The sequence below is a fragment of the Kitasatospora sp. NPDC018058 genome (assembly GCF_044327205.1).
Taxonomy (GTDB): domain Bacteria; phylum Actinomycetota; class Actinomycetes; order Streptomycetales; family Streptomycetaceae; genus Kitasatospora.
This window is the reverse complement of the sequence record NZ_JBIRFA010000005.1, coordinates 1-114399: the sequence shown is the minus strand read 5'-3', so window position 1 is coordinate 114399 and position 114399 is coordinate 1. Positions and strand designations below refer to the sequence as shown.

Here is a 114399-nt window from a genome sequence, read left to right as displayed (position 1 = left end):
GAGCGCCCCCGCGGGCGCTCTGACTCTGACTCGTGATCACATCCGTTCCGTCCGGCCCGACGCCCCACGCGCCGGGCCGGACGGAACGGTCACCCGGCCGAGCGGTGAGCCCGGCCGGACTCCTCGTCCCGCAGCCCGGAGGGCCCGGGGAGACCTTCCTCCCCGGGCCCTCCGACCGTGCCATGCCCCTTGATCAGCCGATCAGGTGCGAGATACCCGCGTCGCCCGAGGACTGGGTGTTCTGGCCGACGTTGCAGATCTGCTTCGGGGTGCTGTCCAGGATCGGCACCTCGATCGGAACCGCGGCGCCGGCGGCGGTGAGCGCGATGTTGTGGATCTCCGGCAGGCAGAGGTTCGGGTTGTCCAGGGCGTGGAAGTTCGGGCTGCCGTTGCCATGGGTGCCGGTCTGGTTGGTGCCGCCGTTGCCCTGGACCGTGGTGGCGGCGCCGTCCGAGTCGGCGATGGCGGAGGCCGAGCCGGCGGACATCGCGAGGGCGGCGGCAGCCAGTCCGGCGGCGGCGAGGGACTTCTTGATCATTTCTGGTTTTCCTCTCGGGGGTGAATCGGGGGGCGATTCGAGGGTGGTTCGGGGGGAGCCGTGAGGGGACCGGTCAGCCGACCAGGTGGGACACGCCCGCGTCGCCGTGGCTCTGGGTGCCCTGCCCCTGGGTGCAGTACTGCCGGCCACCGCTGTTGGCGATCGGGACCTCGACCGGGATGGCCAGACCGAGCCCGCTCACGGCGATGTTGTGGATCTCGGGGAGGCAGACGTTCGCGTTGTCCAGGAAGTGGAAGTTCGGGCTGTCGTTCCCGACGGTGCCGGTGAAGTTGGTGCCGCCGTTGCCCTCGATCGAGGCGGCGGCGCCGTCCGCGTCACCGATGGCGGCGGCCGGCGCGGCGGCGGCGGCCAGCGCGGCGACGGCCAGGCCGGCGGCGGCGAAGGACTTCTGGATCATGGGGAGATCCCTCTCTGAAATGCTTTGGGTTTTCCGTGCGGTACAACGCGTAGAACGCTCAGAACCGTTCTGCAGTCACTGACGTCCAGATCAAAGAATGACGGCACGGAAGGTTACGGGGATTTTTGAAAAGAGTCCGGGAGGCGCGTCGAAGGGTGGTTTTTGGTCGGACTATTAGGCCGAACCGGTTAATGCTCGCAATCCGAACTCGCGGTCATTCGTTGAGGCAGATTGTTTTCCGGCTGCGGCCCCGCAGCCCTCCCCCGTAGATCTCCAGTACGCCTCCAGTACGGACAGGCAGAACGGTGAAAAGCATGAAGTTCTCCAAGCGGGCCGGCGTGATGCTGCTGGCGGTCGGTGCGGGCATGCTCGCCTCCCAGGGATCGGCCTGCGCCGCCCCGGTAAGCCCCGACCAGGTCGGAGCCCTGGAGGGCAAGCTGGCCACCCGGCTGGTCCCGGCGGACGTGCCGCTCACCCCGCTGGGCAGCCACCTGCACTCCGACATCCCGACCTCGCTGCTGATGCCGCCGGCGCCCGGCCGGACCACCGACAACGGGTTGCTCCCGGACCACCTCGTGCCCCGGCTGGCCACCGGCAAGGTCGGCCCGGGCGCCAAGGCCCAGCTGCCGCTTCCGCTGGTCGACCAGGGCGCCGACCTCGGCGAGGTGCTGCTGGAGGCCCCGGCCGCGCCGCTGCAGGCCGAGACCCCCGGCATGGACGTCGGCAAGCCGCTGGCCCTGGTCCACGACGGCACCGGCCAGCTCGCCGACGGCCGGCTCAAGGTGGACGAGGTGGACCCGCGCCTGGTGTCCGGCGCCGTGCAGACCGTCCCCGGGGCCACCGCCAGCCTCGGCGGCGACGAGAGCCGGCTCTCCGTCACGGACGAGGTGAACGACCTGGCCGACACCACCACCGCGACCGCCACCGGCGTCCTGCGGCAGACGGACCTGGCCGACACCACCACGGTGACCGTCACCGGTCTGGGGCGGCAGTCGGGGCCGGCCGGGCTGACCCGGCTCTGAGCTCCGGCGCCGGACACGGCGGAGCCCGGCACCCCGTTCGCCGTCAGGGGTGCCGGGCTCCGCTGCGGTTCAGCCCGGCAGGACGCCGGTCAGCCCGCCGACCAGTGGGAGGTCCTTGATGCCGCCGCCCGCGCTCAGCGGGCCGGTCAGCGTGCTGGTGCCGACCGGGGCCAGGCCCTGGTCCGGTTGGACGGTCGCGCCGTTGTTGAGCACGTCGGCCGAGGAGTTGGCAAACGGGTCCAGACGCAGGCTCTTGATCGCCGCGACGCCGTAGCCGAGGCCGGTCGTCGTCCCGTTCAGCGCCTGCCCGACGTCGGTCCTGGTCAGCGAGGCCGGGCCCGCCGCAGGCGCCTGCCCCGAGGTGGTGGCGGCCTGCGCCGAACCGGTGCCGAGCAGCACCGCCGCGCCCGCGGCGGCGGCCAGGCCCGCCCCGCGCTTCATCGAAACCATACGGATCACCCTTCGGTGGATCGGGGTTCCCCGGGACAGCCCGCCCGGGGATGCCGAACTGCCCCCCGGCCGGCTGGTCGGGGGGCAGTTCGGCCGGAACACGCGCCTATCGCGGATCAGCAGTCGTCCGCGGGCTTCGGGTGCACCTCCACGTTGGCGCACTTGTTGCCGAAGGCCGGGTTCAGCAGGCCGGTGGCGCCGAAGGTGTTGCCGCACACGTTGAGCGGGATGTCCACCGGCACCTGGAGCTGGTTGCCGGAGACGAAACCGGGGGAGCCGGCGGCCACGCCCTCCGCGCTCGAGTTGGCGGCGGCGGAGCCCACCGCGCCCAGCACCAGGCCGGCAGCGGCGGCGGAGAGGACAGCGGCCTTCTTCACGTTCTGCATGGGGGTTGATCTCCTCGATCACACACGGGTGGAGCGTGCCGCGCCCCGGCGCTGCGGAGCGCGGCACGGACTCGGTGAGTCGGCGGTCGCCGGAGCGGCGACCGCCGGGTCAGCCGAGGTTGGCGCAGTGGTTGCCGAAGGCCGGGTTCATCGGGCCGACGGCGGAGAGGGTGTTGCCGCACAGGTTGATCGGGATGTGGATCGGAACCTGGAGCTGGTTGCCGGAGACGAAACCGGGGGAGCCGGCGGCCACGCCCTCCGCGCCCGAGCTGGCGAACGCGCCACCGGCGGCACCGAGCACCATGCCGGTGGCGGCCAGCGACAGGGCGGTCGCCTTCTTGAGGTTGCGCATGATTTTCCTCCGAGGTTCTTCCCGACGGAACGGAAATGTCGGGAGTCGGGCGAGCGGGAATGCCGGCCCGATGGCTTCAGGGATTGCCGTGATTGTCGCTCCGACGGCGCACACCGGTGTGTTCCGCCCATGGCTCGGGCGTCGACGCAGCCGCCGCATTGTTCCAGCGCCAGGCGAACAATTCCCGCACGGCCGGGAACGGTTCGGACAAAGGCGTGACCAGGAATTCCCGGTCAGGCGTTCAGGCGGTGTCGCCGAACGCCGGGTTCTGGGGGGCCCGCCACGTCGACCGACTTGCCGGTGGCCTCGGTGCCGACGAGACCGTGGGCGAGTTGCGCATGGGCGGTACTCGATTCGTTGAGTAGGGCCGGGTGGTGGACCGTCTTCCGTGAGAGAGAACGAGGCGGTACACGGGGGGAAACGGTCTGGCCCGTCGATCACCCGAATGCCGGTCAGCGGCTCCAATGCTCCAGGTGGGTGACAGTGCGCGCACCGTCGCAACCGCCCCGGACAGGTCTCGTTCTAGATGTCGCACTCCCCGTGCATCTCTGTTGAACAGTCAGGAGGCTCGCATGAGCATCAAGAAGACCGCCGCCGTCGGCGCGGCCGTGGTGGGCATCGTGGCCGCCGGCGCCGGCACCGCCATGGCCAGCTCCGGCGCCGAGGGTGTCGCCGCCGGCTCCCCCGGTGCCATCTCGGGCAACCAGCTCCAGGTTCCGATCCACATCCCGATCAACCTGTGCGGCAACACCGTCAACGCCGGTGGCCTGTTGAGCCCGGCGTACGGCAACCACTGCGCCAACGTGGGCTGATTCCACACCCGGTTCGGCCGGTGAGAGCCGCCGTTCCGCGCTTCCCTCCTGGGGCGCGGAACGGCGGCTCTTTTCCTGTCCGTGCGGCTGTCGTCACCGTCGCCGCTGTCGCCGCGTCAATGCGAGGTGTTGTCACGAGGCTTGTTGCACTACTTGTCAGTACCTAGAATGTGAGACCTGCTCACCTTTCCTGCTCCTCTCTTGCTCCGCGCCGCTCGGCGCCCCCGGCCGGGCGGTTCCCCACCCCCCCCGCAAGGAGTCGCGTGTGATCAGGTTCCGCATCCCAGCGGCGCGGCGGACGCGAACGGGCGCTTCCCGGTCCGCGGCGCTGCTCGCCACCGGCGTCCTCGTCGCCGCCCTCGGCCTGGCCGGCGCCCCTGGCGCCCTCGCCGACACCACTCCGGCCCCGGCGCCCGACGCCGTCCGCCCGGCCGCCGTCGTCGCCCTCGGCGACAGCGCCATCTCCGGGGAGGGCGCCGGCACCGACACCAACGACGGCTACTTCCCCGAGACCGACAGCCCCACCGACTACTGCCACCGGCACCCCAAGTCGGAGATCTTCGTCACCGACATCCCCGGGGTGACCCCGATCGACCTCGCCTGCTCCGGCGCCCAGACCGGCGACCTGGTGAGCGACCCCGAGCTGGCCAAGATCACCGGCTCGGGCAGCGGCGACTTCGGCGAGCCCAAGCAGGACGTCAAACTCGCCGACGTGGCGGGCAAGTACGACGTCAAGCTGGTCGTCGTCACGATCGGCGCCAATGACGACTTCGACTTCAGCGGCATCATGATGCACTGCCTCGCGCAGTACTTCCCGATCCCCAAGGACCAGGGCTGCCGGGACACCATCGGCAGCGACGAGATCCGCCAGCGGGCCAAGCGGGTCCAGCCCAAGGTCGTGGCCGCGCTGCAGAACATCCGGCAGACCATGCGCAAGGCCGGCTACGCCGACTCCTCGTACCAACTGGTGTACCAGTCGTACTTCAACCCGATCACCCCGGACATCCGGCGCAACGACTACCTCGGCAAGATCGCCGACGGCTGCCCGGCCTTCCCGGAGGACCTCGCCTGGGGCCACAACTGGGTGGTGCCGACGTTCAGCGACGCGCTCCGCGGCGCGGCCGAACAGGTGCCCGGCGTGCGGTACCTGGACCAGCGGCGGGTCGCCTTCGGGCACGAGGTGTGCGCGGAGTGGACCAGCTCCCCGTACGAGTACAGCAACGGGGACGTCATCAATCTCTCCGAGTGGGCGCGCAACGGCTGCGACTCGCAGATCGGCATCCCCGGGCTGTGCATGAACATGGTCCGCCAGTCGTACCACCTGCGGGTGGCCGGCTACCGCGGCGAGGGCGTCTGCCTCGGCCAGTTCTTCGCCCGCCCCGACCTCGCCCAGGCGTACTGCACCCTCAACCAGCAGAACACCACCGCGATCCAGCCGCTCACCCCGGGCAAGCCCTTCGGCGACGTCCCCGAGGACGGCTCCTGGTACCAGCTCACCAACGCGGCCACCGGCAACGCCCTCGACCTCTCCGGCGGCGGCACCTACGGCGACTCCACCGACGGGCGGGCCGCGATCAGCTACCCGGCCACCGGCGGGCTGAACCAGTCCTTCGTCCTGGAGGCCAAGGCCGGCGGCAGCTACGAGCTGGACTTCAGCGGCAACCGTGACATGTGCCTGGACGCCAACGCCGCGTCCACCGCCGTCGGCACCCGCATCCAGCAGTGGGGCTGCAACGGCGGCGCCAACCAGCACTGGGTCTTCAAGCCGGCCGGCAACGGCGGCTACAAGATCGCCGACTCGGCCGACCCCACCAAGGTCCTCTCCGCCGGCGCCACCCTCGACGCCAAGGGCAACCCCTCCATCGAACTCGCCCAGGACACCGGCGCCCCCGCCCAACTCTGGCAGCTCACCAAGCTCGGCATCGTCTACGTGCACAGCTGACGCGGGCCCGGAGCGCCTCAGGCCGTCGCCGCCCCCAGCCGGGCGGCGACGGCCGCGCTCATCGGGTACGGCGTCTCGGCCGGCAGCAGCGCCGGGTCGCGCTCCCGTCGCATCGGGTCGGCCAGCTCGGTGACGTCCGTGATCCGCCGGATCCACTCGTCCGCGTAGCGTCGCACCGCCTCGCCGCGCAGCCCGACCTGGATCGCGCGCCACTCCAGCGCCCCGAGGTTCGGCCCGCGCTCCGGGTCCCACTGCGCCCGCACCGGGCTCTGCCGCAGCTCCCGCTTCCACTGCGCCTGTGAGGCGTGCACCCGACCGGTGTAGGCGCTCAGCACCGCCCGCTCCAGCGCCCAGTCGAAGCCCTCGCGGTCGATCTCCACCCCCAGCACCCGCTCCTGACCCGGGCTCCGGCCCCAGTCGCTGCGGTGCATCATCCAGAGGAACGAGGGTTTGATCCAGGTCATCCGGTCCCGCTTGAACGCCTCCGGGAACCGCCCTTCGGCCGCCGCCGGCTCGGCGATCCGCGGTGGGAAGGCCTGGTAGACGGTGATCGTGTCGGCGGTGTGGAGGGCCCGGATCTGGTGCTTCGGTGGCTGGAACGGCATGGGCGGAATCGTCGCGGGCGCCGTGTTCCGGGCGCCAGGGGTTTTGCGGCGGGCGGGGGAGGGTGGCGCGGGTGGGGGCGTGCCGTAGGCTCACGGGAAAATCGTTGCGCCGGAGCCGCGCGCACCTTGAGCGGGGCGGGGAGTACCCAGAGCAGATGAGCACGGCATCGAGCACCGAGTCGTCCAGCACCGAGCCCGGGGCGCTCGTGGCGCCGGTTGTGGAGCGGCCCGAGGAACGGGCGGGACGGGCACCCGGGCGGTTCGGGGCGCTGGTGGACCGCTTCGCGCCCGCGCTGGGCGCGTACGCGGTGGTCAAGGCGATCGGTCTGACCGTCTTCCTGATGCTGCTGGAGCACACCGGGGACTACCTGAAGAAGCAGGTCGGCCGGGGCGGCGGCACCCACGCGTGGGACGTGCTGGGCACCTGGGACGGCGTCTGGTACCAGCGGATCGCCGAGAACGGCTACGACCCGCAGCTGATCCCGCTGCACGGCTTCCCGCTGGCCACCTACTACGAGAACTCCGCCGCCTTCTTCCCGCTCTACCCCTGGCTGATGCGGCTGGTCGGCGCGGTCACCGGGCTCGGCCCGTACGGCTCCGGGATCGTGGTCTCGGTGCTCGCCTCGCTGGCCGCCGCGGCCGGGATCTTCGCGATCGCCGAGCGGCTCGGCGGGTTCCGGGCGGGTGTGATCGCCGCGGTGATCTGGGGCCTGTTCCCGGGTTCGGGCGTGGAGTGGGCGGTCTATTCGGACTCGCTGTTCGTCGCGCTGTCCGCCTGGGCCTGCTACTGCGTGATGACCCGCCGCTGGGTGGCCGCCGGCCTGCTCGCCCTGGTGGCGGGCCTCAACCGGCCGACCGCCGCCGCGCTGATCGCCGCCGTCTCGATCGCCGCGCTGGTCGCGCTGATCCGCCGCACCGACGGGGTGGCCCGCCCGCTGACCGCGATGCTGATCACCCCGTGGGGTCTGATCGGCTACGTCGCCTGGGTCGGCTGGCGGATGGGCGACTGGGGCGGTTACTTCAAGCTCCAGCGCGGCGCCTGGAACCGCTACTTCGACTTCGGCGCCTCCACCGTCCGCACCGTCATGGACGTGATCACCGGCCACTGGGACTTCTGGCAGTCCAATCCCGTGCCGGACCTGATCGCCATCGCCCTGCTGATCGCCCTGCCCGGCCTGCTGGTGCTGCTCCGGCGGGTCCGGCCGCCGCTGGTCCTGTGGGTCTACACCGCACTGACCCTCTTCACCGCGCTGAGCAGCAACCAGATCTTCGGCAACATCTCCCGCTACCTGCTGCCGGCCTTCCCGCTGTTCATCGGCCTGGCGGTGGCGCTGCGCCGGGTGCGGACCTCCTCGCTGGTCGGGCTGTTCGCGATGCCGGCGATCGCGGCGGGCTGGTACGCGGGGTATGCGCTGTTCGAGTTGGGTATTCCGTAACCCCGGCGTTGGTTGGCAACGGGATCATCCGGCAGCAGACGGGCCGTTGCTAATCTCGGACGTATGACGACGACCCCGCCGGTGCGCCAGATTCGCGATATTTCCGGCTTGCTCGACCACGCGAGCCACGTGCTGGCGACCCGGATGGCGGCCGCCTTCACCGAGCTCGGGATCACCCCCCGCGCGTACTGCGTGCTGTTCCACGCGCAGGAGGCCGAGCGCACCCAGATCCAGCTGGCCGAGCTGGCGGACCTGGACAAGACCACCATGGTGGTCACCGTCGACGAGCTGGAGAAGGCGGGCCTGGCGGAGCGCCGCCCGTCCGCGACCGACCGCCGGGCCCGGATCATCTCGGTCACCGAGGACGGCGCCCGCGCCGTGGAGAAGGGCACCGCGATCGCCGACCGGGTGCACCGTGAACTGCTGGAGTCGCTGGCGCAGCCCGAGCAGGACATGTTCGTCTCCGCCCTCACCCGCCTGGTGGAGGGGCACCTGGCCGAGCCGGTGGAGAGCGAGCGCACCGTCCGCCGTGCCCGCCGCCCCCGGGGTCAGTGATCCACGCCGCGGGCCTGCTCGCGGTGGCGTCGGTGCTCGCGGTCGCGGTCCTGCGGCCGACCGCGCGGCAGGACGGGAGTCCGGTCCCGGCGGCCGCAGCGGATCGGTCAGGACGGGGTCTTGAGCGGGAGGATGGCGCGGATCCGGAAGCCGCCGCCGGGGCGGGGGCCCACGTCGAGGCTTCCGCTGACCATGCCGACCCGTTCGCGCATGCCGATCAGGCCGTGGCCCGGGCCGTCCGCGCCGCCGGTGGTCAGGTTCTCGTCGGTGCTGCCGCGTCCGTCGTCCTCGACCAGGACGGCCAGTTCGCGTTCGCCGAAGTCGACGGCGACCCGGGCGTGTACGTCGGGGCCGCCGTGTTTGCGGACGTTGGTCAGTGCCTCCTGGACGATCCGGTAGACGGTGAGTTCGACGCCGCGCGGTAGTTCGCGGGGGTGTCCGGAGGTGGCGTAGTCCACCTGCAGTCCGGCGGTGCGGACCTGTTCCAGTAGTTCCGGGAGTTTCTCGACGCCCGGTTGGGGGACGTATTCCTCGGCGGTGTCGGAGGTGCGCAGTACGCCCAGGAGGCGGCGCATCTCGACCAGGGCCTGTCGTCCGGTGGAGGCGATCGTGCCGAGTGCCTCCTTCGCCTGTCGGGGGGAGTTGTCGAGGACGTACGCGGCGCCGTCGGCCTGGACGATCATCACCGAGACGTTGTGGGCGACCACGTCGTGCAGTTCGCGGGCGATGCGGGCGCGTTCGGCGGCGACCGCGACCTTGGCCTGGGCGTCCCGTTCGCGTTCCAGGCGGGCCGCGCGGTCCTCCAGCTCGGTGAGGTAGGCGCGGCGCACCCTGGTCAGTCGGCCCCAGGCCCAGCAGAGGATGAACGGGGTGGCCAGGAACCCGGAGAGCAGGGCGGCCCGCGGCCAGCCGGCCGTCGGCCCGCCGGGATCGAAGCGCCAGACCGCCAGCGGGCCGGCCAGCGCGCCGCCGGCCAGCGCGAGTCGGGAGGCCCAGACCGGGCCGTACGCGGCGGCGGTGTACGCCAGGGCGAGGTAGCCGGCGCTGGCCGGGCCCGCTGCGACGTCGAGGACGAGCTGGCCGACCCCGAGCAGGACGCCGCCGACCGCGGCCGGACCGGGGGCCCGGCGCCGGACGACGAGCAGCGCGGCCAGCAGGACGGCCGAGGCCGCCCGCCAGGCCAGCTGCGGGCCGGCGAACCGTGACGCGTGCAGCAGGCCGATGACCAACAGCAGCCCGGCCCAACCGGCGTCGACCGTCATCGGGCGGGTGCGCAGCCGGACGTTGAGTCGATGCACATCCTCAGGCTAGGCAGCCGTGTCCCGTGCCCAGGTCCACCGGAAGTCTGAGGCGGCATCAGCCACAGGGTGGAGATGAACTCGTCAAGGGGCGCTCGAAAGCAGCTGTTTAGCGGACGAGTCAAACACGTGGAGCCTCGCTCGGTAGTTCGAGGAGGATCCGACACGGGTCGTGACGCCCGGCGTCCGGCTTGCCCAAGTGTCGGCAGACCTACCGGTACGTGAGGGTTGTGATGGCTACCACTGGAATAGACGAGACACGGCTCTCCGAGCGACGGGGGGCCGAGGTGCCCCCGTCGGCGGCGGTGCCGGCCTGGCGGCCGGTGGCCGCGGTGGCGGCGGGGACGGCGGTCGTACTGCTGCTGTTCGCCAACGAATACGGCTACGACGCGGACGAGTTGTACTTCCGGATGCTGGGTGAGCGGGGGCCGGCCTGGGGCTATGTGGACCAGCCGCCGGCGCTGCCGCTGGTGGTCCGGGCGGCCACGCTGGTCCTGGGGGACAGCCTCTGGGCGATCCGCGTCCCGGCCGTGCTGTGCGCGGCGGCGGTGGTGGTGCTCGGTTCGCTGATCGCGGTCGAGCTGGGGGCCTCGCGGCGGGCGCAGCTGATGACGGCGCTCGGGCTCGGCAGCTCGGTGATGGTGCTGAGCGTCGGCCACTGGATCCTGACCAGCAGCCTGGACGCGGTGGCCTGGTGCCTGGTGATGCTGTTCGTGCTGCGGGCGCTGCTACGGCAGGACGGCCGGTGGTGGATCTGGGCCGGTGTGGTGTGCGGAGTGGCGCTGTACGCCAAGTACATGGTGCTGCTGCTGCCGGTGTCGCTGTTGCTCGGTCTGGCCCTGGCCGGGCCCCGGCAGGTCTTCCGCGACCGGCGGCTCTACCTGGGGATGGTGCTGGCGCTGGTGATCGGGGCGCCGAACCTGATCTACCAGATCACCCACGACTTCCCGCAGATCCAGATGGCGCACGCGCTGGGCGCCAGCGACGGTTCGGCGAACCGTTCGCTGTTCGTCTCGAACCTGCTGCTGCTGCTCGGCCCGGGTCTGGCGGTGTTCTGGATCGCCGGCCTGATCGGCCTGTTCCGCAAGCGGGAGTGGCGCCCGGTGCGGGCGGTGGCGGTCGGCTACCTGCTGGCGACGGTCGCCGCGCTGATGATCGAGGGCGGCCGGCCGGACTACACCGGCGGGTTCCTGATCGCGCTGTTCGCGGTCGGGGCGATCCGGGCCGACCGCTGGATCGCCCGCGGTCGGCGGCGGCTGCCGGTGGTGGCGGTCGGGCTGGTGCTGACCTCGCTGCTCCAGCTGCTGCTGGCGCTGCCGGTGATCCCGGAGAAGTCGCTGCACCAGGCGGCGATCAACAGCATGGCCCTGGAGACGGTCGGCTGGCCGACCACGGTGGCCCAGGTGGCGGCGGTGTACGACGGGCTGCCGGCCGAGGAGAAGGCCCGCGCGGTGCTGCTGGCGGGCAACTTCGGCGAGGCCGGCGCGCTGGACCGCTTCGGCGGGAAGTACCACCTGCCCGAGGTCTACAGCGGGCACAACGAGCTCCACAACTGGGGACCGCCGCCCGACTCCGCGGACGTGGTGGTCACCGTCGGGGTCGACCAGGCCCGGCTCACCGCCGACTTCGAGCGGTGCACGGACGCCGCCAAGCTCGACAACGGGCTGGACATCAGCAATCCGGAGCAGGGCCGGCAGATCTCGGTCTGCCGGGGGCCGCGCGCGCCGTGGAAGACGCTCTGGCCCGCGTACCGCCATCTCGGCGCGTACGAGTGACGGACCGCGGACACCCGTGAGTCGCAGCCCCGCAGAGCAGGCCGAAGGCCGAGGAGGAGTAGTTCCGATGGGTGTGGCGCAGGAGCGTTGCCTGGACCAGCTGTTCGCCGAGCAGGCGGCCCGGACGCCGGACAGGATCGCGCTGACGTACCGTGACGAGTCGCTCAGCTACGCCGAACTGGACGCCAGGTCCGACGAGTTGGCGCGGCTGCTGGTCGCCGGAGGTGCCGGCCCCGAGCGGTTCGTCGCGCTGGTGCTGCCGAGGTCGGCCGAGATGCTGGTGGCGATCCTCGCGGTGCTCAAGTCCGGTGCGGGCTACGTGCCGATCGATCCCGAGTACCCGGCCGAGCGGATCGCCTACGTGCTGGCGGACGCCCGACCGGTGCTCACCCTGACCACCGCCGAGGTGGGCGGGGCGCTCGCCGAGGTCCGGACGGACGGCCACTGGCTCGCCCTGGACGACCCGGGCACGGCCGAGGCGGTGGCCGCGGCGGCGACGACGGCCCTGCCCGCGGCCGGGCGCAGCCCGGAGGATCCCGCGTACGTCATCTACACCTCCGGCTCCACCGGGCGGCCCAAGGGCGTGGTGATCCCGCACGGCAACGTGGTGCGGCTCTTCACCTCGACCGCGCACTGGTACGGCTTCGACGAGCACGACGTGTGGCCGCTCTTCCACTCCTTCGCCTTCGACGTCTCGGTGTGGGAGATCTGGGGCGCCCTGCTGCACGGCGGCCGACTGGTGGTGGTGCCGCAGGCGGTGACCCGCTCGCCGGCCGAATTCCTGCGGCTGCTGGCCGACGAACAGGTCACAGTGCTGAACCAGACCCCTTCGGCCTTCTACCAGCTGATGCCCGCCGACCGCGCCGAGCCGGAGCTGAGCGCCCGGCTGGCCCTGCGCTGGGTGGTCTTCGCCGGGGAGGCGCTGGACCTCGGCCGGCTGGGGGAGTGGTACGAGCGGCACGGCGACACCGCCCCGACCCTGGTCAACATGTACGGGATCACCGAAACCACCGTGCACGCCTCCTTCGTCGCGCTCGACGAGGCCGGGGCGGCCGCGGCCGTCGGAAGCGACATCGGTACGGCCATTCCGGACCTGGACTTCCGCGTGCTGGACGCCGGCCTGCGGCCGGTGGCGCCGGGCGCGGTCGGCGAGTTGTACGTGGCCGGACCGGGGCTCGCCCGCAACTACGCCAACCGGCCCGATCTGACCGCCGCGCGGTTCGTGGCCTGCCCGTTCGGGGCGCCGGGCGAGCGGATGTACCGCTCGGGCGACCTGGTGCGGCTGCGCGCCGACGGCTCCCTGGAGTACCTGCGGCGCAGCGACGACCAGGTGAAGCTGCGCGGTTTCCGGATCGAACTCGGCGAGATCGAGGCCGCGTTGAAGCGCGAGCCGTCGATCGGAGCGGCCGCGGTGCTGGTCCGGGAGGACCGTCCGGGGGACCGCCGGCTGGTCGCCTACCTGGTGCCCGCCGAGCCGGCCGCCGCACAGGCGGAGGCCGTCGTGCCGCCGCCGTCACGGCTGCGTGAGCTGCTGGCCGACCGGCTGCCCGGCTACATGATCCCCTCCGCCTTCCACGTGATGGAGCGCTTCCCGCTCACCACCAACGGCAAGCTGGACCGCCGCATGCTCCCGGCGCCGACCCGGCAGGACAGCGTGGAGGCGGAGTCCGTCGCGCCGCGCGACGCCGTCGAGGAGGCGCTGGCCGGAGTCTGGCGCGAGGTGCTGGGCCTGGCCGAGGTCGGGGTCACCGACGACTTCTTCGAGCTCGGCGGCGACTCGCTCTCCGCGGTGCGGGCGATCTCCCGGATCCGGACGGAGCTCGGCTGGGACCTGAGCGTCCGGGCGCTGCTCGAGGCCCGGACCGTCGCCGAACTGGCCGCCGGGAAGGCCGAGTCGGCCACCGAGGCGCCGATCGAGCCGGTGGACCGCGACGGCCGGCTGCCGCTCTCCTCCACCCAGCGGCGGTTCTGGTTCTTCCACGAGTTCGACCCGGACGGCGCGGCGTACAACGTGCACGTCGGTCACCGGCTGCGCGGCGCCCTGCGCGAGGACGCGCTGCGCGCGGCCCTGGCCGGGCTGATCGAGCGTCACGAGCCGCTGCGCACCGTGATCTCCACCGAGGACGGCGAGCCGTACCAGGTGGTCCTCCCGGCGCCCGGAGCGGACGTGCCGCTGACCGTGGCCGACCTCTCGGCGGTGCCCGTGCGGGAGCGCGCCGCGGAGCTGGAACGGGTGCTCGCCGAGGAGGCCGAGCGGCCCTTCGACCTGCGCACCGGCCCGGTGCTGCGGGCGCTGCTGGTCCGCCTGGCCGAGCACGACCACGTACTCGCCCTCGGCGTCCACCACCTGGCGACCGACGGCTGGTCGATGGGCCTGATCGCCGACGAGTTGAGCGCGCTCTACACCGCGGCCGGTGAGGGGCGGCCCGCCGCGCTGGAGCCGCTGCGCATCGGCTACCCCGACTACGCGGCCTGGCAGCGCGAGCGCGCCGCCGGAGCGGCGATGGCCGGGCACCTCGACTACTGGCGCGACCGGTTGGCCGGACTGACCCCGCTGGAGCTGCCGCTGGACCGGCCGCGCCCGGCCGTCCGTAGCTCGACCGGCGCGGTCCACCGCTTCGGGATCGACCACAACGTGGTGACCGGGCTGAAGGCGCTGGGCGGGGCCAACGGCACCACCCTGTTCATGACCCTGGTGGCAGCCGCCCAGGTGCTGCTGGCCCGGCTGTCCGGCCAGTCGGACATCGCGGTGGGCACGGCCGTCTCCGGCCGCGACCGGCACGAGCTGGAGCAGCTGGTCGGATCGTTCATCAACACCGTGGTGCTGCGCTCCGAGGTGGACGGACGGGCCTCCTTCCCGGAGCTGCTGGCCCAGGTGCGGGAGACCGTGCTCGGCGCCTTCGCCCACCAGGACGTCCCGTTCGAGCAGCTGGTGGACGAGCTCTGCGAGGAGCGCGACCCGACCCTCACCCCGCTGGTGCAGGCCATGGTGGTGCTGCAGAACGCCCCGGCCGGGGAGCTCGACCTCGCCGGGGTCCGCAGCGAGTGGCACGTCCTGCCGCGCCGCTCGGCGGTGCTCGACCTCACCCTGGAGTTCACCGAGCGGGACGGCGCGCTCGACGTCATGGTCGAGTACAACGCCGACCTGTTCGACGCGCGGACCATCGAGGTCATGGCCGACCGGCTGCGGGTGCTGCTCATCGAGCTCGGCACCGACCCGCACCGGCGGATCGCCGAACTCCCGCTGCTCACCGGCCCGGAGCGCGAGCAGCTACTGACCGGCTGGAACGACACCGCCGTCGACCACGACACCGCGCGGCCCGTGCACCGGCTCTTCGCCGAGCAGGCCCGGCGCGCCCCGGCCGCGATCGCCGTCGGCGCCGGGCGGCGGCAGCTCTCCTACGCCGAACTGGACGAGCGGGCCAACCGCCTGGCCCACCACCTGGTGGCGCTCGGCGTGGCCCCGGGCGTGCGGGTGGTGCTGGCGATGGAACGGGGCCCGCTGCTGCCGGTGGCGATGCTGGCCGTGCTGAAGGCGGGCGGGGCGTACGTGCCGCTGGCCCCCGACCTGCCGGCCGAGCGGGTGCGCCTGGTGGCCGAGGACACCGGGGCGCCGGTGCTGCTCACCACCTCCGCCACCGCCGGACGGCTGCCGGCCACCGGTGCGACGGTGGTCGAACTCGACCGCGCCTGGGCGGAGATCGAGCGTCGACCGGCCGTCGAACCGGAGGTCCGGGTGGCGCCGGAGGACCTGGCGTACGTCATCTACACCTCCGGCTCCACCGGGGTGCCCAAGGGCGTGACGGTCTCGCACCGCTCGCTCGCCGACCTCTGCGCCTGGCACCGCCGGGCGTACCGGATCGAGCCCGGGGACCGGGCCACCCAGCTGGCCGGGCTCGGCTTCGACGCGGCGCAGTGGGAGCTCTGGCCGTACCTGACCGCGGGGGCCCGGGTCGACCTGCCGGAGCCGGAGGTCCTGGACGACCCGGCCGCCCTGGTGGACTGGTTCGCCCGGACGGGGACGACGGTCTGCTTCCTGCCCACCCCGCTGGCCGAGGTCCTGCTGGACCAGCCGGGCCTGGCCGACACCGCCCTGCGCACCGTCCTCACCGGCGGCGACGTGCTGCACCGCCGCCCCGCTCCCGGCCTGCCGTTCCGGCTGGTCAACAACTACGGGCCGACCGAGGTCACCGTGGTCGCCACGGCCGGGGAGGTGGCCCCCGGCGACTGCGACGGCCGCCCGCCCGGCATCGGTGCGCCGGTCGACAACACCGCCGCCTATGTGCTCGACCCGTACGGGCAGCCCGTCCCGGTCGGCGTGCCCGGCGAACTCCACCTGGCGGGCGCCGGGTTGGCCCGCGGCTACCTCAACCGGCCGGGCCTGACCGCCGAGCGCTTCGTCGCCTGCCCGTTCGGCCCTCCCGGGTCGCGGATGTACCGCACCGGCGACCTGGTGCGCCGCCGCCCGGACGGGACGCTCGACTACCTCGGCCGGGTGGACACCCAGGTCAAGGTGCGCGGGTTCCGGATCGAGCTGGGTGAGATCGAGAGCCGGCTGGGCGCCCTGCCGCAGGTCGCGCAGTGCGCCGTCACACCGACCGCCGACGGCCGCCGACTGCTCGGGTACGTCACCCCCGAGCCGGGGGCCGAGCTGCGCACGGAGACGCTCACCGCCCGCCTGCGGGAGCTGCTGCCCGGCTACATGGTGCCGGACGTCCTCACCGTGCTCGACCGGATGCCGCTGACCCCGAACGGGAAGGTCGACCGGCGGGCGCTGCCCGTACCGGAGTCCGTCCCGGCATCGGAGGCGGAGCCGGCCGAGCCGGTCACCGGGACCGAGCGCACCCTGGTGGAGATCTGGGCCGAGGTGCTCGGCGTCGAGCGGATCGGCGTGCGGGACAACTTCTTCGCCCTCGGCGGCGACTCGATCCTCAGCCTGCAGGTGGTCGCCCGGGCCCGTCGGGCCGGCCTGCGGCTCACCTCCAAGGACCTGTTCCGCCGGCCGACCGTCGCCGAGTTGGCGGACGGGCTGGAGCCCCGGCAGCCGGCCCCGGCGCCGTCCGGGACCGACCGGACGACGGAGCCCGCGCCGCTGACGCCGATCCAGCACCTCTACTTCGAGCACGTCCACGCCGACGGCACGACGGCCTTCAACCAGTTCGTCACCGTCGAACTCGCCGAGGCCCCGGACGAGTCGGCGCTGCGCACCGCCCTGACGGCCCTGCTCGACCAGCACGACGCCCTGCGGATGCGCTTCGCCCGGGCCGACGGCCGCTGGTCGCAGCGGCGCGCCGCCGAGGAGGGCGCCGCCGGCATCGGCGCCGAGCTGCTGCGGGTGGTGGACCTCGCCGGGCTCCCGGACGCGGAAGCCGTGGTCGCCGCCGAGACCGAGGAGGCCCAGCACGCCCTGGACCCGGTCGAGGGCCCGCTGCTGCGCGCCGTCCTGTTCGCCGCCGAAGACGGTGCGGCCAGGTTGCTGCTGACCGTCCATCACCTAGTGGTCGACGGAGTGTCCTGGCGGATTCTGCTGGAGGACCTGGAGACGGCCTACCGGCAGGCCCTGGCCGGCGGCCCGGTCGAACTCGGCGCGCGCGGCGCTTCGGCACGGGACTGGGCGCGCCGTTTCACCGCACTGACCGCCGAAGGCCACTTCGACGGCGAGCTCGACGGCTGGCAGCGGGTCTTCGCGCACGCCGAGCACCGGCTGCCGCAGGACGCCGACGGCCCCAATCCGGTCGCCGCGACCGGGGAGGTGCGGGTCCGGCTGGACGCCGCCGCCACCGAGGCGCTGCTGCGGGACGTCCCCGAGGTCTACCGCACCGAGGTGAACGACGTCCTGCTGGCCGCCCTCGCCCCGGTGCTGGCCCGCTGGACCGGCCGGCCGCGCACGGTGATCGCCCTGGAGGGGCACGGCCGCGAGGAGCTCTTCGACGACCTGGACCTCTCCCGTACGGTCGGCTGGTTCACCTCGTACTTCCCGGTGCTGCTGGACGGCGCGGCCGCCGCGGCCGGCCCCGGCGGGCTGCTGAAGTCGGTCAAGGAGCAGCTGCGGGCGGTGCCCGGCCGCGGCCTGGGCTACGGCGCGCTGCGCCGCACCGCCCGGGCGCCGGAGCTGGCCGCCGACCCGCTGCCGCAGTTCGGCTTCAACTACCTGGGCCGCTTCGGCGGTGCCGCGCCCGGCGGGCTGTACCGGACGGTCTCCGGGATCGGCCTGTACCAGGACGGCGGGGGCACCCGGCTGCACCTGATCGACGTGGTCGGCGCGGTCCGGGACGGCCGGTTGGAGTTCAGCTGGCAGTACGGCGAGCAGGTGCACCGCCGGGAGACCGTCGAGCGGCTCGCCCACGAGTACCTCGACGCGCTCGCCGCGCTGGTCGCGCACTGCGCCGAGCCGGGGGCCGGCGGCCGTACCCCGTCCGACTACCCGCTGGCCGGGCTGGACCAGGAGACGCTGGACCGGCTGGTCGGCGACGGCCGGCGGGTCGCGGACGTCTACCCGCTCACCCCGATGCAGAGCGGCATGCTCTTCCACTCCCTGGTGGACCGGCGGCGCGGGCTGTACCTGGAGCAGAACCACTTCGAGCTGTCCGGCGTCCGGCGCCCGGAGCTGCTCGGCCAGGCCTGGCAGCGGGTGGTGGACCGCACGCCGGTGCTGCGCACCGCGCTGCGCTGGGACGGTCTGCCGGAGCCGCTGCAGGTGGTCCGGACCGAGGCCGCGCTGGAGGTGACCCGGCTGGACTGGGCGGAGCTGGACGCGGCCGGCCACCGGGCGGCGGTCGAGCGGTTCCTGCGCGAGGACCGCGAGCGCGGGCTCGACTTCGCCACCGCGCCGCTGATGCGGATCGCGGTCGCCATCCTCGACGACAGCCGGGTCCAGGTGTTCTGGACCTTCCACCACGTGCTGCTGGACGGCTGGAGTGCGGCCCGGCTGCTGGCGGAGGTGCTCGCCGAGTACACCGCCCTGGCCTCGGGGCAGGAGCGCCCGGAGGCGGGCGGGCGGGCGGCCGCCCGCGGCCGCGCCCCCGAGCGGCGCCGCCCGTTCCGGGACCACGTGGCCTGGCTGCGCGGGCTGGAGCCCGGGGCCGGGGAGGAGTACTGGCGGGGCGTGCTGGCGGGCTGGGAGTCGCCGACCCCGCTGCCGTACGACCGGCCCCCGGCGGCGGGCCGCGGCAGCGCCTCCTCGGCGGAGGTGGCGCTGGGCCTGTCGGCCGAGCTGTCCGAGCGGCTGAACGCGGTGGCGCGCGAGGCGCGGGTGACGCTGAACACGGTGCTGCAGGGCGTCTGGGCGCTGCTGCTGGCCCGCTACAGCGGTGAGTCGCGGGTCTGTTTCGGCGCCACGGTGTCGGGCCGGTCGGCGGACCTGGACGGCGTGGACGACATGATCGGCCTGTTCATCAACACCCTGCCGGTCCGGGCCGAGGTCGACCCGGGCGCCGAACTGGTCGACTGGCTGCGGCGGTTGCAGGAAGACCAGGCCCAGGCCCGGCAGTACGAGCAGGTGCCGCTGACCCGGCTGAAGCAGTGGGTGGCCCCGCACAGCGACGCCGAGCTGTTCGACAGTGTGGTGATCTTCGAGAACTACCCGGTGGACGACCGGCTGGCGGCCGACTTCGGCCTGGAGCTGGTCGGCATCAAGGCGCGCAGCGGCACCAACTTCCCGCTGAACCTGGTCGCCTACGCCGAGGGCCGGCTCTCGCTGCTGCTGCACTACGACCCCGGGTGCTTCGACGCCGCCACGGTCGAGCGGATGGCCGGACACCTGGAGGTGCTGCTCGCGGTGGTCGCCGAGGACCCGCACCGGCCGCTCGGCCGACTGCCGGTGCTCACCGGGGCGGAGCGGCACACCCTCGGGCAGGAGTGGAGCGGCACCGTCACCGCGGATGTCGTCGACCGCCGGGTGGAGCAGGTGATCGCCGAGCTGGCGGAGCGTCAGCCCGACGTCGCCGCACTGGTTTCGGGCGACACCGTGGTCAGCTACGCCGAACTCGACCGGCGGGCCAACCGGCTCGGCCACCACCTGGCGGCGCTGGGCGTCGGCCGGGGCGATGTGGTCGGGATCGCGCTGGAGCGCGGACCGGAGGCCGTGCCGGCCATCCTCGGCGTGCTCAAGGCCGGAGCCGGCTACCTGCCGCTCGACCCCGGCTTCCCGCCGGAGCGGCTGAACGGCATGCTGGCCGAGGCCCGGCCGCCGGTGCTGCTGACCCGGCGGGAGCTGGCCGACCGGTTCGCCGGGGACGGCACCGTCGTGGTCTGCCTGGACGAGGAGGCGGCGGCGATCGCCGACCGGCCGTCCACCGCGCCGGAGACCGGCGCGGGCCCGCGCGACCTCGCCTACCTGATGTTCACCTCGGGCTCCACCGGCCGCCCCAAGGGTGTGATGATCGAGCACCGCTCGCTGTACAACATCGTGCTCATGGCCGGCCGGGCCTACGGGCTGGGCCCGGGCAGCCGGGTGCTGCAGTTCTACACGCTCAGCTTCGACGGAGGCGTCTGGGACGTCTTCAAGACCCTGGTGGCGGGCGCCACCCTGGTGCTGGCCCGGCCCGACGCGGTGCAGAGCCCGGAGCTGCTGCAGCGGCAGCTGCGCGAGGACCGGATCGAGGCCCTGACCGTGCCGCCGGCCCTGCTGCCCGCGCTGGACCCGGGCGCGCTGCCGGACCTGGCCGTGCTCGGCGTGGCCGGCGACGTGCTGCCGCCGGAGCTGGCCGAGGAGTGGTCGCACGGCCGGCGCCTGTTCAACATCTACGGCCCGACCGAGACCGCGATGGCGGTCTCCATGTTCCCGGTCGAGCCGGGCGCCGGGCACCGTACCGTCCCGCTCGGCAGGTCCGCGCCGAACATCCGGGTGCACGTCCTGGACCCGGCCCTCGCGCTGGTGCCGGTGGGCGTCACCGGTGAGCTGTACATCGGCGGGGTCGGGCTGGCCCGGGGCTACTTCGACCAGCCCGGGCTCACCGCCGGCCGGTTCGTCGCCGACCCGTTCGGCCCGCCCGGCTCCCGGCTGTACCGCACCGGCGACCTGGTGCGCTGGAACGCCGACGGGCGGCTGGAGTTCGCCGGTCGGGCGGACCAGCAGGTGAAGATCCGCGGCTTCCGGGTCGAGCCGGCCGAGGTGGAGAACGCGCTGCTCGGCCTGGACGGGGTCGGCGAGGCGGTCGTGGTCGCCCGCGAGGAGGAGTCCGGGCACAAACGCCTGGTCGCCTACCTGGTGCCCGCGCCCGACGGTCCGGCGCTCGACTCCGCCGCGGTGCGTCGGGCGGCCGCCGCCGTCCTGCCGGGCCACCTGGTGCCCTCGGCCTTCGTGGTCCTGGCGGCCCTGCCGCTGAACCCCACCGGCAAGGTCGACCGCAAGGCGCTGCCCGCGCCGACCCGCCGGGACACCGTGGCGGCCGGCTACCTGGCGCCCCGGACGCCGACCGAGGAGGCATTGGCCCGGATCTGGGCCGAGGTGCTCGACACCGAGCGGATCGGGGCCGAGGACAACTTCTTCGACCTCGGCGGGGACTCGATCACGAGCCTGCGGCTGATGTCGCGGATGGCGGGGACGTTCGGTGTCGAACTCTCGCCGGCGGACTTCTTCGACCGGCCGACGGTGGCCGCCCTCGCGGAAGTCCTGGAGGAAAAGATCCTGAGCAGTCTGGAAGCAGCGGTAGGGGGCGGTACGCATGGCAGGGCATGACGGGAAGGACACCGTGGACGACGCCGCTTCGAGGGAAGCCCGGATCGCCGCGCTGCCGGCCCACCTTCAGGAGCTGCTGCGCAGCCGGCTGATGGGGCAGGCGCTGGACGACTGGGAGCAGGACCGGATCACCCGGGTCTCCCGGGAGGGCGGCTCCCCGATCTCCTCGGCCCAGCAGCGGCTCTGGTACCTGCACGAGGTCGACCCGGAGAGCATCGAGTACAACACCCTGCGGGCGGTCCGGCTGAGCGGCGCGCTCGACCTGGCGGCGCTGCGGGCCGCGCTGGACCTGCTGGTGGCCCGGCACGAGTCGCTGCGCACGGTCTTCGACGCGGTGGACGGGGTCGGCCTGCAGCACGTCCGGCCGGCCGGGGCGGTGCCGCTTCCGGTCGTCGACCTGTCCCGACTGCCGGACTCCGAGCGGGAGTCCGCCGTCCGCGCCGCGCTGCTGGCGGAGGCCGGGCGGCCCTTCGACCTGCGGACCGGGCCGGTGTTCCGGGCCGGACTGCTGCGGCTGGCCGAGCGAGAGCACGTCCTGGTGCTGGGCATGCACCACATCGTCACCGACGGCTGGTCGCTCGGCGTCCTGGTCGCAGACCTGGCCGCGCTGTACTCCGCCGAGACCGCCGGCCGGGCCGCCGAACTGCCCGAACTGGCCGTGCAGTACGCCGACTTCGCCGCCTGGCAGCGGGACCGGGTGGCCGGTGAGGCGCTGCGCGGCCAGCTGGACCACTGGCGGGAGCAGCTGGCCGGCCTCGCCCCGCTCGACCTGCCGACCGACCTTCCCCGGCCGCCGGTGCGCAGCGGCGCCGGCGGGCTGCACGAGTTCCGGGTGCCCGCCGAACTGACCGCTCAGCTGCGCGAGTTGGCGCGCGACGGCGGTGCCACCCTGTTCATGACCCTGGTCGCCGGGGTGCAGCTGCTGCTGTCCCGCCGGGCGGGCCGGAGCGACGTCGCGGTGGCGACCGCGGTCTCCGGCCGGGGCCGGACCGAGACCGAGCAGCTGGTCGGCTTCTTCGTCAACAACCTGGTGCTGCGCAGCCGGATCGACGAGTCCCGGTCGTTCGCCGAGCTGCTGGACTCGGTCCGGTCCACCGTGCTGGCGGCCCTCACCAACCAGGAGATCCCGTTCCAGCAGGTGGTCGAGGCGCTCCGGCCGGAGCGCGACTCCAGCCGGCCGGCGCTGGCCGAGGTGGCGGTCAACCTGCACAACACCCCCGAAACCGTCGCGGCTCCGGCCGGCCTGCGGATCGAGGACGTCCCGCCGCCGGTGGTCACCAGCAGCATGGACCTCTCCTTCGACTTCTTCGAGCGGGAGGGAGAGCTGACCGGCTACCTCGGGTACAGCACCAACCTGTTCACGCCGCGGACCGTGGCGCGGCTGGCCGACCACCTGGTGGGCCTGCTCGGACAGATCGCCCGGGCGCCCGGCGAACCGGTCGCCGACCTGTCGATGCTCGGCCCGGACGAGTGGCACCGGCTGGTCGAGGAGTGGAGCGGCGCGGGGGAGGGGCAGGAGCCCCGGACCGTACCGGAGCTCTTCGCGGCGCAGCTCGCCCGCGACCCGTCCGCGCCCGCCCTGGTCTCCGCCGAGGAGACCCTCGACTACGCCGAACTCGACCGACGGGCCAACCGCTTGGCGCACCTGCTGATCGCCCGGGGCGCCGGACCGGAGCGGCTGGTCGCGATCGGTCTGCCGAAGTCGGTGGCGGCGGTGGTCGCGGTGCTGGCCGTGCTGAAGAGCGGTGCCGCGTACCTGCCGCTGGACCTCGACCACCCGCAGGAGCGGCTCCGGCTGGTGCTCGACGACGCCGCGCCCGTCCTGCTGGTGACCGGGACGGCCACCGCCGAGCGGCTCTCCTGCGCGGCGGAGTCGATCGCCCTGGACGCGCCGCGGACCGTCGCCGAGCTCGCCGCGCTCCCGGACACCGCGCCCGAGCCGACCGAGACCCTGCTCCCGGCGCACCCCGCCTACGTCATCTACACCTCGGGCTCGACCGGCCGCCCCAAGGGCGTGGTCGTCACCCACGCCGGCATCCACGGCCTGGTGGCCGGCCAGTCCGCCCACTTCGGCACCGGACCGGACACCCGGGTGCTGCAGTTCGCCTCGCTCTCCTTCGACGCGGCCTTCTCCGAGATCGGCATGGCCCTGCTCTCCGGCGGCACCCTGGTGGTCGCCGGCAAGGACGAGCTGGTGCCCGGCGAGCCGCTGGCCGCGCTGCTCACCCGGCACCGGGTCACCCACGTCACCCTGCCGCCGAGTGCCCTGACCGCGCTCCCGGCGGAGCGGGTACCCGCCGGTCTCACCCTGGTCGTGGCCGGCGAGGCCTGCCCGCCCGCGCTGGCCGGGGCCTGGTCGGCCGACCGCCGGATGATCAACGCGTACGGGCCGACCGAGTCGACGGTCTGCGCGACGATGAGCGCACCGCTCGACCCGGCCGCCCTCGGCGACGGCCCGGTCCCCATCGGCCGCCCGCTGCCCGGAGTCCGGGTGCGGGTGCTGGACGGCCGGCTCCGCCCGGTGCCGGCCGGTGTCCCGGGCGAGGTCTACCTCTCCGGCCAGGCCCTGGCCCGCGGCTACCTGGGCCGGTACGACCTGACCGCCGAGCGCTTCGTCGCCGACCCGTACGGCGCGCCGGGCGCCCGGATGTACCGCACCGGCGACCGCGCCCGGTGGCTGGCGGACGGCACCCTGGACTACCTCGGCCGGGCCGACGACCAGGTCAAGCTGAGGGGCTTCCGGATCGAGCCCGGCGAGATCGAGTCCGTGCTCGCCCGGCACCCCGCCGTGACCTCCGCCGCCGTGGCCGTCAAGCAGGACGGGCGCGGCACCCGCCGACTGGTCGCCTACCTGGTGGTCGAGGCCGACGGCCCGGACGCGGGCCAGCTGCGGGCCCACGCCCGCGAACAGCTGCCCGAGTACATGGTTCCGGCGGCGTTCGTGCTGCTGGACCGGCTGCCGCTGAACGCCAACGGCAAGGTCGACCGGCGCGCCCTGCCCGACCCGGACCTGCGCCGCGACCCGGCCGCCTCCCGGATCGCGCCCCGCAACCCGGTCGAGGAAACCCTCGCGCGGATCTGGCAGGAGCTGCTCGGCGTCGAGGAGATCGGCGTCGAGGACAACTTCTTCGACCTCGGCGGCGACTCCATCCTCAGCCTCCAGGTGGTCGCCCGGGCCCGCGAGGCGGGCCTGTCGATCACCGCCCGGCAGACCTTCCTGCGGCAGACCGTCGCCGAACTCGCCGCCGAAGCCGCGGAGGCCGCGGAGGCCGCGCGGGCGGCAGGGTCCGGCGCCGCGGCCGAGCGGGGCCCGGCGACCGGCGAGGTGCCGCTGACCCCGATCCACCACTGGTTCTTCGAGCGGCTCACCGACAGCCTCGACCGGTTCAACCAGGCGGTGTGCCTCGAACTGTCCGCCGAGGGCGCCGACGAGGCCGCGCTGCGAGCCGCGCTCGACGCGCTGGTCGGGCACCACGATGCGCTCCGGCTGCGCGCCGAGCGCACCGACGGGCGGTGGCGGCTGCACCACCCTGCCGACGGCGCCGCCGACTTCGAGCGGATCGACCTCGCCGGCCTCGACCCGGAGCGCCGGGAGGCCGCCGTCCGGGAGCTGGTGGAACGGGCCCAGACCGGCTTCCCCCTGTCGGACGGACCGCTGCTGCGCGCCCGGCTGCTCCCGGCCGGCGAGGACGGCGACCAGCGGCCGCGACTCCTGTTGGTCGCCCACCACCTGGTGGTGGACGCGCTGTCCTGGCAGATCCTGCTCGCCGATCTGGAGACCGGCTACCGGCAGACCCGGCGGGGCGAGCCGATCGTCCTGCCGCCCCGGAGCACCTCCTTCCAGGAGTGGGCCGTCCGGCTCGGCGAGCACACCCGATCCGGCGGCTTCGCCGACCAACTGGCCTACTGGGACGGGGTGGAGGCGGCCGCGGCGGCCGCCGCCCCGCTGCCCGTGGACCACGCCGGGGTGAACACCGCGGGCTCAGCCCGCACCGTCTCGGTCCGGCTGGACGCCGACCGCACCGACGCGCTGCTGCGCAAGGTGCCGGGCGTCTACCGGACCCAGGTCAACGACGTGTTGCTCAGCGCGCTCTGGCGGGCGGTCTCCGGCTGGACCGGGGACGGCACCGTGGCGGTCGCGCTGGAGGGCCACGGCCGCGAGGACCTGTTCGCCGACGTCGACCTCTCCCGCACGGTCGGCTGGTTCACCACCCTGTTCCCGGTCGTGCTGGCCGCCCCTGTCGGCGCCGGCTGGGGCGAGGTGCTCAAGACCGTCAAGGAGCGGCTGCGGGCCGTGCCGTCCAACGGCCTCGGCTACGGCGCGCTGCGCCGGCTGGGCGGGACGGAGGGCGGCGGGGCGGCCGCCGAGCCCGCGATCAGCTTCAACTACCTGGGCCGGCTGGACGCGGGGGCGGCGCAGTCCGAGCTGTTCCTCGGCCGGCTGCCGGTCGAGGGGCACGAGCGTGGCGCCGGCCAGGCCCGGCACCAGCTGCTGGAGGTCAACGGCTGGGTCGCGGACGGGCAGTTGGAGTTCCACTGGGTGTACTCCGGCGAGCTGCACGAGGAGTCCACGGTGCGGCGGGTGGCCGAGGCCTTCCTGACCGCGCTGGGGGAGATCGTCGAGCACTGCGCCACCCCGGGCGCGGGCGGATGCACCCCCTCGGACTTCCCGCTCGCCGCGCTCGACCAGGCGACCGTGGACCGGCTGGTCGGCGACGGCCGCTCGGTCGAGGACGTCTACCCGCTCACCGCGACCCAGAGCGGCATGCTCTTCCACGCCCTCGCCGAGGCCGGCCGGGACATGTACACCGGGCACTTCGGGGTCCGGCTGGACGGGGTCGAGGACGTGGCCGCGCTGGCCGAGGCCTGGCAGCGGGCGGTGGACCGCACCCCGGTGCTGCGCACCGCCGTGGTCTGGCAGGACGTCCCCGAGCCGCTGCAGGTGGTGCACACGGGCGTCCGGGTGCCGTTCGAGCACCTCGACCTGCGCGCGCTGCCCGAGCCGGAGCGGGAGGCCGAGCTGGACCGGCTCTGGGCCGAGCGGACCGGGCAGAGCCTCGACCTCGCCACCGCCCCGCTGATCCGGGTGGGCATCGCCCGGCTCGCCGACGACGCGGTGGCGGTGTTCTGGTCGACCCACCACATGATGCTGGACGGCTGGAGCTTCGCCGGAGTGCTGTCCGACGTCTTCCGGGAGTACGCGCTGCTCACCGGCGGGCCGGTCGGTCCCGCCACCGCGCGCCGCCCGTACCGCGACTACGTGCAGTGGCTGGCCGGGCAGGACGACGCCGAGGCCGAGCGGTACTGGCGCGGCGTGCTGGACGGTCTCTCCGTGCCCACCCCGCTGCCCTTCGACCGGCAGCCCGTGCGGGCGCACGGCACCCGGTCCTCCCGCGAGGAGCGGGTGGGCCTCGGCCCGGAGCGCTCCGGCCGGCTGTACGAGGCGGCCCGGGCCGCCCGGCTGACCGTGAACACCCTGGTCCAGGGCGCCTGGGCGATGCTGCTCGCGCGTTACAGCGGCGAGCCCGAGGTGTGCTTCGGCGCCACCGTCTCCGGCCGCCCGGCGACCCTGCCCGGTGCGGAGCACATGGTCGGCCTGTTCATCAACACCGTGCCGGTCCGGGTCGCGGTCGACACCGCCGCCGAGGCCGGCGAGTGGCTGCGGGGCCTCCAGGCGGCCCAGGTGGAGGCGCGCCAGTACGAGCACGTGGACCTGACCCGGATCCAGCGCTGGAGCGGCGGCCCGAGCGGCCTCTTCGACAGCATCGTGGTCTTCGAGAACTACCCGTACGACGAGGCGGAGGCAGCCCGGTCGGGCCTGCGGGTCGGCGAGTACCGGGGTGACGAGCACACCAACTACGCGCTCACCCTCACCGCCCACGCGGGCGAGGAGCTGCGGCTGGCGATCGGCTACGACCCGGCGCTCTTCGACCCGGAGACCGTCACCCGGATGACCGGGCACCTCACCACCCTGCTGGACGCGCTCGCCGCAGCGCCGCACACCCCGGTGGGCGAGCTGCCCGTGCTCACCGAGGCCGAGCGGCACCGGCTGCTGGTGGAGTGGAACGACACCGCGACCCGCCTGCCGCGCCCGCGCACCGTGCCCGAGCTGTTCGCCGAGCAGGCCGCCCGCACCCCGGACGGGATCGTGGTGGCGGACGGTGAAGAGGAGCTGACGTACCGGCAACTCGACGAGCGGGCCAACCGCTTGGCGCACCACCTGAAGGGCCTCGGGGTGGCGCCCGGGGCGCTGGTGGGCGTCTGCGTCGCCCGCGGCGTGAACGCGGTGGTCGCCCTGCTCGCGGTGCAGCGGGCCGGCGGCGCGTTCGTCCCGCTGGACCCGGAGTACCCGGCGCAGCGGCTGCGGCAGATGCTGTCGGACGCCGACGCCCCGGTGGTGGTCACCGAGGAGCGGCTGCTCGACCGGGTCGCCGGACACCGGGCGCGGACCGTTTGCCTGGACCGCGACCGGCGGCTGCTGGCGGCCCTGCCGGCGACCGCGCCGGAGGGCGGTGCGACCCCGGGCGACCTCGCCTACGTGATCTACACCTCCGGCACCACCGGCCGGCCCAAGGGCGTCATGGTCGAGCACCGGCACGTCTACCACATGGTCAACGGCTGGGACGCCCGCTACGGCCTCACCGCGCTGCGGCCCCGGGTGCTCTCGGTCTCCAGCCTCTCGGTGGACCTCTTCTTCTCCGACTTCCTGCTGGCCGCCCTGTTCGGCGGCACCATGACGATCTGCCCGGCGAAGTCGGTGAGCGACCCGGTCGCCCTGGCCGACCTGCTGCTGGCCGACCGGTCCGAGCTGATGATCACGGTGCCGACCCTGGCCCGCGCCGTGGTCGCCGAACTCGGCTGGCGCGGCGTCAAGCCGGAGTCGCTGAAGGTGCTGATGGTCGGTTCCGAGGGCTGGCCCGCCGACGCGGCCGCCGAGGTGCTCGCCGGGCTCGCCCCCGGCACCGTGCTGGTCAACGCCTACGGCTCCACCGAGACCACGGTCGACTCCACGGTGTTCCAGCTCGGCGGCGACCCGCTGGGCGACGCGGCCTTCGTGCCGATCGGCCGTCCGCTCGCCAACACCCGGATCTACGTGCTGGACCGCGACCTGCGGCCGGTGCCGACCGGGGTGGTGGGCGAATGCTGGATCGCCGGCGACGGCGTCTCGCGGGGCTACCTGGGCCGCCCCGAGCTGACCGCCGAGCGCTTCCGGTCCGACCCCTTCGTCACGACGGAGGGCGCCCGGATGTACCGCACCGGCGACCTCGCCCGCTGGCGGGCCGACGGCAACCTGGAGTGCCTCGGCCGGGCCGACGACCAGGTGAAGATCCGCGGTTTCCGGGTGGAGCTCGGCGAGGTCGAGGCCGCCCTGGCCCGCCACCCCGCCGTGCACTCGGCCGCCGCGGCCGTCCGCAAGGACGGGACCGGCCCGAGCCGGCTGGTCGGGTACGTGGTCGCGTCCGGCCCGGTACCCGAGCCCGCCGACCTCCGGTCCTTCCTGGCCGAGAGCCTGCCGGCCGCGGCCGTGCCCACCGCCTACGTGGTGCTGGACGCCCTGCCGATGACGCCCAGCGGCACGGTCGACCGGAGGGCGCTGCCCGCCCCGGCCGCTCCGGACACCGCCGACCTCCCGTACACCGCCCCGCGCACCGGCACCGAGGAGCTGCTGGCCGGGATCTGGGCCGAGGTGCTCGATGTCGCCCGGGTCGGTGTCGAGGACGGCTTCTTCGACCTCGGCGGGGACTCGATCCTGAGCATCCGGGTGATCTCCCGTATCCGTGCCGCCCTCGGGCTCGCGGTCTCACCCCGGCAGCTGTTCGACACGCCCACCGTGGCCGGGCTGGCCGCCTGGCTCGACGGGCAGGGTGTCGCCGAGACGGCCGGCCCGGTGCCGGTCGACCGGAGCGGCCCGCTCCCGCTCTCCTCCGCCCAGCAGCGCCTCTGGTTCCTGCACGACTTCGCGCCCGAGGGCACCGAGTACAACACCGTGCTCGGGCTGCGGCTGGACGGGCCGCTGGACGTCGACGCGCTGCGCACGGCGCTCGCCGCCCTGGTCGCCCGGCACGAGCCGCTGCGCACCGTCTACCACACCGTGGACGGCCGCGGCGTCCAGCTGGTCCGGCCCGCCGAACAGCCCGAACTGCTGCTGTTCGAGCCGGACCGGGCGGCCGCGGGCGACGCCGGGGACGCGGCGCAGGAGTGGCTCCGCGGGCGGATCGGGCAGCCCTTCGACCTGCGCAACGGCCCGGTGCTGCGGGCCGCGCTGGCCCGGACCGGCCCGGACCGGCACCTGCTCGCGCTGGTCATCCACCACATCGCCACCGACGGCTGGTCGATGGACCTGCTGGCCCGCGACCTCGGCGCCTGCTACACGGCCGCGCTGGAGGGAACCGCGGCCGTCCTCCCGCCGCTGCCGGTGCAGTACGCCGACTACGCCGCCTGGCAGCGCGAGCGGCTGGACACCCCGGAACAGCACCGCCACCTGGAGTACTGGCGGGAGCGGCTGGCCGGGCTCGCCCCGCTGGATCTGCCCACCGACCGGCCGCGCCCGGCGGTCCGGGAGACGGCGGGGGCGATGCTCGCCGTCGACCTGCCCGAGTCGCTGGCGGACCGGCTCCGGGCGCTGGCCCGGCAGCAGGACGCCACCCTGTTCATGGCCCTGGTCGCCGCCGTCCAGGTGGTGCTGTCCCGGGCGTCGGGGCAGTCGGATCTCGCCGTCGGCACCCCGACCTCCGGCCGGGGCCGGCCCGAACTGGAGGACATGGTCGGCTTCTTCGTCAACACGGTGGTGCTGCGCACCGCCGTCGACGAGTCGCTGACCTTCCCGGAGCTGCTCGGCCGGGTGCGGGAGACCGTCCTGGAGGCCTTCGTCCACGAGGAGACGCCGTTCGACCAGCTGGTCGAGGCGCTCCGACCGGACCGCGACCCCAGCCGCAACGCCCTGGTCGAGGTCATGGTCGGCCTGGAGACCGACCGCTCCGGCGAGATCCGGCTGCTCGGCCTCCGGGGCGAGCCGACCCCGCTGGTCAGCTCCGAGATCAGCCACGACCTGAGCTTCAACTTCTATGAGGAACAAGGGCGCTTGAAGGCGGTGATCGGCTACAGCACCGCCCTGTTCGACCCCGGTACCGTCGCGGCGCTGGCCGAGCAACTGCGGGTCCTGCTGGCCGGTGCGGTCACCGGCCACCGCCGCCTGGCGGACCTCCCGCTGCCGGGGGCGGCGGAGTCCCTCGTCGGGCCCGAACTGCCGGGCCCGACCGAAGGTTTCGTCGAGAGCTTCGAACGGCAGGCCGCCGACACCCCCGAGCTGACCGCGCTGGTCGGCCCGGACGGCACGCTGACCTTCGCCGAGGCCAACGCCCGGGCGAACCGGCTGGCGCACCGGCTGATCGCCCGGGGCATCGGCCCCGAGCAGCTGGTCGCCGTGGCCGGGGTCCGGACGGTGAGCACCGTGGTCGCGGTCCTCGCAGTGCTGAAGGCCGGCGCCGGGTACCTCCCGGTCGACCCCGAAATGCCCGCCGAGCGCGTCGCGTTCATGCTCGACGACGCCAGGCCGGTCCTGGTCATAGGCGAACTGCCGGGCGGGCCGCACGGCGTGCCGGTACTCGAGGACCCGCACCCGACGGCCGAGCCGGCCGGGAACCCGACCGACGCCGACCGTACCGAGCCGCTGCGCCCCGAGCACCCGGCCTACGTCATCTTCACCTCCGGCTCCACCGGCCGGCCGAAGGGCGTCCTGATCGAGCATGCCCAGTTCGCCAACTTCTGCCGCGCCATGGACGAGCGGATCGGCGGTGGCCCCGGTGACACCTGGCTGGCCGTCACCAGCCTCTCCTTCGACATCTCCACCCTCGAACTGCTGTGGACCCTCACCCGGGGCTACCGCGTCGTGGTCGCGGCCGGCACCACCGCCGACTGGGCCGCCCACCGCCGCCTGGACCCCACCCACCTGCAGTGCACGCCGTCCTACGCCCGGATGCTGCTCGCCGACGCCGAGGGCCGCGCCCTCATCGGCGGGCTGCGCCGGATGCTGGTCGGCGGCGAGGCCCTCGACCGTGGCCTGGCCCGCAAGCTGGCCGCGCTCTGCCCGGGCGAGGTCGTCAACATGTACGGCCCGACCGAGACGACCGTCTGGTCCGCGACCTGGACGCTGGAGGCCGGCGCGCTGGAGCGGGGCGAGGTCTCGCTCGGCACGCCCGTTCTCAACACCGTCCTCCACGTGCTGGACCGGTACGGCCGCCGGGTTCCGCGCGGCACCCGGGGCGAGCTGTGGATCGGCGGCCTCGGCGTCGCCCGCGGCTACCACGAGCGCCCCGAGCTGACCGCCGAGCGCTTCACGGAGGACCCGTACGCCACCGAACCAGGCGCCCGGATGTACCGCACGGGCGACCTGGTGCGCTATCGCGCGGACGGCAGCCTGGAGTTCTGCGGCCGCATCGACGCGCAGGTCAAGCTGCGCGGCCACCGGATCGAACTCGGCGAGGTCGAGGCCCTGCTGCGGGGCCACCCGACGGTGGCCGACGCCGCCGCGGCGGTACGGCCCGGCCCGGCCGGGTCGCCGCAGCTGGTGGCCTACGTGACTCCGGCGGCCGCCGATGCGCCCGATCCCGCGGAGCTGCGCGCGTTCGCCCGTCAGGCGCTGCCGCCCTACATGGTCCCCGCGGCCGTCGTGGTACTGGACGCGCTTCCGCTCACCCCCAGCGGCAAGGTGGACCGGCGGGCCCTGCCCGCACCCGGGCCGGTCGAGGGTGCGGAGGGCGCGTACACGGCGCCGCGCACCGAGACCGAGCGGCTTCTCGCGGAACTCTGGGCGGACGTCCTCGGCCTCGAACGGGTCGGCGTGACCGACGACTTCTTCGAGTCGGGCGGCGACTCCATCCTGAGCATCCAGCTGATCCACCGAATCCGGCGGGCCGGCCTGCGGGTGGTCTCCCGGGACCTCTTCCTGCACCCGACCGTCGCCCGGCTGGCCGAGGTGGTCACCCCCGAGACGGCCGCCGAGCCGGATCAGGACGAGCCGGCGGCCGGGGAGGTGCCGCTGACCCCGATCCAGGCCGCCTTCCTGGGCGCCGACCCGGTGGCTCCGCACCACTTCACCCAGTCGGTGCTGATCGAGCTGGTCGACGACGTGGACGAGCCGGCCCTGCGCGCCGCCCTGGCCGAACTGCCCGCCCGGCACGACGCGTTGCGCCTGCGTTACCGGCACACCGGCGAGGGCTGGCGGCAGTACGCGGTCGCCGCCGGCGCGGTCGACCTGCTGCGGCGGCACGACCTGTCGGAGCACCCCGAGCCGGAGCAGGCCGCGGAGATGGACCGGCTGGCCGCCGACGCGGACGCCGCCCTGGACCTGCAGGAGGGACCGCTGCTGCGCGCCCTGTTGTTCGACCTGGGGACGGGCCGGCGGCCCCGGCTCTTCCTCACCGCGCACCACCTGGTGGTCGACGCGGTCTCCTGGCGCATCCTCCTGGACGACCTGCAGACCGCCTACCGGGCCCGGCGCAGCGGCGAGCCGGCCGCGCCCCCGCTCCGCAGCGCTTCCTTCCGCCGCTGGGCCGAGCAGTTGCGACGGCACACCCGGGAGGGCGGCTTCGACCGGGAGGCGCCGTACTGGGAGGCCGTCGGGCCCGCGGCCGAGCTGCCCAGGGACGGCGACGGGCCGAACCTGGCCGGCTCGGTGGACATCGTGACGGGGGGCCTGGAGCCGGAGGAGACCGCGCAGTTCCTGCGCGCGGTCGGGCGGCTGCGCACCTCCGCCCGCGACCTGCTGCTCGGCGCGCTGGCCCGCACCCTCGGCGGCTGGACCGGCGAGCGGAAGGTGCTGATCGACCTCGAGGGGCACGGTCGTGAGGAGATCTTCGACGACCTCGAACTCTCCCGCACCGTCGGCTGGTTCACCACGCTCCACCCGGTCGCCCTGGAGCTGCCCGAGCCGGACGCCGACTGGCCGTCGCTCGCCCGGTCGGTCCGGCGCCAGCTGCGCGCGGTGCCCGGCAACGGCCTGGGCCACGGCGCACTGCGGTACCTGAAGGAGCCGGCCGGCCCGGCCGCCGCCACCGCGCAGGTGGTGTTCAACTACCACGGCCAGGCGGACCCGGTGGGCGGGGAAGGCGTGCTCTACCACGCCTTCCACCCCTCCATCGGCCGGGACCGCAGCCCCGAGGCCGAGGTCGGCCACCTGCTGGAGGTGGTCGGGGCGGTGAGCGGGGGCGGCCTGCGGCTCAGCTGGTACTACTCCCGGAACGTGCACCATCGGGCCACGGTCGAGCGGCTGGCCGAGGGCCTGCTGGCCGAGCTGCGGTCGGCGGCCCGGCACGCGGCGGGGCGGTGAGCATGAACAGTGAGGTGACAAGGAGCGAGCGGGTGACCGTGGAGGACCAGGTGGCTGTGAAGGACCAGGGTGCTGTGAGGGGCCGGGTGGCCGTGGACGACCAGCACCGGATCGACGAGCCGACCCTCTCCGCGCTGCTGGAACGCCTGGCCCGCGCGCACCGGGTCCCCGGTGCCCAGCTGGCCGTTCACCACGGCGGCCGGACCGTCTCGGCCGCCGTCGGGGAGCAGGTCCTCGGCGGCGGCCGGCCGGTCCGCCGGGACACCGCGTTCCCGCTCGCCTCGCTCACCAAGCCGTTCACCGCGGCGCTGGTGATGACCCTGGTCGCGGACGGGGAGGTCGAGTTGGACGACCTCCTGACCCACCACCTCCCGGAGGCCGGGCTGGACACCGCCGGGACCGTCCGGCAGGTTCTCAGCCACACCTCCGGGCTGCCGGCGGCGCTGCCCGAGGAGGTCGGGCGGACGGGCAGCGCCCGCCGCTGGGCGGCCAGGCACGCCAACCGGCAGGCCCCGGTGGCCGCGCCGGGAACGGCGTTCTCGTACTCCAACACGGGCTACGCCCTGGCCGGCCTGGTGGTCGAGGAGACGACCGGCATGGACTGGCCGGAGGCGCTGGACGCGATCCTGCTCTCCCCGCTCGACCTCACCCCGGCCTTCGTCGGGGACGTCCGTGACCCGCGAGGCCGCTCCTCGGTCGGCGGCCACGTGGTGCGCGGTTCGGGGCGGCGGACGCTCCCGGTCGCCGAGCAGGGCATGTCGGTGGTCGAGGCGCCGGTCGGCGCGCTCGCGCTGAGCGCCGAGGAGACCGCCCTGTTCGCCCGGCAGTTCCTGGCCCGGCCGGGCCCGCTGCTGGCTGCGGAGACGGTCGCCGAGATGTGCCGGGACCAGCTCGCCGGCGTCCCCTTCGGGCCGTACGGGATGGCCGACGGCTGGGGGCTCGGCTGGGCCCGCTACCGGGACGGCGGCCCGGACTGGTACGGCCACGACGGCACCGGCGACGGGATCTCCTGCCACCTCAGGTTCGAACCGGCCGAGGGCACCGTGGTGGCCCTCACCACCAACGCCAACACCGGCCAGAACCTCTGGGCCGAGCTGGTCGGCTGCCTCCGGGCGGCCGGACTCGCCGTCCCGGGCCCCGGCCCCTCGGCCGGGGAGCCGGACGACGACCCGGGCCCGGCGCCCGAGGACTGCCTGGGCGACTACGCCAACGGGGACCTGCGGTACACGGTCTCCCGGGGCGGGCCCGGGCTGCTGCTCGGTCTCGGCGGCCCGCCGCGGTACGAGCTGAGCTGCACCGCCGACCTGCGCTTCACCATGCGTGAGGCGGGCGGCGATCCGTCCGGCGGGCCTGCCTTCGCCGGGCGCTTCCTCCGTGATCCCGGCACCGGCCGGGTCGAGTACCTCCAGGTGTCCGGTCGGCTCGCGCGCCGCGGGGTGACCCGCGGCGCGGTGAGCCGATGAGAGTCGCACGCCCGACCGACGAGCCGACGGACGAGTCGACCGACCAGTCGATCGGCGAGCCGACCGGTGGTGAGCCGACCGGCCCGCCGGCGCCACTGCGGCCGCTGTCCCGCAACCGCGACTACAACGTCCTCTGGACCGGCCAGCTCCTCTCCGAACTCGCTTTCGAGATCGCGATGGTGGCCGTCCCGCTGCTGATCCTGGCGCACACCGGATCGGCGATCCAGATGGGCATCGCCTCCTCGGTGCTCGCCGCCGTCCGGATGCTGGCCGCCATCCCGGCCGGCGCGATCGCGGACCGCTGGAACCGGCGCGCCGTGATGCTCATCTGTCAGGGCCTGCGGGCCGTCGGCATGGGGAGCCTCGCCGCCGCGCTGGCCCTGGACCGCTACAGCTACTGGCACCTGCTGGCCGTCGTGGTGCTGGAGGGGGTGCTCGGCTCGGTCTTCGAGCCGGCCGAGCACGCGGCCCTGCCGCAGGTGGTCCCGGAGTCCCAGCTCTCCACCGCGGTGGCCCGCAACGCCGCCCGCCCGTACGTGGCCACCCTGCTCGGCCCGTCCGTCGCCGGGTTCCTGTTCAGCGTGCATCCGACCGACCCCTTCACGGTGACGGCCGCGATGCTGGCCCTCTCGGCCGGTGCGATGACCCTGCTCCGGTTGCCCGCGGCGGCCCGCCCGGACACCGGGGAGGCGGACCGGGGGATGGGCGGCGAGATGGCCGCCGGGTTCCGCTGGGTCCTGCGCAACCGGGTGCTGCGGACCACGCTGCTCTGGATGATGGGCACCAACCTGGTCTTCAACGCCCTGTTGGTGATCATCCTGGCGCTGTCCCACGAGGACCACGCCGCCCCCGGCGAGATCGGCCTGATGATGGCCTGTCTCGGCGCCGGCGGCCTGCTCGGGGCCGCCCTGGCACCCTGGCTCCACCGGCGGCTGCCGGCCCCGGTGATCGTGCTGGGCTTCGCCTGGCTGGCCGCCGTCGCGACCGGCCTGATGGCCGTCGTCTCGGGCGGGGTGCCGCTCGGAGTGCTGCTCGGCCTGGCCGCCCTGTTCGCGCCCGTGGCCAACACCACGGTGATGACCCATCAGCTCCTGGTCACCCCCGACGGCATGCGGGGTCGGGTGAGCTCCATCAGCGCGCTGTGCTCCAGTGGCGCCGGGGCGCTGGGGCCGCTGGTGGGCGGGGTGCTGGTGGCCAGGTCGGGGGGCGGTACGGACGCCGTGCTGGCCTGTGGCGCGGCGTTGGCGCTGATCGCTGTCGGGACGACCGCCAGCCCCGTGCTGCGCCGCTTCCCGACCTCCTCCGGCCAGGCCCAGGAGTAACCACCGTGACGGTGGAACGGCAATTTCACTCTCGATTCAAGTGACTGGAAACCCCGGGTGGACATCGGTGAGGCTCCAAGTGCACCGAGGCGTTTCCGTCGCAGACCTGTCAAGGAGGTACCCGCTCGTGACCCGTGTCCGACTCACCGGCGACGAGGTCTCGGCCGTCGAGGCGATCGCCGACGAACTCGCCCAGCGGTACGACACCGTGGAGTCGTCGGCGTTCCAGCGCGAGAGCCGCACCTACGCCCAGGAGCTGCCCCGTCGGCTTCGCGCGGAGCTCAACGAGTTCCGGCTGGCCGAGAAGTCCGGGACCATCGTGGTCTCCGGCCTCCGGGTCGAGGACGGGGCGCTCGGCGCGACCCCGGCCGAGCGCCGCAGCAAGCCCGCGCCGTCCCCCTCGCTCCGCCAGGACATCGCCTTCTTCCTGATCGGGAGCGTGCTCGGCGACCCGATCGGCTGGGCCACCCAGCAGGACGGCCTGATCATGCACGACGTCTACCCGGTCCAGTCACACGAGAACGACCAGATCGGCTGGGGCAGCGCCGAGACCCTCAGCTGGCACACCGAGGACGCCTTCCACCCGCTGCGCACCGACTACCTCGGTCTGATGTGCCTGCGGAATCCGGACGGCGTCGAGACCACCGTCGCGGACATCGCCGACGTCGAGCTGGACGAGGAGACCCGGGCCGCGCTCAGCGAGCCGCGCTTCCGCATCCTGCCCGACGACGCGCACCGCGGCGGCGCCGAGCCCGCCGGGGTGGCGGACCGCGAGGAGCGGCTGCGCCGGCGCGCCCTGGACCGGGTCGAGCGGGCGCTGGAGCAGCCCGACCCGCTGGCCGTCCTGTTCGGCGACCCCGACGACCCCTACCTGGTCATCGACCCCTACTACATGCAGGGAGTCCACGGCGACGAGGAGCAGCGGGCGCTCGACGCCGCCGGTGCCGCCATCGACCGCGCCCTCACCGGCGTCGTGCTGGAGCCCGGCGACATCGTCTTCCTCGACAACTACCGGGTGGTGCACGGACGCAAGCCGTTCCGCGCCCGCTACGACGGGACGGACCGCTGGCTGCGCCGCCTCAACATCGCCCGTGACCTGCGCAAATCCCGGGAGTACCGGCTCAGCGCCGACTCCCGGGTCATCTACTGACCGTCACCGACGATCCCCCCGACTTCTCTCACGCGAGGTTAACCGTGACCGAAATGCTGCAGAGCAAGGGCAATCTGACCCAATGGGAGTTCCTGGCCCTCAACAGCGAGCTGAACATCGCGGACGGACACGCCCGGCAGGCGCTGACCCCGGGCCAGACCAAGATCGTGGACGAGCTTCCGCTGCTCTTCGCCGAGGGCGAGCACCGTCCCGTCGAGCGGATCGAACGGGAGGCGCACGAGGCCTACTTCACCCTGCTCGGCCAGCACAGCTACCCGGCCGAGCACGGCCGGGTGATGAGCTGCTACTCCTCGTCCGTCGCGATGGAGATCCTCTCCCGGGCGCTGTCGGCCAAGGTGGAGACGGTCGCCCTGGTCCACCCCACCTTCGACAACATCGCCGACCTGCTGCGCGGCAACGGCCTCAAGCTGGTCCCGGTGGCCGAGGACCCGCTGCACAACGAGGACCTCTCGCCGGAGCTGCTGGCCTCGGTGGGCTGCGTCTTCGTGACCACGCCCAACAACCCCACCGGCCGGGTGCTCGGCGAGGACCGGCTGCGCCGGCTGGCCGAGCAGTGCGCCGAGCACGACGTGATCCTGGCCCTGGACACGTCCTTCCGCGGCTTCGACCCGCGCGCCCACTACGACCACTACGCAGTGCTGGACGCCAGCGGCTGCCGCTGGGCGGTGATCGAGGACACCGGCAAGCTCTGGCCCACGCTCGACCTGAAGGCCGGCCTGCTGGTCGCCTCCGAGCACCTCGGGCTGCCGGTGGAGAAGATCTACTCCGACATCCTGCTGGGCGTCTCGCCGCTGATCCTGGCGCTGATCCGCCGCTTCGCCGAGGACGCGGCGTCCGGCGGCCTGGCCGAGCTGCACGAGTTCATCGCGGGCAACCGGGCCGTGGTCCGCGCCGCTCTGGCCGACGTGCCGGGCGTGGACTTCCCGGACCCGGACAGCCGGACCAGCGTGGAGCGGGTCCGCTTCTCCGGCCGGACCGGCACCGAGGTGTGGGAGGCGCTGCAGGAGCACAACGTCTTCGCCCTGCCCTGCCGGCAGTTCCACTGGGCCGACCCGGCCGAGGGCGACCGGATGCTGCGCATCGCGCTGGCCCGCTCGCGCGAGCCGCTGACCGAGTCGGTCCGCCTGCTCAGGACCGTACTGGAGAGCCGGTGACCCTGGCGACGGCTGCCGCCCGTCACACCCGGCGCTGGCAGCGCGGCCTGGTGCAGGAGACGGCCGAGCCCGGGGTGATCGACCTCGGGCCCGGCTACCTCGAACCTGCGCTGCTCCCGGTGGAGTTGCTGCGGGAGGCCCAGGCGGCGGCCCTGGCCGAGTTCGGCGCCGCCGCGCTGGCGTACGGGACCAACGCCGGCGCGGCCCCCCTGCGGGAGGCGCTCGCCGAGCGGGCCGCCCGTGCGGACGGGCACCCGTGCGCGCCGGAGAACGTCCTGGTGACCTCGGGCACCTCGCAGGCGCTGTACCTGATCTCCACCGCGCTGGCCTCCCCGGGCGACGCGGTGCTGGTCGACGGCCTCTGCTACGACCTGGCGCAGAAGCTCTTCGCCGACTGCCGTCTGACCCTCCGGCGGGTGCCCGCGGATGCCGCGGGCACCTCGCCGGAGGGGCTGCGGGAGACCCTCCGGGGTCTGGAGCGGGAGGGTGTGCGCCCCGCCTTCCTGTACCTGAACCCGACGTTCCACAACCCGACCGGCCGGACGCTGCCGACCCCCCGACGGCGGGAGCTGCTCGCGGTGGCGGCGGACCACGGGCTGCTGGTCGTCGAGGACGACGCGTACGCCGGTCTGGCGCTCGACCCGGCGGCGGAGCCGCCGCCGTCGCTCACCGCGCTGGCGGGGCATCAAGGTGTGCTCCGACTGGGCACCTTCGCCAAGACGCTGGCCCCCGGACTGCGTCTCGGCTGGCTGCTCGGCGATCCCGCGCTGGTCGACCGGCTGGCCTCGCACGGTCTGTTCGTCAGCGGCGGGTCGCTCAACCACGTCGCTTCGCTGGCCGCCGCCGTCATGCTCGGCAACGGCGAGTACGACCGCCATGTGGCCTTCCTACGCGAGCAGTTGAGGTTGCGCAGGGACGTCCTGGCGGAGGGTCTGCGGGCGGTGGACCGGCCGGAACCGGTCCGCTTCCGGGTGCCGTCCGGCGGCTACTTCCTCTGGCTGGAGCCGGTGGCCGGACTGCCGGAGGCGGAGCTGCTCCGGGCCGCCGCGCTGGCCGGCGTGCGGATCGCCGCCGGTTCGCGGTTCGGCCCCGGCGGCGCGCACTCGTTCCGGCTGGCCTTCAGCTTCAACTCGCCCGAGCGGCTGACGATGGCCACCGAGCGGCTGGCCGCCGCATGGCGCACCCTGCCCCACCCGTCGATGCCTCACCCATCGACGTCCTAGCTACCGACAGGAGCCGAACGTGTCCGTGACCGATGAGGGGATGCCCGCCGTCGTGGGCGGCCTGCGCGGGTACAGCCTGCCGCTCTCCCCGTCCGGCCGGTCGTCCATGATCACCCCGCCCCCGTGGCACTTCACGGGCGAGGTGGTGATGGTGGACTACCGCGTGGACCCCGATGCCGCGGCGGCCTTCCTGCCGCCCGGACTGACCCCGGGCCGGGATGCCGGCGCCGCGGCGGCGGTCTTCGCCGAGTGGCAGTGGTGCTCGGAGTCGGAGGAGGAGCTGGCCGAGCCCGGCCACAACCGTTTCTCCGAGTTCCTGGTGCTGCTCGCCTGCGAGTTCGAGGGCGAGCCGATGGCCCGCTGCCCGTTCGCCTGGGTCGACCAGCCGGTGCCGATGATGCGCGGGTGGCTGCAGGGCATGCCCAAGCAGTTCGGGTCGGTCCACCAGACCCGTGCGGCCACCGTGGGCCGGGCCGCACCCCGGCTGGAGGCCGGCGGGAAGTTCACCGGAACGCTGTCCGTCCACGGCCGGAGGGCGGTCGAAGCGACCGTGACACTCACGGGAATCGCCCCCGAACCACCGGCGTTGCACATGGTACCGTTGGCACATACTTTGCATTTTCCGGACTGGACTATGACCAGCCCCAGCAGGCCGACTCTCGTGGCGTCCCAGGTGTCCGGTGTGGAGTTTTCAGAAGTGTGGTCGGGCACGGCCGAGATGGGATTCCTCGATGTACTGGGTGCGGACTTCGCGGGGCTCGCGCCGATCGAAGTCGGAGCCGGTCACGTGTTCTCGTACGCCGAGACGCTGCACGGGGGGCGAGTCCTGATGGACAGCAAGGACTGAACCAGCCGAAGACACAGTGATCACGGGGGCGTGCTTTGTGTTGAGAATTCATTTCACTGTAGAGGATCTAGCCCGCTTGCGCATGGTCGCGGGACTGGGGCCACTGACCGAGGGCGTCTTCGCCCTCCACCGGTTCAGCAACAGCGGCAGCGTGCTGTTCCACCCCTGGCGCATGCGGGTGCGCGCCGCGCTGGGGGCGCGCACCGCCGAACTGGAGTTACTCGCCCAACAGGCTCCGAACTTAACGGATTTGATCGAACTGTTGGGGCCGTCCGGGTACGGCGAGGGCCAGACCACGTCGACGGCGCTGCTGAGCAGGTTCACCCAGGTCGCGGTCCTGCCGTACTGGACCGACATCAGGCCGCAGTTGGAGCGGGTGCGGGACGCCCGTGGCCGGATCGCGATCGCCCAAGGGGCGGAGCGGCTGCTGAGTGCCATCCATCCGAGGCTGCACTGGAACGCGCCGGTCCTCGAAGTCCGCGGCGGGCCGGACCGCGATGTCCACCTCAACGGCCGGGGGCTGGTGTTGAGCCCCTCGTTCTTCCTCAACGACCCGTCCTGCGTGTTCATCGACGACGACCGCGAGGCCGGCGGGCCCGCCGTGGTCTTCCCGATCGGCTCGGCCGTCAAGCCCGGGCTCTGGGAGACGTGGGAGTCGGACGAGCAGGCGCTCGGGGCCCTGGTCGGCCACACCCGGGCCGCGGCGCTCCAGGCGCTCACCGACAGCTGCACCACCGGCGAACTCGCCGAACGGCTGGGCATATCGCTGGCCGGAGCCAGCAAGCACGCGGCGGTCCTGCGCAGGGCGGGCCTGATCACCACCGCGCGCAACCGGAACACCGCACTGCACACCCTCACCTCGCTCGGCATGGCCCTGCTGCAGAGCCGCGAGCTCGCGCCGGTGCCGTTCCACAGCCACCAACGAACCGAGATCCCGGCCTGAGGAGGCGCAACCATGAGCACCCCCAACCCGTTCGACGACCCCGACGGCTCCTTCCACGTCCTGGTGAACGACGAGGGCCAGCACTCGCTGTGGCCGGTCTTCGCGGACGTACCGGCCGGCTGGCGCACGGTCCTGGCCGACGCCGACCGTGAGGCCGCGATCGCCTACGTCAACACCAACTGGACGGACATGCGGCCGGCGAGCCTGGTGGCCCAGCAGGGCTGACCGGACCAGGGCCCCACCCGGCGGACCGGATCATCCGGTCCGCCGGTGTATGACAGAATTCCTGGCTGTGACCATTCGATTACTGCTCGCAGACGACCAGGAGATGGTCCGCCGCGGTATGCGGCGGATCCTTGAGAACCAGCCGGACATGGAGGTGGTCGGCGAAGCTGAGGACGGTGTCGCCGCCGTGCAAGCGGCGCGCCAACTCCGGCCTGACGTGGCGCTGGTGGACATCCGGATGCCGCGCATGGACGGTCTGGAGGTCGTCCGCCTGCTCGCCGGCCCCTCGGCGACGCCGCCGATCAAGGTCGTCGTCGTCACCACCTTCGATCTCGACGAATACGTGTACCCGGCGCTGCGCCACGGCGCCTCCGGATTCCTGCTCAAACGCTCGGGCCCGACGCTGCTGGTCGAGGCGGTCCGGGCCGCGATGGCGGGCGACAGCCTGATCAGTCCGTCCATCACGGTCCGGCTGCTCAAACACGTCACCGGCGGCCGGCCGGGCGGCCCGACCATGGTCGAGTCGCTCACCGATCGGGAGGTGGAGATCGCCGGGAAGGTGGCCGAGGGGAAGACCAACTCCGACATCGCCGGTGAACTGTTCATCTCGGCGGGCACGGTGAAGACCCATGTGGCCAGCATTCAGCGGAAGCTGGGCGTCAGGAATCGGGTCGGAATCGCCGTGCGCGCTTTCGAGATGGGATATGCGACCGGTCGATTGGCAGAGTGAGGAATTCCTCCGGCCGACGGGTGCCGAAGAAATCACGGATCAGGGGTGGCCGGTCCGGTGTGCGCACAGCACCGAAACGGCGAAAGGCATCCCATGCTCAATCGACAAAGCGGAATCCATCTGGATTCACTGACCGGTCTCCGGTTCCTCGCGATGATTCCGGTCTTCCTCTTCCACAGCTCACTGGAGGGAATCTTCAGCGACACCGAGGCGGACTGGGGCTTCCTGAACAGTCTCGGCACCTCCGGACACGTCGCGGTCTCGTACTTCTTCGTCCTCAGCGGCTTCGTGCTCACCTGGTCGTACCGCCCGGCCGACGGGGCCGGGAGATTCTGGCGTCGGCGGCTCTTCAGGGTCTACCCCAACCACCTGGTCGCCCTGGTGGTGGCGATCCTGCTGATCAGCCACTACACCGACCTGCCCGACTGGAAGGGGCTCGGAGCCCAGGCCCTGCTGCTCCAGGCCTGGATACCCGACCCGGCCTACTTCGACATCGGCAACTCCGTCACCTGGTCGCTCTCGGTGGACCTGGCCGTCTACGCGCTCTTCCCCCTGCTGTACCGGCTGGTCCAGCGCATCCGGCCGGGTCTGCTCTGGTTCTGGGCCGGCGCCTGTGTGCTGGTCACCGTCCTGGTGCCGGCGGTGGCCCAGAACTTCGTCCACGACGACCGGCCGATGCCGCTCTTCGGGGTGTCGATCGACCAGTACTGGCTGGTGTACTTCTTCCCGCTGGCCCGCATGGTGGAGTGCCTGCTCGGCATGCTGCTGGCGCGGATCGTCCTGACCGACCGCTGGATCACCTGGATGCGGCCGTACGTGGCCGCCCCGCTCGTGGTGGTCGGTTACTGGGTCGGACAGCAACTGCCTTACCTGTACCGGATGAGCGCCGCCACCGTGATCCCGATCGGTCTGCTCACCGCCTCCCTCGCCGTCGCCGACATGGCCGGTCGGCGCACCGTGCTGAACCATCGCATCGTCGTCCGCCTGGGCGAACTCTCCTTCGCCTTCTATCTGTTGCACAACCTGGTGCTCAAGTACGGTCACCTGGCCCTGGGCGCCGTGGAGAAGGACGGCGACCTGGTCGGCCCCAACTACGGCATGCCGGCCGGCATCGCACTCATCGTCGCCGCCTTCCTGCTGTCGCTGCTGCTGGCCTGGGTGATGAACGTCCTGGTGGAGCGGCCGGCCAAACGCCGCTGGTCCCGGCCCCGGCCCGTACCGGGTCCGACGCCGACCCCGGTGGGCGAGACGGTGTGACCGCCCGTCCGGCTATTGTGCCGTCCGCGCGCGTCCGAAAGATCTGTCGAACGGCAGATGTCTGATTGTCGGTCATCTGCATGGGGCCGCACCGGTCCTGCGCCGTGCGTAGGCTCGGCCCCGTGCAGACCGAACTGATGCCTGACTCGCATCGCCGCCGCACGGTGTGCGCGACGGCGACGTTCCTGGTCGCGGCTCCGGCGGCGATCGCCCCACCGAGTACGTGGATCGTGGCCCTCGTCGCCGTCCTGGCGATGGCGGTCGCGATCCTGCGCCGACCGCCGGTCCCGGTCTCCCCGGTCCTGGCGGCCGGCCTGGTCGCGATGCTGTCGCTCGCCGCCGACATCGGCTACCCCGGCCGGCAGGGGCTCGTGCTGCCGTGGCTCCCGTTCGAGTTCGCGTCCATGCTGGTGCTGGTCGGGCGGGTGATCCGGCGGGCGGACGTCCGCCGCGCGGCGCTGGTCGGCTCGGCGCTGACCCTGGCGCTGATGGCGCTCCCACTGCGCTTCACCCTCCGGCTGCCACAGGCGGTGCTCGCGCCTTCCGTGGTCGCCGTCGCGATGGCGATGTTCCCGGCGGCCTGCGCCGTGGGCGTCGGGCTCTACCTGCGGGCGAACGACGACCGCCGGGCCCGCGCGGTCCAGCGGGCCCGCCGGGAGCAGCGGCTCGAAGTGGCGAGGGACCTCCACGACTTCGTCGCCCACGAGGTGACCGGCATCCTGCTGGAGGTGCAGGCCGCCCAGGTCAGCACGTACGACGAGGAGCAGGTCAGGGAACTGTTGGGTCGGCTGGAGGCGGCCGGCCTGCGAGCGCTGGACTCGATGGACCACACCCTGCAGACCCTGCGGGACCCGGAGGCGCCGGTTGCCGCCGAACCGCCGCCGACCAGGGTCCACGGCCTCGCCGACCTGCCCGAGCTGGTCGACCGCTTCCTGGCCTCCGGCCCGGTCGGCGGCGTACTCGACCTGGAACCGGGCCTGGCCGGGACGGCGCCGCGGGAGATCGAGGACGCCGCCTACCGGGTCGTCCTGGAGGCGCTGACGAACATCCGCCGACACGCCCCGAGCGCCGGCCGGCTGGACGTGGAGGTGGTCCGCACCCCCGGACCCGCCCTGCGGGTCACCGTGACCGACAGCGGACGGCAGCGCGGCTCCGGCGGCCTGGCGGCCCGCCGTCCCGGTGGCGGCGGTACCGGCCTGGCCGCCCTGGCCGAGCGGATCACCACCCTCGGCGGCAACCTGGCCGCCGGCCCGCACGCCGGGGGCTGGCGCGTCCGCGGCGTGCTGCCGCTGCGCCCCGACCCGGTCGGGCCCGACCGACCCGGTAGGGCCTGACCGGTCGGCTCATCCGGGTCGGCAATATCTGCCGAACGGCAGATGGCAGCGGGCCGCGGATCGGCGAGGCTCTCAACCGTGCCCAATCCCAGCCTCCCGGAGGAACCGGTGGTCTCGCGCAAGAAAGCCGTACCCGCCCTGCTCGCCCTCGCCGTCGCCGCCCTCGTTCCACTGACCGGCTGCGCCAAGGCCGGGGACGCCAAGCCCGAGGACAAGACCTTCGAGTTCAGCGGCAAGTCCCTGAACGTCAAGTCGCACGGCATCCCCACCGACCTCGTCCCGGCCGACCGCAAGGACGTCAAGGTCACCCGCTGGTTCGACAAGGGCTCCAAGGTGGGTGACACCGAGGAGACCTGGCAGTTGGAGAACGGAACGCTCGAACTCCAGGCGCGGTGCACCGGCTTGGCCAACTGTGACGCCAAGTTCCGGGTGGAGGTCCCGCGCAGCGTCGCCGTGACGCGCGACGGCAAAGAGACGGATCTGAAGGGCTGAGACCGACCGGTCCGACGGGGAAGAAGACGACAATGCTCGAACTGATCGACATCACCAAGGTGTACAAGGGCGGCAAGCGCGCCGTCGACGGCATGACGATGCACCTGAACCCGGGAATGCTGGGCCTGCTGGGGCCCAACGGCGCCGGCAAGTCCTCGCTCATGCGGATCGTGTCCACGGTCACCAAGCCCACCAGCGGCCAGGTCCGCTACGAGGGGACCGACGTGGTCGCCAACCCGGACCGGCTGCGTCGCGAACTCGGCTATCTGCCGCAGGACTTCGGGGTGTACCCGAACCTGACCTCGCGGGAGTTCCTGTCCTACCTGGCGGCCGCCAAGGGCCTCTCCGCACGCTCCGCCCGGGCCCGGATCGACGAGCTGATCCAGCTGGTGAACCTCACCGAGGCGGTCAAGCGCCCGCTCGGCAAATACTCCGGCGGCATGCTCCGCCGGGTCGGCATCGCCCAGGCCCTGCTGGCCGACCCCAAGGTGATCGTGGTCGACGAGCCGACGGCCGGCCTCGACCCGGAGGAGCGGGTGCGCTTCCGCAACCTGCTCAGCGACCTCGCGGCCGACCGGGTGGTGATGCTCTCCACCCACATCGTCTCCGACGTCGAGTCGGTCGCCTCCGACATCGCCGTGGTCGCCCAGGGCCGCCTGCTGCGCCGCGGCGCCCCCGACGAGCTGCTCCGGGAGATCGACGGGCAGGTCTGGGAGGTCATGGTGGCCCCCGCCGAGGTGCCGACCGTGCAGGCCCGGCACGTGGTCAGCCGCATGGTGCGGACCGCGAACGGGGTGCGGCTGCGGCTGCTCGCCCCCGCCCCGCCGACCCAGGACGCGGTCCGGGTCTCGCCCGACCTCGAAGACGCCTACCTGGGCATCATCCACCGGCCCGCCGAGCGGACCCCGGCCGAGCAGCAGGCGGTGCGGTGGTGAACGTGCGCGCGCTTGCCGGGCTGGCGGTCGGCGATTTCCGCGACCGGGTGCGTCGACCGGCGTACGCGGTGACCCTGCTGGCCGCGATCGGGCTCGGCTACCTGGCCGTCCCGAACGTGAACAGCACCTGGGTGATCATGGACGTCGGCGGCAACCGGGGCATCTACAACAGCGCCTACGTCGGCGCGGTCACCGCCCTCGCCGGGGCGCTCTGGCTCACCTTCGGCGGCTTCTACGTGGTGCGCAGCGGTATCGCGCGGGACGAGACCAGCCGGGTCGGCCAGATCCTCGCCGCCACCCCGCTGCGGACGTCGAGCTACCTGTTCGCCAAGTTCCTGAGCAACCTGCTGGTGCTCGCCTCGATGACCGGTGTGCTGGCGGTCACCGCGCTGGTGATGCAGCTGGCCCGCGGCGAGAACCGCTCGGTCGACCCGGTCGCCCTGGTCGAGCCGTTCGTGCTGCTCTCGCTGCCGGTGATGGCACTGACCGCCGCGGCCGCGATCCTGTTCGAGACGGTGCCGCTGCTGCGGGCCGGCTTCGGGAACATGGTCTGGTTCGTGCTGGCCCTGGTGATCTCGATTGGCGGCCAGTCCGGCTCCGCGCCGTTCGGCGGCCTCGGCGTGCACCAGGTCGCGCAGTCGCTGAACGCGGCGATGGGGAACCAGCACCTGCGGTCCGCCGAGGGCGGGTTCAGCCTGGGCCTGACCAAGGTGAGCAAGCCGTTGGGCACCTTCGCCTGGGACGGCTTCGACCCGTCCGGCGGCTTCGTCCTCGGCCGGGTGGTGCTGGTCCTGCTGGCCTGCGCCGTCGCCCTGCTGCCGACGCTCTGGTTCGGCCGGTTCGACCCGGCCCGCGCGGCCGGCTCGCTGGTCCCGGCCAAGGCGGCGGCGGACGGGGAGTCCGCTCCCGCGGCGGCCGATCCCTTCGCCACCGCCGGGCCGGAGCCGGCCCCGGCCGCCACCTGGTCCACTGCCCCGGGTGAGCTCCCGCAGACCGCGCCGACCCGGGCCGGAGCCTTCGGGCGCCTGCTGGTCGGCGAGGTCCGGATCCTGCTGCAGGGCGTCTCGCCCTGGTGGTGGGCGGTGGCCGGCGCGCTCACCGTGGCCGGCTTCGCGCTGCCGATGGACACCGTGACCGGCATGCTGCTGCCCGGTGTCTGGCTGTGGCCGGTGCTGATCTGGTCGAGGCTGGGCAGCCAGCAGGTCGAGAACGGCCTGGAGGTGCTGCTGGGCGCCTACCCGGCGGCCCGGCGCAGGTTGCTGGCCGAGTGGGCGTCCGGGCTGGTGCTCACCGCGGTGATGGGCGTCGCCCCGCTGGTGCGGATGCTGGTGGCGGGTGACGGCCCGGGCGTGGCCTGCTGGTTCGGGGGCGTGCTGTTCATCCCCTCGCTCGCCATGTCGTTGGGCGTGCTGAGCCGTACCCACCGGGTCTTCCAGGCGATCTACCTGCCGATCTGGTACATCCTCGTCAACAACGTGGCGGCGCTGGACTTCATGGGCGCGGTCCGGGTGAACGGCAGGCCGGCCGGTCCCAGCCCGCTGCTGATCGTGGCACTGTCCGCGGCGATGCTCGCGGTGGTGTTCCTGGTGGGGTCGGCCCGACGGAACGTCAAGGGATAGCCGGGTAGTCGATGTCCGAGCCGGAGGAGGACGGCATGTGTGAGGCCCACGCCCGACGCATCGCTCGACTGGAGTCCGAGATCGAGGAACTCCGCTCGGCCAACGACGTGCTGAGACGGGTTGCCGAGTTCCTCGCCCGCCGACCGCACCGCTCCGGCCCGGTCGATCGGGCCGACCCCGGCCGCTCGCCCCGATGGGGCGGCTCCGGCTGACCGGACACCACATTCCACCGGCGGAGCCTGCCGACAGCGGGTTCCGGCCGGTCGGGCCGCCGCCCTCGCGAACCCCCGCGCGAGGGCGGCGGCCCATTTCCGTACCGCGGCCCGTCGCGGCTCTCCTCTCCCGCGCGGCGGCCGCTGTGCGTACGGAAGGCCTCCCACCGGAAGCTGATGGGAGGCCAAGGGCGGTTCGGTGCCGCCGTTACGGCCAGACCAGGCAGTACAGCTGGTGCCCGGCGTCGTGCAGCCGGTTGGCGAAGTCCTGCCACTCGTGCAGCATGCTGTAGATCACGAAGGCGTCGCGCGGCCCGCGCCGGTCCGGGACGGTGGACCAGATGAAGGCGGCCGCGCCGAGCTCGGTCTCGTCGGCCTTGCGGAGCGGTTCGACCACGTTGTGCGGGAGCTGGACGACGGCGTAGTCGGGGTGCAGCACGACGAGTTCCAGCGGCGGGACCTGGTGCAGCGGGACGCCCTGGATGCCGGTGAGGACCATGGCGCTCATGGTCTCCGGCTTGATCTTGGTGGAGAGGTGGCCGGTGGGGGAGCCGCTGGTCTCCATCAGGTCACCGAGCCGGCCCAGCGCGCCGAGTTCGCCGGCGTCCAGGCCGAGACCGCCCGGGCCGAGCGCGGTGGGGACTCTGGCGGCGGTGGCGCGGTCCGGTGCGCCGAAGTACTTGTACGTCACCCCCACGCGTCCCTCACCCCGCCTCTCGCCGCCGCGACGACCACGACCCGTACCCGCTCCCGTACCCCCGCGTGCGGCCTCGGCGGGCCTGCGGGAGCCCCCCGCGGCCTCGTCGTAGCCGTCCTGCGCCTCGGACACTCGGACCATCCTCACCGGAATTCGCCGGAATCGACAGACCCCCGCACGCCCGGCGTCCCTCCGGACGTGCTCCTTACCCGTCATGCGCCGCCGTACCCACTCGCGGGCCCTACCCACTCGCGGCCGACAGCAGTCCTCTCCACACCCCTGCACACAACCGGAGCGCTCGCGCACTCTGTGTGCACAGTCTGACTGCTCCGTGCTCCGGGGCAGCCAGCGGCCCCGTCCGTACGGACAACCCGTCACGGACAACCGTCACGGACAACCGTACAGACAACGGTGCCCGGATCATCGTTCCAGATGATCGGGCCGGACATGCAGAGCTCAAGGACACGATTTGAGACCATGTCTCCCGTGAGCTACCCCTACGAAGCCCCCCAGTCCCAGTCGCTGTTCGCTCGCGCCTCCGTGGTCACGCCCGGCGGCGTCAACTCCCCGGTGCGCGCCTTCCGCGCGGTCGGCGGCACGCCGCGCTTCATGGTGTCCGGCACCGGCCCCTACCTCACCGACGCCGACGGCCGTGAGTACGTCGACCTGGTGTGCTCGTGGGGTCCGATGATCCTCGGCCACGCGCACCCCGCCGTGATCGACGCCGTCCAGCAGGCGGTCGCCCGCGGCACCTCCTTCGGCACGCCCGGCCAGGGCGAGGTCGAGCTGGCCGAGGAGATCGTCTCCCGGATCGCCCCGGTCGAGCAGGTCCGCCTGGTCTCCTCCGGCACCGAGGCCACCATGTCCGCGATCCGGCTCGCCCGCGGCTTCACCGGCCGGGCGAAGGTGGTCAAGTTCGCCGGTTGCTACCACGGTCACGTGGACGCTCTGCTGGCCGCCGCCGGTTCCGGTGTGGCCACCTTCGGGCTGCCGGACACCCCGGGCGTCACCGGCGCCCAGGCCGGCGACACCATCGTGCTGCCGTACAACGACCTGGCCGCCGTCGAGCAGGCCTTCGCCGCCCACCCGGGCGAGATCGCCTGCGTGATCACCGAGGCCTCGCCCGGCAACATGGGCGTCGTCCCGCCGCTGCCCGGCTTCAACGCGGGCCTGGCCCGGCTCTGCCGGGACAACGGCGCGCTGTTCGTCTCCGACGAGGTGATGACCGGCTTCCGCGTCTCCAAGGCCGGCTGGTACGGCCTGGAGGCGGCGAACGAGGGCTGGGCGCCGGACCTGCTGACCTTCGGCAAGGTCATGGGCGGCGGCTTCCCGGCCGCGGCCTTCGGCGGCCGTGCCGACGTGATGGCGCACCTGGCCCCGGCCGGCCCGGTCTACCAGGCGGGCACCCTGTCCGGGAACCCGGTCGCCACCGCGGCGGGTCTGGCCCAGCTGCGCGGCTGCACCGACGAGGTGTACGCGACGGTGGACGAGGTCGCCGCCGAGGTCTCCGGCCTGGTGTCCGAGGCGCTCACCAAGGAGGGCGTGGCGCACCGGCTGCAGACCGCCGGGAACATGTTCTCGGTGTTCTTCACCGAGGCTCCGGTCACGAACTACGACGAGGCCCGGACCCAGGAGGCGTACCGTTTCACCGCCTTCTTCCACGCGATGCTGGCCGAGGGCGTCTACCTGCCGCCGTCCGCCTTCGAGTCCTGGTTCGTCTCGGCGGCCCACGACGCGCGGGCGATCGAGCGGATCGCCGCCGCCCTGCCGGCCGCCGCGCGCGCCGCTGCCGCCGCCACGGCCTGAGTCCACCCCGAGCCCCAGGAGCAGTTGAGAAGTGAGCGCCAAAGAGATCACCGTCGTCCACCTGATGCGCCACGGTGAGGTGCACAACCCGGAGGGCGTCCTGTACGGGCGGCTGCCCGACTACCACCTGTCCGAGCTGGGCCGGGAGATGGCCGACCGGGTCGCCGAGGACCTGGCCGGCCGGGACATCACCCACGTGGTGGCCTCCCCGCTGGAGCGCGCCCAGGAGACCGCCGCGCCGATCGCCAAGGCGCACGGCCTGGACCTCGCGGTGGACGGCCGGCTGATCGAGGCGGAGAACATCTTCGAGGGCAAGACCTTCGGCGTCGGCGACGGCTCGCTGCGCAACCCCGGCTACTGGAAGTACCTCACCAACCCGTTCAAGCCCTCCTGGGGCGAGCCGTACCTCGACCAGGTGGTGCGGATGATGGGCGCGCTCGGCGCCGCCCGGGACGCCGCCCGCGGGCACGAGGCGGTCTGCGTCAGCCACCAGCTGCCGATCTGGATCGTCCGCTCCTTCGTGGAGCGCCGCCGGCTCTGGCACGACCCGCGCCGTCGGCAGTGCTCGCTGGCCTCGCTGACCAGCTTCACCTTCGAGGGCGACCGGATCGTCTCGGTCGGCTACCGCGAGCCGGCCCGCGACCTGCTGCCGGCGCACCTGGTCGGCAAGGGCGGCAAGGGCAAGCCGGTGGGCAAGCCGGTGGGCAAGAGCTTCGGAGCCTGAGCTTCGGGGCCTGAGTCCGCGCGACCGCGCGTACGGGCCCGCGCGACCGCGCGTAAGCCCTGGGTAAGTATGGCTTCGGGCCACCCGGCGACCGTCGGGTGGCCCGCTTCCGTCGCAGGTCAGAGGGGGTGCGACGCGCAAGGCAGGACCCCGGCGAACCGGCCTGGAACTCCATGCGAAACTTTTCACATGTCTGCCATGACGCGCCCCCGTCCCCGTGTCGCCGCAGCCGCTGCCACCGTCGCCGCCGCTGCGCTCGTCCTCACCGGCTGTTCCTCCTCGGGCTCGTCGAGCAGCGGTGACGGCCAGGTGGGCTTCGTCACCGTCAAGGGGACCAACCTGTCGAAGGCGGACGCCGGCAAGCGCGGGGACGCGCCGGACATCTCCGGGGAGACCCTGGAGGGCAACCCGGTCAAGCTCTCCGACTACCGCGGCAAGGTCGTGGTGCTGAACGTCTGGGGCTCCTGGTGCGGGCCGTGCCGGGAGGAGGCGAAGAACCTCCAGGCCGTCGCGGACGAGTACAAGGACAAGGACGTCCAGTTCCTCGGCGTCAACACCCGGGACTCCGACAAGACCAACGCCATCCGCTTCGAGCAGGAGAAGGGCGTCACCTTCCCGAGCCTCTTCGACCCGGCCGGCACCCAGCTGCTCAAGTTCCCCAAGGGCAGCCTCAACCCGCAGTCCATCCCGACCACCCTGATCGTCGACCGGGACGGCAAGCTGGCCGCCCGCGCCGTCGGCGGCACCACCCAGGAAGCGCTGGAGTCGATCCTCCAGCCGGTGGTCGCGGAGCAGAAGCAGTGAGCCTGCCCCTCCAACTCGCCGACACCACCTCGACCGTGCAGAGCGGGGCGCTGCTGGTCGCGGCCCCGATCGCGCTCGCGGCCGGGCTGGTGTCGTTCTTCTCGCCGTGCGTGCTGCCGCTGGTGCCGGGCTACCTGTCGTACGTGACCGGCTTCTCCGCCGCCGACCTCGCGGACGCCCGCGGCTCGAAGCGCGGCCGGATGCTGCTCGGCGTGGTGCTGTTCATCCTCGGCTTCACCGCCGTCTTCGTCTCCACCGGCGCGCTGTTCGGCTTCTTCGGCCAGGAGCTCCAGGACTACAAGCGGCCGATCAGCATCGTGCTGGGCTCGCTCACCGTCGTGATGGGCCTGGCTTTCATGGGCCTGATCCCCGGCCTGAACATGCTGGAGGTGCGCTCGCACCGCCGCCCGGCCGTCGGCCTGCTGGGCGCCCCGATGCTGGGCGTGGTCTTCGGCGTCGGCTGGACCCCGTGCATGGGCCCGACCCTGACCGCCGTGCAGAACCTGGCCCTCAACCAGGCCGACGCCCAGCGTGGCGCGCTGCTGACCACCTTCTACTGCCTGGGCCTCGGCGTACCGTTCATCCTGGCCGCGGTCGCCTTCCGCCGGGCGCTGGGTGCCTTCGGCTGGGTCAAGCGGCACTACCCGCTCGTCATGCGGATCGGCGGCGGCATGCTCGTCGCGGTCGGTCTGCTGCTCGTCACCGGGATCTGGGACTCGATGATGAGCGAACTGCAGTCCTGGACCGCCGACTTCCGGATCGGAATCTGACCGTGAGCAAGACCACGACCGAGACCGAGCTGCCCCCGGCGCCGGACGACGCCGCCGCCGAGCGGCTCAGCACCGCGCCGGTCGAGTCCGAGGGCCCGACCGGCATAGGGGCGTTCGGCTGGGCGCGCTGGATGTGGCGCCAGCTGACCTCGATGCGGGTCGCCCTGATCCTGCTGTTCCTGCTGTCGCTGGCCGCCATCCCGGGCTCGCTGATCCCGCAGAACGGCCAGAACCAGTTCAAGGTGCAGACCTGGAAGGCGCAGCACACCACGGTCGCGCCGATCTACGAGAAGCTCCAGCTGTTCGACGTCTACAGCTCGGTCTGGTTCTCCGCGATCTACATCCTGCTGTTCGTCTCGCTGGCCGGCTGCATCGTCCCGCGCACCTGGCAGTTCGTCGGCGTGCTGCGGGCCCAGCCGCCGGCCGCGCCGAGCAACCTGACCCGGATGCCGGTGCACGCCGTCTGGCGCACCGAGGCGGACGCCGAGACGGTGAACGCCGCCGCCCACCGGCTGCTGCGCAAGCGCGGCTTCCGGGCGAACCTGTCCGGCGGCGCGGTCGCGGCCGAGAAGGGCTACCTGCGCGAGGTCGGCAACCTGCTGTTCCACCTGTCGCTGTTCGCGCTGCTCGGCGGCTTCGCCTGGGCGAGCCTGGCCGCCGGCACCGGCGGCAAGCTGATCGTGGAGGGCGAGGGTTACTCCAACACCATCACCCAGCTCGACGACTTCACCGGTTCGCGGTTCTACGGCAGCGATGACCTCGACCCCTTCTACGTGAAGCTCGACGACTTCACCGCGCGGTTCCAGTCCAGCGGCTCCCAGATCGGCGCCGCCCGGGAGTTCACCGCGAACGTCGAGTACACCGAAGGTGCCGACACCTCGAAGGTGAAGAAGGGCAAGATCGAGGTCAACCACCCGCTGGAGATCGGCGGTAGCAAGGTCTTCCTCGGCGGCCACGGTTTCGCGCCGATCATCACCGTCCGCAACGGCAAGGGCGAGGTCGTCTACAGCGGCGCCACGCCGTTCCTGCCGCAGGACGCCAACGAGACCTCCACCGGTGTCGTGAAGGTCTCCGACTACGGTGTGGGGCCCGACGGCAACAGGACCCAGCTGGGTCTCTCCGGTTTCTTCCTGCCGACCGCCCCGGCGAACTTCGAGGGCACCGGCCCGATCTCGCTGTTCCCCGACGACGCCGCGCCGATGCTGGTGCTCAACGCCTACGCGGGCGACCTCGGCACCGACTCCGGCCTGCCGCAGAACATCTACCAGCTCAACATGCGGAAGATGACCCAGCTGACCCAGGACGGCCAGCCCGCCAGGGTCAAGCTCAAGCCGGGCCAGGGCTGGACCCTGCCGGACGGCTACGGAACCGTCACCTTCGAGGGCTACAAGCGGTGGGCGAGCCTCAACATCTCGCACCGCCCCGGCAACGCGATCGCGCTGACCGGTGCCGTCATGGCGATCCTCGGATTGATCGGCTCGCTGTTCATCCAGCGCCGCCGGATCTGGGTGCGGGCGGTGGCCCTGCCGGGCGGCGGCACCCAGGTGGAGCTGGCCGGTCTGGCCCGCAGCGAGTCGGCGAAGATCGCCGAGGAGCTGGCCGAACTCGCGGTGGACCTCCAGGACGACGCCCCGGCCTCCGAGGAATCCGAGGCCGAGGAAGCCTCCGAGGAGTCCGAGGCCGAGGAAACGGACAAGGCCGACGCAGCACCCCACGACCCCGAGGCCGAGGCCTCAGACCCCGCAGTCCCTGCCGACCAGAACTCCAAGGAGTAGACGGTGCAACTCGCCTCGGCGGTCGACCCACAGCTGGCCGACCTCTCCAACAAGCTGATCTATTCGGCGATGGTGGTCTACACGCTCGCCATGTTCGCCCACATGATCGAGTGGACCTTCGGCAGCAAGGGCGCCGTCGCGGTGCGCTCGACGGAACAGGCGGGCAGTCTGGCGGAGACCGTCGCCGCGGCCGGGAAGAAGGCGGCGAAGAAGGTCACCGTCACCGTGGCGGGGGCCGGCGGCGGCACCACCACGCTCACCCGCACCGCCGTGGCGGGCGAGGGCGCGACGGTGGTCACCAGCGGGCGCGGCGCGGACGAGGAGGACGGCCCGGGCGCGGCCGGCACCAACGAGCGGGCCGACCTGGCCGGCCGGATCGCCGTCTCGCTCACCGTCCTGGGGCTGCTGCTGCACGGCGGCGGCATCGTCGCCCGCGGCCTGTCGGTGTCCCGCTGGCCGTGGGGCAACATGTACGAGTTCTCCTGCGCCTTCGCCTTCGCGATGACCGCCGCCTACCTGGTGCTGCTGGCCGCGAAGAGGAAGGTCCGCTGGCTGGGCCTGCCGGTGGTGCTCGCCGGGCTGCTGACCCTCGGCATCGCCACCACGGTGCTGTACACCGACTCCGAGCAGCTCGTCCCGGCGCTGCACTCGCCGTGGCTGGCGATCCACGTCTCCACCGCGATCTTCTGCGGCGGCGCCTTCTACGCGGCGTTCATCGCCACGCTGCTGTACCTCGGCAAGGACTCCTTCGACAAGCGCATGGCGGCCGGCCTGACCACCGGTCCGATGGGCACCTCGGCGTCGATCTGGCGCCGGCTGCCCGCCGCCTCCACGTTCGACAAGCTGTCCTACCGGATCAACGCCCTGGTCTTCCCGCTCTGGACGTTCACCATCATCGCGGGCGCGATCTGGGCCGAGGCGGCCTGGGGCAAGTACTGGGAGTGGGACCCGAAGGAGACCTGGTCGTTCATCACCTGGGTCGCCTACGCCTGCTACCTGCACGCCCGTGCGACGGCCGGCTGGAAGGGCCGCAAGGCGGCGTACCTGGCGCTGGCGGCGTTCGCCTGCTGGCTCTTCAACTACTACGGCGTGAACATCTTCGTCACCGGCAAGCACTCGTACGCGGGGATCTGACCGGGGGCACCCACCCACCGGCCCGGCTTTCCGCAGGAGGTAGCCGGGCCGAGGTGCGACAGGGGTAGTTCGTGCCGGCCGTCCGTGCCGGTACGGGGAGGAACGAGGAGGAAATCGCGCAATGGAGTGCGACGAGGTCATGCTGACCGTCCGAATCAACGCCGCCGAGCAACTGCTGCTCCGCCGGCTCGCCCAGGGACACCGGAGCGACGTGTCCGAAGTGGTGGCCGACGCTCTGCTGGACATCATCCCCACGCTCAGCGCGCCGGGGGACGCCTACCGGCTGCTGAGCGCCCTCGCCACGCCCGCGCCGTGCGCCCTGACGGTCTGGCTGCCGACCGCGCTGGCCGACCTGCTGGTGCCCGGTGCGGCCCGGCTCGCCCAGATCACCGACGTCCGGATCGAGTCCGCCAGCGCGGCACTGGGCGCTGCGCTGCGGCTCTGGCTGGCCCAGGACCCGGTCCGGCTGGCGGCCAACCTCAGCGTGATGCACGCCGGGCGGCGGCCGGCCGCGCTGGTGGCGGCGTAGGGCCCGGCCCTCGGATCCTGTCGGATCGGACCGGAGAGGATCCAGGGGCAGGCCCTGGGGGAGGGCTCAACTCGCCAGCGGCAGCCGGGTGCTGCCGAGGCCCGGGGAGGCGGGGCGGCCGTCGAAGGCGTCCCGCCGGACCGGCACCCGCGGGCCGTCGATCGGTTCGGTGAGCAGCCGGCACTCGGCCGCCGTCCGCCCGTCCTGGACCAACCGGACCAGGACGGGCGTGCGCCGGCCGTCCGGCGACTGCTCGCGCACCGCCCGGACGAAGCAGGGCCGGTCCAGCTCGATGTAGTGGTCGAAGGCGGTCACCAGCTCGACCGGGACCACCGGCTCGGGGTGGTGCAGCCGTTGGGCGGCCTGCCGGGCGGCCTCCAGCACCAGCATCCCGGGCACGTGGTCCAGCGCCTGGTCGAACAGCACCGGGTGCTCGGCGTCGGCCCGCAGCAGCCAGGTGTCCGGCCGCAGGGTCGGGCTGAGCACCACGTCCGCGGGCTCCGCCCGGCCGACGAGTTCGGGCGCGGCGGGTGCCGGCGGCCGCGGCGGGGTGGGGCCGGGCCGCCCGGGGCCGCGCAGCCGTTCGTAGGAGGCGGGGGTGAGCACGCGCAGCTGGCCGGAGCCGTGGCCGATCCGCAGGCCGTCCCGGGTGATCTCGGCGTGGATCCGCAGCGAGGCCAGCCGACCGTGCCGCATCCGGACGTCCTCGCAGCCGACGGTCAGCATCAGCGAGGCGGGCCCGGTGGTGACGGCGAGGCCCGGCAGGCCCGCCTCGCCGAGCGCGTAGCCGAGGTCCTCCAGAACGAAGTGGTGGTCGCGCGGCACCCCGAAGCCGGCGTGGCCGATCAGCAGTCCGGCCTGCCGGACGGTTTCGGCCATCAGCACCGGGTCGTGGTAGCGGTCCCCGGGCAGCCGGTAGAAGCCGTGCATCCGGGGCCACTGGGCGCCGAGCAGGAAATCGTACGGGCCGGTGGCCTGCCAGCCGGTGAGGAAGACCTCGGACACCGAGGCGCGGTGCACCAGGTGCCGGGAGACGGTCCGGTCGTGGAAGTCGTAGCCGGAGTCGACGCCGTGGCCGAGGTGAGTGCCGGGGCCGGGGTGGGCGTACGGGCCGTCGGCGTCCGGCTCTACGATCAATGGCATGACTGGCCCCGTTCCAGGGTGTCGGTCGAGCGGCCGCTATGGACGCCCCACAGCAAAACATACATACCACCCGGTTTGTGTTCTGCGGCCGGGGTCACCCCCCGCCACATCGCCCGGTCCGACCACGCTACCTGGCCCCTGGGCTGCGGGAATGCCCGAAACGGGGGAGGGCAGACCTTGGACGGGGGTCGTCCCCGCTGGACGGCGGGGTCGGCAAAGGCGCTAGATTAGATACCAACTATGCGGTTTTGGCTGATGCCATCCGCATGCCAGGCGCCGCCCCCCACCGAGGGCGAGCCGACAGCAGCCGGACGGGGCGGGGAAGCGCGTCCGGCCGAGTCCGGAGGGGTCAGTGGTCAAGCAGGAACGCGCGGGGCGGACCAGGCAGGCCGTGTTGCTCGCCGCGGCGGACACCTTCGCCCAGGTCGGCTTCGAGGCCGCCAGCCTGGTCGACATCAGCCGCCGGGCCGGGGTGAGCAAGGGCGCCCTCTACTTCCATTTCGTCTCCAAGCAGGCCCTGGCCGACGGTGTCCGGGCCGCCGCCGGGCGGGAGGTCGGCTCGGCCGCGCTGCGCGCCCTGCGCGCCGAGGGCCCGGCCGTCCAGAGGCTGATCGACTTCTCGCACGAGCTGGCCCGGCTGCTGCGTGAGGACGTGGTGGTGCGGGCGGGCATCCGGATCGGCCGCCCGGGGCCGCGCCCGGGCGGTGTCCCGGACGCCGCCGCCCCGCCCGGCGACGCCACCTGGCGCAGCCTCACCGCCGTCGTCCACCGGCTGCTGGACCGCGCCGCCGAGGCCGGCGAGCTGCGCCCCGGGCTGGACCGGCGGGCCTGCGCGGAGCTGCTCAGCTCGGTGGCGGCGGGCCAGGTGCTGCTGGCCGCCGAGGAGGTCGGCCGGCCCGCGCGGGAGGCCGTCCGCCGGCTCTGGGCGGCGGCGCTGCCGGCCCTGGTGGCGGCGGAGCGCTGCCCGGGCTACCGGACCTGAGGCTTTCGGGAGGCGGTCCTCAGGAGGCGGCGTGCTCGGCCACGCTCAGCCGGGCGAGCGCGTGCGGCTGCACCAGCCCCGGCAGCAGCAGCGTCCACAGGTGGGCCATCCGCTGGATCAGGTCCCGCCGGTCGGCCAGCACCTGGGAGCTCAGCTGGATCCCGGTGACCGCCCCGGTGATCACCCCGGAGGCCGCCGCCAGGTCGATCCCCGGGTGGAGCTCCCCGGCGTCCCGGGCGCGCTCCAGCAGCTCGCGGACCAGGTCCATCCAGCCCTGGTAGGCGGCGATCTGCGGCTGGGTGAAGCTGCCGTGCTCGATCGTCAGCCGGATGCTGCCGCGCACCAGCGGGTCCTCCTGGAGCGCGTGCGCGAAGGCGTACCCGAGGTCGATCAGGGTCTGCACCGGGCTGTCCGAGGAGGGCTCCCAGGAGGCGATCCAGGCGCCCTGGCCCTCGATGACGGCGAGCGCCAGCTCCTCCTTGGAGTGGAAGTGGAAGTACAGCGCGCCCTTGGTGACGCCGGCCCGGTCCAGGATCTCGGACATCGTGGCGGCGGCGTAGCCCCGTTCGTCGAACACCTCGGCCGCTGCGAGGAGTACCGCCTGGCGGGTCGCCAGCGCGCGGGCCTGCCTGGCCATCGCAGCCTCCCTGGAAAGTTCTCTACCTCGGCAGCGGCCGATCCTATGGGGACCCGACGGGGCGACGGGCGCATACCGTCCAGTAGGTATTCTACCGAGCCGCTTCGCACCCGACCGGACGGGCGTACACGGCGTGCGGACGCCGGTGCGGACGCCCCGACGGCCGGCCACCCGGGTGGGTGACCGGCCGCGGGAAGGGCTCCGGACCGTCAGGCGGCCTGCTGCCAGCTGACCGGCGAGTAGTAGGCCGGGCGGCGCTCCAGGCGCTGCCAGTTGGCGATCGGCTCGACCGGCGCGATGGCGGCGGTCTGCTGGGCCGCGGCCGCGCGGGCCAGCAGAACGGCGGTGAGGGCGGCGAGTTCCTCGTCGGAGAGGCTGCCGTGGACGATACGGACGAGGGGTTCGGCGGAAGCGGTCATGTTCTGGTTTCTCCCCCGGTGAAAAGTGGTGTGTGTGGTGTCGCTCGGTACGGCCTGCTGCTTGCTGCGTCGTGCGGGTGCTACGTCGTGCAGGTGCTACATCGGCGGGTTGCCGTGCTTGCGGCTGGGCAGGTCGGCGTGCTTGGTGCGGAGCATCGCCAGGGCGGCGGCGATCACCTGCCGGGTCTCGGCCGGGTCGATGACGTCGTCCACGAGGCCGCGCTCGGCCGCGTAGTACGGGTGCATCAGCTCGTTCTTGTATTCCTTGATCTTCTGGGCGCGCATGGCGTCCGGGTCCTCGGCGCCGTTGATCTCGCGGCGGAAGATGACGTTGGCGGCGCCCTCGGCACCCATCACCGCGATCTCGTTGGTCGGCCAGGCGTAGGACAGGTCCGCACCGATGGAGCGGGAGTCCATGACGATGTAGGCGCCGCCGTAGGCCTTGCGCAGGATCAGCGAGATGCGCGGCACGGTGGCGTTGCAGTACGCGTACAGCAGCTTGGCGCCGTGCCGGATGATGCCGCCGTGCTCCTGGTCCACGCCGGGCAGGAAGCCCGGGACGTCCAGCAGGGTGACCAGCGGGATGTTGAAGGCGTCGCACATCTGGACGAAGCGCGCGGCCTTCTCGCTGGCGTTGATGTCCAGCACGCCGGCCAGCGACTGCGGCTGGTTGGCGATGATGCCGGTGACGTGGCCGTCGATCCGGGCCAGCACGCACAGCACGTTGGTGGCCCAGCGCTCGTGGACCTCCAGGTACTCGCCGTGGTCGACGATCTCCTCGATCACCTTGCGCATGTCGTACGGGCGGTTGCCGTCGGCGGGCACCAGGTCCAGCAGGCTGTCGTTGCGCCGCTCGACCGGGTCCTCGGTCATGACCGGCGGCGGCATCTCGCGGTTGTTCTGCGGCAGCAGCGACAGGAGGTAGCGGACCTCCTCGATGCAGGACTGCTCGTCGTCGTAGACGAAGTGCGAGACGCCCGAGACCCCGGCGTGCACGTCGGCGCCGCCCAGGCCGTTCTGGCTGATCTTCTCGCCGGTCACCGCCTGGACCACGTCCGGGCCGGTGATGAACATCTGCGAGGTCTCGCGGACCATGAAGACGAAGTCGGTCAGCGCGGGCGAGTACGCGGCGCCGCCGGCGCACGGGCCGAGCATCACCGAGATCTGCGGGATGACACCCGAGGCCTTGGTGTTGCGCTGGAAGATGCCGCCGTAGCCGGCGAGGGCGGTGACGCCCTCCTGGATGCGGGCGCCGGCGCCGTCGTTCAGCGACACCAGCGGGGCACCGGCCGCGATGGCCATGTCCATGATCTTGTGGATCTTCTGCGCGTGGGCCTCGCCCAGCGCGCCGCCGAAGATCCGGAAGTCGTGCGCGTAGGTGAAGACGGTGCGCCCGTGCACGGTGCCCCAGCCGACGATCACGCCGTCGGTGTGCGGCTTCTTGGCCTCCAGGCCGAAGCCCTGGGCGCGGTGCCGGCGCAGCGGCTCGACCTCGTGGAAGGAGCCCTCGTCCAGCAGCAGCTCGATGCGCTCGCGGGCGGTCAGCTTGCCCTTCGCGTGCTGGGCCTCGGTGGCCTTCTCGCTCGGGCCGCGCCGCACCTTCTCGCGGAGCTCGTGCAGCTCGGCGACTCGCCCGCGGGCGTCGACCGGGACCTCGGGGACCTCGCCGCCGACCGGCGCCTCATGCACAACCGTCATCTCGAACCACTCCAAGGGTGAGGGAACTGTCCGACAGCCGACGTCTGCTGTACCCCCAGCTGCGAATCACTTCTTCACTTATGACTGTACGAGGGGCCGTGCACTGGTTTCGGCGTCGATTCCGTACAAGGTCGAGTTCGTTTAGCTGTCAGGCCTGCACAGAAGCGGTCGCGTCGAAGCCTCGGCGCTCGGTATCCGTTCGAATACTGGGGGTTGTCGGCCAGCTGATGGTCCGATGATCTGAGCATGAAGAAAAGCGCAGGTCAGGGCTGTCTCTCAACAATGTAGGGCGCGCATCTTGTGCGCTGCTCAAGCTCGGCTCAAGTTCGGCACGGCGATGGGGCCGACCCGTGCTAGAGGGCCCGAAGTCGTAGGGAAGCGCCAAAAACGTCGCGGCCCACCCGAGGAGTCCCGGGTGGGCCGTCCGAGGGAGTGGGCCAACCGCTCCGATCAGCTCTTTCGGCCGTCCTCCGGCTCGTCCCCACCGCGCAGTTCCTCCTCGCGGCGACGCAGATCGGCCTCCCACTGCCTGAGCATGTCCTCGTGCTCCTTGTCGCTCCTCTTCAAGGAGTCGCTCCTCGGGGCGTCGCCCTTCGCGGAGCCGCCCTTCAGGGAGGCGAGGAACTCGGGGTCGTCGTCCGGTGCCAGCGGACGCCCGCGGCGCGGGGCGCCGGCCGGCTGCCCCGGGTACCCGCCCGCCGCACCGGCCGCGCCGGCCCGCAGGAAGCCGCGCTGCTTGCCGGCCACCAGCCAGGCGATCGGGCCCAGCGGCGGGAAGAGCAGCACGATGATCAGCCAGATCGGCTTCGGCAGGTGCTTCACCTCGTCCTCGGGGGTGACCAGGCAGTCGATGAACGCCCACACCCACAGCGCGAGCGGAAGGACGATGGTCAGAAGAATCCTCAGCACGGCTGCGATCTCCCCCCCGGCGACGGCGGTAGTGACGGGCGCCTCCCGGGGCCCTTGACGCAAGCCAGGCTATCGGGTGGCGGATACTGACAGGCATGGCATACGACGATCTCCGCTCGTTTCTCCGGGCCCTCGACCGCGAGGGCGACCTCAAGCGCATCAAGGCGGAGGTGGACCCCCACCTGGAGATCGGCGAGATCGTCGACCGGGTGCAGAAGGCCAAGGGCCCGGCGCTGTTGTTCGAGAACGTCAAGGGTTCGTCGATGCCGCTGGCGATGAACGTCTTCGGCACCGAACGCCGCCTGGCCAAGGCGCTCGGCCTCAAGGGACCGGACGACATCTCCGAGAAGATCGCCGGCCTGCTCAAGCCCGAACTGCCGCAGGGCTTCACCGGTTTCCGGGACGCCTTCGGCAAGCTCGCCTCGATGGCGCACGTCCCGCCCCGGCACGTGAAGGACGCCCCGGTCCAGGAGGTCGTGCTCACCGGCGACGACGTCAACCTGGACGAGCTGCCCGCCCTCTTCACCTGGCCGCTGGACGGCGGCTCCTTCTTCAACCTGGGCCTCACCCACACCAAGGACCCCGACAGCGGCATCCGCAACCTCGGCCTCTACCGGCTCCAGCGTCACGACCGCCGCACCATCGGGATGCACTGGCAGATCCACAAGGACAGCCGCAACCACGCCGCCGTGGCGGCCAAGCGCGGCGAGCGCCTCCCGGTCGCGATCGCCTTCGGCTGCCCGCCGGCCGTCACCTACGCGGCCACCGCGCCGCTGCCCGGGGACATCGACGAGTACCTCTTCGCCGGCTTCGTCGCGGGCGAGCGGGTGCGGATGGTCGACTGCAAGACCGTCCCGCTCCAGGTCCCGGCCGACGCCGAGGTGGTGCTGGAGGGCTGGCTGGAGCCCGGCGAGATGCTCCCCGAGGGCCCGTTCGGCGACCACACCGGCTTCTACACCCCGCAGGAGCCGTTCCCGGCGCTCAAGATCGACTGCGTGACGATGCGCCGCCGTCCGATCCTGCAGTCCATCGTGGTCGGCCGCCCGCCGACGGAGGACGGCCCGCTGGGCAAGTTCACCGAGCGCTTCTTCCTGCCGCTGCTGAAGATCATCATCCCGGACATCGTCGACTACGACCTGCCCGAGGCCGGCGGCTTCCACAACTGCGTGATCGTCTCGATCGACAAGAAGTACCCCAAGCACGCCCAGAAGACGATGCACGCCATCTGGGGCGCCCACATGATGTCGCTGACCAAGCTGATCATCGTGGTGGACGCCGACTGCGACGTGCACGACTACCAGGAGGTCGCCTGGCGCGCCTTCGGCAACGTCGACTACAGCCGGGACCTCACCGTCGTCGAGGGCCCGGTCGACCACCTCGACCACGCCTCCTACCAGCAGTTCTGGGGCGGCAAGGCGGGCATCGACGCGACCCGCAAGCTGCCGGAGGAGGGGTACACCCGGGACGGCGGCTGGCCGGAGATGGTGTCCTCGGACCCGGCGACGGCCGCGCTGGTCTCGCGCCGCTGGAAGGAGTACGGGCTGTGAGCAGCACCGCCGCCATCGAGGCCCCGGGCCGTACGAAGGCCTTCCTGCGCCTGGTGATGATCGAGCACTCGGTCTTCGCCCTGCCCTTCGCCTACATCGCCGCGCTGACGGCCATGTTCCTCGCCGACAAGCGGGTGCACTGGGGCGAGCTGTTCATCGTCACGGTGTGCATGGTCGGCCTGCGGACCTTCGCCATGGCGGCCAACCGGATCATCGACCGCGAGATCGACGCCCGGAACCCGCGCACGGCTTCGCGCGAACTGGTCACCGGGGCCGTGTCGTTGAAGACGGCGTACGTCGGGTCGGCCGTGGCGCTCGTGGTGTTCCTCGGCGCGGCGGCCATGCTCAACCCGCTGTGCCTGGCGCTCGCGCCGGTCGCCGTGGTGCCGATGGTGGTCTACCCGTACGGCAAGCGGTTCACCGACTTCCCGCAGGCGATCCTGGGCATCGCCCAGGCGATGGGGCCGGTGGGCGCCTGGCTGGCGGTGACGGGCGGTTGGTCCTGGGAGGCCGTGGTCCTGGGCGTCGCGGTCGGCATCTGGATCGGCGGCTTCGACCTCATCTACGCCTGCCAGGACGTCGAGTCCGACCGCCACGGCAAGGTGCGCTCGGTACCGGCCCGTTTCGGCATCCCGGCGGCGATCTGGGGCGCGCGCGTGTGCCACGTCCTCACAACGCTTCTGTTGGGCTGGTTCGCGCTCCTGTCGGGTGCCGGAGCGGCATTCTGGATCGGCCTCGTGGTCGTCGCCGGCGCGTTCGTGTACGAGCACACCATCGTGAAGCCGAACGACCTGTCGAAGCTGAATCGGGCGTTCTTCCAGACCAACGGGTTCGTGGGCATTTCGCTGTTCTGCTTCGCCCTGCTGGACCTGATCGTTCGCGGTCTCGGAATCTGATCGGGTGACGCTTTGACTGGCAAGAGCAGTTGCAGCGGCGGAGGCAACAACAACTGCATCGAAGTCGACGACGCCCGCCCGGGTTCGGTCCGCGACGGCGAGTTCGGTTCGTGACGGCCGACTGGCGAGCCGACCGCATCGGCACGGCACTGCGCGGTGAGAACCCCACCGTGCTACGGCAGTTGGGTGCGGGCTTCGCTGTCATCGGAGACATCCAGTTCCTGCCCGGCTACTCGGTCCTGCTGACCGACACGCCGGGCGTGGAACGGCTCACCGACCTGCCCCGCCTGCGCCGCCTCGCGTACCTCTCCGACCTCGACCGCCTCGGTGAGGCCGTCGAACGGGCCTGCCGCGCCGCCGACCCGGCCTTCCGCCGGGTCAACATCGAGATCCTCGGCAACAAGGACCCGTTCCTGCACACCCACGTCTGGCCCCGCTACGACTGGGAGCCTGAGCACTTGGTGGAGAAGCCCGTCTGGCTCTACCCGCCCACCCACTGGGGGGATCCGCAGCACGCCCTCGGCCCCGCCCACGACGCGCTTCGCGCCGCCATCGCCGCCGAACTGGACGGGCTCGCCAGCAGCGCGTGATCCCGACTTCCTGATCGACGGCTGCCCCACGGGAGGTTGCCGCCCGCCGCTCGCCTGCCTCATCCGGTGGCGCAGGGCCCTCGCCGGGCGGGTGAAGCGCCCGGCCGCCCTCGGGCGGGGGCCCGAGGGCGGCCGGGGCTCGCCACGGTGCTCTCAACCGATGTGGGCCTCGTACTCGGCGGCCGTGAGGAGGCCGTCCAGCTCGCCGGCCTTGGTGATCGTGAGCTCGATCATCCAACCGTCGCCGTACGGGTCGGTGTTGACCAGCTCGGCATCGCTGATCAGCTCCTCGTTCACCTGGGCGACCGTCCCGGAGACCGGGGCGTAGAGCTCGCTGACCGACTTGACGGACTCCACCGAGCCGAAGGCCTGTTCGGCCTCGCGCTTGGCGCCGACCTTGGGGAGTTCGACGAAGACGATGTCGCCGAGCTGCTTCTGCGCGTAGTCGGTGATTCCCACGCGGGCCGTCTTCCCCTCGACCAGTACCCACTCGTGGTCCTTGGTGTACTTGAGGTTCGCCGGGACGTCGGCCATGGAGACCTCCTCGGTGCTGATGGTCCGTCGGTTACGTGGAGGATCCTGCTACAGGCCGCAGCCCCCCGTGGTGACCGCCACGCCACCCGTCAGTTGTGCAGGAAGCCCTCCAGTGCGGACGCCAGCGCCACCGGGGCCTCGTACATCGGGTAGTGCCCGCTGCCGCCGAGCTCCTCCAGTTCGGCGCCGGTGGGCCGTCCGTCACGCGGCCGGTCGCCGCGCGAAGTCCGGTGCGTGCTCCGGCCGCGGACCGAGCGCGATCATCCGCGAGATGCCGGTCCGGACGGCCGGGACGTAGCGGGCGAGCAGTGCGAACTGGACGGGCGGGCCGACCCGGCGGCCGCTGAGCACCGGGGTGAACATGACGCTGTGCAGCATCCGCTGCATCCGCTGCATGATCACGGTGGGGCGCCAGCGCCGCCGCTGCACCCGGGCGAGGGCGGCGGGCGTCGGTCGGCCGTGCCGCAGCGGTTCGGCGAGCAGGGCGGCGGCCGCGACGGCGTCCTGGATGGCGAGGTTGATGCCCACCCCGCCGGCCGGGGACATCGCGTGGGCGGCGTCGCCGATCAGCAGCAGACCGTCGGTGTACCAGCGGCGGAGCCGGTTGAGCTTGACGTCGAGCAGGTGGACGTCGTCCATGCCCGCCAACCGGTCGACCCGGTCGGCGTACTGGGGCATCAGCCGGGCGATCCGCTCGCGGAAGCGCTCGACGCCCTCGGCGCGCCGCTGCGCGTCGGCCCCCTTGGGCAGGAAGTAGGCGATCTGGAAGTAGTCGTCGCGGGTCAGGCTGAGCGCCATCTCGCCGTGTCCGAAGCCGGGGGCGAGGTTGGGCGGCGCGGCCTGCTCGTTCGCGTGCCGGGGCAGCCGGAACCACCAGACGTCGAAGGGCACCGGGTACTCCTCGGGCTCCAGCCCGGCCTCCCGGCGCAGGGCGGAGTGCCGGCCGTCGGCGGCGACGGTGAGCGCGGCCCGGATCTCGCCCTCCTCGCCGTCCCGGGTGCGGTAGCGCACGCCGACCACCCGGCCGCCCTCCCGGAGCAGCCCGGTCGCCTCGGTGTTCATCCGGAGGGTGAAGGTCGGCTCCTGCTTCGCCTCCGCCACCAGGAAGTCGAGCAGGTCCCACTGCGGGACCATCGCGATGTAGTTGTACGGCGCGGGCAGCTTGTCGAAGGCGCTCAGCGCGACCTGCCCGACGCCGGGCACCGGTACCACCATGTTGCCGAGCCGGCTCTGCGGCAGGGCGGCGAACTTCCGGCCCAGGCCGAGTTCGTCCATCAGTCGCACGGTGGACGCGTGGACGGTGTCGCCGCGGAAGTCGCGCAGGAAGTCGCCGTGCTTCTCCAGCACGGTCACCTCGACGCCCGCCCGCGCCAGCATCAGGCCCAGCACCATCCCGGCCGGTCCGCCTCCGGAGATGACGACGCTCATGGCTCTCTCCCCTCGATCCCTGATCCCTGATCCCCGTGCGACCTCTGCGTGGAACTCGCATATACAGAATCTCTGGAACCGTCTCAGGTGTCAAGTAGTACGATGCTCCACATGAAGGATCTGGTGTCGGCCGCGCTCACGGCGGCGAAGGAGCGGGGGCAGGACGTCGCGGACGTCCCGTTGACGGCGATCGCGGCGGCGGCCGGCATCTCGCGCAGCACGCTGCTGCGCAGGCTCGGCGGGTCCCGGGCGCCACTGGACGAGGCGGTCCGGCAGACCGGCGTCGACCCGGGCGGACGGCCGCCGGTACGGGAGCGCGCGATCGAGGCGGCCGCCCACCTGGTCTCCGAGCGCGGCCTGGGCGGTGTCACCCTGGACGCGGTGGCGGACCGCGCCGAATGCTCGCTGCCCAGCCTGCACACCGTCTTCGAGGGGCGGGACGGCCTGCTCGCCGCCGTCTTCGTGCAGTACGGCCCGCTGCCGGACCTGGAGGCGCTGGCGGCCGACCCGCCCGAGCGCCTGGAGGACACCGTCCGGGCGCTCCACCGCACCTTCCTCACCGCCTTCGCCGGCGAGCCGCGGATCATGCCGGCGGTCTTCGCCGACCTGTTCAGCCGCCCGGACGGCCCCGCCGCCCGGATGATGGCGGCCAACCTGCCGCCGATCATCGACAGCCTCGGCCGCCTGCTGCTGCCGTACGTCGAGGCCGGACGGCTGCGGCCGCTGCCGCTCCCGGTACTGGTGCAGCTGCTGCTCGGCCCGCTGCTCAACCACGTCCTGCTGCGGCCGGCACTCGAACCCGTACTCGGCGACGGCCTGCCCTCGCTGGACGAGACCTTCGAGCTCTTCGCCGACGCCTACCTGCGGGCGGTCACCCGACCCGGCCCGGCCGGGGAAACACCCTGAGGAGAACCGTGATCGGCACACTGCAGTGCCTGGTGCTCGACTGCCCGGACCCGGCCGTACTCGCCCGCTTCTACGCCGGTCTGCTCGGCGGCGAGGTCGACCGCCCGGACCCGCGCTGGTCACTCGGCGCGGGCTGGTCCACCCTGCACCTCGACGACGGCACGGTGCTCTGCTTCCAGGCCGTCACCGACTACCGCCCGCCCCGCTGGGCCGACCCCGAGCACCCGCAGCAGGCGCACCTGGACATCGACGTGCCGGATCTCGACGCCGCCGAACCCGAGGTGCTCGCCCTCGGCGCCGTACGGCTGCGCGACGTCGGCCGGTGGCGCGTCTACGCGGACCCGGCCGGCCACCCCTTCTGCCTGATCCGCGGTTAGGGCCTGTCCGCGGCCTCGGAAAGCGCCGAGCCCCGGCTCCCCGGACAGTGCCGGGGAGCCGGGGCTCGGTGACTGGCGGAGCGGGGATCAGGCGCTGCGGCGGCGACGCGCGAAGAGCACCGCGCCGATGCCGCTGACCAGCAGCGCGGCGGCGCCCATCACGGACTGCAGCATGCCGTCCGAACCGGTGTGGGCGAGCTCGCCGCCGGCCAGCTGGGTGCCGTCGGTGCTGCCGGTGGTGCCGGTGCTGCCGGTGGTGCCGGAGGCGCTGTCGGAGGTGGTGGTGAAGCCGGCCTTGACGGCGCTGTCGGTGCCGTTGTCGGTGGCGCCGGACGACGCGGGGGCGAGGTCCACCCGGAAGCTCTGCGGGCCGACGTACGCGTCCGCGTACGGGCCACCCTCGGCGAGGATGACAGCCGGGTTGACGGCGGTCATGCCGGCCGGGGCGCCGGCGGTGAAGGCCAGGCGGACGTGCTTGGTGACGGACGCGTTGGCCGCCAGGTTCTTGTCCTTGGTCAGGTGGTACTTCACCGGGCCGCCCGACTGGGGGCTCGGGGTGCCGGTCACGTTCTCCCAGCTGCCGTCGGCCTGCTGCACCTGAAGGGTGCTGTGCTGGTCGGCCAGCAGCACGGGGGAGAGGTTGTCGAAGTCCGAGGCGCTGGGGTTGTTCACGGTGACGTCGAACTCGGCCGGGGCGCCGCCGATGACGGCGGTGGTCGGTGCGTTCTTGGTCTCCACGACGAGGGCCTTCAGCGCGACGTCCTTGGTGCTCTCGGAGACGACGGTGTTCCCGGCGTCCACGATCGCGGAGGAGAGCGTGATGGTGCCGCTCTGGTTGGGCCAGTCGTTGTTGACCGGGGTGGCGAGGCGCAGCTGGAGGGTCTTGGTGGCACCGGCGGCGACGGTCACGCCCGGGATCTCACCGGCGAAGTCGAAGCCCTTGTCGCCCACGCTGAAGTTCAGCGTGACGGGCTTCCAGGTGCCGTCCGCGTCGCGGTAGTCGAGGGTGATGCGGTCCTTCGAGCGGGCCCACGCGTTGCTCGCGTTCAGCTTCAGCGTGTACGACGCGTCGGTGCTGCCCGGGTTGGTGACGGTCTCGGTGAACTCGACCGGCTTGCCCCCGTTGCCGACCGACGCCGGCTCCTGCACCGAGAGGGTCGGCCCGGCGGTGATGTCGATCTGGACGTACTGGGGGCCGACGTAGGAGGGGGCGTAGCCGCTGCCGGTGTCGAGCACCGCCTGCGGGTGGATGTAGTCGGTGCCGAGCGGGGCGTCGGCGGTGTAGGCGAGCCGGACGTGCTTGGTGAAGGTCTCGCCCGGCGCCATGTTCCGGTCGTCCGCGAGGTGGTAGGTGACCCGGCCGGCGCTGGTGCCGGGGGTGCCGGTGAGGTTCTGCCAGCTGCCGTCGGCCTTCCGGACCTGGAGGGTGCTGTGCTTGTCGGCCTCGATGACCTTGTCGACGTTGGTGTAACCGGAGGCGCTGCGGTTGCTGATGGTGACGTCGAACTCGACCGGGGCGCCGCCGGCGACGGCGGTGGTGGGGGCGTCCTTGACCTGGAGGGTGATGGCCTTGGCGGCGACCTGCTTGGTGCTCGCGACGAGGACGGCGCCGTCCTCGTCGAGCACCGAGGAGTCGAGCGTGACGGTCGAGTCCACGTTGGACCAGTAGGCCGCGAGCTCGGTGGTGAGGCGCAGCTGGACCGTCTTGGTGGCACCGGCGGCGACGGTCAGGCCGGAGACCGTGTCGGCGACGGGCTTCCAGGTGCCGTCCGCGTCGCGGTAGTCGACCTTGATGGCGTTCTTCGAGACGGGGCCCGCGCCATCCGTGCCGATCCTCAGCTTGTACGTGGCCTCGGTGGCGCCGGGGTTCGTGATGGCCTCGGTGAACTCGACCGGCTGTCCGCCGCGGCCGACCGTCGCCGGCGCGTTGACCTGCAGCGACGGCTTGTCGGCCGTGGCCGTGGCCTTGGCGGTCGGCTCGGCGGACGGGGTGGCGGTGGCGGTCGGCGCGGCCGAAGCGGTGGCGGTCGGCTCGGCGGACGGGGTGGCGGTGGGCGCGGCCGGGGCGGTGGCGGCGGCCGGGGCGTCGGCGGCGTAGGCGGCCGGGGAGGCGACCACGGCGCCGGTGGCGAGCAGCACGCCCAGGGTGGCGGCGGTGAGGACGGTGGAGCGGGAACGACGTGCACGCACGACAGACATTCTGAATACCCCCCAGGGTGTTTCACCAGCAGCGTTCTACTGCTGGCCGATCAGCACGGTATCGGGCGGACCCAAGGTCCGGGGTGGTGTCCCCGGTGTCGCCTTCGGTTCGCTCCGGCGGGCTTCCCCGCCGCTCACTCCCATAGACGTGTGGGGCCCATGGGGGTTGCAGGTGGGTTCGAAGTTTTTTCTGGAAATCTTTGAGAAGGCCCCTGACCTGCGGTTTTACTCCGAAGCTGCCCGGCTCAGTCCAGTACCAGCCGGTCGCCCAGTCGCAGTCGCCCCGGGGCGGCGACCTCGGCGAGCGCGTCGAGGCGGCCGTCGTGGGCGTGCGCGATCGCCTTGAGGATCTCGGGGGCGTGCGGCAGCCCGGGTTGCGGGGCGCCGGTCATCGCGCAGCGCTCGCTGGAGGTGACGAAGGTGAGCCGGGCGCTGTCCCGGGCCTCGGTGCGCGCCTGCCGGCCGAACCAGCCGTCCTCGACGAAGGGCGGGGTGTCGGGCGGGGTGCGCAGCACGATGTTGGGGCGGAAGCGGCGCTCGTCGACCACGGCGAAGGGGGCGGCCTCACGGGCCCAGTCCAGGGTGGCGGTGGTGAGCACGCTGACCGGCAGCCGGTCGAAGTGCGAGACGGCGTCCTCGCGGGCGAGTTCGACGTCCTCGCGCTGGAGGTAGGCGCGCAGGAAGGCGGTGGGGTGGTCGACCGGGCGGCCGAGCGGGTCGAACAGCTCGGGGCCGTCGATCCGGCGGCCGAGGCGGGCGGAGAGTCGGAGCAGGCCGTCCATCCGGCGGAAGCGGCGGGTGTTCTTGCCCGAGCCGAGCTTTCCGGCGGAGTCGCGGACGGCGTAGAGGCGGTCGCCGGCCAGGCCGCGCACGTCCACCTCGACGGAGTCGAGCCGCTCGCCGCCGGTGGATTTCACGGGGTAGCGCCAGAGTCGCTCGATCACTCCGATGATCTCAGCCATGGCCGGACAGCCTACTGGCGCCACCGAGTGATGGTCTAGACCAAGTCCCGCGCCAGGGTGGGCCCATGAGTTCAGCCCAACCGGGCCACCGCCCGTACCGGAGCACCGTCCGCCGCCACCAGCCGCAGCGGGAACAGCGAGACCTCCACCGGCCGGCCCGCCTCCTGCGCCTCCAGCAGCGCCCGCAGGTCGGTCAGGTTCTCGGCGATCACCCCGCCGCCGTCCGCCCCCAGCAGCACCCGGTGGGCGGCCAGCGTCGGTTCCTCGGCGGGCTGGTCGTGCTCATCGGTGAGGTCGGCGAGCAGTGCGGCCACCGCCGGGTCGCCCGGGCCCGGGTCGGGGGTGGGGTCGACGCTCAGCGCGTCCACCCCGACCGTCCGCACCCCGGCGGCGACGATCGCCTCGGCCGCCTCGGCGGTCAGGCTGGGGTGGGCGAGGTAGGCGTCGGTGCCCCAGTGCCGGGCCCAGCCGGTGGCCAGCAGCAGTACGGAACCGTCCCCGCAGCGCTCCAGGGCGGGCGCCAACAGCTCGGGGGTGACGGGCGCCCGGGGCTCCAGTCCGCGCAGGTCGGCCACCACGGCTGGCCCGGTGAACCGCTCCAGCGGCAGCCCGTCCAGGGTCGGCCAGGTGACGTCCACGTGGTACGGCGCGTCCACGTGCGTTCCGGACTGCGAACCGAGGTGCAGGGCCAGCACGTTCACCCCGGCCGTCGCGGTGGTGAGCGCGGGCTCCAGCAGTACGGCCGGATCGCCGGGGTAGACCGGCATCGCGGTGGTCACCTGATGGGTGAGGTCGACGAGGGTCGCTGCCATGCCCTCATCCTCCCAGGGGACGCGCGCTCCGGGACCCGTTCCGCCCCGCCCGGGCGGCGAGCTCCGGGACACGCCCCGGCCGGAGCCGCAGGTGAAGCCGGGATAGAAATGCCCCATGGGAACTGCGAAGCGTCAGCCGTGGGTGGTCGGGGTATCGGGAGCGTCGGGGACGCCGTACGCGGCCTCGGTGATCCGGGCGCTGCTCGCCGCAGGTGAGGCGGTGGACCTGATCGTCAGCCGGGCCGCCCGGCTCACCATCCTGGACGAGACCGGCATCTCCTTCCGGGACGCCCACTGGCGTGCCGACCTCGCGCAGTGGCTGGGCGTGGAGGGCCCGGACGACGGCCTGGACGACGTCCGCTACTGGTCCGCCGGGGACTTCGCGGCCGGCCCGTCCAGCGGCTCGTACCCGGCCAAGGGCATGCTGGTGGTGCCCGCGACCACCGGCGCGGTGGCCGGGATCGCGCTCGGTCTGAGCAAGGACCTGCTGCAGCGGGTCGCCAGCGTCACCCTGAAGGAGCGTCGGCCGCTCGTCGTATGCGTGCGCGAGACACCACTCAACGGGGTGACGTTGAAGCACTTGGTGGAGCTCGACGCGCAGGGCGCGGTGGTGCTGCCCGCTTCGCCGGGTTTCTACGCCGGCGGCTCCACCGTGCGCGAACTCGTGGATTTCGTGGCCGGCCGGGTGCTGGACGCCGTGGGCGTGCCGCATTCCCTGTACCTGCGCTGGGAAGGGGAGTTGGGGGCGGCGGCCCGCAAGGCCGACGGCGGGGAGGACGTTCCGACTGAGGGGGAGTAAGGAGAGCGAGGGCGGGAGAGTATCTTCTCTGCGATATCCGGGTCGGTCGGCGCACGGCGCCTTTGAATCCGGATAATGATCTGTGGGTCTGGTGAGGTTCGGAAGGACGCGGACGGTATATGGACACGGTGGACAGACAGCTCATCCAGGCGCTCCGGGAGAACGGCCGTGCGTCCTACGCCGAGCTGGGCCGACTGGTCGGACTCTCCGGCCCGAGCGTCACGGACCGCATCAACCGCCTGGAGCAGGCCGGGGTCATCACCGGTTACCGGGCGACGGTCAACCCGGCCTCGCTCGGCTTCGGCGTCACGGCCCTGATCGGCCTTCAGCTCACCGACGCCGCCGATCACGAGGACGTCGCGTTCCGGCTGAAGGACCTCAACGAGGTCGAGGACTGCTGGTTCATCGCCGGTGACGACTCCTACATGCTCAAGGTCCGGGTGGCCGACGTGGCCGGCCTGGAGTCGGTGGTGAAGCGGATCTCGGGCACAAAGGGCGTGGCCCGGACCCGCACCACCGTCGTACTCTCCACGAAGTGGGAGAACCGGGTGAGTGAGCTTCCTCCTGTAGGAGAGTGACGTATGGCACTGGTCGGTCTGGAGGAGCTGCGCGCCGCTCGGCAGCGGATCGCGGGGGTGGCCGTGCGCACCCCGCTGGTTCCCGCCCCCTGGGCGGCCGAGGGGGAGCGGCGGCTCTGGCTCAAGCCCGAGAACCTCCAGCCGACCGGGGCCTTCAAGACCCGCGGCGCCTACAACCGGCTGGCCGCGCTGACCGGGGAGGAGCGCTCCCGCGGCGTGGTCGCCCAGTCCAGCGGCAACCACGCGCAGGCGGTCGCGTACGCGGCGCAGCTGCTCGGCATCAAGGCCGTGATCGTGATGCCGGACACCTCGCCCGGGGTGAAGGTGGAGGCCACCCGCTCGTACGGCGCCGAGGTGATCCTGGTCGCCCCGGCGGAGCGGGACGCCCTGCCCGCCCGGCTGGCCGAGGAGCACGGCTACGTCTGGGTGCCTCCGTACGACGACCCGTTCATCATCGCGGGCCAGGGCACGGTCGGCCTGGAGATCGCCGAGGACGCCCCGGCCGAGCTGGACACCGTCCTGGTGCCGGTCAGCGGCGGCGGCCTGATCGGCGGAACGGCGGCCGCGCTGAAGCTCACCCGCCCGGGCATCCGGGTGATCGGCGTGGAACCGGAGCTGGCCGCCGACGCGCAGGCCGGCCTGCGGGCCGGGCGCCGGGTGGAGTGGCCGGTCGCCGACACCTACCGGACCATCGCGGACGGGCTGCGCACCCCGTCGGTCGGCATGCTGCCCTACGAGCACATCACCACCTACGTGGACGACATCGTGACCGTCACCGAGGACGAGATCCGCGCCACCGTCGCCCTGCTGGCCCGCCGCGGCCGGCTGGTCGCCGAGCCCTCCGGGGCGGTCGCCCCGGCCGCGTACTTCCACCGCGCCGCCGAGACCGGGGGCCGGGCGGTCGCGGCCGTGGTCAGCGGCGGCAACATCGAACCGGCACTGCTCGCGGAGCTGCTCTCGGCATAGGCGTAACCTCGTTCCGGCAAGGAATCGAATGTCGGAGGAGGCGGGGCACCGCATGGACGCAGGGCTCAAGCGCGAGCTGGAGGCGAAGGTCTACGCGGGTGAGCGGCTGACCCGCGAGGACGGGATCGCGCTCTACGAGAGCGACGACCTGGCCTGGCTGGGCGGGCTGGCCCACCACGTGCGGACGCGGAAGAACGGCGACGTCGTCCACTTCAACGTCAACCGCCACCTCAACATGACCAACGTGTGCAACGCGTCCTGCGCGTACTGCTCGTTCCAGCGCAAGCCGGGCGAGAAGGACGCCTACACGATGCGCATCGAGGAGGCCGTCCGCCTCGCCAAGGCGATGGAGAGCGAGTCCCTCACCGAGCTGCACATCGTCAACGGCTTGCACCCGACCCTGCCCTGGCGCTACTACCCGCGCTCGCTGCGGGAGCTGAAGGCGGCCCTGCCGAACGTCTCGCTGAAGGCCTTCACCGCCACCGAGATCCACTGGTTCGAGAAGATCAGCGGCCTGTCCGCCGACGAGATCCTGGACGAGCTGATCGACGCCGGCCTGGAGTCGCTGACCGGCGGCGGCGCGGAGATCTTCGACTGGGAGGTCCGCCAGCACATCGTCGACCACGACACCCACTGGGAGGACTGGTCGCGGATCCACCGCCTCGCCCACAGCAAGGGCCTCAAGACGCCCTGCACCATGCTGTACGGCCACATCGAGGAGCCCCGCCACCGGGTGGACCACGTGCTGCGGCTGCGTGAGCTGCAGGACGAGACCGGCGGCTTCCAGGTCTTCATCCCGCTGCGCTACCAGCACGACTTCCACGACTCCAAGGACGGCGTCGTGCGCAACAAGCTGATGGCCCGTACCGAGATGGCCACCGGTGCCGAGGCGCTGAAGACCTTCGCGGTCTCCCGGCTGCTGTTCGACAACGTTCCGCACGTCAAGGTCTTCTGGGTGATGCACGGCGTCACCACCGCCCAGCTGGCGCTCAGCCACGGCGCGGACGACATGGACGGCTCGGTGGTCGAGTACAAGATCACCCACGACGCCGACAACTTCGGCACCCCGAACAAGCTCGGCCGCGAGGACCTGCTGGGCCTGATCCGGGACGCCGGCTTCCGCCCCGTCGAGCGCAACACCCGCTACGAGGTCATCCGCGAGTACGAGGGCCCGGATCTGATGCGCCGCGAGGCCCCGCAGGCGATGCGCCTCTGACCTGCGACTTCCCCGCCGCCCGGGCCGTGCTTCGGCCCGGGCGGCGGCGTCTTCACGGCTCCCGCACGCGACCCGGGTTTACCAACGGGTACGGCGTTTGGCAGGATCGACGGCATGTCCGGTTCTCATCGCGCCACCGAGTACCCGCCGTACGAGCCGACGCAGGAGCCGGTGTACGGGGTGCCGCAGCAGTCGCACGAGGCGCCGTACAACCCGTACGAGTCGTACCAGCAGCCGGTCCGGCAGGACTACTACGGCGGGTACCAGCAGGCCCCGCAGGCCGCTGACGGGTACTTCGAGGCGTACGACCAGCCGTTCCAGTCGTACCCGGCCGAGCCGGAGCCGGTGGACCCGGCGCAGGCGTACCAGGAGCCGACGTACGAGCAGCCGACGTACGAGCAGCCGCTGTACGAGGAGCCCGCGCCGGTCGCACCCCTCGCCTCCGTCACCCCCGCCGCGGCCCCCGCGCCGGGCGGCCGGGCCGCTGTCCGGGGTCGGCGGCGCAAGGCGAAGCAGAAACGTCACGGCAAGGCCGTGATGGCCGGCACCGCCCTGCTGGTCGCGGCCGCCGCCGGCTGGTACACCGTCGGCCAGGACGACGCCAAGCCCGGCATCACGGCGGCCGACGGCCCCGGCCCGGAGGGCGTCAACAAGCCCGACCAGCCCACGCCCGCCCCCGCCGCCGTCCAGGCCGCCGCCGACCGGCAGTCCGCGCCCGCGGCCGCCGGCCGCAGCGAGACCCGCCCGGACGGCTCGCTGGCCGCGATACCCGGCCTCGGCGCCGCCTTCACCGCGAAGATCCCGACCGAGACCACCCAGGTCGTGGTCGCCTCCGGCGCCGACAAGAACACCGACAAGAACACCGTCGTCCTGTGGACCCGCACCCCCGAGGGCCGCTGGCTGGCCGGCGAGACCTGGAACGGCCACAACGGCAAGAACGGCTGGACCGCCGACCACAACGAGGGCGACCTGCGCAGCCCGATCGGCGTCTTCTCGCTCACCGACGCGGGCGGCCACAACGCCGACCCGGGCAGCAAGCTCCCGTACGACAAGGACCCGAGCTTCGTGGTCTCCGGCACCGGTTTCTTCGGCGACCAGCTGGCCGGCTCCTTCGACTACGTGGTCGCGATCAACTACAACCGGGTCCCCGGTAACTCCCCGCTCGACCCGCGCCGCCCGATGGGTGGCAAGAAGGGCGGCGGCATCTGGCTGCACGTGGACCACGACGGTCCCACCCACGGCTGCGTGTCGATCCCCGAGGACAAGATGGCCCAGCTGATTCGCACCCTGGATCCGGCCGCCCATCCGGTCATCGTGATGGGCGACGCCACCACACTGGCGGCCTGACCTCGGCATACGTCGACCCAGGTGCCGCAACACCCCTTGTCGATCTCCTACAGATCACCGGCGTGGATCCTGTAGCCGGTCACGCCCGGCTGACCAGCCGGTAACCCGGTTCCATGGCACTATGAGCGGTTCGCGCATCGTGGCACTCGGCCACTACCAGCCCCCCAAGGTCCTCAGCAACGACGACCTGGCGGCGCTTGTCGACACCGATGACGAGTGGATCCGCACCCGGGTGGGCATCCGCACCCGGCACATCGCCGAGGGAGAGACCCTGGTCGACCTCGCCACCGAGGCCGCGCAGAAGGCACTCGCCAACAGCGGCCGCACGGCCGACGACATCGACCTGGTCGTGGTCGCCACCTGCACCGCGATCGAGCGCAGTCCCAACACCGCCGCCGCGGTGGCCGCCCGGCTCGGCGTGCGCTCGCCCGCCGCGTACGACATCAACACGGTCTGCTCGGGCTTCTCCTACGCGCTGGCCACCGCCGACCACGCGATCCGGGCCGGTGCGGCCCGCCGCGCGCTGGTGATCGGCGCCGAGCGGATGTCCGACACCCTCGACTGGACCGATCGCTCCACCTGCGTGATCTTCGGCGACGGCGCCGGCGCCGCGGTGGTCGAGGCCCAGGAGGAGGGCGCCGAGCCCGGCATCGGCCCGGTGGTCTGGGGCTCCGAGCCGGAGAAGGGCGACGCCGTGGTGATCACGGGCTGGGACCCGGTGATCAGCCAGCAGGGCCAGTCGGTGTTCCGCTGGGCCACCACCCAGCTCGCCCCGCTCGCCCGGAAGGCCTGCGAGCAGGCCGGGATCGACCCCTCGGAGCTGAAGGGATTCGTCCCGCACCAGGCCAACCTGCGGATCATCGACGCGATCGCCAAGAAGCTGGGCCTCGGCGACGCCGCCGTGGTGGCCCGGGACGTGGTCGACTCCGGCAACACCTCGGCCGCCTCGATCCCGCTCGCCTTCTCCAAGCTGGTCGAGCGCGGCGAACTCTCCCCGGGCGACCCGGTGCTGCTCTTCGGCTTCGGCGGCGGCCTCGCCTACGCCGGCCAGGTCGTCCGCTGCCCGTAACCCGCCCGCTCGCCTCCGGGCGCTCCTGACCCGGCGCCGACGGTCGGCGCTCCCTCGCTCCTCCGCCGCTCCCCCGCTTTCGGCGCCGGCGGGCCCTTCGGCTCGGGGCGGGGCCAGAACGTCCGAAACGGACCGTGGAACCGAAGAACGCCGGTGGGCGGGCACCCTGTGTGAGGGGGCCCGCCCACCGGCATGTCTGGCGCGCGTGCGGTACGTCGGCGGACCTCCCCCGAGGACACGACCGCCGTCCATCGTTCCCCGGACAGGAGGCCGGGGCTGCGCGCGGAGCGGATGGTGGATTGAACGGATGGTTTTACTTGGGCGCCTTCTTACCGGTGACGCCCAGGTACACCAGGGGAGCGAGGTTGGGTTTGAGGTCCTTGACCTTGACGCCCCAGGAGGTGAAGGCCTTCTGGTGCTCGGCCGCCGAAGCGAGCAGCGAGACCAGGGCCCCGGCGACGGCGTTCGGGTCGAGCGACTTGTCGGCCTGACCCTTCGCCTGGAGTTCCTTGACGGCCTCCGCGAGCGGCTTGGCGACCGCGTTGAGGACGGTCATGCGGATCTTGAAGAACCGCTTGTCCCCTTCCGCGGCACCGAGCGTGACCACTCGGAGAATGGCGTCGTTCTTGCGCCAGAAGGCGAGGAATCCGTCGACCAGTTCTTCCGAAGTGGTCGGTCCGGACTTCCCTGCCCAGGACTTTCCGGCCACCAGCTCTTTGAGGGTGTCGGCGTCCTTGGCCATTTCCTCGGCGATTTCGAGGACTGCGCCCTCGACATCCGGGAAGTACTGGTAGAAGGTCGCGGGGGAGGTACCCGCCATACGGGCGACGTCGATGACCTTGACGTCCCGATAGGGCGACGTGCTGAGCATCTCACGGAGGCAGTCGAGCAGCTTCTGCCGCGTCTCCTGTCCGCGTCGCCCGGCGACGCGACCGTCGACGGTGCGAACTTGTCCTGTCATGCCGTCAGCTTACCGTGGCACGATCTTGGCGCGATTCGGTGATGCGATTATTGCTCCGCCTGGGGGTTGCTATAGCGGCATGAACCACTTCGGACGGATATTCACCGGGCTCCGAAGGCGCTGTTGAAGCCCCCCCGTGTGCTTTTGACCCCATAGCGTGACGGCGAGTCCGCTGAGGGGTGGTCGGGTGACAGAGCGTGACCGTCGATGAGGGGTGAAGAACGGACGGTCCGTGCCCCGCGATGCAAGCCGCGGTTGGAGCGGGCGTCAGAATCCGGCCGTTCCGTCATCGCCGACCAGGGGACCGTCGTGACTCGCCCGCTCGCCGGGCCTCTCCGGACGGGGAGGTTGGAGATGCGCCGGGCGGCATTGGAGAATCGGGACCGGCACCACGCGGCGGGTGCGGAAACGGGGAGGTGGCAGCGGAGTGGACCAGCTGACGGCGCACGATCCGAGGCGGATCGGGCCCTTCGAGGTGCTGGGGCGACTCGGCGCGGGTGGGATGGGACTGGTCTACCTGGCGCGTTCCGCGTCCGGGCGCCGGGTGGCCATCAAGACCGTCCGGGGGGAACTGGCCGAGGACGAGCTGTTCCGGGTCCGCTTCGCGCGGGAGATCGCGGCCGCCAAGACGGTCGGCGGCTTCTACACCGCGGCCGTGGTGGACGCCGACGCGGACGCCCGGGTGCCCTGGCTGGCCACCGCGTACATCCCGGCGCCCTCGCTGGAGGACCTGGTCGAGGAGTGCGGCCCGCTGCCGGTGGAGGCCACCCGCTGGCTGGTCGCGGGCATCGCCGAGGCGCTGCAGTCCATCCACGGGGCCGGGCTGATCCACCGCGACCTCAAGCCCTCCAACGTCCTGGTGGTCGAGGACGGCCCGAAGGTGATCGACTTCGGCATCGCGTCCGGGGTCTCCAGCACCCGGCTCACCATGACCAACGTCGCGGTCGGCACCCCGGCCTACATGTCCCCGGAGCAGGCCCGGGACAGCCGGACCGTCCGCGGCGCCAGCGACGTCTTCTCGCTCGGCTCGCTGATGGTCTTCTGCGCCACCGGGCACCCGCCCTACCGGGGCTCCAACCCGGTCGAGACGGTGTTCCAGCTGCTGCGCGAGGAGCCGGACCTGTCCGGCATGCCGCCGGAGCTGATGGACCTGGTCCGCGCCTGCATGCAGCAGGCCCCCGAGCGCCGGCCGACCCCGGCGCAGATCCAGACCGAGCTGGCCCCGCACCTGTTCTCCCGGGACGACGCCTCCGGCGAGGCCGGCGACTGGCTGCCCGCCAACGCGCTGGAGCTGATCGAGCGCAAGCGCGGCCGACGCCCGAGCGCGCCGCCGCCCCGCCCGCACTCCGGCCCGGTCGAGCCGCAGCCGCCGCAGGCCCCGCCGCCGCAGCAGCCGCAGATCCCGCCGCAGCACCCCGGCCTGGACGACCCGCGCACCCATCCGGGCGTGCGGCACGCGCCGCCGCCGTCCGGGCCGGTGCACAGCGCGCCCCGCCCCGGGCAGGCCTCGGACGCCGAGATCCCGACCGCGAAGATCCCCTCCAAGAACAAGCACCGCGCGCTTACCGGCGGGGTCCCCGTCGAGGTGCAGCTGTCCGGCGCCTCGGTGCGGATAGGCCCGGGGCCGCGGGCCGAGCACGAGCAGCCCCGCCCGACCACCGCCCCGGCCGAGACCGACTGGGTCCGCCGGGCGGCGACCCCGCCCCCGCCGGCAACCCCGGTACCGACCCCCGCCCCGGCCGCCCGCTGGCGCCCCTGGCGGTTCCGGATGTCCAACGACGTCTGGGGCACCCCGGTGGTCGCCGACGGCACGCTCTTCGTCTCCAGCTTCGAGGTGCACGCGCTGGACATCGCCTCCGGCGAGCGCCGCTACAAGACCCGGGACGTCGCCTGGGCGCTCGCGGTGGACGCCGGCCGGGTGCACGCCGCCGACGGCCCGCACCTGTACACCGTGGACGTCGCGGACGGCACCGAGCGCTGGCGCACCTCGCTGGACGGCTGGGTCTACTCGCTCTCCGCCGCCGACGGCGTGCTCTGCTGCGGCGTCCGCGGCGGCGGCGTCCAGCTGCGCGCGGCCGCCACCGGCGCCGAGCTGTGGCGCGCGGACGACGCCCAGCAGGACTACGAGAACCCGCAGTCCGGCCCGGTCCTGGTGGCCGGCGCGGCCTACTACTACGGCGCCGGGCGGCTGCGCTGCGTGGACCCGCGCGGTGCGGGCCTGCGCTGGTCGTTCCCGGTCGGCGAGGACGTGCCCTCGCACCCGGTCGAGCGCGGCGGCGTGCTGTACGTGACGGCCGGTACCCGGGTGTACGCGCTGGACGCGGCCAGCGGGACCGAGCGCTGGCGCTTCGAGGCCCCGGTGGTGCTGTTCACCCCGCCCTCGCTGGACGCCGACGCGGTCTACGTGGCCGACTACCTGGGCACGGTCTACGCGCTGGACGCGGCCACCGGCCTGGACCGCTGGCGCGGGGTCACCGGCAGCCGCCAGGGCGCGGAGCCGGTGGTGGTCGGGGATGGCATGGCGCTGGTGGGCAGCCGTGAGGTGCTGTACGCCTTCGAGACGGCGACCGGCCGGGAGCGCTGGCGCTACACCGCGCGCGGCGAGATCGTCGGCTCCCCGGCGGTGGCCGACGGCCTGGTGCACCTGGGCAGCCGGGACCACTCACTGCACACCCTGGACCTGGCGACCGGTCAGCTGCGCTGGGAGCTCGGCACCAAGGGCGAGCTCACCGGCTCCCCGGTGGCGGTCGGCGGGCGGGTCTTCGTCGGCTCCAAGGACCGCTGCGTGTACGCGCTGGACGCCTACTACGGCACGGCGGTGCCCGCCCGCTGAGCGGGGCGGACACCGCCGGTCCGGTGGTACCGCGGGCCTGGTCCCGGGTGATCAGGCCTTACGGGCCTCGGGGTGGCGGCTGCACCAGCCCTCCCACGCGGAGGAGACCATGGCCTCCACGTCGTGGCCCGCGCTCCAGCCCAGCTCGCGCTGGATCAGGTCGGCGGAGGCCACCACCCGGGCCGGGTCGCCGGGGCGGCGGGGGGCCACCTGGGGGGTGGTGTCGTAACCGGTGACCTTGCCGATCACCTCGATCATCTCCTTGACGCTGACGCCCTCGCCGCGGCCGATGTTGAGCACCAGCGAGGTCTCGCCGGCCGGGTCGGCGGCCAGCCGCTTGGCGGCCGCCACGTGGGCCGAGGCGATGTCGGCGACGTGGATGAAGTCGCGGACGCAGGTGCCGTCCGGGGTCTGGTAGTCGTCGCCGAAGATCAGCGGCGCCTCGCCGGCGGTGAGCCGCTCGAAGACCATCGGGATCAGGTTGAACACCCCGGCGTCGGAGAGCTCGGGCGAGGCGGCGCCGGCCACGTTGAAGTAGCGCAGGGCCACGGTGGACATCCCGTGGGCCTTGCCGACGGCGGCGACCAGCCACTCGCCGGCGAGCTTGGTCTCGCCGTACGGGCTCATCGGGTCGCACGGGGTGGACTCGGTGACCAGGTCGACGTCCGGCATGCCGTAGACGGCGGCGGAGGAGGAGAACAGGAAGCGCTTGACGCCACCCTCGGCCGCGGCCTCCAGGACCGTCTGCAGGCCGATCACGTTCTCGCGGTAGTAGAGGAACGGCTGCTCGACCGACTCGCCGACCTGCTTCTTGGCGGCGAAGTGCAGGATGCCCTCGATGCCGTGCTCGCGGATCGCGGCGTCCAGGGCGGCCCGGTCCAGGGTGGAGCCCTCGATCAGCGGGACGCCGGCCGGCACCCGGGAGGCGTCGCCGGTGCTGAGGTCGTCCAGGACGGCGACGCGCTCGCCGGCGTCGAGCAGCTGACGGACGACGTGCCCGCCGATGTATCCGGCACCGCCGGTGATCAACCAAGTCATGCGGCAATCCTAGGCGTTCGCCTTCTGGCGTCCTTCGTGGGCGAGTCGGGTCGACAGTTTAGGACAAATCGGTGAAATGCTGACAAAGATTCCCGTGCTCTCATACCCGCGCCCTTCGGCGTGGTGACGAATCGGAGGCAGCCAGGTGAGCCGCAAGAAGGAACACAACCGCCCGCTGCCGGCCGGGCCCGGGCCGGCTCACCGTCGGCTGTTCGCCCCGGGCGCGGTCGCCGTGCTGACGGCGCTGGCTCTGGCCGGCTGCAGCAACCCGTCCTCCTCTTCCTCCGCGTCCTCCCCGGCGGTGTCCGGCGTCTCCTCCGTCGCCACCAAGCAGGCCTCCTCCGCCCCCGCCACCCAGCCGGGCGGCGGCAACCAGCTGCAGGACGCCTACCAGAAGGTGATCGCCGACGTGCTGCCCTCGGTGGTGCAGATCGTCACCGGCGAGGGCCTCGGCTCCGGGATCGTCTACGACGACAAGGGCGACATCGTCACCAACGCCCACGTGGTCGGCTCCGCGAGCACCTTCACCGTCACCCTCGCCAGCAGCACCAAGGCGCTGGACGCCACCCTGGTCGCCAGCTACCCGGACTCCGACCTCGCGGTGATCAAGCTCAACAGCCCGCCGAGCGGCCTCAAGCCCGCCACCTTCGGCGATTCGAGCAAGGTCGAGCTCGGTCAGATCACCCTCGCCATGGGCAGCCCGCTCGGACTCGCCAGCAGCGTCACCCAGGGCATCGTCTCGGCCACCGGGCGGACCGTCACCGAGCCCCAGGGCGGTGGTTCGCCGGGCGCCACCATCGGCAACATGGTGCAGACCTCGGCGGCGATCAACCCGGGCAACAGCGGCGGCGCGCTGGTCAACCTGGACAGCCAGGTGATCGGCATCAACACCCTCGCCGCGGCCGAGCCGCAGGCCGGCGGCGCGGCCGCTCCCGGCATCGGCTTCGCCATCCCGGCGTCCACCATCACCAGCATCACCGATCAGCTGATCAAGCAGGGCAAGGTCACCAACTCCGGCCGGGCCGCCCTCGGCATCACCGCCCGGACCAACTTCAACCAGCAGTACCAGCCGACCGGCGCGGTGATCGTGGCGGTCAGCCCGGGCGGCGCGGCCGCCGCGGCGGGGCTGCGGCCCGGCGACGTCATCACCAAGATCGACGACACCCCGGTCGACTCGCTGAACGCGCTCACCACCGCGCTCGCCTCGCTCACCCCGGGCAGCAAGGTCACCGTCACCTACACCCGGGACGGCAACGGTCAGACCGCCGACGTCACGCTCGGCACGCTGCCGACCAGCTCCTAGGCCGGGTCTGAGCTCCGGTGCGCCGTCGGCCCGCACTCCGCGCAAGGGCTCCGCGGGCCGGCGACCCGTACCGGACCGGCGCCGGGACCCCGTCCACGGCCTCGACGGGGGCCCGGCGCCCCTCGGTCTCTCGGTCTCTCGGTCTCTCGGCCGCTCAGCGGCGGGCGGCGCGGGTGCGCCAGGGCAGCTCGACGGTGACGGTGGTCGGACCGCCCTCCGGGCTGTCCACCAGGAACACCCCGTCCACCGCCCGGATCCGCTCGGCCAGCCCGGCCAGGCCGCTGCCCGGGTACGGCGCCGCGCCGCCCCTGCCGTCGTCCTGGACCAGCACCATCAGCTGGTGGTCCGAGCGCCAGACCTCGACCGAGGCGGTGCGGGCGCCCGCGTGCTTGGAGACATTGGTCAGCAGCTCGCTGACGGTGAAGTACGCGATGCCCTCGACCGCCGAGTCCGGGCGCGCGGGCTCGCCGTCCGCCCCGGTCAGGTCGACGTTCACCTTCACCCCGCCGGGCACGGTGCAGCGGGCCGCGACCGCGGACAGCGCCGCGTCCAGGCCGCGGTCGGTGAGCACCGCCGGGTGGATGCCACGGGCCAGGTCGCGCAGCTCCTGCAGGGCCAGCTTCACCTCGCCGTGCGCGTTGTCGACCATCCGGGTCGCGACCGCCATGTCCTCCTCGGACTCCACCTCGCGCAGCCGTTCCTTGGCCATGCCCAGGTCCATCGCCAGCGCGACCAGTCGGGCCTGGGCGCCGTCGTGCAGGTCACGCTCGATCCGGCGCAGGTCGGCGGCGGCGGTGTCGACCACGGTGCCGCGGTCGTCCTCCAGCTCGCGCACCCGCTCGGCCAGGGCGCCGGGGAAGAGCAGGGACTCGATGAGGATCCGGTCGACCGCCGCCATCGCGCGCACGACCCAGGGCAGCACCGGCCACAGCACGACCACCGAGACCAGGGACAGCGTGAAGCCGAGGATGCCCCAGGGCAGCATCAGCACGTTGTAGAGCGCCGAGCGCCAGTTCAGCAGGTCGGTGAGGTGGGCGATGGTGAAGCCGACCGTCCCCGGGCGGCGCGGGCGCACCGGCTCCGGGTCGTCGATCGCGGAGCCGTACGCCGAGCGCGCCCGGCGCCGGCCCAGCCCGCCCAGGGCGCGGGAGGCGGCCAGCCCGCCGGCCAGCAGCGGCAGGCCGATCACCGTGACCGACAGGCCCAGGCCGACCGAGAGCGTGGTGACCGCGAGGGCGAAGCCGGCGATGCCGAGCGGCAGGTTGAGCATCAGCTGGCCGACCTGCCGCCACATCCGCGCACCGTACAGCGGTGGGCGCTCCATCCGAGCGTCCTGCTCCTTGATGGCGTCCACGGCGCGGCGGTGCAGCGGCTTCATCGGATCATCCGTCCCTGTCGGTCGAGCTGGTCGACCAAGCTTCCCGAACCGGGGACCGGGGGTGCCATGGGGGTGATACATCTTCCCGGCCGGGGGTTATCCCCACCCCCGCCCCGGCTCCCGGCCGCGCACCCGATGTCCACCGGATGTCTTGCGGAGCGGGCAGGGTTCGGGCGGATCCGAGCCGTCCCCTTAGACTCACGCATTGGTCATGGTTAAGAGCGGGCGAGTAAAAGTCGTAGAACTGTCTTGAGGGGCGGGTTCGCGGCCGAGGTGGAGGCGAAGGCATGGAGGGGCAGCAGGCGGCTGCCGTCGCGGCCGACCCGGCGGTCGGCAGCGGCTACTTCGACGCGTACGCCGCGATGGGCCTGCTGGCCGTCATCGGGGTGCTCTTCGTCACCGTGGCGTTCACCGCCAACCGGCTGCTGCGGCCGGTGGTGTACTCGCCGGAGAAGCTCCTCGCCTACGAGTGCGGCGTGGACCCGGTGGGCGAGGACTGGGCGCACACCCAGATCCGCTACTACGTGTACGCCTTCCTGTATGTGATCTTCGCGGTCGACGCGATCTACCTGTTCCCGTGGGCGACGGTCTTCGCCGCCGCCGGGTACGGCGCCGGAACGCTGATCGAGATGTTCCTCTTCATCGGCTTCCTCGCGGTCGGGCTGCTCTACGCCTGGAAGAAGGGCGTTCTGGAATGGACGTGACGCACAACCACTCGCACGGCGCGCAGGGCGGTCCCGTCCCGCTCGGCCTGCCGGACCCGTCCCGCCCCGGCGCCGTCGAGCGCCGCGGCATCGGCCCGCTCTCGCGGCTCGCACCCGACCCGGTCAAGGTCGTGCTCAACTGGGGCCGTCGCTACAGCCTCTGGTGCTTCAACTTCGGCCTGGCCTGCTGCGCGATCGAGTTCATCGCCGCGTCCATGGCCAAGCACGACTTCATCCGGATGGGTGTCATCCCGTTCGCACCCGGGCCCCGCCAGGCGGACCTGATGATCGTCTCCGGCACGGTCACCGACAAGATGGCGCCCGCCGTCAAGCGTCTCTACGAGCAGATGCCCGAGCCGAAGTACGTCATCTCCTTCGGCGCCTGCTCCAACTCCGGCGGCCCCTACTGGGACTCGTACTCGGTGACCAAGGGCGTGGACCAGATCATCCCGGTCGACGTCTACGTGCCCGGCTGCCCGCCCCGGCCCGAGGCGCTGCTCCAGGGCATCCTCAAGCTGCAGGAGAAGATCGCCGCCGAGTCCCTGCCCGGCCGCTACGCCGCGCCCGTGGCGGCGCTGCGCCGTCCGCTGGTGGCGGGGCCGGGTTCTCCGGAAGGGGGAGCCTCGTGACTTCCGTCGAGCAGTGCGCGGCGTCGGTCGGGGAGTGGGCGACCGGCGCCGAGGCGTACGGGCTGATCACCGTCGACGTCCCGGCCGAGCGCTGGATCGAGGCGCTCACCAACGCCCGCGACGTGCTGGGCCTGGCGTACTTCGACTGGCTGAGCGCCGTCGACGAGCTCGCCGAGGGCTTCTCCGTGGTCGCGCACCTGGCCGCCGCCGAGGCGCCGGGCGTGCGCCACCTCGCGCTGCGCACCCGGGTGCCGCGGGACGGGGCCGCGCTGCCGAGCGCCGTCCAGGTGTACGCGGGCGCCGCGTGGCACGAGCGCGAGACCCACGAGATGTTCGGCATCGACTTCCCCGGACACCCCTACCTGGCCACCCTGCTGCTGCCGGACGGCTTCGAGGGGCACCCGCTGCGCAAGGAGTTCGTGCTCGCGGCGCGGGTCGCCAAGGCCTGGCCGGGTGCCAAGGAGCCGGGCGAGTCGGACCACGGCGACGGGCCGGCCCGGCGCAAGATGCAGCCGGCCGGTGTGCCGGACCCGAACGAGTGGGGCCCGCTCAAGGGCACCCTGCCGCCGGTGGCCGAGCGGCCCGCGCGCGGTGCGCGGGCGGCGGGCGCGGCGGGGCGGACGCCCCGGGCGGCCGCTGGTGCCGCTGGTGCCGCTGGTGCCGCTGGTGCCGCCGGTGCCGCCGGTGCCGCCGGTGCCGCCGGTGCCGAGGGCGCGCCGACGGTGCGGGCGGACCGGCCGCGACGGACCCGGTCGGTGTCCGAGGGGTCGGCGAGCCAGGCGGGTGCCGAGGCTCCCGCAACCGCTGGGACTCCGGCCGCTCCGACCGAGGGCGCCCCGCCCGTGCGCGCCGACCGGCCGCGACGGACCCGGTCGGTGTCCGAGGGCTCGGTGAGCCAGCCGGCCGGCGAGCCGGCGGCCGAGCCCGCCGCTCCGGCCCTGCCCCGGTCCTCCGACGCGCCCTGGCACAACCCGGTGCCCGCCCACGACGGGAAGCCGTCGGACGGGAAGCCGGGCGAGCCGGGCGAGCAGAAGGACGAGACCTCGGCCGACGCGGCCGACCAGGACGGAGACGGCGCGTGAACCTGCTCGACACGGTGCTCCGCTGCGTCGCCACCCTCGTCGTCTTCCTGGTCTTCCCGCTGGTCATCGGCCAGACCGAGCACAAGGTCATGGCGCACATGCAGGGCCGGCTCGGCCCGATGTACGCGGGCGGCTTCCACGGCTGGGCGCAGCTCATCGCGGACGGCGTGAAGTTCGCGCAGAAGGAGGACATCGTCCCGGCCGGGGCGGACCGCCGGATCTTCCAGCTGGCGCCCGCCGTCTCGCTGCTGCCGTACCTGTTCGTGCTGCTGGCCGTCCCGATCGGCCCGAACGGCCTCGTCGGCCAGGCGATCGACGCCGGTCTGTTCTTCGTGCTGGCCGTGATGGGCGTCGGCGTGATCGGCAAGCTGATGGCCGGTTGGGCCTCGGCGAACAAGTTCTCGTTGCTCGGCGGTCTGCGGACGGCCGCGCAGCTGATGTCGTACGAGCTGCCGATGGTGCTGGCGGCTGCCTCGGTGGCGATGGCCGCCGGCACGCTGTCGCTGCCCGGGATCGTGGACGCCTGGCAGTGGTACTGGCTGCCCTGGCAGATCATCGGCGCCTTCGTGTTCTTCACGGCCGGTCTGGCCGAGCTCCAGCGGCCGCCGTTCGACATGCCCGTCGCCGACTCGGAGATCATCTTCGGCGCGTACACCGAGTACACCGGCCTGCGCTTCGCGCTGTTCCTGCTGTCCGAGTACGCGGGCATCCTGGTGGTGGCCGCGCTGACGGCGGTGCTCTTCCTGGGCGGTTGGCACGGACCGATGTCGGACCAGCTCGGCTGGCTCTGGATGCTCCTCAAGACCTTCGCGCTGGCCTTCGTGGTCATCTGGCTGCGGGTCACCTACCCGCGTCTGCGCGAGGACCAGCTGATGCGCTTCGCGTGGGTGGTGCTGATCCCGCTCGCGCTCGTCCAGCTGGCCCTCACCGGCATCATCAAGGTGGCGATCTCATGAGCGAGCGATGGGGGTACCCCCGGCGGAAGGCCGGGGGAGAGCGAATCATCAAAAGGTGTGTACGGGCGAATGCCCCTGCCGAACGCAGCGAGGTGGGCGCATGAGTTTTCCCGGTGTCGGCCTTGCCAAGGGGCTGGCCGTGACGCTGCGGACGATGACCAAGAAGAGCGTCACCGCGCAGTACCCCGACGTGCAGCCGGTGCTGCCGCCGCGTTCGCGCGGCGTCATCGCGCTGCTGGAGGAGAACTGCACGGTGTGCATGCTCTGCGCGCGTGAGTGCCCGGACTGGTGCATCTACATCGACTCCCACAAGGAGACGCTGCCGGCCGCCGAGCCGAACGCCAGGGCCCGCACCCGCAATGTGCTGGACCGCTTCGCCATCGACTTCTCGCTCTGCATGTACTGCGGGATCTGCATCGAGGTGTGCCCCTTCGACGCGCTGTTCTGGTCGCCGGAGTTCGAGTACGCGGAGACCGACATCCATGAGCTGACCCACGAGCGGGAGAAGCTGCGCGAGTGGATGTGGACCGTCCCGGCGCCGCCGGCGCTGGACCAGGCGGCGGAGGAGCCCAAGGAGATCGCCACCGCGCGCAAGGCGGCGGACAAACTGGCCGCCGCCGCCGCTGCCGCTTCGGAATCGGAAGAGAAGGGTGACGACGCATGAACGCCGCTGCCACGCTTCTCGCGGCGACCGGTTCGTTGGAGCCGGCCGCCCGTTCGTTCCTGTCCCCGACCGGCCAGGAGATCGTCTTCCTGCTGGTCGGCATCGCGGTGCTCGGCTCGGCGATCGTCGCCGTGACCACCAAGCAGCTGGTGCACGCCGCGCTCTGGCTGGTGGTCGCGCTCGGCGGGCTGGCGGTGGAGTTCCTGCTGCTCACGGCCGAGTTCATCGCCTGGGTGCAGGTGCTGATCTACCTGGGCTCGGTGGTCGTCCTGGTGCTGTTCGGACTGATGCTCACCAAGGCGCCGATCGGGCGCTCGCCGGATGCCGACTCCGAGAACCGCTGGGTCGCCCTGGTCGTGGCACTGGCCTCGGCCGGGACGCTGGTGACGCTGGTCGTCGACGCCTTCCGCACCTCCTGGATCGACCTCGGCCAGGGCGGCGGCTCGGCCTCCGTCACCGGGGCCAGCCTGTTCCGGCACTGGGTGCTGCCCTTCGAGGCGCTGTCCGTGCTGCTGCTGGCGGCGCTGGTCGGCGCGATCGTGCTGTCGCGCGGGTCCCAGCGGCGGGTGCCGGCGCCCCGCGCGGGCAAGGTCCGCGCCGGGCGGCCGGTCGGGTCCAACGGGACGGTCGCCGCGACCGCGCCGCGTACCGCCCCGGAGGCCGCCGCCTCGCCCGCGTCGTCCGCGTCGTCCGCGTCGGAGGAGAGCTGATGCACCTCGCCTACCCCGTCGTGCTCGCCGTGCTGCTGTTCAGCGTCGGTGTGTACGGCGTGCTCGCCCGGCGCAACGCCGTCCTGATACTGATGTCCGTCGAGCTGATGCTCAACGCCGTCAACCTCAACCTGGTCGCCTTCGACGCCTGGCTGCGCGACTCGCTGCACGCCGGGCAGGCGCTCACCCTGTTCACCATCACCGTCGCCGCCGCCGAGATCGGGCTGGGGCTCGCCATCGTCCTGCTGCTGTTCCGGGCCCGGGGCACCGCGGACATCGACCGGGCCACCGCGCTCGGCGACCCGGCCGAGACGCTCCCCGTCGAGGAGGCGCCGAACGGAGCCGAGGCGCTGAAGGGCCAGGCCGCCGCATGAACCTCGCCCTGCCCGTCCTCGTCCCCGCGCTGCCCGCGCTCGGCGCCGCCGCCACCCTGGCCGTCGGTCGGAAGGCGCCCGGGCTGGCCCGGCCGCTGGCGATCGTCCCGGTCGCCGTCTCGGCCGTGCTCGCCCTGGTGGTCGCCCTCCAGCTCGGCACCGGCCAGACCCTGGACGCCGCCACCCGGCTCACCCCGACCGGCGGCCCGGACATCGCGCTGGCCATCCACCTGGACGGCTTCAGCTCGCTGATCTCCGTGCTGGTCGGCCTGGTCGCCACCTGCGTCCAGGTCTACTCGACCGCGTACCTGAAGTCGGACCCGCGCTACCCCTCGTACGCGGCGCTGGTCTCGCTGTTCACCGCCGCGATGTTCCTGGTGGTCTACTCGGGCGACCTGATCGTGCTGCTGGTCGGCTGGGAGGTCATGGGTGTCTGCTCGTACTTCCTGATCGGCCACCACTGGGAGACCGCGGACGCCCGCTCGGCCTCGCTCAAGGCCTTCCTGGTCACCAAGCTCGGCGACGTGCCGTTCCTGTTCGGGATCTTCCTGCTCGGCGCGGACGCCGGCAGCTTCCGGATCCAGGACGTGCTGGCGGCCGCGGGTGAGGGCAGGCTCGGCCAGCCGACGCTGACCGCCCTGCTGCTGCTCGCCGGCGTGGCCGGCAAGAGCGCGCAGTTCCCGCTGCACACCTGGCTCCCGGACGCGATGGCCGGTCCGACGCCGGTCTCCGCGCTGATCCACGCGGCCACCATGGTCGCGGCCGGCATCTACCTGGTCGCCCGGCTGATGCCGGTGTTCCTGCTGTCGGGTGCGGCGCTGGTGGTGCTCGCGGTGATGGCCGCCGTGACGATGATCGGCTCGGCGCTCTGCGCGCTCGCCCAGGACGACCTGAAACGGGTCCTCGCCTACTCCACCGTCGGCCAGCTCGGCTACATGGCCGGTGCGCTGGCCAGCGGCGACCGCGAGGCGTCCGTCTTCCACCTGGTCAGCCACGGCGCGTTCAAGGCGCTGCTGTTCCTGGCCGCCGGTGTGGTGATCCACGCCGCGCACACCAACTCGATCTCCGCGATGTCCCGGATCCCGGGGCTGCGCAAGCGGGTGCCGGACGCCTACTGGACGATGGGCATCGCGCTGATCGCCTTGGTCGGGCTGCCGCTGCCGCCGTTCTCCGGCTTCTTCAGCAAGGAGGCGGTGCTGAGCGCCGCCGAGCACGCGGCCAAGGGCGAGGCGCTGACCAACGGGCTCGGCCCGGCCTCGGCGGTACCGCAGGCGGCCGGGTGGATCGTGCTGATCTCGGCCGCGCTCACCGCGCTGCTCACCGGCGCGTACGCGACCCGACTGTTCCTGCTGACCTTCCACAGCCCGGCGGGCGCGGCGGTGCCGGCTGTTCCGGCCGACCACGAGGCCGACGCACCGTACTCACCCGAGCTGGACGAGGCCGACCCGGCCACCGCCGAGCCGCCCGCGATGCGCTGGCCGCTCTGGGTGCTGGCCGTGCCGACCATGGGCTTCGGCGTCGCCGGGCTGTTCCCGGACGCGCTGCCCGCGCTGCTGGACGGCGGCTCGCTGCGTCCCTCCGGGGTCACCGCCGTCACCGGCAGCGGGCTCGCCGTGGTCGGTGTGCTCGCGGCGTACGGCGCCTGGCGCTCGGCGACCGCGCGGGTGGCCACCGGCCGTCCTGCTCCGGCCGCCTTGGACCGGGTGCCCGCGCAGGCCGGAGCCCCGGCCGCCGAGGTGATCGTCGCCGACCCCGGGCGCACCCTGCTCGGCCCGCTGTTCGGCCCGGCCCGGCACGGCTTCGGCGTGGACCGGCTGTACCACGTGCTGTTCGTCCGCCCGGTGGTCGCCGCCGCCCAGCTGGTCCGCTTCCTCGACCGCGAGGTCGTCGAGGGCTACGTCCAGGGCAGCGGGATCGGCGCCAACCTGCTCGGCCGGGCCGTCCGGCTCGCGCAGACCGGCAACGCGCAGACCTACCTCAGCGCCCTGCTCGCCGCCGTCGTCCTGCTGGCCGTCCTGGTGGCGGTGTAGCCGGTGCAGCTGTCCTCCACCCCCGTTGTGTTCACCGCCGCTAGGAGCCCCCGATGAACGCAGTCCTCATCGCCCTCCTGGTGCTGCCACTGCTCGGCGCCGCGCTCACCCTGACGCCGGTGTTCGGGCCGGACCGGGCCGTCGCCGATCGGCGGGCGCTGCGGCTGAACACCGTCGTCACCGGCGCGGTGTTCCTGCTCGCCGTCGCCCTCGCGGCCGGCTTCGACCACGACGATCCCGCCCGGATGCAGGCCACCACCGACGTGTCCTGGATCCCGGCCCTGCACGTGCGCTTCCACCTCGGCGTGGACGGCGTCTCGCTGCCGCTGATCGTGCTGACCGCGCTGCTCACCTTCCTCTGTGCGCTGTACTCGGAGAAGCGGCTGCCGGGCGGGGCGGCCCCGGGCGGAGCCCCTGATGAGCACCGTCCGTCCGCGCAGGCCTTCGTCGGGCTGTTCCTCCTCCTCGAAGTCGGCATGCTCGCCACCTTCGCGGTGCTGGACCTCCTGCTCTTCTTCCTGGCCTTCGAGATCGTGCTGATCCCGATGTACTTCCTGATCGCCCGCTGGGGGAGCGGCGCGAAGGTCCCGGCCGCCAACCGGTTCATCCTCTACACGCTGCTCGGCTCGGCCGTGATGCTGCTCGGCTTCCTGCTGATCGGCAGCAAGGCCGGCACCTTCGACATGCAGGCCCTGGCCGCTGGGCACGGCAACGGCCTGAGCCACACCACCCAGGTGATCGCCGCGCTGGCGATCATGGTCGGGCTCGCGGTCAAGGCCCCCGCCTGGCCGCTGCACAGCTGGCTCCCCGACGCGCACACCGCCGCCCCGACGGTCGGCTCGGTGCTGCTCGCCGGTGTGCTGCTGAAGATGGGTACGTACGGTCTGGTCCGCGTCCTCCTCCCGGTCGTGCCGGACGGCACCGCGACGCTCGCCCCCTACCTGGGCGCCTTCGCCGCCGTCGGCATCGTCTACGGTTCGCTGGCCTGTCTGGCGCTGGCCCGCCCCGGATCCAAGGGCGACCTCAAGCGCCTGATCGCGTACTCCTCCGTCGGCCACATGGGCTTCGTCCTGCTCGGCATCGCCTCCCTCACCCCGGTGGGCGTGAACGGCGCGCTGTTCGCCAACATCGCCCACGGTCTGATCACCGGTCTGCTGTTCTTCCTGGTCGGAGCGATCAAGGACCGCTACGGCACGGCGGACCTCGACACCCTCTCCGGCACCACCGGTGCGGCCCTGTACGGCCGGGCGCCCCGGATCGGCGCCCTGCTCGCCTTCGCCGCCGTCGCCAGCCTGGGCCTGCCCGGCCTGGCCGGCTTCTGGGGCGAGGTGCTCGCCATGTTCGGCGCCTTCCACCCGGCCGACGGCCTGTCGCGCCCCGCCTTCATCACCTACATGGTCCTGGCCGGCCTCGGCACCCTCCTCACCGCCGCGTACCTGCTGATCGTGGTCAGGCGCGTCTGCATGGGTGACCCCGAGCAGCCCGCACCGGTGGCCGAACCGGCCGACCTGCGCCCGTACGAGGCCGTCAGCTGGACGCCGCTGGCCGCGCTCACTCTGCTCGCCGGCCTCTGGCCCGCGCTCCTGCTCGGCCTCTCCGACCCCGCCGTCAAGCACCTCCTCGGGGGTGGCTGACCGTGCTCGCAGCCCACACCGCCGCACTCGGACCTCACTCCACGGGGCAGCACACTGTGACCTCCCTCGCCGTAGCCAACCCGGGCAGCCTGATCCAGTCCGTGGACTGGGTGGCGATCGCGCCCCCGCTGATCGCCGCCGTGGCGGCCCTCGCCGTTCTGGTCACCGATCTGTTCCTGCCCGAGCGACACAAGAAGTGGCTCGGCCGCCTCACCGCGGCCGGACTCGCCCTCGCCCTCATCGCACTCCTTCCGCTCACCGGTGGATCGCCCCGAGCGACCTTCTGTGCGCAGAACGTAACAGGCGGTACTGACAGCTCCGGTTGCTCGTACGTCGCCGACCACTTCGCCCTGGTGTTCCAGCTGCTCGCCCTCGGCGGCGCGCTGATCGCCGCGCTGCTGTCGATGCACACGGTGGACGACGCGGCGTCCACCGGCGGCTCCGCCGCGGGGCTCCCCCGCGGTGAGTACTGGTTCCTGCTGCTCTCCAGCGCCACCGGCGCCGCCCTGCTGCCCGCCTCCCGCGACCTCGCCACCATGGTGATCGCCCTGGAGGTCGCCTCGCTGCCCGCCTTCGCCCTGGTCGCGCTGCGCCGGGACGGCCGGGGCGCGGAGGCCGCGCTCAAGTTCTTCGTCTCCTCGGTGACCGCGACCGCGGTGATGCTGCTCGGCATCGGTTTCGTCTACGCCGCCAGCGGCAGCCTGCACCTCGGCGCCGTCGCCCAGGGCCTGGAGCACGCGCCCGGCCAGCTCAAGCCGTTGGCCGAGGTGGGGGCCGTGCTGACCCTGGTCGGCTTCGCCTTCAAGGTCGCCGCCGTCCCGTTCCACTTCTGGGTGCCCGACACCTACACCGGCGCCCCGCTGCCGGTGGCCGGTTACCTCTCGGTGGTCGGCAAGGCGGCCGGCCTGTCCGGCCTCGCGCTCGCCACCACCATCGCCTTCCGGCCGTACGCCCACACCTGGGGCCTGGCGCTCGCCGTGCTGGCCGCCGTCACCATGACGGTCGGCAACGTCGGTGCGCTGCGGCAGCGCTTCGACACCCGGTACAGCGCGGTGCGGCTGCTCGCCTGGTCCTCGGTCGGCCAGGCCGGGTACCTGCTGGTGCCGCTCGCCGCGGCCGGCTACGCGCCCACCGGGGTCGACCCGCTCGGCGCGACCGCCGCGTACGCGCTGATCTACGGCGTGGTGAACCTCGGCGCCTTCGGGGTGGTCGCCGCCGTCGGCCGCCGGGCCGGGACCAGCGTGGACGAATTCCGCGGCCTGTTCGCCCGCAACCGCTGGACGGCGCTGGCACTGGCCTTCTTCCTGCTCTGCCTGGCCGGGCTGCCGCCGGGCGTGGTCGGCCTGTTCGGCAAGGTCGTGGTGTTCCGCGCGGCGGTGGACGCCGGGCTGGGCTGGCTGGCCGTGGTGATGGCCGTCAATGTGGTCATCGCCCTGTACTACTACCTGCTGTGGACGGCCCGGCTGTTCGCCCCCGCGGACGCCGAGGCGGTCGCCGAGGGCGGCGCCGGGCGACGGATGCCGGTCAGCCTGGCGGCCACGCTGGGGCTGACCGCCTCGGCGGCGGTGGTGCTCTCGGTGGCGCCGCAGCTGGTCCTCCAGGTGGCGGGCGGCAGTCTGTTCTGAGCCGCCGGACGGGGGACCGGTGACGCCCGCGCGGGTGTCGCGTCGGTCACAAGGGAACAAGGTCCCAGGCCCCGCCCGTTGACCGGGCAAGAGGGACGAGGCAGAAAGGGCTTCCCCACCGCACCACTGGAGGGCCTGACGTGCACAGTCGGCACAACGGACTGAGGACCGCCGTTCTGCTCGGGGGCCTCTCGGCGCTGATCCTGGTGATCGGGAGTTTCTTCGGCCGGACCGGCTTCGTGATCGCCCTGCTGGTCGCGCTCGGGACGAACGCCTACGCCTACTGGAACAGCGACAAGATCGCGCTGCGGGCCATGCGGGCCCGGCCGGTCAGCGAGTTCGAGGCGCCGGGGCTGTACCGGATCGTGCGCGAGCTCTCCACCTCGGCCCGCCAGCCGATGCCCCGCCTCTACATCTCCCCGACCCCGGCCCCGAACGCCTTCGCCACCGGTCGCAACCCGCGCAACGCGGCGGTCTGCTGCACCGAGGGCATCCTGCAGATCCTGGACGAACGCGAGCTGCGCGGGGTGCTCGGGCACGAGCTGAGCCACGTCTACAACCGGGACATCCTGATCTCCTCGGTCGCCGGGGCGCTGGCCTCGGTGGTGATGTTCCTGGTGAACTTCGCCTGGCTGATCCCCTTCGGCCGGGACGAGGACGACGACGGCCCGGGCCTGTTCGGGACACTTGCGATCATGATCCTGGGCCCGATCGCCGCCGGACTGATCCAGATGGCCGTCAGCCGCTCCCGCGAGTACCAGGCCGACGCCGACGGAGCCCGCATCACCGGCGACCCGCTCGCCCTGGCCGGCGCCCTCCGCAAGCTCGACGCCGGTACCCGCCGGCTCCCGCTCCCGCCGGAGCCCCAGCTGCAGACCGCCAGCCACATGATGATCGCCAGCCCGTTCCGCCCCGGCGAGGCCGGCGCCCGGCTGTTCTCCACCCACCCGCCGATGGCCGAGCGGATCGCCCGGCTGGAGCGGATGGCCGGCTACCGCGGCTGACGGACCGGCGGGGCTCAGCCCGCGACCTCCTCGTACGCCGTCCGCAGCCGGTGGACCCCCTCCGCCACCGCCGCCGGACTGTCGGCGGCCGCGTAGCTGAGGCGCAGGTGCGGGGCCGGGGGCTCGGCCGGGTGGTAGGGGCGGCCCGGGGTGACCTGGACGCCGCTGCGCAGCGCGGCCGCGGCGAGGGCGGTGTCGTCGACGCCGTCCGGGAAGCGCAGCCAGAGGTGGTAGCCGCCCGGTCGGTAGCTGCCGAGGACGCCGGGGAGTTCGCGGTGCAGGGCGGCGACGGCGGCGGTGCGGCGGTCGCGCAGTTCGGCGCCGAGGGCGCGCAGGTGGCGGGCCCAGGCCGGGTCGGAGACCAGTTCGAGGGTCGCCTCCTGGAGCGGCCGGGGCACGAAGAAGCTGTCCACCACCTGGGTGGCCCGCAGCCGGGCGAGCGCCGGGCCGCGTGCGGTGAGGGCGCCGACCCGCAGGTTGGGGGAGGCGGCCTTGGTCAGCGAGCGCAGGTGCACCACGACCCCGTCCTGGTCCTCGGCGGTGAGCGGGCGGGGCAGCTCCGGGGCGTCCGTGTGGACCAGCAGCCGGGCGAAGTCGTCCTCGACCACGAAGGCCCCGGCCGCCCGGGCGATCCGCAGCACCTCCGCCCGCCGCGCGGGCGACAGCACCGCGCCGGTGGGGTTCTGGAACAGCGGCTGGCAGACGAACACCCGGGCCCGGGTGGCCTCGAACGCCTCGGCCAGCAGGTCCGTGCGGACGCCGTCCGCGTCGATCGGGACGGGCACCGGCCGCAGCCCGGCCGCCCGGACGACCGAGAGGATGCCCGAGTACGTCGGCGACTCGACCAGCACCGGCGAGCCCGGCGCGGCCAGCGACCGCATGGCGACGGTGAGCCCGCCCTGCCCGCCGGAGGTGATCAGGACGTCCCCGGCGCCGATCGGTCCGGCGTGGCCGCCGATGTCGCGGGCGAACCAGCCGCGCAGCTCGGTGAGGCCGTCGGTGGGCGGGCGGTCCCAGGCGCCCGGGCGGCGTCCCGCCCGGGCGAGGGCGTTGGCGAGCAGCCGCTCGGGCAGCAGTGAGGCGTGCGGGTAGCCGCTGTTGAGGTCGATGACGTCCGGCGGCGGCACCCGGAGGGTGGCGAACACCGGGGCGGCCAGCAGGTCGCGCGGTTCGTGGTCGGCGCTGAGCGCGATCTGCTGCCAGGAGAGGTCGCCGGGCCGGGCGGCCGGTGCGGCCGGGGCGGTGGGGGCCGCCGCGAAGGCCGCCGCCCGGAACACCCCCGCGCCCGGCCGGGAGACCACCAGCCCCTCGGCCACCAGCACCGCGATGGCCCGGGAGACCGTCACCGGGCTGACCTGGTGGCGCTCCATCAGCGCCCGGCTGGAGGGCAGCTTTCGCCCCTCCGGGTAGCGCTCGACCTCCCGCCGCAGACTGTCGGCGAGTTCGGCCACACTGCTACGCTCGTTCATGACGGCACAAGATAGCGCTACCCTGCCCCGAGCGATAGCACCTCAGCACGGCCTCGCCTCCGGTACCGCCCTCGCCGCCCTCGGGGTGGCCTCCTTCTCGCTCAGCTTCCCCGCCACCGCGTGGTCCCTGACCGGCTTCGGCCCGTGGACCTCGACCGGGCTGCGCGGCGCCCTGGCCGGGGTGCTGGCCGCCCTCTACCTGCTGGCCGCCGCCGCCCCGTTGCCCAAGCGCCGGCAGTGGCCCGGCCTGCTGACGGTCTCCGGCGGCTGCGTCCTGGGCTTCCCGCTGCTGACCACGCTCGCCCTGCGAACCTCCTCGACCGCCCACTCGGCGGTGGTCATCGGCGTCCTGCCGCTGGCCACCGCGGTGGTCGCGGCGCTGCGCACCGGCCGCCGGCCGTCCCGGGCGTTCTGGGCGGCGGCGCTGGCCGGTGCGGCGGCCGTGCTCGTCTTCACCCTGGTGCAGAGCCACGGCCGGCCGACCGTCGCCGACCTCTACCTGTTCGTCGGCGTGGTGATCTGCGCGGCCGGCTACGCCGAGGGCGGGCGGCTGTCCCGGGACATGCCGGGTGCCCAGGTGATCGCCTGGGCGGTGGTGGCAGCGCTGCCCGCGATGGTGCTGACCGCGGTGTTCGGGCTGGCCGCGGAGTCGGTGCAGGTGGGCGCGAAGGCGCTGGTCGGGTTGGCGTACATCGCGGCGGTCTCGCAGTTCGGCGGCTTCGTGCTCTGGTACCGGGGGATGGCCGGGATCGGTGTGCCGAGGGCCAGTCAGTTGCAGCTCGCGCAGCCGCTGCTGACGCTGGTCTGGTCGGTGCTGCTGCTGGGCGAGGACCTGCCGGCGGCCGCGCCGGTGACGGCGGTGGTGGTGCTGGTCTGCATCGCGGTCACCCAGCGGGCCCGGGCCTGAGGGCCCGTCGTCGCCACCTGGTACGCCCGCGAACCCTCGCGGTGGGCCGTCCGGAGCAGCCTCCCGCTCGTTAGGATGAGCCCGCGCCCCGTCGGTCCGGGCGCGGCATCCGGAGGGAGTGGGCCGTCATGGCAGACGAGAGGCACGCCCCGGCGGCCGGGGACGCGCCGACCCGACGACGCGGTCAGGGCGAGTTGGAGGCGCAGGTGCTGGCGGTGCTCCAGCAGGCGCCCGGCCCGGCCACCGCGGGGTGGGTCCAGGAACGCCTGGAGGGCGACCTGGCGTACACCACGGTGATGACCATCCTGTCCCGGCTGCACGCCAAGAACGCCGTCTCCCGGAGCCGTTCCGGCCGCTCCTACCTGTGGCAGGCGTCCGCCGACGCCGCCGGACTGGCCGCGCTGCGGATGCGCCGGATGCTCGACGGCGAGGCGAACCGGGACGCCGTCCTGGCCAGCTTCGTCAGCGCGCTGCTGCCGCACGACGAGGAACTGCTGCGGGCGCTGCTGGACGCCGCGTCCGCCGATCCGGCAGCGGCCGACCGTGAGAGCTGACCCGTGGGCTTCTTCGTCTTCCTCCCGCTCATCCTGCCGCTGACCGCGGTGCCGATCGCGCGCCTGACCGAGCAGCACCTGCACCCGCGCGGTGCGGCCCGGCTGATGACCGTGATCAGCGCGGTGATGGCGGTCTGCAGCGTGCTCTGCCTCGGGCTGATCGGCGTGGTGGGCACCGCGCAGATCCCCGGAAACCCGCTGCCGGACAGCTGGTCCGACCCGGAGGTGCGGCACGCACTGCCGTACCACGAGACGGTCGGCACGGCCGCGATGTGGCTGCTGGTGCTGGTCGGCTTCGCCTGCGTCCGGACGGTCGTGCGGCACCTGCGGGTCCGCGCCCGGGCACGGCGCGCGCTGGCCGGGCTGCCCGAGGGGCCGGCCGAGGCCGGCGACCTCGCGGTGCTGCCGGACCGCAGCCCGTACGCCTACGCGCTGCCCGGCTCGCCCGGCCGGGTGGTGGTCTCCACCGGGATGCTGGACGGGCTGGCCGAGGACGAGCGCGAGGCGCTGCTCGCGCACGAGCGGGCGCACCTGCGCCACCGGCACCACCGCTACCTGCTGACCACCCAGCTCGCCGCCTGCGTCAACCCCTTCCTGCGGCCGCTGCAGGACGCGGTGGCGTTCAGCGCGGAGCGCTGGGCGGACGAGGAGTCGGCCCAGGCGGTGGGGGACCGGCGGATCACCGCGCGGGCGGTGGCCCGGGCGGCCCTGGTCTCGCACGCCACCCCGGCGCCCGGCTTCGCGGCCTTCGCGGCCCCGACGGCCGCGCCCGGCCCGGTGCCGCGTCGGGTGGCGGCGCTGCTCGGCCCGGTGCCGACAGCCCGCAACTGGCCGCCGGCCAAGACCCCGGCGGGCCTGGCGGCGATGGTCGCCGCGGTCGGTACGGCGGCCTCGGCGCTGTGCGCGCTCAACGCGGCGGTGGCCCTGCTGGTGGTGCTGAAGGCGGTCACCCCGCTGTAGGGCGGTCACCCCGCGGTCGGCGGTCACCCCTCGGTGGGGCCGGGGCCGGGTCAGCCGCCGATCCGGACGATCATCTTGCCGGTGGTGGCGCCGCGCAGCATGCCGAGGAAGGCGTCCACCACGTGGTCGAAGCCGTCCACGACCGCCCGAGCCGTCCACGACCGCCCGAGCCGCCCGAGCCGTCCACGACCGCCCGAGCCGCCCGAGCCGCCCGAGCCGCCCGAGCCGCCCGAGCCGCCCGAGCCGGCCGGGACGGCCGCCGTCCGGGCGCTGATCCGCGAGCTGCGCGCGCTGCCGCTGCCGGAGGGCCTGACCGCAGCTCAGTGCTGCAACGGTGGGCGGGTCGGATGGTTCCCGCCGGGCGCGCCGCGAATCGTCAGACCCACCCTTGGTCGCCGATGCCCTCCCGGAGCTTGCGGAACTCCGCGGCCAGCGCGTCCAGGGTGTAGTGGGCGTTGAGCCCGCTCGGGTTGGGCAGCACCCACACCTCGGTGTCGCCGATGCCCTCCGGCTGGCGTCCGATCGCGGCCTGCCGCCGCCCGAAGGCCGTCCGGTAGGCGCCGACGCCGAGCACTGCCAGGACCTTCGGCCGCAGTCGCAGCACCAGCTCGGTGAGTGCGGCGCCGCCCTCGCGCAGTTCCTCGGCGGTGAGTTCGTCCGCCTTGGCGGTGGTGCGCGGGGCGACGTTGGTGATGCCGAGGCCGAGCGCGGGCAGCTCGCCCTGCTCGTCCGGGCGGAACTGGCGCTCGGTGAAGCCGGAGCGGTGCAGGGCGGGCCAGAAGCGGTTGCCGGGGCGGGCGAAGTGGTGCCCGGTGGCGCCCGACCACAGGCCCGGGTTGATGCCGCAGAACAGCACCTGCAGCCCGGGCCCGGTGATGTCCGGGATGGTGGTGTCCTGGGCGGCCCGCAGCTGCTCGGGCGTGGGCTTCATCGGCGACCGGGCCTCGACGGACGGCGCCTTCACGGAGTCGGACTGCACGCGGCCAAGTCTGCCCTGGGCGCCGAACGCGCGGTACGGCGGTCACGCAGCCACCGCAGCCCGAAGACCACCACGGCCGCGTAGGCCCAGCCGGCGAACACGTCCACGATGAAGTGCTCGGCGCCGTAGACCAGGGTGAACGCCATCGCCAGCGGATAGGCGACCAGCAGTGCCCGCAGCCCGGGTCGGGCGGTCGGCCAGAAGAGGAACAGCAGCATCGCCGGGTAGGCGGAGTGCAGCGAGGGCATCGCGGCGACGTCGTTGGCGAACTGGCTGCCGTTCTCCAGCAGCGAGTCGGCCTGGGGCAGTCCCGTGGTGGAGATGGTCTCCCAGACCACCCGGTGCAGCGGCGGCAGGTTGTCCTGCTGGGCGACCAGCCACGGCGGGTCGGCCGGGTAGAGCAGATAGGTCGCGAAGCCGATGAAGGTCAGGGTGAAGTAGCAGGCCAGCAGTTGCCGGAAGCGGTGGTGGGCGCGCCGCCAGAGCACCGCGAGCAGCACGAAGACCACGAGGAAGTGCGAGAGGTAGACGAGCGTCGCCGCGTAGTCGTACCAGTGCGGTGAGCCTGGGGTGTAGAGCGCGTGCTGGATCCGTACGGTCCAGGGCTCGCCGAAGCCGAGCGCCTCGTCGGCGCGCAGCTGGGGCAGCCAGTACGGGGCCCACGGGGTGTGCGCGCCGTAGCCGCGCAGCAGTGAGTACACCCAGACCACGGCCATCACCGGGACCCAGTCGCGCAGCACCAGCAGGAAGCCGCGCGGGCCGTGCCCGCTGTGCACGGCGGCGGTCAGCAGCGCGCCGATCAGCCAGAGGAACACCACGTCGTTGGCGAAGGCCATGCCCTGGGTGTTCAGGAACCAGACGAAGCAGGCCAGGTAGACCGGCCAGGCCAGCAGCCGGAGTCTCGCCGGTCCGGTGCGGCGGGGGCGGGCGATCGCGGGTCGCAGTCGCCCGGCCCGCGCCGGGGGCGGCGGGGCCGGGCTGAGCAGCTTGGTCATGCTCACTGAAACTAGCAACGCAAGCTTGGAGGACTCTGGGTGAACTATGACCGGCTCGTAAGAAATTCGCACAGTTGGGTCAAAGTCGCCTGGCCGAAGTCCCGAATGCCGGACGGCGGGGCGGGCCGGCTCAGGCCACGATGCCCAGTTCGTGCGGCGTGTTGTTGAAGCGTCGGCCGCCGGTCGCGGTGACGGTGACGATGTCCTCGATCCGCACCCCGAACCTTCCGGGCAGGTAGATCCCGGGCTCGATCGAGAAGCACATCCCGGGCACCAGCGGCCGCTCCTCGCCCTCGACCAGGTACGGCGGCTCGTGGGTGGTGATGCCGATGCCGTGGCCGGTGCGGTGGATGAAGTACTCGCCGTAGCCGGCCTCGGTGATCACCCGGCGGGCGATCCGGTCGATCTCCTGGCAGCTCACCCCGGGGCGGACCGCCTCGAACGCGGTCTGCTGGGCGAGCCGGACCAGGTCGTGCACCTTCCGCACCTCGGCCGGGACGTCCGGTCCGACGTGCACGGTGCGGGTGGTGTCCGAGCCGTAGCCGTCCTTGAGACCGCCGAAGTCCAGCACCACGGTGTCGCCGGACCGGATGACCCGGTCCCCGGCCTCGTGGTGCGGGTTGGCGCCGTTGGGGCCGGAGCCGACCACAGTGAAGTCGACCTGGCTGTGCCCGTACTGGATGAGCAGCGCGCCGAGGTCGGCGGCCACGTCGCTCTCCCGGCGGCCGGCGAAGGAGACCTCCAGGATGCTCCGGTAGGCCGCGTCCGCGGCGCCGCCGGCCGCGGCCAGGCGGTCCAGCTCCTCGGCGCCCTTGACCGCGCGCAGCATCGGCAGGGTCTCGGTGAGCGGGGTGAAGGCGGCGCCGGGCAGCGCGGCCTGGAGGCCGAGCAGGTGCATCGCCCAGGCGTTGTCGGAGACGCCGTACCGCCCGGCCGGGTCGAACAGCGGGTGGGCGGCGGCGTACGGGTCCTCGCCGTCGGACCAGTCAAGCAGTTCGACGGCCGGGGCGCCTGGCGCCTTCTCGGCGTCCGGGCGCTCCAGCTTGGGGACGATAAGGGCGGGTTCGCGCCCGGCGGCGAGGACCAGGGCGGTCAGCCGCTCGGTGATCGCGGTGGGCTGGTAGCCGCACAGGTAGGTCAGGTCGGGGCCGGGGGTGACCACCAGGCCGGTCAGCCCGGCGGCGGTGGCGTCGGCGCGGGCCCGGGTCATCCGGGCGGCGTAGTCCTCGGTGGTGAACGGACGGGGCACGGCTCTTCCTCCTCGGGGTCCGGACGGGCTTCCTGCAACTCCAGCACGTTCAGCGCGTGTCGGCGAAGTGCCGGAGGAGCAGAGCTTCGACGTGGGCCATCCGCCGGATCTCGCCCGGGTCGACGCTCTCGTTCGGCGCGTGGATCAGGCAGCTCGGCTCCTCGACGCCCATCAGGATGATCTCCGCCTCGGGGAAGGCGGTGGCGAGGACGTTGCAGAGCGGGATCGAACCGCCCTGGCCGAGGAAGGACATCGGCCTGCCGTAGACCTCCTGCATCGCCTTGTCCAGCGCGGCGTACGCGGGTCCGCCGGTGTCGGCCCGGAACGGCGAGCCGGCGCTCTCCCGCTCCACCTCCACCCGCACGCCCCATGGCGCGGCGGCCTCCAGATGGGCGACCAGCGCGTCCTGGGCGGAGCGGGCCTCGGTGCCGGGCGGTACCCGCAGGCTCACCCGGGCCCGGGCGGTGGCCGGGACGGCTGCGGCCGAGCCCACCACGGGCGGGCAGTCGATGCCGAGCACGGTGACGGCCGGGCGGGCCCAGAGCCGGTCGGCGACGGTCCCGGAGCCGGTCAGCCCGACGCCGTCCAGCACCCCGGCGTCGGCGCGGAACCGCGTCTCGTCGTACCCGGCACCGCTCCAGGTGCCGTCGCAGTCCAAACCGTTGATCCGGGTGCCGCCGTCGGCGTCGCGCAGCGAGTCGAGCATCCGGATCAGCGCGGCCAGGGCGTCCGGGGCGGGGCCGCCGAACATGCCGGAGTGCCTGTCGCCCTTGAGCGCCCGCACGGTGACCACCACACTGACGACCCCGCGCAGCGAGATGGTGGCGGTGGGGACGCCGACTGCGGCGTTGCCGGTGTCGCAGATCAGCAGGGCGTCCGCGTGCAGCTCCCCGGCGTGCGGGGGCACGTACTCCTCCAGGCCGCCGGTGCCCTGCTCCTCGGAGCCCTCGACCACCAGCTTGAGGCCGACCGGGACGTCGTCGCCGAGCGCCCGCAGCGCGGTGAGGTGCATGACGATGTTGCCCTTGCAGTCGGCGGCGCCGCGCCCGTACCAGCGGCCGTCGCGCTCGGTGAGCTCGAACGGCGGGGAGGTCCAGGCGGCGTCGTCGAGCGGGGGCTGGACGTCGTAGTGGCAGTAGAGCAGCACGGTCGGGGCGCCGGGCGGGGGCGGGCGGTGGCCGATCACCGCGTGGCTGCCGTCCGGGGTCTCCTCCAGGTGGACGTCGCGCAGGCCGACCTCGGTGAAGGCGGCGGCGACCCACTCGGCGGCCTCCCGGCACTTCTCCGGTGGGTACTGCCGAGGGTCGGCGACGGACGGGATGGCCACCAGCTCGGCCAGATCGGCCTGTGCTCGGGGCATCAACTCGGCTATTCGATGGATGAGTTCGTCGGTCATGCGAGGCTCCTGGGGGCTGTGGACGGCGTGGCGGGCGGTGTGGCGCGCGGAGGGCATCACCGGCGCACGGTGTCGCGCAGGTCGCGGTCGTCGATCCGGTCCTGGACGGCGGCGAGCTTGTCCGGGCGGTACACCGAGGGCGCGATCGCCTCGGCCTGCACCACCTGGCGGTCGGACGGCACCGGCCGCCGGCCCGGCCCGCCGACGCCGTCGGACATCCCGTACTTCCACTGCGCCGGGTCGAGCCCGTTCGATGGGTGGGTACCGGGTGGCCGGCCGACGAACGCGATGGTCGAGGCCACGTACGTCGGCAGGGCGGTCCTCCTCCGGTACGGCCCCGGTCGGCTGCGCGGGGTGGTCGCCGGGGAGGGGCCCCGGGGCGGGCCGTACCCGGCCAGTTCACCCGGTTGCCGGGGGCCTCGCATGCGGCGTACGCCCGTGCGGGTGATGCCCGCTCAGCTGCGGCCCACCCTGTGGTCGGCCCTGCCGCCAGTCCCGAGGCCGGCTCTGCCGGCAGTCCCGCGGGGAGGCCGGGGCGCCCGCGCCGACGACGAACAGCGTGGCCGACGGCCGAGTGGACTTCAGCACCCCCAAGGGCGGCTCGGGTGCTTCGCGCGCCGTCTTCGCGCACTTCACCCTGCGGCTCGACCCGGACCGGCTGACCCGCCTACGCTCCCCACTGGCTGAAATCTTCGATGAACTGGCCGAAGAAGGGCCGAGTGCGTCCGATGATGTGATGGATGTGACTCTCTTCACCATGCTCTACGGTCTCCGAGCGGGCACGGAATCATAAATTCCGTGCCGACTGTCAGTGCGGTGGGACACCATGGCCGGCATGTCCTACGAACTCCAGGCGCTGATAGGCACGTTGGAGCTGCTGACGGTAGCGGCTGCAGAGGTACCGGCGGCCCGGGTGGTGCCGCTGGCCCAGGGGCTGGCCCTGATCCCGGTCACCTCCGCCGTGCTGGCGGCGCTGCAAGGCGATGGCGCCGTGCCGAAGGTCGGCGGCGGGGCCGGCTTCGGCTGGCACTCGGACGGCTTCGAACTGCGGCTCGCCGCCTGGTCCAAGGCCGGGCCGATCGCCTGTGTCGAGGCCGAGTACTTCGGCGGCAGCGGTACTCAACGCGCCGCCGTCTGGGAGGACGGGCGGGTGGTCCTCGGACCGCTCACCAGCGGGGAGTTCGAGACCGTCCCCGAGGGCACCCCGATCTCCCGCGCGCTGCGGCGGCTCGGCGCGTACGTCGCGGCGGGGCGGGTGGACGAGTTCGACGCGGTCGGGCTGGCCGCGCACCGCAGCACCGGCGGCTGGGTGGTGGCCTGAGGGCGCGTCGGCGGACGGCGCGCCACGTCTCCCGACCCCACCCGCCGACGCGAACGGCCCCGCTCCCGAGCCCGGGAGCGGGGCCGTGCCGTGGTACGACCGGACGGACGTCAGCGGTAGTTCACGAACTGGATCGCGAAGTCCAGGTCCTTGCCCTTGAGCAGGGCCTGGACGGCCTGGAGGTCGTCGCGGCTCTTGGAGCTGACGCGCAGCTCGTCGCCCTGGACCTGGGCCTTGACGCCCTTCGGGCCCTCGTCCCGGATGATCTTCGCGACCTTCTTGGCATCCTCCGTGGTGATGCCCTCCTTCACGTTCGCGAAGATCTTGTACTCCTTGCCGGACAGCTGGGGCTCGCCCGCGTCCAGAGCCTTCAACGACAGGCCGCGCTTGACGAACTTCGTCTGCAGCACGTCGAGGATGGCTCGAACGCGCTCCTCGCCGTTGGCCTTCATCTCGATCTTCTCGCCGGAGCGGCTGACCTCGCCGCCGACGCCCTTGAAGTCGAAGCGGGTGGCGATCTCACGGGAGGTCTGGTTGATCGCGTTGTCGACCTCCTGCCACTCGACCTTCGAGACGATGTCGAAACTGGAGTCGGCCATGGGTGTTGGTCTCCTTGATGCTCTGGCTTCACTGGCACGGCCCGCCCCATTGGGCGCCCGCCGCCCCAGCCTATCCAGCGCCGCCCCCGCGCCGCCCGTGACAGCCGCGGGACTCCCCTTGATCATCGCGTGACCGATCGAGTGGCGAAGCACCCCACCGGATCGGGTATGGTTTACCACGTCGAACGGGGTCAACGCCCCGGGGGACGAAATCCTGGCTGGTTGCCCGAGCGGCCAAAGGGAGCAGACTGTAAATCTGTCGCGCAAGCTACGCAGGTTCGAACCCTGCACCAGCCACAGGATGGAAAACAGCCCCTGATCTGCGGAAACGCAGATCAGGGGCTGTTTCGTTTACCCCGACGCCGGCGGCGACAGTTATTGCGCATTGCTTGCAATAACGGAATGCAGGCAGCAGAGTGGGGGGTCGGGGGTGGGAGTCCTTCGACTGAGCTGATCGTCTTCCCAACCGGCGCCCGCCGGGACAACGGCTCGCCCACCCCCGCCAGCAGCCCCTCCCGCCGGCCCGACGGCCGCGTCAAGGGCGCGTCAAAGGCGCTCGTGGCGGCGTCAGGAACGCGTAGGGGCCGGGGGAGGGCCGGGCGCCCGGACCGCAGGATCGGAGCAACTACCGACCGCGGAGGTCCCGTCCGATGTCCAGCGCCATCTCCACCCCGGCCGTGACGGCCGACGAACCGCCTGATACCGGGGCGGGTGACGAGCGGCACCGGCTCACCGTGATGGGCGGACTGGCGGCGCTCTCGCTGGACGCCATGGCCTCGGTCGCGTACGGGCCGGAGTCGATCGTGCTGGTGCTGGCCGCCGCCGGTTCGTACGGGCTGGGTTTCACCCTGCCGGTCACGGTGGCGATCGCCGTCCTGCTCGCGGTGCTGGTCGCCTCCTACCGGCAGGTGATCGCGGCCTTCCCGGACGGCGGCGGCTCCTACGCGGTGGCCAAGGCCCACCTGGGCCGCCGGACGGCGCTGACCGCGGCCGCCTCGCTGGTGATCGACTACATCCTGAACGTCGCGGTCTCGGTGACCGCCGGCGTGGCCGCGCTCACTTCCGCCGTCCCCGGTCTCTACGGCGACCGGGTCTGGCTCTGCCTGGGCGTGCTAGCCCTGGTGACCGCGGTGAACCTGCGCGGCATCGCCGAGTCGGCCCGCTGGTTCATGGCCCCGACGGCCGTCTTCGTCCTGGCCATCCTGGCGATCATCGTGGTCGGCCTGTTCCGGGACGCCCCGGTCAGCACCGAGGCCGCCGCAGGCCACGCCTCCGTGCTCGCCGAGAACGCCACCGCGGTCGGCGCGCTGCTGCTGCTGAAGGCCTTCGCGGCCGGGTGCTCGGCACTCACCGGGGTGGAGGCGGTGGCGAACGCCGTCCCCTCGTTCCGCACCCCGCGGGTGAGGCGCGCCCAGCACACCGAGGTCGCGCTCGGGGCCCTGCTCGGCGTGATGCTGATCGGACTGGCCGTGCTGATCGGCCGCTTCCACCTCCAGCCGGTCGAGGGCGTCACCGTGCTGGCCCAGCTCGCCGACGCCTCGCTCGGCCACGGCGCCGGCTTCTTCGTCGTCCAGTTCGCCACCGTGGTCCTGCTCGGCCTGGCCGCCAACACCTCCTTCGGCGGCCTGCCGGTGCTGATGGACCTGCTCGCCCGGGACAACCACCTCCCGCACGTGTTCGCGCTGCGTGCCGACCGCCAGGTGTACCGGTACGGCGTGCTGTTCCTCGCCGCGGTGTCGGCCGCGCTGCTGGTCGGCTCCGGCGGTGACGTCAACAGCCTGGTGCCGCTCTTCTCGATCGGCGTGTTCGTCGGCTTCACCATCTGCCAGGTCGGCATGGTCCGGCACTGGCACCGGAACCGCCCGGCCGGCTGGCGGCGCAAGGCCGCGCTGAACGGCTTCGGCGCCCTGCTGACCGGCGTCGCCACGCTCGTGGTGACCGGCACCAAGTTCACCGAGGGCGCCTGGGGCATCGTGGTCGCCCTGCCGCTGCTGGTGGTGCTGTTCGAGGCGATCCACCGCAGCTACGAGCGGATCGGCGAACGCCTGGAGCTCGGCCGGGTGCCGGGCCCGGTGACCCGCCGGCGCAGCCTGGTGGTGGTCCCGGTGACGGCGATCACCCGGCTCACCCGGGACGGCCTGTCGGCGGCCCTGTCGCTGGGCGACGAGGTGCTCGCGGTCACCGTGGTGCACGACCCGGCCGACGCCGAGGCGCTGCGCCGGGACTGGGAGCTGTGGCAGCCCGGCGTGCCCCTGCTGGAGATACCGGAGGACCACCGGCGCCTCGGCTTGCCGATCGCCGAGTTCGTCAACAGGCTCGGCGAGGAGCACGCCTACGACCGGCTCACCGTGCTGATCCCCGAGGTCGAGCCGGCGCACTGGTTCCAGCGGGCGCTGCAGAACCGGCGCGGCGCCGTGATCGACCGCGCCCTGCGCCGGCACACCGACGCGGTGGTCTGCCGGCTGCGGATGCGGATGTGACCCGACTGCCCTGGTGGGTGCAATGAACGGGCCCCGGTGCGACCGCTGTCGCACCGGGGCCCGGCGCATGTCCGGTCTCGGCCGGACCGCGACGGTCTCGGCCGGATCACGACGGTCTCGGCCCGGTGAAGTGGGCGTCAAGGTCGCGTCAACGACCCGCTTTCACCCGTATGGAGGGCGTCAGGGGCCCCTAACGCGCCCTGGACGGCTGGTTTGCTGCATCTGCCGGTCGTCCGCCGGTGCCGCGCGAGGCTTTCGACCCGCTTGCGGCATCTCCCGAACCACGCTGGTGGAGCCCATGTCCGATCTCATCTACGTCGGTGTCACGGTCGCCGTGTTCGCCGTCATCGCCCTGATCGCGCGGGGGGTGGAGAAGCTGTGAACGAGCGCAGCGAGCGAACCGTCAACCGGGGCGCGTGGCGCGAAGCGCCCGCCGAGCGCAGCGAGGTGGGCGCATGAGTGCCGAGAACCTCGCTGGTCTGGTCGTGGCCGTCGCTCTCGTCGGCTACCTCGTTGTGGCGCTGATCTTCCCGGAGAAGTTCTGACATGGGATCCACTCTCGCGGGCTGGATGCAGGCCCTCGCCCTCGTCGGCGCGCTGGCCCTGTGCTACCGCCCCCTTGGCGACTACATCGCCAAGCTCCTCACCACCGCCAAGCACCTCAGAGTCGAGCGCGGCATCTACAAGCTGATCGGTGTCGACGGTGACGCCGATCAGCGCTGGCCGGTGTACCTGCGCTCGGTGCTGGCCTTCTCGGCCGTGTCGGTGCTCTTCCTGTACGGCCTGATCCGCCTCCAGACGCACCTGCTGCTGAACCTGGGTGTGCCGGAGATGGAGGGCCACCAGGCCTGGAACACCGCGATCTCGTTCGTCACCAACACCAACTGGCAGTCCTACAGCGGCGAGTCCGCGATGGGTCACCTGGTGCAGATGGCGGGCCTGGCGGTGCAGAACTTCGTCTCCGCGGCCGTCGGCATCGCGGTCGTCGCCGCGCTCATCCGGGGCTTCACCCGCAACAGGACCGACCGGGTCGGCAACTTCTGGGTGGACCTGGTCCGGATCAACCTCCGTCTCCTGCTGCCGCTCGCGATCGTGTTCGCGCTGGTCCTGGCCGCCAACGGCGTGATCCAGAACTTCCACGGCTTCCACGAGGTCACCAACCTGGCCGGCGACGTGCAGAAGATCCCGGGCGGCCCGGTGGCCTCGCAGGAGGTCATCAAGGAACTGGGCACCAACGGTGGCGGCTTCTTCAACGCCAACTCGGCGCACCCGTTCGAGAACCCGACCGGCTTCACCAACTGGCTGGAGATCTTCCTGCTGCTGGTGATCCCGTTCGCCCTGCCGCGCACCTTCGGCAAGATGGTCGGCGACAACCGCCAGGGCTACGCGATCGTCTCCGTCATGGCGATCTTCTGGGTCGCCTCGGTCGCCCTGCTGACCCTCGCCGAGTCGCAGCACCACGGCACCGCCCTGCAGGCCGCCGGCGGCGCGATGGAGGGCAAGGAGCAGCGCTTCGGCATCGCCGCCAGTTCGCTGTTCGCCGCCTCGACGACGCTGACGTCGACCGGTGCGGTGAACTCCTTCCACGACTCGTTCACGCCCTTCGGCGGCGGTCTGACGATCTTCAACATGATGCTCGGTGAGATCGCGCCCGGCGGCACCGGTTCCGGTCTGTACGGCATGCTGATCCTGGCGATCGTGGCGGTGTTCGTGGCGGGCCTGATGGTCGGGCGTACCCCCGAGTACCTGGGCAAGAAGCTCGGTGGCCGCGAGATGAAGTTCGCGTCGCTGTACATCCTCACCACCCCCGCGCTGGTGCTGGTCGGCACGGGTGTGGCGATGGCGCTGCCGGGTGAGCGGGCCGGGATGCTCAACTCGGGTGCCCACGGCTTCTCCGAGGTGCTGTACGCCTTCACCTCCGCGAGCAACAACAACGGCTCGGCGTTCGCCGGCATCACGGTCAACACCGACTGGTACGACACGGCGCTCGGCCTGGCGATGGTCTTCGGCCGCTTCCTGCCGATCGTCTTCGTCCTGGCGCTGGCGGGCTCGCTCGCCCAGCAGCAGCCGGTTCCGGCCACTCCGGGCACCCTGCCCACCCACAAGCCGCTGTTCGTGGGCCTGCTGTCGGGCGTCGTCCTGATCGTCGTCGGCCTCACCTACTTCCCGGCCCTGGCCCTCGGGCCGCTCGCGGAAGGTCTCTCCTGATGTCCACCCCCACGCTCAACCCCGCACCGGCCGACAAGGCCGAGCCCGCCGCGCCGCACAGAGTGTCCAGCGGGCTGCTGGACCCCAAACTGATCCTGGCCTCGCTTCCCGATGCGGTGAAGAAGCTCGACCCCCGGGTGATGGTCAAGAACCCGGTGATGTTCGTGGTCGAGGTCGGCTCGGTCGTCACCACGATCTCCGCGATCGCCGACCCGTCCGTGTTCGCCTGGGCCATCACCGTGTGGCTCTGGCTCACCACGATCTTCGCCAACCTGGCGGAGGCCGTCGCCGAGGGCCGCGGCAAGGCCCAGGCCGACACCCTGCGCAAGACCAAGACCGAGAGCGTCGCCCGCCGGCTCACCAACTGGCCGGCCAGTGACGCCGAGGAGGAGGTGCCGGGCACGGCCCTCCAGCTGGGCGACCACGTCGTCGTGGAGGCCGGGCAGATCATCCCGGGCGACGGTGACGTCGTCGAGGGTGTCGCGAGCGTCGACGAGTCGGCGATCACCGGTGAGTCCGCGCCGGTCATCCGCGAGTCCGGCGGCGACCGCTCCGCCGTCACCGGCGGCACGAAGGTGCTGTCCGACCGGATCGTGGTGAAGATCGCCTCGGAGCCCGGCAAGTCGTTCATCGACCGGATGATCGCCCTGGTCGAGGGCGCGGCCCGGCAGAAGACGCCGAACGAGATCGCGCTGAACATCCTGCTGGCCTCGCTGACCATCGTCTTCCTGGTCGCGGTCGTCACGCTCCAGCCGATGGCGACGTTCGCGGGTGCCCCGCAGTCGATGGTCGTGCTGGTCGCCCTGATCGTGGCGCTCATCCCGACCACCATCGGCGCGCTGCTGTCCGCGATCGGCATCGCCGGTATGGACCGGCTGGTCCAGCGCAACGTGCTCGCGATGTCCGGGCGCGCCGTCGAGGCCGCCGGCGACGTCAACACCCTGCTGCTCGACAAGACCGGCACCATCACCCTGGGCAACCGCCAGGCCGCCGAGTTCCTGCCCGCCGAAGGCGTCGAGATCGGCGAGCTGGCGGACGCCGCGCAGCTGTCATCCCTCGCGGACGAGACCCCCGAGGGCCGCTCGATCGTGGTCCTGGCCAAGACCGAGTACGGCCTGCGGGCCCGCGCCCAGGGCGAGCTGGCCCACGCCACCTGGGTCCCGTTCACGGCCCAGACCCGCATGTCGGGCGTGGACGTGGACGGTAACCAGGTCCGCAAGGGCGCGGCCGGCTCGGTCGCCAACTGGGTGACCGACAACGGCGGTTCGGTCGGATCGGACGTGGCACAGCTGGTGGACGGCATCTCCGCCGCCGGCGGTACGCCACTGGTCGTGGCCGCGAAGAACGGTGACCAGGCTCCTCGCGTCCTCGGGGTGATCTACCTCAAGGACGTGGTCAAGGAGGGCATGCGGGAGCGGTTCGACGAGCTGCGCCGGATGGGCATCAAGACCATCATGATCACGGGCGACAACCCGCTGACCGCCAAGGCGATCGCGGAGGAGGCCGGCGTGGACGACTTCCTCGCCGAGGCCACGCCCGAGGACAAGATGGCCCTGATCAAGAAGGAGCAGGAGGGCGGCA

At 72.8% G+C, this 114399-nt stretch carries 92 protein-coding genes and 1 tRNA gene; 65 read left to right on the top strand and 28 right to left on the bottom strand.

Going from position 1 to position 114399, the window contains the following annotated elements; all coding sequences use genetic code 11:
• Positions 1–193 precede the first annotated feature (193 nt).
• Together ACH4E7_RS08940 and ACH4E7_RS08935 are read right to left on the bottom strand one after the other, a co-directional pair.
• Positions 194–538: a rodlet layer protein gene (locus tag ACH4E7_RS08940; protein WP_396248318.1), complete on the bottom strand. Its 345-nt coding sequence runs from the start codon at positions 536–538 to the stop codon at positions 194–196.
• Between the two features lie 73 nt (positions 539–611).
• Positions 612–956, bottom strand: a complete 345-nt coding sequence (locus tag ACH4E7_RS08935) for a rodlet layer protein (RefSeq protein ID WP_396248317.1) — start codon at positions 954–956, stop codon at positions 612–614.
• 314 nt (positions 957–1270) lie between these two features.
• Here ACH4E7_RS08935 and ACH4E7_RS08930 point away from each other — a divergent pair, with 314 nt between their 5' ends.
• Positions 1271–1978: a hypothetical protein gene (locus tag ACH4E7_RS08930; protein WP_396248316.1), complete on the top strand. Its 708-nt coding sequence runs from the start codon at positions 1271–1273 to the stop codon at positions 1976–1978.
• A gap of 69 nt (positions 1979–2047) precedes the next feature.
• On the opposite strand, the gene ACH4E7_RS08925 is transcribed toward ACH4E7_RS08930, so the two are convergent.
• The 3 genes from ACH4E7_RS08925 to ACH4E7_RS08915 all read right to left on the bottom strand — a co-directional run bounded on the left by ACH4E7_RS08925 (position 2048) and on the right by ACH4E7_RS08915 (position 3166).
• The gene (locus tag ACH4E7_RS08925) at positions 2048–2428 is read right to left on the bottom strand and encodes a hypothetical protein (RefSeq protein ID WP_396248315.1); all 381 of its coding nucleotides are present in this window, start codon (positions 2426–2428) and stop codon (positions 2048–2050) included.
• A 116-nt stretch (positions 2429–2544) separates the two neighbouring features.
• Positions 2545–2814: a chaplin gene (locus ACH4E7_RS08920; protein WP_396248314.1), complete on the bottom strand. Its 270-nt coding sequence runs from the start codon at positions 2812–2814 to the stop codon at positions 2545–2547.
• Between the two features lie 109 nt (positions 2815–2923).
• The gene (locus ACH4E7_RS08915) at positions 2924–3166 is read right to left on the bottom strand and encodes a chaplin (RefSeq protein WP_396248313.1); all 243 of its coding nucleotides are present in this window, start codon (positions 3164–3166) and stop codon (positions 2924–2926) included.
• Positions 3167–3738: 572 nt separating this feature from the next.
• On the opposite strand from ACH4E7_RS08915, the gene ACH4E7_RS08910 reads away from it, so the two are divergent.
• A complete protein-coding gene (locus ACH4E7_RS08910; RefSeq protein ID WP_396248312.1) occupies positions 3739–3978 on the top strand; it encodes a chaplin in 240 nt (79 codons plus the stop codon).
• Between the two features lie 265 nt (positions 3979–4243).
• Entirely contained in the window at positions 4244–5920 is a 1677-nt protein-coding gene (locus ACH4E7_RS08905; protein ID WP_396248311.1) for an RICIN domain-containing protein, read from the top strand.
• A 17-nt stretch (positions 5921–5937) separates the two neighbouring features.
• On the opposite strand, the gene ACH4E7_RS08900 is transcribed toward ACH4E7_RS08905, so the two are convergent.
• On the bottom strand, positions 5938–6525 hold the full coding sequence (locus ACH4E7_RS08900; protein WP_396248310.1) for a DUF4291 domain-containing protein: 588 nt from the start codon (positions 6523–6525) through the stop codon (positions 5938–5940).
• 155 nt (positions 6526–6680) lie between these two features.
• Between ACH4E7_RS08900 and ACH4E7_RS08895 the strand changes: the two genes are divergently transcribed.
• A complete protein-coding gene (locus tag ACH4E7_RS08895) occupies positions 6681–7961 on the top strand; it encodes a hypothetical protein (RefSeq protein WP_396248309.1) in 1281 nt (426 codons plus the stop codon).
• Between the two features lie 63 nt (positions 7962–8024).
• A complete protein-coding gene (locus ACH4E7_RS08890) occupies positions 8025–8516 on the top strand; it encodes a MarR family winged helix-turn-helix transcriptional regulator (RefSeq protein ID WP_396248308.1) in 492 nt (163 codons plus the stop codon).
• A gap of 107 nt (positions 8517–8623) precedes the next feature.
• Here ACH4E7_RS08890 and ACH4E7_RS08885 read toward each other — a convergent pair whose 3' ends face one another.
• On the bottom strand, positions 8624–9814 hold the full coding sequence (locus tag ACH4E7_RS08885; protein ID WP_396248307.1) for a sensor histidine kinase: 1191 nt from the start codon (positions 9812–9814) through the stop codon (positions 8624–8626).
• Between the two features lie 233 nt (positions 9815–10047).
• Between ACH4E7_RS08885 and ACH4E7_RS08880 the strand changes: the two genes are divergently transcribed.
• From ACH4E7_RS08880 to ACH4E7_RS08795, 18 genes are all read left to right on the top strand, one after another.
• Positions 10048–11589 (top strand): glycosyltransferase family 39 protein, encoded by a 1542-nt coding sequence (locus ACH4E7_RS08880; RefSeq protein ID WP_396248306.1) that lies wholly within the window; start codon positions 10048–10050, stop codon positions 11587–11589.
• Positions 11590–11656: 67 nt separating this feature from the next.
• Positions 11657–21268: an amino acid adenylation domain-containing protein gene (locus ACH4E7_RS08875; protein ID WP_396248305.1), complete on the top strand. Its 9612-nt coding sequence runs from the start codon at positions 11657–11659 to the stop codon at positions 21266–21268.
• The gene (locus tag ACH4E7_RS08870; RefSeq protein WP_396248304.1) at positions 21255–33596 is read left to right on the top strand and encodes an amino acid adenylation domain-containing protein; all 12342 of its coding nucleotides are present in this window, start codon (positions 21255–21257) and stop codon (positions 33594–33596) included. The genes ACH4E7_RS08875 and ACH4E7_RS08870 overlap by 14 nt, the downstream gene beginning before the upstream one ends.
• Positions 33597–33628: 32 nt before the next feature.
• Positions 33629–35059, top strand: coding sequence for a serine hydrolase domain-containing protein (locus ACH4E7_RS08865; RefSeq protein WP_396248303.1), 1431 nt, complete (start codon positions 33629–33631; stop codon positions 35057–35059).
• Positions 35056–36381 (top strand): MFS transporter, encoded by a 1326-nt coding sequence (locus ACH4E7_RS08860; RefSeq protein ID WP_396248302.1) that lies wholly within the window; start codon positions 35056–35058, stop codon positions 36379–36381. Before ACH4E7_RS08865 ends, ACH4E7_RS08860 begins: the two co-directional genes overlap by 4 nt.
• 127 nt (positions 36382–36508) lie before the next feature.
• Positions 36509–37531 (top strand): guanitoxin biosynthesis L-enduracididine beta-hydroxylase GntD, encoded by a 1023-nt coding sequence (gene gntD, locus ACH4E7_RS08855; RefSeq protein WP_396248301.1) that lies wholly within the window; start codon positions 36509–36511, stop codon positions 37529–37531.
• Positions 37532–37584: 53 nt separating this feature from the next.
• Positions 37585–38706, top strand: a complete 1122-nt coding sequence (gene mppP, locus ACH4E7_RS08850) for an enduracididine biosynthesis enzyme MppP (protein ID WP_396248300.1) — start codon at positions 37585–37587, stop codon at positions 38704–38706.
• Positions 38703–39929 carry an aminotransferase class I/II-fold pyridoxal phosphate-dependent enzyme gene (locus tag ACH4E7_RS08845; RefSeq protein WP_396248299.1) on the top strand — a complete coding sequence of 409 codons (1227 nt, stop codon included), beginning with the start codon at positions 38703–38705 and terminating at the stop codon, positions 39927–39929. The genes mppP and ACH4E7_RS08845 overlap by 4 nt, the downstream gene beginning before the upstream one ends.
• Positions 39930–39948: 19 nt before the next feature.
• Positions 39949–40776, top strand: a complete 828-nt coding sequence (gene mppR / locus ACH4E7_RS08840; protein ID WP_396248298.1) for an enduracididine biosynthesis enzyme MppR — start codon at positions 39949–39951, stop codon at positions 40774–40776.
• A gap of 82 nt (positions 40777–40858) precedes the next feature.
• Positions 40859–41719 (top strand): ArsR/SmtB family transcription factor, encoded by an 861-nt coding sequence (locus tag ACH4E7_RS08835; protein WP_396248515.1) that lies wholly within the window; start codon positions 40859–40861, stop codon positions 41717–41719.
• A 12-nt stretch (positions 41720–41731) separates the two neighbouring features.
• Positions 41732–41944, top strand: coding sequence for an MbtH family protein (locus ACH4E7_RS08830; protein WP_396248297.1), 213 nt, complete (start codon positions 41732–41734; stop codon positions 41942–41944).
• 67 nt (positions 41945–42011) lie between these two features.
• Positions 42012–42674, top strand: coding sequence for a response regulator (locus ACH4E7_RS08825; RefSeq protein ID WP_396248514.1), 663 nt, complete (start codon positions 42012–42014; stop codon positions 42672–42674).
• Positions 42675–42767: 93 nt separating this feature from the next.
• Complete coding sequence (locus ACH4E7_RS08820; RefSeq protein ID WP_396248296.1) at positions 42768–43931, top strand: acyltransferase family protein; 1164 nt, start codon at positions 42768–42770, stop codon at positions 43929–43931.
• Positions 43932–44053: 122 nt separating this feature from the next.
• The gene (locus ACH4E7_RS08815; RefSeq protein ID WP_396248295.1) at positions 44054–45265 is read left to right on the top strand and encodes a sensor histidine kinase; all 1212 of its coding nucleotides are present in this window, start codon (positions 44054–44056) and stop codon (positions 45263–45265) included.
• A 78-nt stretch (positions 45266–45343) separates the two neighbouring features.
• A complete protein-coding gene (locus ACH4E7_RS08810; RefSeq protein ID WP_396248294.1) occupies positions 45344–45757 on the top strand; it encodes a hypothetical protein in 414 nt (137 codons plus the stop codon).
• A 32-nt stretch (positions 45758–45789) separates the two neighbouring features.
• On the top strand, positions 45790–46692 hold the full coding sequence (locus tag ACH4E7_RS08805) for an ABC transporter ATP-binding protein (RefSeq protein ID WP_396248293.1): 903 nt from the start codon (positions 45790–45792) through the stop codon (positions 46690–46692).
• Positions 46689–48311, top strand: a complete 1623-nt coding sequence (locus ACH4E7_RS08800) for a hypothetical protein (RefSeq protein WP_396248513.1) — start codon at positions 46689–46691, stop codon at positions 48309–48311. The genes ACH4E7_RS08805 and ACH4E7_RS08800 overlap by 4 nt, the downstream gene beginning before the upstream one ends.
• 11 nt (positions 48312–48322) lie before the next feature.
• Positions 48323–48523 carry a hypothetical protein gene (locus ACH4E7_RS08795; RefSeq protein WP_396248292.1) on the top strand — a complete coding sequence of 67 codons (201 nt, stop codon included), beginning with the start codon at positions 48323–48325 and terminating at the stop codon, positions 48521–48523.
• 208 nt (positions 48524–48731) lie between these two features.
• On the opposite strand, the gene ACH4E7_RS08790 is transcribed toward ACH4E7_RS08795, so the two are convergent.
• Positions 48732–49214 (bottom strand): hypothetical protein, encoded by a 483-nt coding sequence (locus ACH4E7_RS08790; RefSeq protein WP_350507657.1) that lies wholly within the window; start codon positions 49212–49214, stop codon positions 48732–48734.
• A gap of 483 nt (positions 49215–49697) precedes the next feature.
• Here ACH4E7_RS08790 and hemL point away from each other — a divergent pair, with 483 nt between their 5' ends.
• The 7 genes from hemL to ACH4E7_RS08755 all read left to right on the top strand — a co-directional run bounded on the left by hemL (position 49698) and on the right by ACH4E7_RS08755 (position 56762).
• Entirely contained in the window at positions 49698–51026 is a 1329-nt protein-coding gene (gene hemL / locus ACH4E7_RS08785; protein ID WP_396248291.1) for a glutamate-1-semialdehyde 2,1-aminomutase, read from the top strand.
• A gap of 64 nt (positions 51027–51090) precedes the next feature.
• Positions 51091–51750, top strand: a complete 660-nt coding sequence (locus tag ACH4E7_RS08780) for a histidine phosphatase family protein (protein ID WP_396248512.1) — start codon at positions 51091–51093, stop codon at positions 51748–51750.
• A 189-nt stretch (positions 51751–51939) separates the two neighbouring features.
• Positions 51940–52554 (top strand): TlpA family protein disulfide reductase, encoded by a 615-nt coding sequence (locus ACH4E7_RS08775; protein ID WP_396248290.1) that lies wholly within the window; start codon positions 51940–51942, stop codon positions 52552–52554.
• Entirely contained in the window at positions 52551–53324 is a 774-nt protein-coding gene (locus tag ACH4E7_RS08770; protein ID WP_396248289.1) for a cytochrome c biogenesis CcdA family protein, read from the top strand. Before ACH4E7_RS08775 ends, ACH4E7_RS08770 begins: the two co-directional genes overlap by 4 nt.
• Positions 53321–55099 carry a cytochrome c biogenesis protein ResB gene (locus tag ACH4E7_RS08765; protein WP_396248511.1) on the top strand — a complete coding sequence of 593 codons (1779 nt, stop codon included), beginning with the start codon at positions 53321–53323 and terminating at the stop codon, positions 55097–55099. The genes ACH4E7_RS08770 and ACH4E7_RS08765 overlap by 4 nt, the downstream gene beginning before the upstream one ends.
• A gap of 3 nt (positions 55100–55102) precedes the next feature.
• Positions 55103–56233 carry a c-type cytochrome biogenesis protein CcsB gene (ccsB, locus tag ACH4E7_RS08760; protein WP_396248288.1) on the top strand — a complete coding sequence of 377 codons (1131 nt, stop codon included), beginning with the start codon at positions 55103–55105 and terminating at the stop codon, positions 56231–56233.
• A 121-nt stretch (positions 56234–56354) separates the two neighbouring features.
• Positions 56355–56762: a hypothetical protein gene (locus tag ACH4E7_RS08755; RefSeq protein WP_396248287.1), complete on the top strand. Its 408-nt coding sequence runs from the start codon at positions 56355–56357 to the stop codon at positions 56760–56762.
• A gap of 66 nt (positions 56763–56828) precedes the next feature.
• Here the strand turns inward: ACH4E7_RS08755 and ACH4E7_RS08750 are convergent, their stop codons facing one another.
• Entirely contained in the window at positions 56829–57905 is a 1077-nt protein-coding gene (locus tag ACH4E7_RS08750) for a ScbA/BarX family gamma-butyrolactone biosynthesis protein (protein ID WP_396248286.1), read from the bottom strand.
• 352 nt (positions 57906–58257) lie between these two features.
• Here ACH4E7_RS08750 and ACH4E7_RS08745 point away from each other — a divergent pair, with 352 nt between their 5' ends.
• On the top strand, positions 58258–58887 hold the full coding sequence (locus tag ACH4E7_RS08745) for a ScbR family autoregulator-binding transcription factor (RefSeq protein WP_396248284.1): 630 nt from the start codon (positions 58258–58260) through the stop codon (positions 58885–58887).
• A 19-nt stretch (positions 58888–58906) separates the two neighbouring features.
• On the opposite strand, the gene ACH4E7_RS08740 is transcribed toward ACH4E7_RS08745, so the two are convergent.
• From ACH4E7_RS08740 to ACH4E7_RS08725, 4 genes are all read right to left on the bottom strand, one after another.
• Positions 58907–59524, bottom strand: a complete 618-nt coding sequence (locus ACH4E7_RS08740; RefSeq protein ID WP_396248283.1) for a ScbR family autoregulator-binding transcription factor — start codon at positions 59522–59524, stop codon at positions 58907–58909.
• 209 nt (positions 59525–59733) lie between these two features.
• Positions 59734–59943: an acyl-CoA carboxylase epsilon subunit gene (locus ACH4E7_RS08735; RefSeq protein ID WP_396248282.1), complete on the bottom strand. Its 210-nt coding sequence runs from the start codon at positions 59941–59943 to the stop codon at positions 59734–59736.
• A 96-nt stretch (positions 59944–60039) separates the two neighbouring features.
• Positions 60040–61641 carry an acyl-CoA carboxylase subunit beta gene (locus tag ACH4E7_RS08730; protein ID WP_396248281.1) on the bottom strand — a complete coding sequence of 534 codons (1602 nt, stop codon included), beginning with the start codon at positions 61639–61641 and terminating at the stop codon, positions 60040–60042.
• Between the two features lie 450 nt (positions 61642–62091).
• Positions 62092–62550: a PLD nuclease N-terminal domain-containing protein gene (locus ACH4E7_RS08725; protein ID WP_396248280.1), complete on the bottom strand. Its 459-nt coding sequence runs from the start codon at positions 62548–62550 to the stop codon at positions 62092–62094.
• A gap of 95 nt (positions 62551–62645) precedes the next feature.
• Here ACH4E7_RS08725 and ACH4E7_RS08720 point away from each other — a divergent pair, with 95 nt between their 5' ends.
• From ACH4E7_RS08720 to ACH4E7_RS08710, 3 genes are all read left to right on the top strand, one after another.
• Complete coding sequence (locus tag ACH4E7_RS08720; protein ID WP_396248279.1) at positions 62646–64097, top strand: menaquinone biosynthesis decarboxylase; 1452 nt, start codon at positions 62646–62648, stop codon at positions 64095–64097.
• The gene (gene mqnP, locus ACH4E7_RS08715) at positions 64094–64993 is read left to right on the top strand and encodes a menaquinone biosynthesis prenyltransferase MqnP (RefSeq protein WP_396248278.1); all 900 of its coding nucleotides are present in this window, start codon (positions 64094–64096) and stop codon (positions 64991–64993) included. The genes ACH4E7_RS08720 and mqnP overlap by 4 nt, the downstream gene beginning before the upstream one ends.
• Before the next feature lie 110 nt (positions 64994–65103).
• The gene (locus ACH4E7_RS08710; RefSeq protein WP_396248277.1) at positions 65104–65583 is read left to right on the top strand and encodes a diadenosine tetraphosphate hydrolase; all 480 of its coding nucleotides are present in this window, start codon (positions 65104–65106) and stop codon (positions 65581–65583) included.
• 153 nt (positions 65584–65736) lie between these two features.
• Here the strand turns inward: ACH4E7_RS08710 and gcvH are convergent, their stop codons facing one another.
• Positions 65737–66117, bottom strand: coding sequence for a glycine cleavage system protein GcvH (gene gcvH, locus ACH4E7_RS08705; protein ID WP_396248276.1), 381 nt, complete (start codon positions 66115–66117; stop codon positions 65737–65739).
• Between the two features lie 201 nt (positions 66118–66318).
• Positions 66319–67545 (bottom strand): FAD-dependent oxidoreductase, encoded by a 1227-nt coding sequence (locus ACH4E7_RS08700; RefSeq protein ID WP_396248275.1) that lies wholly within the window; start codon positions 67543–67545, stop codon positions 66319–66321.
• A gap of 111 nt (positions 67546–67656) precedes the next feature.
• On the opposite strand from ACH4E7_RS08700, the gene ACH4E7_RS08695 reads away from it, so the two are divergent.
• Together ACH4E7_RS08695 and ACH4E7_RS08690 are read left to right on the top strand one after the other, a co-directional pair.
• Positions 67657–68451 carry a TetR/AcrR family transcriptional regulator gene (locus tag ACH4E7_RS08695; protein WP_396248274.1) on the top strand — a complete coding sequence of 265 codons (795 nt, stop codon included), beginning with the start codon at positions 67657–67659 and terminating at the stop codon, positions 68449–68451.
• Positions 68452–68459: 8 nt separating this feature from the next.
• Entirely contained in the window at positions 68460–68828 is a 369-nt protein-coding gene (locus ACH4E7_RS08690; protein ID WP_396248273.1) for a VOC family protein, read from the top strand.
• 87 nt (positions 68829–68915) lie between these two features.
• Here the strand turns inward: ACH4E7_RS08690 and ACH4E7_RS08685 are convergent, their stop codons facing one another.
• The 3 genes from ACH4E7_RS08685 to ACH4E7_RS08675 form a co-directional block, all read right to left on the bottom strand.
• Positions 68916–71018, bottom strand: coding sequence for an LPXTG cell wall anchor domain-containing protein (locus tag ACH4E7_RS08685; RefSeq protein ID WP_396248272.1), 2103 nt, complete (start codon positions 71016–71018; stop codon positions 68916–68918).
• Between the two features lie 254 nt (positions 71019–71272).
• Complete coding sequence (locus tag ACH4E7_RS08680; protein ID WP_396248271.1) at positions 71273–71989, bottom strand: MOSC domain-containing protein; 717 nt, start codon at positions 71987–71989, stop codon at positions 71273–71275.
• A 71-nt stretch (positions 71990–72060) separates the two neighbouring features.
• On the bottom strand, positions 72061–72801 hold the full coding sequence (locus ACH4E7_RS08675; RefSeq protein ID WP_396248270.1) for a cyclase family protein: 741 nt from the start codon (positions 72799–72801) through the stop codon (positions 72061–72063).
• A gap of 115 nt (positions 72802–72916) precedes the next feature.
• Between ACH4E7_RS08675 and ACH4E7_RS08670 the strand changes: the two genes are divergently transcribed.
• The 6 genes from ACH4E7_RS08670 to ACH4E7_RS08645 all read left to right on the top strand — a co-directional run bounded on the left by ACH4E7_RS08670 (position 72917) and on the right by ACH4E7_RS08645 (position 78776).
• The gene (locus ACH4E7_RS08670; RefSeq protein ID WP_396248269.1) at positions 72917–73600 is read left to right on the top strand and encodes a UbiX family flavin prenyltransferase; all 684 of its coding nucleotides are present in this window, start codon (positions 72917–72919) and stop codon (positions 73598–73600) included.
• A 119-nt stretch (positions 73601–73719) separates the two neighbouring features.
• On the top strand, positions 73720–74178 hold the full coding sequence (locus tag ACH4E7_RS08665; protein WP_030055719.1) for an Lrp/AsnC family transcriptional regulator: 459 nt from the start codon (positions 73720–73722) through the stop codon (positions 74176–74178).
• A gap of 3 nt (positions 74179–74181) precedes the next feature.
• On the top strand, positions 74182–75144 hold the full coding sequence (locus ACH4E7_RS08660) for a threonine/serine dehydratase (protein WP_396248268.1): 963 nt from the start codon (positions 74182–74184) through the stop codon (positions 75142–75144).
• A 52-nt stretch (positions 75145–75196) separates the two neighbouring features.
• A complete protein-coding gene (gene mqnE / locus ACH4E7_RS08655; RefSeq protein ID WP_396248267.1) occupies positions 75197–76360 on the top strand; it encodes an aminofutalosine synthase MqnE in 1164 nt (387 codons plus the stop codon).
• A gap of 114 nt (positions 76361–76474) precedes the next feature.
• Positions 76475–77707 (top strand): L,D-transpeptidase family protein, encoded by a 1233-nt coding sequence (locus ACH4E7_RS08650; protein WP_396248266.1) that lies wholly within the window; start codon positions 76475–76477, stop codon positions 77705–77707.
• Positions 77708–77828: 121 nt separating this feature from the next.
• Positions 77829–78776: a beta-ketoacyl-ACP synthase III gene (locus ACH4E7_RS08645; RefSeq protein WP_396248265.1), complete on the top strand. Its 948-nt coding sequence runs from the start codon at positions 77829–77831 to the stop codon at positions 78774–78776.
• 313 nt (positions 78777–79089) lie between these two features.
• Here the strand turns inward: ACH4E7_RS08645 and ACH4E7_RS08640 are convergent, their stop codons facing one another.
• Positions 79090–79737, bottom strand: coding sequence for a TetR family transcriptional regulator (locus tag ACH4E7_RS08640; RefSeq protein ID WP_031063307.1), 648 nt, complete (start codon positions 79735–79737; stop codon positions 79090–79092).
• Between the two features lie 427 nt (positions 79738–80164).
• Between ACH4E7_RS08640 and ACH4E7_RS08635 the strand changes: the two genes are divergently transcribed.
• Positions 80165–82570, top strand: a complete 2406-nt coding sequence (locus ACH4E7_RS08635; protein ID WP_396248264.1) for a serine/threonine-protein kinase — start codon at positions 80165–80167, stop codon at positions 82568–82570.
• 51 nt (positions 82571–82621) lie between these two features.
• On the opposite strand, the gene galE is transcribed toward ACH4E7_RS08635, so the two are convergent.
• Positions 82622–83608 (bottom strand): UDP-glucose 4-epimerase GalE, encoded by a 987-nt coding sequence (gene galE, locus ACH4E7_RS08630; RefSeq protein ID WP_396248263.1) that lies wholly within the window; start codon positions 83606–83608, stop codon positions 82622–82624.
• Positions 83609–83783: 175 nt separating this feature from the next.
• On the opposite strand from galE, the gene ACH4E7_RS08625 reads away from it, so the two are divergent.
• Complete coding sequence (locus tag ACH4E7_RS08625; RefSeq protein WP_396248510.1) at positions 83784–84911, top strand: S1C family serine protease; 1128 nt, start codon at positions 83784–83786, stop codon at positions 84909–84911.
• Between the two features lie 154 nt (positions 84912–85065).
• Here ACH4E7_RS08625 and ACH4E7_RS08620 read toward each other — a convergent pair whose 3' ends face one another.
• The gene (locus tag ACH4E7_RS08620; protein ID WP_396248262.1) at positions 85066–86289 is read right to left on the bottom strand and encodes a sensor histidine kinase; all 1224 of its coding nucleotides are present in this window, start codon (positions 86287–86289) and stop codon (positions 85066–85068) included.
• A gap of 287 nt (positions 86290–86576) precedes the next feature.
• Between ACH4E7_RS08620 and ACH4E7_RS08615 the strand changes: the two genes are divergently transcribed.
• From ACH4E7_RS08615 to htpX, 11 genes are all read left to right on the top strand, one after another.
• The gene (locus tag ACH4E7_RS08615) at positions 86577–86993 is read left to right on the top strand and encodes an NADH-quinone oxidoreductase subunit A (RefSeq protein WP_396248261.1); all 417 of its coding nucleotides are present in this window, start codon (positions 86577–86579) and stop codon (positions 86991–86993) included.
• The gene (locus tag ACH4E7_RS08610; RefSeq protein WP_396248260.1) at positions 86984–87622 is read left to right on the top strand and encodes an NADH-quinone oxidoreductase subunit B; all 639 of its coding nucleotides are present in this window, start codon (positions 86984–86986) and stop codon (positions 87620–87622) included. Before ACH4E7_RS08615 ends, ACH4E7_RS08610 begins: the two co-directional genes overlap by 10 nt.
• Positions 87619–88704: an NADH-quinone oxidoreductase subunit C gene (locus ACH4E7_RS08605; protein WP_396248259.1), complete on the top strand. Its 1086-nt coding sequence runs from the start codon at positions 87619–87621 to the stop codon at positions 88702–88704. Before ACH4E7_RS08610 ends, ACH4E7_RS08605 begins: the two co-directional genes overlap by 4 nt.
• Positions 88701–89660, top strand: coding sequence for an NADH-quinone oxidoreductase subunit NuoH (gene nuoH / locus ACH4E7_RS08600; RefSeq protein WP_396248258.1), 960 nt, complete (start codon positions 88701–88703; stop codon positions 89658–89660). Before ACH4E7_RS08605 ends, nuoH begins: the two co-directional genes overlap by 4 nt.
• Before the next feature lie 100 nt (positions 89661–89760).
• Positions 89761–90324 (top strand): NuoI/complex I 23 kDa subunit family protein, encoded by a 564-nt coding sequence (locus ACH4E7_RS08595; RefSeq protein WP_396248257.1) that lies wholly within the window; start codon positions 89761–89763, stop codon positions 90322–90324.
• Positions 90321–91034, top strand: coding sequence for an NADH-quinone oxidoreductase subunit J (locus ACH4E7_RS08590; protein WP_396248256.1), 714 nt, complete (start codon positions 90321–90323; stop codon positions 91032–91034). Before ACH4E7_RS08595 ends, ACH4E7_RS08590 begins: the two co-directional genes overlap by 4 nt.
• Positions 91034–91408 (top strand): NADH-quinone oxidoreductase subunit NuoK, encoded by a 375-nt coding sequence (gene nuoK / locus ACH4E7_RS08585; protein WP_396248255.1) that lies wholly within the window; start codon positions 91034–91036, stop codon positions 91406–91408. The genes ACH4E7_RS08590 and nuoK overlap by 1 nt, the downstream gene beginning before the upstream one ends.
• Positions 91405–93438, top strand: coding sequence for an NADH-quinone oxidoreductase subunit L (locus ACH4E7_RS08580; RefSeq protein ID WP_396248254.1), 2034 nt, complete (start codon positions 91405–91407; stop codon positions 93436–93438). The genes nuoK and ACH4E7_RS08580 overlap by 4 nt, the downstream gene beginning before the upstream one ends.
• Before the next feature lie 53 nt (positions 93439–93491).
• Positions 93492–95072: a NuoM family protein gene (locus tag ACH4E7_RS08575; protein WP_396248253.1), complete on the top strand. Its 1581-nt coding sequence runs from the start codon at positions 93492–93494 to the stop codon at positions 95070–95072.
• A gap of 56 nt (positions 95073–95128) precedes the next feature.
• Positions 95129–96697 (top strand): NADH-quinone oxidoreductase subunit N, encoded by a 1569-nt coding sequence (locus ACH4E7_RS08570; RefSeq protein ID WP_396248252.1) that lies wholly within the window; start codon positions 95129–95131, stop codon positions 96695–96697.
• A gap of 140 nt (positions 96698–96837) precedes the next feature.
• Positions 96838–97701 carry a zinc metalloprotease HtpX gene (gene htpX, locus ACH4E7_RS08565; protein ID WP_396248251.1) on the top strand — a complete coding sequence of 288 codons (864 nt, stop codon included), beginning with the start codon at positions 96838–96840 and terminating at the stop codon, positions 97699–97701.
• Between the two features lie 14 nt (positions 97702–97715).
• Here htpX and ACH4E7_RS08560 read toward each other — a convergent pair whose 3' ends face one another.
• Positions 97716–99170, bottom strand: a complete 1455-nt coding sequence (locus tag ACH4E7_RS08560; protein ID WP_396248250.1) for a PLP-dependent aminotransferase family protein — start codon at positions 99168–99170, stop codon at positions 97716–97718.
• On the opposite strand from ACH4E7_RS08560, the gene ACH4E7_RS08555 reads away from it, so the two are divergent.
• The 3 genes from ACH4E7_RS08555 (at position 99169) to ACH4E7_RS08545 (ending at position 101591) form a co-directional block, all read left to right on the top strand.
• The gene (locus ACH4E7_RS08555; protein ID WP_396248249.1) at positions 99169–100077 is read left to right on the top strand and encodes a DMT family transporter; all 909 of its coding nucleotides are present in this window, start codon (positions 99169–99171) and stop codon (positions 100075–100077) included. The genes ACH4E7_RS08560 and ACH4E7_RS08555 overlap by 2 nt on opposite strands.
• A 128-nt stretch (positions 100078–100205) precedes the next feature.
• Positions 100206–100631 carry a BlaI/MecI/CopY family transcriptional regulator gene (locus ACH4E7_RS08550; protein ID WP_396248248.1) on the top strand — a complete coding sequence of 142 codons (426 nt, stop codon included), beginning with the start codon at positions 100206–100208 and terminating at the stop codon, positions 100629–100631.
• A 3-nt stretch (positions 100632–100634) separates the two neighbouring features.
• Positions 100635–101591: a M48 family metalloprotease gene (locus ACH4E7_RS08545; RefSeq protein WP_396248247.1), complete on the top strand. Its 957-nt coding sequence runs from the start codon at positions 100635–100637 to the stop codon at positions 101589–101591.
• A gap of 376 nt (positions 101592–101967) precedes the next feature.
• Here the strand turns inward: ACH4E7_RS08545 and mug are convergent, their stop codons facing one another.
• From mug to ACH4E7_RS08520, 5 genes are all read right to left on the bottom strand, one after another.
• The gene (mug, locus tag ACH4E7_RS08540; protein ID WP_396248509.1) at positions 101968–102522 is read right to left on the bottom strand and encodes a G/U mismatch-specific DNA glycosylase; all 555 of its coding nucleotides are present in this window, start codon (positions 102520–102522) and stop codon (positions 101968–101970) included.
• Positions 102523–102551: 29 nt separating this feature from the next.
• Positions 102552–103565 carry a phosphatase PAP2 family protein gene (locus ACH4E7_RS08535; protein WP_396248246.1) on the bottom strand — a complete coding sequence of 338 codons (1014 nt, stop codon included), beginning with the start codon at positions 103563–103565 and terminating at the stop codon, positions 102552–102554.
• Between the two features lie 130 nt (positions 103566–103695).
• Entirely contained in the window at positions 103696–104775 is a 1080-nt protein-coding gene (locus ACH4E7_RS08530; protein ID WP_396248508.1) for an aminopeptidase P family protein, read from the bottom strand.
• 88 nt (positions 104776–104863) lie between these two features.
• Positions 104864–106210 (bottom strand): dipeptidase, encoded by a 1347-nt coding sequence (locus ACH4E7_RS08525; protein ID WP_396248245.1) that lies wholly within the window; start codon positions 106208–106210, stop codon positions 104864–104866.
• A gap of 56 nt (positions 106211–106266) precedes the next feature.
• Complete coding sequence (locus ACH4E7_RS08520) at positions 106267–106635, bottom strand: hypothetical protein (RefSeq protein ID WP_396248244.1); 369 nt, start codon at positions 106633–106635, stop codon at positions 106267–106269.
• A 134-nt stretch (positions 106636–106769) separates the two neighbouring features.
• Here ACH4E7_RS08520 and ACH4E7_RS08515 point away from each other — a divergent pair, with 134 nt between their 5' ends.
• Together ACH4E7_RS08515 and ACH4E7_RS08510 are read left to right on the top strand one after the other, a co-directional pair.
• Complete coding sequence (locus ACH4E7_RS08515) at positions 106770–107003, top strand: hypothetical protein (protein WP_396248243.1); 234 nt, start codon at positions 106770–106772, stop codon at positions 107001–107003.
• Positions 107004–107045: 42 nt separating this feature from the next.
• The gene (locus ACH4E7_RS08510) at positions 107046–107531 is read left to right on the top strand and encodes a hypothetical protein (protein ID WP_396248242.1); all 486 of its coding nucleotides are present in this window, start codon (positions 107046–107048) and stop codon (positions 107529–107531) included.
• Between the two features lie 110 nt (positions 107532–107641).
• Here ACH4E7_RS08510 and ACH4E7_RS08505 read toward each other — a convergent pair whose 3' ends face one another.
• Entirely contained in the window at positions 107642–108130 is a 489-nt protein-coding gene (locus tag ACH4E7_RS08505; protein ID WP_396248241.1) for a YajQ family cyclic di-GMP-binding protein, read from the bottom strand.
• A 216-nt stretch (positions 108131–108346) separates the two neighbouring features.
• On the opposite strand from ACH4E7_RS08505, the gene ACH4E7_RS08500 reads away from it, so the two are divergent.
• The 5 genes from ACH4E7_RS08500 to kdpB form a co-directional block, all read left to right on the top strand.
• Positions 108347–108427 (top strand) — tRNA-Tyr (locus ACH4E7_RS08500).
• Between the two features lie 353 nt (positions 108428–108780).
• Complete coding sequence (locus ACH4E7_RS08495) at positions 108781–110610, top strand: APC family permease (RefSeq protein WP_396248240.1); 1830 nt, start codon at positions 108781–108783, stop codon at positions 110608–110610.
• Between the two features lie 455 nt (positions 110611–111065).
• Positions 111066–111155, top strand: a complete 90-nt coding sequence (kdpF, locus tag ACH4E7_RS08490; protein ID WP_360226114.1) for a K(+)-transporting ATPase subunit F — start codon at positions 111066–111068, stop codon at positions 111153–111155.
• Position 111156: 1 nt separating this feature from the next.
• Positions 111157–112818, top strand: coding sequence for a potassium-transporting ATPase subunit KdpA (kdpA, locus tag ACH4E7_RS08485; protein ID WP_396248239.1), 1662 nt, complete (start codon positions 111157–111159; stop codon positions 112816–112818).
• Positions 112818–114399 (top strand): potassium-transporting ATPase subunit KdpB (gene kdpB / locus ACH4E7_RS08480; RefSeq protein ID WP_396248238.1); only part of this gene is annotated, 1582 nt, incomplete at its 3' end. The genes kdpA and kdpB, both read left to right, overlap by 1 nt.

What these genes read in the sequence shown, in the direction of transcription:
- ACH4E7_RS08940 (WP_396248318.1), bottom strand. Translation starts at nt 538, where the DNA reads ATGATCAAGAAGTCCCTCGCCGCCGCCGGACTGGCTGCCGCCGCCCTC.
- ACH4E7_RS08935 (WP_396248317.1), bottom strand. Translation starts at nt 956, where the DNA reads ATGATCCAGAAGTCCTTCGCCGCCGCCGGCCTGGCCGTCGCCGCGCTG.
- ACH4E7_RS08930 (WP_396248316.1), top strand. Translation starts at nt 1,271, where the DNA reads ATGAAGTTCTCCAAGCGGGCCGGCGTGATGCTGCTGGCGGTCGGTGCG.
- ACH4E7_RS08925 (WP_396248315.1), bottom strand. Translation starts at nt 2,428, where the DNA reads ATGGTTTCGATGAAGCGCGGGGCGGGCCTGGCCGCCGCCGCGGGCGCG.
- ACH4E7_RS08920 (WP_396248314.1), bottom strand. Translation starts at nt 2,814, where the DNA reads ATGCAGAACGTGAAGAAGGCCGCTGTCCTCTCCGCCGCCGCTGCCGGC.
- ACH4E7_RS08915 (WP_396248313.1), bottom strand. Translation starts at nt 3,166, where the DNA reads ATGCGCAACCTCAAGAAGGCGACCGCCCTGTCGCTGGCCGCCACCGGC.
- ACH4E7_RS08910 (WP_396248312.1), top strand. Translation starts at nt 3,739, where the DNA reads ATGAGCATCAAGAAGACCGCCGCCGTCGGCGCGGCCGTGGTGGGCATC.
- ACH4E7_RS08900 (WP_396248310.1), bottom strand. Translation starts at nt 6,525, where the DNA reads ATGCCGTTCCAGCCACCGAAGCACCAGATCCGGGCCCTCCACACCGCC.
- ACH4E7_RS08895 (WP_396248309.1), top strand. Translation starts at nt 6,681, where the DNA reads ATGAGCACGGCATCGAGCACCGAGTCGTCCAGCACCGAGCCCGGGGCG.
- ACH4E7_RS08890 (WP_396248308.1), top strand. Translation starts at nt 8,025, where the DNA reads ATGACGACGACCCCGCCGGTGCGCCAGATTCGCGATATTTCCGGCTTG.
- ACH4E7_RS08880 (WP_396248306.1), top strand. Translation starts at nt 10,048, where the DNA reads ATGGCTACCACTGGAATAGACGAGACACGGCTCTCCGAGCGACGGGGG.
- ACH4E7_RS08875 (WP_396248305.1), top strand. Translation starts at nt 11,657, where the DNA reads ATGGGTGTGGCGCAGGAGCGTTGCCTGGACCAGCTGTTCGCCGAGCAG.
- ACH4E7_RS08870 (WP_396248304.1), top strand. Translation starts at nt 21,255, where the DNA reads ATGGCAGGGCATGACGGGAAGGACACCGTGGACGACGCCGCTTCGAGG.
- ACH4E7_RS08860 (WP_396248302.1), top strand. Translation starts at nt 35,056, where the DNA reads ATGAGAGTCGCACGCCCGACCGACGAGCCGACGGACGAGTCGACCGAC.
- mppP (WP_396248300.1), top strand. Translation starts at nt 37,585, where the DNA reads ATGCTGCAGAGCAAGGGCAATCTGACCCAATGGGAGTTCCTGGCCCTC.
- ACH4E7_RS08835 (WP_396248515.1), top strand. Translation starts at nt 40,859, where the DNA reads ATGGTCGCGGGACTGGGGCCACTGACCGAGGGCGTCTTCGCCCTCCAC.
- ACH4E7_RS08830 (WP_396248297.1), top strand. Translation starts at nt 41,732, where the DNA reads ATGAGCACCCCCAACCCGTTCGACGACCCCGACGGCTCCTTCCACGTC.
- ACH4E7_RS08820 (WP_396248296.1), top strand. Translation starts at nt 42,768, where the DNA reads ATGCTCAATCGACAAAGCGGAATCCATCTGGATTCACTGACCGGTCTC.
- ACH4E7_RS08805 (WP_396248293.1), top strand. Translation starts at nt 45,790, where the DNA reads ATGCTCGAACTGATCGACATCACCAAGGTGTACAAGGGCGGCAAGCGC.
- ACH4E7_RS08795 (WP_396248292.1), top strand. Translation starts at nt 48,323, where the DNA reads ATGTCCGAGCCGGAGGAGGACGGCATGTGTGAGGCCCACGCCCGACGC.
- hemL (WP_396248291.1), top strand. Translation starts at nt 49,698, where the DNA reads ATGTCTCCCGTGAGCTACCCCTACGAAGCCCCCCAGTCCCAGTCGCTG.
- ACH4E7_RS08780 (WP_396248512.1), top strand. Translation starts at nt 51,091, where the DNA reads ATGCGCCACGGTGAGGTGCACAACCCGGAGGGCGTCCTGTACGGGCGG.
- ACH4E7_RS08775 (WP_396248290.1), top strand. Translation starts at nt 51,940, where the DNA reads ATGTCTGCCATGACGCGCCCCCGTCCCCGTGTCGCCGCAGCCGCTGCC.
- ACH4E7_RS08755 (WP_396248287.1), top strand. Translation starts at nt 56,355, where the DNA reads ATGGAGTGCGACGAGGTCATGCTGACCGTCCGAATCAACGCCGCCGAG.
- ACH4E7_RS08750 (WP_396248286.1), bottom strand. Translation starts at nt 57,905, where the DNA reads ATGCCATTGATCGTAGAGCCGGACGCCGACGGCCCGTACGCCCACCCC.
- ACH4E7_RS08740 (WP_396248283.1), bottom strand. Translation starts at nt 59,524, where the DNA reads ATGGCCAGGCAGGCCCGCGCGCTGGCGACCCGCCAGGCGGTACTCCTC.
- ACH4E7_RS08735 (WP_396248282.1), bottom strand. Translation starts at nt 59,943, where the DNA reads ATGACCGCTTCCGCCGAACCCCTCGTCCGTATCGTCCACGGCAGCCTC.
- ACH4E7_RS08730 (WP_396248281.1), bottom strand. Translation starts at nt 61,641, where the DNA reads ATGACGGTTGTGCATGAGGCGCCGGTCGGCGGCGAGGTCCCCGAGGTC.
- ACH4E7_RS08720 (WP_396248279.1), top strand. Translation starts at nt 62,646, where the DNA reads ATGGCATACGACGATCTCCGCTCGTTTCTCCGGGCCCTCGACCGCGAG.
- gcvH (WP_396248276.1), bottom strand. Translation starts at nt 66,117, where the DNA reads ATGGCCGACGTCCCGGCGAACCTCAAGTACACCAAGGACCACGAGTGG.
- ACH4E7_RS08700 (WP_396248275.1), bottom strand. Translation starts at nt 67,545, where the DNA reads ATGAGCGTCGTCATCTCCGGAGGCGGACCGGCCGGGATGGTGCTGGGC.
- ACH4E7_RS08695 (WP_396248274.1), top strand. Translation starts at nt 67,657, where the DNA reads ATGAAGGATCTGGTGTCGGCCGCGCTCACGGCGGCGAAGGAGCGGGGG.
- ACH4E7_RS08680 (WP_396248271.1), bottom strand. Translation starts at nt 71,989, where the DNA reads ATGGCTGAGATCATCGGAGTGATCGAGCGACTCTGGCGCTACCCCGTG.
- ACH4E7_RS08675 (WP_396248270.1), bottom strand. Translation starts at nt 72,801, where the DNA reads ATGGCAGCGACCCTCGTCGACCTCACCCATCAGGTGACCACCGCGATG.
- ACH4E7_RS08670 (WP_396248269.1), top strand. Translation starts at nt 72,917, where the DNA reads ATGGGAACTGCGAAGCGTCAGCCGTGGGTGGTCGGGGTATCGGGAGCG.
- ACH4E7_RS08665 (WP_030055719.1), top strand. Translation starts at nt 73,720, where the DNA reads ATGGACACGGTGGACAGACAGCTCATCCAGGCGCTCCGGGAGAACGGC.
- ACH4E7_RS08660 (WP_396248268.1), top strand. Translation starts at nt 74,182, where the DNA reads ATGGCACTGGTCGGTCTGGAGGAGCTGCGCGCCGCTCGGCAGCGGATC.
- mqnE (WP_396248267.1), top strand. Translation starts at nt 75,197, where the DNA reads ATGGACGCAGGGCTCAAGCGCGAGCTGGAGGCGAAGGTCTACGCGGGT.
- ACH4E7_RS08650 (WP_396248266.1), top strand. Translation starts at nt 76,475, where the DNA reads ATGTCCGGTTCTCATCGCGCCACCGAGTACCCGCCGTACGAGCCGACG.
- ACH4E7_RS08645 (WP_396248265.1), top strand. Translation starts at nt 77,829, where the DNA reads ATGAGCGGTTCGCGCATCGTGGCACTCGGCCACTACCAGCCCCCCAAG.
- ACH4E7_RS08640 (WP_031063307.1), bottom strand. Translation starts at nt 79,737, where the DNA reads ATGACAGGACAAGTTCGCACCGTCGACGGTCGCGTCGCCGGGCGACGC.
- galE (WP_396248263.1), bottom strand. Translation starts at nt 83,608, where the DNA reads ATGACTTGGTTGATCACCGGCGGTGCCGGATACATCGGCGGGCACGTC.
- ACH4E7_RS08620 (WP_396248262.1), bottom strand. Translation starts at nt 86,289, where the DNA reads ATGAAGCCGCTGCACCGCCGCGCCGTGGACGCCATCAAGGAGCAGGAC.
- ACH4E7_RS08615 (WP_396248261.1), top strand. Translation starts at nt 86,577, where the DNA reads ATGGAGGGGCAGCAGGCGGCTGCCGTCGCGGCCGACCCGGCGGTCGGC.
- ACH4E7_RS08610 (WP_396248260.1), top strand. Translation starts at nt 86,984, where the DNA reads ATGGACGTGACGCACAACCACTCGCACGGCGCGCAGGGCGGTCCCGTC.
- ACH4E7_RS08595 (WP_396248257.1), top strand. Translation starts at nt 89,761, where the DNA reads ATGAGTTTTCCCGGTGTCGGCCTTGCCAAGGGGCTGGCCGTGACGCTG.
- ACH4E7_RS08590 (WP_396248256.1), top strand. Translation starts at nt 90,321, where the DNA reads ATGAACGCCGCTGCCACGCTTCTCGCGGCGACCGGTTCGTTGGAGCCG.
- nuoK (WP_396248255.1), top strand. Translation starts at nt 91,034, where the DNA reads ATGCACCTCGCCTACCCCGTCGTGCTCGCCGTGCTGCTGTTCAGCGTC.
- ACH4E7_RS08580 (WP_396248254.1), top strand. Translation starts at nt 91,405, where the DNA reads ATGAACCTCGCCCTGCCCGTCCTCGTCCCCGCGCTGCCCGCGCTCGGC.
- ACH4E7_RS08575 (WP_396248253.1), top strand. Translation starts at nt 93,492, where the DNA reads ATGAACGCAGTCCTCATCGCCCTCCTGGTGCTGCCACTGCTCGGCGCC.
- ACH4E7_RS08555 (WP_396248249.1), top strand. Translation starts at nt 99,169, where the DNA reads ATGACGGCACAAGATAGCGCTACCCTGCCCCGAGCGATAGCACCTCAG.
- ACH4E7_RS08560 (WP_396248250.1), bottom strand. Translation starts at nt 99,170, where the DNA reads ATGAACGAGCGTAGCAGTGTGGCCGAACTCGCCGACAGTCTGCGGCGG.
- ACH4E7_RS08550 (WP_396248248.1), top strand. Translation starts at nt 100,206, where the DNA reads ATGGCAGACGAGAGGCACGCCCCGGCGGCCGGGGACGCGCCGACCCGA.
- mug (WP_396248509.1), bottom strand. Translation starts at nt 102,522, where the DNA reads ATGAAGCCCACGCCCGAGCAGCTGCGGGCCGCCCAGGACACCACCATC.
- ACH4E7_RS08535 (WP_396248246.1), bottom strand. Translation starts at nt 103,565, where the DNA reads ATGACCAAGCTGCTCAGCCCGGCCCCGCCGCCCCCGGCGCGGGCCGGG.
- ACH4E7_RS08530 (WP_396248508.1), bottom strand. Translation starts at nt 104,775, where the DNA reads ATGACCCGGGCCCGCGCCGACGCCACCGCCGCCGGGCTGACCGGCCTG.
- ACH4E7_RS08525 (WP_396248245.1), bottom strand. Translation starts at nt 106,210, where the DNA reads ATGACCGACGAACTCATCCATCGAATAGCCGAGTTGATGCCCCGAGCA.
- ACH4E7_RS08520 (WP_396248244.1), bottom strand. Translation starts at nt 106,635, where the DNA reads ATGCGAGGCCCCCGGCAACCGGGTGAACTGGCCGGGTACGGCCCGCCC.
- ACH4E7_RS08510 (WP_396248242.1), top strand. Translation starts at nt 107,046, where the DNA reads ATGTCCTACGAACTCCAGGCGCTGATAGGCACGTTGGAGCTGCTGACG.
- ACH4E7_RS08505 (WP_396248241.1), bottom strand. Translation starts at nt 108,130, where the DNA reads ATGGCCGACTCCAGTTTCGACATCGTCTCGAAGGTCGAGTGGCAGGAG.
- ACH4E7_RS08495 (WP_396248240.1), top strand. Translation starts at nt 108,781, where the DNA reads ATGTCCAGCGCCATCTCCACCCCGGCCGTGACGGCCGACGAACCGCCT.
- kdpF (WP_360226114.1), top strand. Translation starts at nt 111,066, where the DNA reads ATGAGTGCCGAGAACCTCGCTGGTCTGGTCGTGGCCGTCGCTCTCGTC.
- kdpA (WP_396248239.1), top strand. Translation starts at nt 111,157, where the DNA reads ATGGGATCCACTCTCGCGGGCTGGATGCAGGCCCTCGCCCTCGTCGGC.